102 protein-coding genes and 2 tRNA genes (2 of these 104 cut by a window edge) are annotated in these 111,993 nt (G+C 69.2%); 59 read left to right on the plus strand and 45 right to left on the minus strand.

From position 1 onward, the window contains the following. Positions 1-574, minus strand: the 5' end (the start) of a protein-coding gene (nifE, locus tag E6C76_RS16545) for a nitrogenase iron-molybdenum cofactor biosynthesis protein NifE (RefSeq protein WP_136349355.1). 914 nt of this gene lie to the left of the window's left edge; the window shows 574 of its 1,488 coding nt (coding positions 1-574); the start codon lies at positions 572-574; its stop codon lies off the left edge, out of view. Between the two features lie 364 nt (positions 575-938). Here nifE and E6C76_RS16550 point away from each other — a divergent pair, with 364 nt between their 5' ends. From E6C76_RS16550 to E6C76_RS16560, 3 genes are read left to right on the plus strand one after another with little or no spacing between them, the layout of a single operon-like run. Continuing rightward, positions 939-1,262, plus strand: a complete 324-nt coding sequence (locus tag E6C76_RS16550) for a (2Fe-2S) ferredoxin domain-containing protein (RefSeq protein ID WP_136349356.1) — start codon at positions 939-941, stop codon at positions 1,260-1,262. 5 nt (positions 1,263-1,267) lie between these two features. Beyond that, entirely contained in the window at positions 1,268-1,543 is a 276-nt protein-coding gene (locus tag E6C76_RS16555; RefSeq protein WP_136349659.1) for a nitrogen fixation protein NifZ, read from the plus strand. Then, positions 1,540-1,929, plus strand: coding sequence for a NifB/NifX family molybdenum-iron cluster-binding protein (locus E6C76_RS16560; protein WP_136349357.1), 390 nt, complete (start codon positions 1,540-1,542; stop codon positions 1,927-1,929). Before E6C76_RS16555 ends, E6C76_RS16560 begins: the two co-directional genes overlap by 4 nt. Before the next feature lie 43 nt (positions 1,930-1,972). Here the strand turns inward: E6C76_RS16560 and E6C76_RS16565 are convergent, their stop codons facing one another. Then, a complete protein-coding gene (locus E6C76_RS16565; RefSeq protein WP_136349358.1) occupies positions 1,973-2,917 on the minus strand; it encodes a hypothetical protein in 945 nt (314 codons plus the stop codon). 16 nt (positions 2,918-2,933) lie between these two features. Further along, positions 2,934-3,698, minus strand: a complete 765-nt coding sequence (locus E6C76_RS16570; protein WP_136349359.1) for a 4Fe4S-binding leucine-rich repeat protein — start codon at positions 3,696-3,698, stop codon at positions 2,934-2,936. A 300-nt stretch (positions 3,699-3,998) separates the two neighbouring features. Here E6C76_RS16570 and E6C76_RS16575 point away from each other — a divergent pair, with 300 nt between their 5' ends. Continuing rightward, positions 3,999-6,824, plus strand: a complete 2,826-nt coding sequence (locus tag E6C76_RS16575) for a bifunctional diguanylate cyclase/phosphodiesterase (RefSeq protein ID WP_168734365.1) — start codon at positions 3,999-4,001, stop codon at positions 6,822-6,824. 40 nt (positions 6,825-6,864) lie between these two features. On the opposite strand, the gene E6C76_RS16580 is transcribed toward E6C76_RS16575, so the two are convergent. The 12 genes from E6C76_RS16580 to ybgC all read right to left on the minus strand — a co-directional run bounded on the left by E6C76_RS16580 (position 6,865) and on the right by ybgC (position 14,769). Next, positions 6,865-6,940, minus strand: a tRNA-Lys gene (locus tag E6C76_RS16580). 39 nt (positions 6,941-6,979) lie between these two features. Further along, positions 6,980-7,055: transfer RNA gene (locus E6C76_RS16585), tRNA-Lys, on the minus strand. 62 nt (positions 7,056-7,117) lie between these two features. Beyond that, positions 7,118-8,224, minus strand: coding sequence for a YeeE/YedE family protein (locus tag E6C76_RS16590; RefSeq protein WP_136349361.1), 1,107 nt, complete (start codon positions 8,222-8,224; stop codon positions 7,118-7,120). 82 nt (positions 8,225-8,306) lie between these two features. Then, on the minus strand, positions 8,307-8,999 hold the full coding sequence (queC, locus tag E6C76_RS16595) for a 7-cyano-7-deazaguanine synthase QueC (protein ID WP_136349362.1): 693 nt from the start codon (positions 8,997-8,999) through the stop codon (positions 8,307-8,309). A gap of 52 nt (positions 9,000-9,051) precedes the next feature. Next, positions 9,052-9,717 carry a 7-carboxy-7-deazaguanine synthase QueE gene (gene queE / locus E6C76_RS16600; protein ID WP_136349363.1) on the minus strand — a complete coding sequence of 222 codons (666 nt, stop codon included), beginning with the start codon at positions 9,715-9,717 and terminating at the stop codon, positions 9,052-9,054. 5 nt (positions 9,718-9,722) lie between these two features. Continuing rightward, positions 9,723-10,427 (minus strand): tol-pal system protein YbgF, encoded by a 705-nt coding sequence (ybgF, locus tag E6C76_RS16605; RefSeq protein ID WP_136349364.1) that lies wholly within the window; start codon positions 10,425-10,427, stop codon positions 9,723-9,725. Then, positions 10,427-10,948: a peptidoglycan-associated lipoprotein Pal gene (pal, locus tag E6C76_RS16610; RefSeq protein ID WP_136349365.1), complete on the minus strand. Its 522-nt coding sequence runs from the start codon at positions 10,946-10,948 to the stop codon at positions 10,427-10,429. Before pal ends, ybgF begins: the two co-directional genes overlap by 1 nt. A gap of 53 nt (positions 10,949-11,001) precedes the next feature. Then, a complete protein-coding gene (gene tolB, locus E6C76_RS16615; RefSeq protein WP_136349366.1) occupies positions 11,002-12,285 on the minus strand; it encodes a Tol-Pal system beta propeller repeat protein TolB in 1,284 nt (427 codons plus the stop codon). Between the two features lie 65 nt (positions 12,286-12,350). Next, positions 12,351-13,229 (minus strand): energy transducer TonB, encoded by an 879-nt coding sequence (locus tag E6C76_RS16620; protein WP_136349367.1) that lies wholly within the window; start codon positions 13,227-13,229, stop codon positions 12,351-12,353. Continuing rightward, positions 13,229-13,633, minus strand: coding sequence for an ExbD/TolR family protein (locus E6C76_RS16625; protein ID WP_136349368.1), 405 nt, complete (start codon positions 13,631-13,633; stop codon positions 13,229-13,231). Before E6C76_RS16625 ends, E6C76_RS16620 begins: the two co-directional genes overlap by 1 nt. An 18-nt stretch (positions 13,634-13,651) precedes the next feature. Continuing rightward, positions 13,652-14,326: a protein TolQ gene (gene tolQ, locus E6C76_RS16630; protein ID WP_136349369.1), complete on the minus strand. Its 675-nt coding sequence runs from the start codon at positions 14,324-14,326 to the stop codon at positions 13,652-13,654. Then, positions 14,323-14,769 (minus strand): tol-pal system-associated acyl-CoA thioesterase, encoded by a 447-nt coding sequence (gene ybgC / locus E6C76_RS16635; protein WP_136349370.1) that lies wholly within the window; start codon positions 14,767-14,769, stop codon positions 14,323-14,325. Before ybgC ends, tolQ begins: the two co-directional genes overlap by 4 nt. A 300-nt stretch (positions 14,770-15,069) precedes the next feature. Here ybgC and E6C76_RS16640 point away from each other — a divergent pair, with 300 nt between their 5' ends. From E6C76_RS16640 to E6C76_RS16655, 4 genes are all read left to right on the plus strand, one after another. Then, positions 15,070-16,248, plus strand: coding sequence for an STAS domain-containing protein (locus E6C76_RS16640; protein WP_230976300.1), 1,179 nt, complete (start codon positions 15,070-15,072; stop codon positions 16,246-16,248). Between the two features lie 104 nt (positions 16,249-16,352). Beyond that, a complete protein-coding gene (gene hslV, locus E6C76_RS16645; RefSeq protein WP_136349372.1) occupies positions 16,353-16,889 on the plus strand; it encodes an ATP-dependent protease subunit HslV in 537 nt (178 codons plus the stop codon). A gap of 19 nt (positions 16,890-16,908) precedes the next feature. After that, positions 16,909-18,243 (plus strand): ATP-dependent protease ATPase subunit HslU, encoded by a 1,335-nt coding sequence (gene hslU / locus E6C76_RS16650; protein ID WP_136349373.1) that lies wholly within the window; start codon positions 16,909-16,911, stop codon positions 18,241-18,243. Positions 18,244-18,358: 115 nt separating this feature from the next. Next, the gene (locus tag E6C76_RS16655) at positions 18,359-19,231 is read left to right on the plus strand and encodes an AEC family transporter (RefSeq protein ID WP_136349374.1); all 873 of its coding nucleotides are present in this window, start codon (positions 18,359-18,361) and stop codon (positions 19,229-19,231) included. Between the two features lie 3 nt (positions 19,232-19,234). On the opposite strand, the gene E6C76_RS16660 is transcribed toward E6C76_RS16655, so the two are convergent. The 8 genes from E6C76_RS16660 to E6C76_RS16695 all read right to left on the minus strand — a co-directional run bounded on the left by E6C76_RS16660 (position 19,235) and on the right by E6C76_RS16695 (position 26,719). Next, complete coding sequence (locus E6C76_RS16660) at positions 19,235-20,152, minus strand: hypothetical protein (protein ID WP_136349375.1); 918 nt, start codon at positions 20,150-20,152, stop codon at positions 19,235-19,237. A 102-nt stretch (positions 20,153-20,254) separates the two neighbouring features. Further along, positions 20,255-20,641 carry an RNA-binding S4 domain-containing protein gene (locus E6C76_RS16665; RefSeq protein WP_136349376.1) on the minus strand — a complete coding sequence of 129 codons (387 nt, stop codon included), beginning with the start codon at positions 20,639-20,641 and terminating at the stop codon, positions 20,255-20,257. A 107-nt stretch (positions 20,642-20,748) separates the two neighbouring features. After that, complete coding sequence (locus E6C76_RS16670; RefSeq protein ID WP_136349377.1) at positions 20,749-21,288, minus strand: GNAT family N-acetyltransferase; 540 nt, start codon at positions 21,286-21,288, stop codon at positions 20,749-20,751. Between the two features lie 149 nt (positions 21,289-21,437). Next, positions 21,438-22,718 (minus strand): sulfate adenylyltransferase subunit CysN, encoded by a 1,281-nt coding sequence (gene cysN, locus E6C76_RS16675; protein WP_136349378.1) that lies wholly within the window; start codon positions 22,716-22,718, stop codon positions 21,438-21,440. A 47-nt stretch (positions 22,719-22,765) separates the two neighbouring features. Then, on the minus strand, positions 22,766-23,680 hold the full coding sequence (cysD, locus tag E6C76_RS16680; protein ID WP_136349379.1) for a sulfate adenylyltransferase subunit CysD: 915 nt from the start codon (positions 23,678-23,680) through the stop codon (positions 22,766-22,768). Positions 23,681-23,734: 54 nt separating this feature from the next. Beyond that, a complete protein-coding gene (locus tag E6C76_RS16685; RefSeq protein ID WP_136349380.1) occupies positions 23,735-24,502 on the minus strand; it encodes a phosphoadenylyl-sulfate reductase in 768 nt (255 codons plus the stop codon). After that, complete coding sequence (locus E6C76_RS16690; protein WP_136349381.1) at positions 24,499-25,035, minus strand: DUF934 domain-containing protein; 537 nt, start codon at positions 25,033-25,035, stop codon at positions 24,499-24,501. Before E6C76_RS16690 ends, E6C76_RS16685 begins: the two co-directional genes overlap by 4 nt. Further along, positions 25,028-26,719, minus strand: a complete 1,692-nt coding sequence (locus E6C76_RS16695; RefSeq protein ID WP_136349382.1) for a nitrite/sulfite reductase — start codon at positions 26,717-26,719, stop codon at positions 25,028-25,030. Before E6C76_RS16695 ends, E6C76_RS16690 begins: the two co-directional genes overlap by 8 nt. A gap of 135 nt (positions 26,720-26,854) precedes the next feature. On the opposite strand from E6C76_RS16695, the gene cysB reads away from it, so the two are divergent. Continuing rightward, positions 26,855-27,796: an HTH-type transcriptional regulator CysB gene (gene cysB / locus E6C76_RS16700; RefSeq protein ID WP_136349383.1), complete on the plus strand. Its 942-nt coding sequence runs from the start codon at positions 26,855-26,857 to the stop codon at positions 27,794-27,796. 40 nt (positions 27,797-27,836) lie between these two features. Here cysB and E6C76_RS16705 read toward each other — a convergent pair whose 3' ends face one another. Further along, positions 27,837-29,249, minus strand: coding sequence for a Fic family protein (locus E6C76_RS16705; protein ID WP_136349384.1), 1,413 nt, complete (start codon positions 29,247-29,249; stop codon positions 27,837-27,839). A gap of 204 nt (positions 29,250-29,453) precedes the next feature. Between E6C76_RS16705 and E6C76_RS16710 the strand changes: the two genes are divergently transcribed. Next, positions 29,454-30,167, plus strand: a complete 714-nt coding sequence (locus tag E6C76_RS16710) for a hypothetical protein (RefSeq protein ID WP_136349385.1) — start codon at positions 29,454-29,456, stop codon at positions 30,165-30,167. A gap of 20 nt (positions 30,168-30,187) precedes the next feature. Here E6C76_RS16710 and E6C76_RS16715 read toward each other — a convergent pair whose 3' ends face one another. Both E6C76_RS16715 and aspA read right to left on the minus strand, forming a co-directional pair. Then, on the minus strand, positions 30,188-31,183 hold the full coding sequence (locus E6C76_RS16715) for an asparaginase (protein WP_136349386.1): 996 nt from the start codon (positions 31,181-31,183) through the stop codon (positions 30,188-30,190). Then, positions 31,180-32,583, minus strand: coding sequence for an aspartate ammonia-lyase (aspA, locus tag E6C76_RS16720; protein WP_136349387.1), 1,404 nt, complete (start codon positions 32,581-32,583; stop codon positions 31,180-31,182). The genes E6C76_RS16715 and aspA overlap by 4 nt, the downstream gene beginning before the upstream one ends. 149 nt (positions 32,584-32,732) lie before the next feature. Between aspA and E6C76_RS16725 the strand changes: the two genes are divergently transcribed. Continuing rightward, positions 32,733-34,862: a sensor domain-containing diguanylate cyclase gene (locus E6C76_RS16725; protein ID WP_168734366.1), complete on the plus strand. Its 2,130-nt coding sequence runs from the start codon at positions 32,733-32,735 to the stop codon at positions 34,860-34,862. Between the two features lie 23 nt (positions 34,863-34,885). Here E6C76_RS16725 and E6C76_RS16730 read toward each other — a convergent pair whose 3' ends face one another. From E6C76_RS16730 to E6C76_RS16740, 3 genes are read right to left on the minus strand one after another with little or no spacing between them, the layout of a single operon-like run. Further along, entirely contained in the window at positions 34,886-36,694 is a 1,809-nt protein-coding gene (locus E6C76_RS16730; protein WP_136349389.1) for an ABCB family ABC transporter ATP-binding protein/permease, read from the minus strand. Positions 36,695-36,721: 27 nt separating this feature from the next. Continuing rightward, on the minus strand, positions 36,722-37,639 hold the full coding sequence (locus tag E6C76_RS16735) for an HDOD domain-containing protein (protein WP_136349390.1): 918 nt from the start codon (positions 37,637-37,639) through the stop codon (positions 36,722-36,724). Beyond that, on the minus strand, positions 37,636-39,663 hold the full coding sequence (locus E6C76_RS16740; protein ID WP_136349391.1) for a DUF1631 family protein: 2,028 nt from the start codon (positions 39,661-39,663) through the stop codon (positions 37,636-37,638). The genes E6C76_RS16735 and E6C76_RS16740 overlap by 4 nt, the downstream gene beginning before the upstream one ends. 317 nt (positions 39,664-39,980) lie before the next feature. Here E6C76_RS16740 and E6C76_RS16745 point away from each other — a divergent pair, with 317 nt between their 5' ends. The 13 genes from E6C76_RS16745 (at position 39,981) to E6C76_RS16805 (ending at position 59,122) form a co-directional block, all read left to right on the plus strand. Then, the gene (locus E6C76_RS16745; RefSeq protein ID WP_136349392.1) at positions 39,981-41,885 is read left to right on the plus strand and encodes a DUF1302 domain-containing protein; all 1,905 of its coding nucleotides are present in this window, start codon (positions 39,981-39,983) and stop codon (positions 41,883-41,885) included. Positions 41,886-41,915: 30 nt separating this feature from the next. Then, entirely contained in the window at positions 41,916-43,262 is a 1,347-nt protein-coding gene (locus E6C76_RS16750) for a DUF1329 domain-containing protein (protein ID WP_136349393.1), read from the plus strand. Positions 43,263-43,437: 175 nt separating this feature from the next. Then, positions 43,438-44,409 carry a WD40/YVTN/BNR-like repeat-containing protein gene (locus E6C76_RS16755; protein ID WP_136349394.1) on the plus strand — a complete coding sequence of 324 codons (972 nt, stop codon included), beginning with the start codon at positions 43,438-43,440 and terminating at the stop codon, positions 44,407-44,409. Then, a complete protein-coding gene (locus tag E6C76_RS16760) occupies positions 44,406-46,787 on the plus strand; it encodes an efflux RND transporter permease subunit (RefSeq protein WP_136349395.1) in 2,382 nt (793 codons plus the stop codon). The genes E6C76_RS16755 and E6C76_RS16760 overlap by 4 nt, the downstream gene beginning before the upstream one ends. A 41-nt stretch (positions 46,788-46,828) precedes the next feature. Continuing rightward, complete coding sequence (locus tag E6C76_RS16765) at positions 46,829-47,533, plus strand: TetR/AcrR family transcriptional regulator (protein WP_136349396.1); 705 nt, start codon at positions 46,829-46,831, stop codon at positions 47,531-47,533. Positions 47,534-47,607: 74 nt separating this feature from the next. After that, a complete protein-coding gene (locus E6C76_RS16770) occupies positions 47,608-50,106 on the plus strand; it encodes an acyl-CoA dehydrogenase (RefSeq protein WP_136349397.1) in 2,499 nt (832 codons plus the stop codon). After that, positions 50,103-51,389 (plus strand): acetyl-CoA C-acetyltransferase, encoded by a 1,287-nt coding sequence (locus tag E6C76_RS16775; RefSeq protein ID WP_136349398.1) that lies wholly within the window; start codon positions 50,103-50,105, stop codon positions 51,387-51,389. The genes E6C76_RS16770 and E6C76_RS16775 overlap by 4 nt, the downstream gene beginning before the upstream one ends. Positions 51,390-51,550: 161 nt before the next feature. Next, positions 51,551-52,495 carry a DegV family protein gene (locus tag E6C76_RS16780; RefSeq protein ID WP_136349399.1) on the plus strand — a complete coding sequence of 315 codons (945 nt, stop codon included), beginning with the start codon at positions 51,551-51,553 and terminating at the stop codon, positions 52,493-52,495. Between the two features lie 32 nt (positions 52,496-52,527). Next, positions 52,528-54,507: a 3-hydroxyacyl-CoA dehydrogenase NAD-binding domain-containing protein gene (locus E6C76_RS16785; protein ID WP_136349400.1), complete on the plus strand. Its 1,980-nt coding sequence runs from the start codon at positions 52,528-52,530 to the stop codon at positions 54,505-54,507. Between the two features lie 25 nt (positions 54,508-54,532). Further along, positions 54,533-54,943 carry an acyl-CoA thioesterase gene (locus E6C76_RS16790; protein WP_136349401.1) on the plus strand — a complete coding sequence of 137 codons (411 nt, stop codon included), beginning with the start codon at positions 54,533-54,535 and terminating at the stop codon, positions 54,941-54,943. A 53-nt stretch (positions 54,944-54,996) separates the two neighbouring features. After that, positions 54,997-57,378 (plus strand): 3-hydroxyacyl-CoA dehydrogenase/enoyl-CoA hydratase family protein, encoded by a 2,382-nt coding sequence (locus tag E6C76_RS16795; RefSeq protein ID WP_136349402.1) that lies wholly within the window; start codon positions 54,997-54,999, stop codon positions 57,376-57,378. A gap of 27 nt (positions 57,379-57,405) precedes the next feature. Then, entirely contained in the window at positions 57,406-58,605 is a 1,200-nt protein-coding gene (locus tag E6C76_RS16800; RefSeq protein ID WP_136349403.1) for an acetyl-CoA C-acyltransferase, read from the plus strand. A gap of 31 nt (positions 58,606-58,636) precedes the next feature. Further along, positions 58,637-59,122 carry a PaaI family thioesterase gene (locus tag E6C76_RS16805; RefSeq protein ID WP_230976301.1) on the plus strand — a complete coding sequence of 162 codons (486 nt, stop codon included), beginning with the start codon at positions 58,637-58,639 and terminating at the stop codon, positions 59,120-59,122. A 61-nt stretch (positions 59,123-59,183) separates the two neighbouring features. On the opposite strand, the gene E6C76_RS16810 is transcribed toward E6C76_RS16805, so the two are convergent. After that, positions 59,184-60,290, minus strand: a complete 1,107-nt coding sequence (locus E6C76_RS16810; protein WP_136349405.1) for a Fic family protein — start codon at positions 60,288-60,290, stop codon at positions 59,184-59,186. A 525-nt stretch (positions 60,291-60,815) separates the two neighbouring features. On the opposite strand from E6C76_RS16810, the gene E6C76_RS16815 reads away from it, so the two are divergent. From E6C76_RS16815 to nqrF, 6 genes are read left to right on the plus strand one after another with little or no spacing between them, the layout of a single operon-like run. Further along, the gene (locus E6C76_RS16815) at positions 60,816-62,168 is read left to right on the plus strand and encodes a Na(+)-translocating NADH-quinone reductase subunit A (RefSeq protein WP_136349406.1); all 1,353 of its coding nucleotides are present in this window, start codon (positions 60,816-60,818) and stop codon (positions 62,166-62,168) included. A gap of 2 nt (positions 62,169-62,170) precedes the next feature. Next, positions 62,171-63,385, plus strand: a complete 1,215-nt coding sequence (locus E6C76_RS16820; RefSeq protein WP_136349407.1) for an NADH:ubiquinone reductase (Na(+)-transporting) subunit B — start codon at positions 62,171-62,173, stop codon at positions 63,383-63,385. Beyond that, complete coding sequence (locus E6C76_RS16825) at positions 63,375-64,163, plus strand: Na(+)-translocating NADH-quinone reductase subunit C (RefSeq protein WP_136349408.1); 789 nt, start codon at positions 63,375-63,377, stop codon at positions 64,161-64,163. Before E6C76_RS16820 ends, E6C76_RS16825 begins: the two co-directional genes overlap by 11 nt. A gap of 2 nt (positions 64,164-64,165) precedes the next feature. Continuing rightward, positions 64,166-64,831, plus strand: a complete 666-nt coding sequence (locus E6C76_RS16830) for an NADH:ubiquinone reductase (Na(+)-transporting) subunit D (RefSeq protein ID WP_136349409.1) — start codon at positions 64,166-64,168, stop codon at positions 64,829-64,831. Then, complete coding sequence (nqrE, locus tag E6C76_RS16835) at positions 64,831-65,439, plus strand: NADH:ubiquinone reductase (Na(+)-transporting) subunit E (protein ID WP_136349410.1); 609 nt, start codon at positions 64,831-64,833, stop codon at positions 65,437-65,439. Before E6C76_RS16830 ends, nqrE begins: the two co-directional genes overlap by 1 nt. Positions 65,440-65,452: 13 nt before the next feature. Then, positions 65,453-66,676, plus strand: a complete 1,224-nt coding sequence (gene nqrF, locus E6C76_RS16840; RefSeq protein ID WP_136349411.1) for an NADH:ubiquinone reductase (Na(+)-transporting) subunit F — start codon at positions 65,453-65,455, stop codon at positions 66,674-66,676. A 211-nt stretch (positions 66,677-66,887) separates the two neighbouring features. Here nqrF and E6C76_RS16845 read toward each other — a convergent pair whose 3' ends face one another. From E6C76_RS16845 to E6C76_RS16855, 3 genes are all read right to left on the minus strand, one after another. Then, positions 66,888-69,326, minus strand: coding sequence for a TonB-dependent siderophore receptor (locus E6C76_RS16845; protein ID WP_136349412.1), 2,439 nt, complete (start codon positions 69,324-69,326; stop codon positions 66,888-66,890). A gap of 87 nt (positions 69,327-69,413) precedes the next feature. Next, positions 69,414-70,418: a FecR domain-containing protein gene (locus E6C76_RS16850; protein WP_136349413.1), complete on the minus strand. Its 1,005-nt coding sequence runs from the start codon at positions 70,416-70,418 to the stop codon at positions 69,414-69,416. Between the two features lie 4 nt (positions 70,419-70,422). Continuing rightward, a complete protein-coding gene (locus tag E6C76_RS16855) occupies positions 70,423-70,932 on the minus strand; it encodes a sigma-70 family RNA polymerase sigma factor (RefSeq protein WP_136349414.1) in 510 nt (169 codons plus the stop codon). A gap of 232 nt (positions 70,933-71,164) precedes the next feature. Between E6C76_RS16855 and E6C76_RS16860 the strand changes: the two genes are divergently transcribed. Then, a complete protein-coding gene (locus E6C76_RS16860) occupies positions 71,165-71,965 on the plus strand; it encodes an enoyl-CoA hydratase (protein WP_136349415.1) in 801 nt (266 codons plus the stop codon). Here the strand turns inward: E6C76_RS16860 and E6C76_RS16865 are convergent, their stop codons facing one another. After that, positions 71,966-72,739, minus strand: a complete 774-nt coding sequence (locus E6C76_RS16865; RefSeq protein WP_136349416.1) for a YdcF family protein — start codon at positions 72,737-72,739, stop codon at positions 71,966-71,968. 73 nt (positions 72,740-72,812) lie between these two features. On the opposite strand from E6C76_RS16865, the gene E6C76_RS16870 reads away from it, so the two are divergent. The 11 genes from E6C76_RS16870 (at position 72,813) to ubiD (ending at position 82,608) form a co-directional block, all read left to right on the plus strand. Continuing rightward, the gene (locus E6C76_RS16870) at positions 72,813-74,099 is read left to right on the plus strand and encodes an O-acetylhomoserine aminocarboxypropyltransferase/cysteine synthase family protein (RefSeq protein ID WP_136349417.1); all 1,287 of its coding nucleotides are present in this window, start codon (positions 72,813-72,815) and stop codon (positions 74,097-74,099) included. 4 nt (positions 74,100-74,103) lie between these two features. Beyond that, entirely contained in the window at positions 74,104-74,679 is a 576-nt protein-coding gene (locus E6C76_RS22305) for a DUF2802 domain-containing protein (protein WP_211090258.1), read from the plus strand. Further along, positions 74,676-75,215: an SPOR domain-containing protein gene (locus E6C76_RS16880; protein WP_136349418.1), complete on the plus strand. Its 540-nt coding sequence runs from the start codon at positions 74,676-74,678 to the stop codon at positions 75,213-75,215. Before E6C76_RS22305 ends, E6C76_RS16880 begins: the two co-directional genes overlap by 4 nt. A 78-nt stretch (positions 75,216-75,293) precedes the next feature. Next, the gene (fliW, locus tag E6C76_RS16885; RefSeq protein ID WP_136349419.1) at positions 75,294-75,737 is read left to right on the plus strand and encodes a flagellar assembly protein FliW; all 444 of its coding nucleotides are present in this window, start codon (positions 75,294-75,296) and stop codon (positions 75,735-75,737) included. Positions 75,738-75,822: 85 nt separating this feature from the next. Beyond that, on the plus strand, positions 75,823-76,203 hold the full coding sequence (locus E6C76_RS16890; RefSeq protein WP_136349420.1) for a RidA family protein: 381 nt from the start codon (positions 75,823-75,825) through the stop codon (positions 76,201-76,203). A 21-nt stretch (positions 76,204-76,224) separates the two neighbouring features. Next, positions 76,225-78,342 carry an ATP-dependent DNA helicase RecG gene (gene recG, locus E6C76_RS16895; RefSeq protein WP_136349421.1) on the plus strand — a complete coding sequence of 706 codons (2,118 nt, stop codon included), beginning with the start codon at positions 76,225-76,227 and terminating at the stop codon, positions 78,340-78,342. A 52-nt stretch (positions 78,343-78,394) separates the two neighbouring features. Then, a complete protein-coding gene (locus E6C76_RS16900; RefSeq protein WP_136349422.1) occupies positions 78,395-78,964 on the plus strand; it encodes a chorismate--pyruvate lyase family protein in 570 nt (189 codons plus the stop codon). Next, complete coding sequence (gene ubiA / locus E6C76_RS16905; protein WP_136349423.1) at positions 78,961-79,827, plus strand: 4-hydroxybenzoate octaprenyltransferase; 867 nt, start codon at positions 78,961-78,963, stop codon at positions 79,825-79,827. The genes E6C76_RS16900 and ubiA overlap by 4 nt, the downstream gene beginning before the upstream one ends. Before the next feature lie 73 nt (positions 79,828-79,900). Continuing rightward, positions 79,901-80,143, plus strand: coding sequence for a hypothetical protein (locus E6C76_RS16910; RefSeq protein WP_136349424.1), 243 nt, complete (start codon positions 79,901-79,903; stop codon positions 80,141-80,143). 116 nt (positions 80,144-80,259) lie between these two features. Further along, entirely contained in the window at positions 80,260-81,090 is an 831-nt protein-coding gene (pyrF, locus tag E6C76_RS16915; RefSeq protein WP_136349425.1) for an orotidine-5'-phosphate decarboxylase, read from the plus strand. Positions 81,091-81,102: 12 nt separating this feature from the next. Further along, the gene (gene ubiD, locus E6C76_RS16920; protein WP_136349426.1) at positions 81,103-82,608 is read left to right on the plus strand and encodes a 4-hydroxy-3-polyprenylbenzoate decarboxylase; all 1,506 of its coding nucleotides are present in this window, start codon (positions 81,103-81,105) and stop codon (positions 82,606-82,608) included. Positions 82,609-82,654: 46 nt separating this feature from the next. Here the strand turns inward: ubiD and E6C76_RS16925 are convergent, their stop codons facing one another. Then, positions 82,655-83,524: a pirin family protein gene (locus E6C76_RS16925; RefSeq protein ID WP_136349427.1), complete on the minus strand. Its 870-nt coding sequence runs from the start codon at positions 83,522-83,524 to the stop codon at positions 82,655-82,657. A 25-nt stretch (positions 83,525-83,549) separates the two neighbouring features. Continuing rightward, on the minus strand, positions 83,550-83,897 hold the full coding sequence (locus E6C76_RS16930) for a hypothetical protein (RefSeq protein WP_230976302.1): 348 nt from the start codon (positions 83,895-83,897) through the stop codon (positions 83,550-83,552). Between the two features lie 140 nt (positions 83,898-84,037). Here E6C76_RS16930 and E6C76_RS16935 point away from each other — a divergent pair, with 140 nt between their 5' ends. Next, positions 84,038-85,177, plus strand: coding sequence for a metallophosphoesterase family protein (locus E6C76_RS16935; protein WP_136349428.1), 1,140 nt, complete (start codon positions 84,038-84,040; stop codon positions 85,175-85,177). After that, complete coding sequence (locus E6C76_RS16940) at positions 85,174-87,822, plus strand: AAA family ATPase (RefSeq protein ID WP_136349429.1); 2,649 nt, start codon at positions 85,174-85,176, stop codon at positions 87,820-87,822. The genes E6C76_RS16935 and E6C76_RS16940 overlap by 4 nt, the downstream gene beginning before the upstream one ends. 10 nt (positions 87,823-87,832) lie before the next feature. Here the strand turns inward: E6C76_RS16940 and gcvA are convergent, their stop codons facing one another. Beyond that, positions 87,833-88,795 carry a transcriptional regulator GcvA gene (gcvA, locus tag E6C76_RS16945; RefSeq protein WP_136349430.1) on the minus strand — a complete coding sequence of 321 codons (963 nt, stop codon included), beginning with the start codon at positions 88,793-88,795 and terminating at the stop codon, positions 87,833-87,835. Between the two features lie 114 nt (positions 88,796-88,909). On the opposite strand from gcvA, the gene E6C76_RS22105 reads away from it, so the two are divergent. After that, the gene (locus tag E6C76_RS22105; protein WP_168734367.1) at positions 88,910-89,083 is read left to right on the plus strand and encodes a hypothetical protein; all 174 of its coding nucleotides are present in this window, start codon (positions 88,910-88,912) and stop codon (positions 89,081-89,083) included. Positions 89,084-89,264: 181 nt separating this feature from the next. On the opposite strand, the gene E6C76_RS16950 is transcribed toward E6C76_RS22105, so the two are convergent. Then, positions 89,265-90,923 carry an isovaleryl-CoA dehydrogenase gene (locus E6C76_RS16950; protein ID WP_136349431.1) on the minus strand — a complete coding sequence of 553 codons (1,659 nt, stop codon included), beginning with the start codon at positions 90,921-90,923 and terminating at the stop codon, positions 89,265-89,267. A 98-nt stretch (positions 90,924-91,021) separates the two neighbouring features. Then, positions 91,022-91,873, minus strand: coding sequence for a DNA ligase (locus E6C76_RS16955; RefSeq protein WP_136349432.1), 852 nt, complete (start codon positions 91,871-91,873; stop codon positions 91,022-91,024). 139 nt (positions 91,874-92,012) lie between these two features. Between E6C76_RS16955 and E6C76_RS16960 the strand changes: the two genes are divergently transcribed. The 3 genes from E6C76_RS16960 (at position 92,013) to E6C76_RS16970 (ending at position 96,164) form a co-directional block, all read left to right on the plus strand. After that, positions 92,013-92,597 (plus strand): RNA polymerase sigma factor, encoded by a 585-nt coding sequence (locus tag E6C76_RS16960; RefSeq protein WP_211090259.1) that lies wholly within the window; start codon positions 92,013-92,015, stop codon positions 92,595-92,597. 19 nt (positions 92,598-92,616) lie between these two features. Then, on the plus strand, positions 92,617-93,639 hold the full coding sequence (locus E6C76_RS16965) for a FecR family protein (RefSeq protein ID WP_136349433.1): 1,023 nt from the start codon (positions 92,617-92,619) through the stop codon (positions 93,637-93,639). A gap of 134 nt (positions 93,640-93,773) precedes the next feature. Then, positions 93,774-96,164: a TonB-dependent siderophore receptor gene (locus E6C76_RS16970; RefSeq protein ID WP_136349434.1), complete on the plus strand. Its 2,391-nt coding sequence runs from the start codon at positions 93,774-93,776 to the stop codon at positions 96,162-96,164. Between the two features lie 118 nt (positions 96,165-96,282). Here the strand turns inward: E6C76_RS16970 and E6C76_RS16975 are convergent, their stop codons facing one another. Then, the gene (locus E6C76_RS16975; RefSeq protein ID WP_136349435.1) at positions 96,283-96,942 is read right to left on the minus strand and encodes a pyridoxamine 5'-phosphate oxidase family protein; all 660 of its coding nucleotides are present in this window, start codon (positions 96,940-96,942) and stop codon (positions 96,283-96,285) included. 168 nt (positions 96,943-97,110) lie between these two features. Between E6C76_RS16975 and pdxR the strand changes: the two genes are divergently transcribed. Then, on the plus strand, positions 97,111-98,538 hold the full coding sequence (gene pdxR / locus E6C76_RS16980; protein WP_136349663.1) for a MocR-like pyridoxine biosynthesis transcription factor PdxR: 1,428 nt from the start codon (positions 97,111-97,113) through the stop codon (positions 98,536-98,538). 17 nt (positions 98,539-98,555) lie between these two features. Here the strand turns inward: pdxR and leuA are convergent, their stop codons facing one another. After that, complete coding sequence (gene leuA, locus E6C76_RS16985) at positions 98,556-100,247, minus strand: 2-isopropylmalate synthase (RefSeq protein WP_136349436.1); 1,692 nt, start codon at positions 100,245-100,247, stop codon at positions 98,556-98,558. 173 nt (positions 100,248-100,420) lie between these two features. Here leuA and E6C76_RS16990 point away from each other — a divergent pair, with 173 nt between their 5' ends. Next, the gene (locus E6C76_RS16990; protein WP_211090279.1) at positions 100,421-100,891 is read left to right on the plus strand and encodes an Lrp/AsnC family transcriptional regulator; all 471 of its coding nucleotides are present in this window, start codon (positions 100,421-100,423) and stop codon (positions 100,889-100,891) included. Between the two features lie 10 nt (positions 100,892-100,901). On the opposite strand, the gene dacB is transcribed toward E6C76_RS16990, so the two are convergent. Then, the gene (gene dacB / locus E6C76_RS16995; protein WP_136349438.1) at positions 100,902-102,332 is read right to left on the minus strand and encodes a D-alanyl-D-alanine carboxypeptidase/D-alanyl-D-alanine endopeptidase; all 1,431 of its coding nucleotides are present in this window, start codon (positions 102,330-102,332) and stop codon (positions 100,902-100,904) included. 103 nt (positions 102,333-102,435) lie between these two features. Here dacB and rfbB point away from each other — a divergent pair, with 103 nt between their 5' ends. The 3 genes from rfbB to E6C76_RS17010 are packed head-to-tail and all read left to right on the plus strand — an operon-like array spanning position 102,436 to position 104,771. Beyond that, a complete protein-coding gene (gene rfbB, locus E6C76_RS17000; RefSeq protein ID WP_136349439.1) occupies positions 102,436-103,506 on the plus strand; it encodes a dTDP-glucose 4,6-dehydratase in 1,071 nt (356 codons plus the stop codon). Next, positions 103,503-104,399, plus strand: coding sequence for a dTDP-4-dehydrorhamnose reductase (rfbD, locus tag E6C76_RS17005; protein ID WP_136349440.1), 897 nt, complete (start codon positions 103,503-103,505; stop codon positions 104,397-104,399). The genes rfbB and rfbD overlap by 4 nt, the downstream gene beginning before the upstream one ends. 27 nt (positions 104,400-104,426) lie before the next feature. Next, complete coding sequence (locus E6C76_RS17010; RefSeq protein WP_136349441.1) at positions 104,427-104,771, plus strand: hypothetical protein; 345 nt, start codon at positions 104,427-104,429, stop codon at positions 104,769-104,771. Between the two features lie 12 nt (positions 104,772-104,783). Here the strand turns inward: E6C76_RS17010 and lysA are convergent, their stop codons facing one another. Together lysA and lptM are read right to left on the minus strand one after the other, a co-directional pair. Continuing rightward, complete coding sequence (gene lysA, locus E6C76_RS17015; RefSeq protein ID WP_136349442.1) at positions 104,784-106,043, minus strand: diaminopimelate decarboxylase; 1,260 nt, start codon at positions 106,041-106,043, stop codon at positions 104,784-104,786. Positions 106,044-106,057: 14 nt separating this feature from the next. Further along, the gene (gene lptM / locus E6C76_RS17020; RefSeq protein WP_136349443.1) at positions 106,058-106,222 is read right to left on the minus strand and encodes an LPS translocon maturation chaperone LptM; all 165 of its coding nucleotides are present in this window, start codon (positions 106,220-106,222) and stop codon (positions 106,058-106,060) included. Between the two features lie 47 nt (positions 106,223-106,269). Between lptM and cyaY the strand changes: the two genes are divergently transcribed. Continuing rightward, positions 106,270-106,599, plus strand: a complete 330-nt coding sequence (cyaY, locus tag E6C76_RS17025) for an iron donor protein CyaY (RefSeq protein WP_136349444.1) — start codon at positions 106,270-106,272, stop codon at positions 106,597-106,599. A 7-nt stretch (positions 106,600-106,606) separates the two neighbouring features. Here the strand turns inward: cyaY and E6C76_RS17030 are convergent, their stop codons facing one another. Beyond that, positions 106,607-108,976 carry a penicillin-binding protein 1A gene (locus E6C76_RS17030; protein ID WP_136349445.1) on the minus strand — a complete coding sequence of 790 codons (2,370 nt, stop codon included), beginning with the start codon at positions 108,974-108,976 and terminating at the stop codon, positions 106,607-106,609. Between the two features lie 172 nt (positions 108,977-109,148). Between E6C76_RS17030 and E6C76_RS17035 the strand changes: the two genes are divergently transcribed. The 5 genes in view from E6C76_RS17035 to pilQ are tightly spaced (each overlapping or abutting the next) and all read left to right on the plus strand, a layout consistent with a single transcriptional unit that may run on beyond the window. Continuing rightward, a complete protein-coding gene (locus tag E6C76_RS17035) occupies positions 109,149-110,225 on the plus strand; it encodes a pilus assembly protein PilM (RefSeq protein ID WP_136349446.1) in 1,077 nt (358 codons plus the stop codon). Then, a complete protein-coding gene (locus E6C76_RS17040; RefSeq protein WP_136349447.1) occupies positions 110,222-110,794 on the plus strand; it encodes a PilN domain-containing protein in 573 nt (190 codons plus the stop codon). Before E6C76_RS17035 ends, E6C76_RS17040 begins: the two co-directional genes overlap by 4 nt. Further along, on the plus strand, positions 110,791-111,450 hold the full coding sequence (locus E6C76_RS17045; RefSeq protein WP_136349448.1) for a type IV pilus inner membrane component PilO: 660 nt from the start codon (positions 110,791-110,793) through the stop codon (positions 111,448-111,450). Before E6C76_RS17040 ends, E6C76_RS17045 begins: the two co-directional genes overlap by 4 nt. Beyond that, positions 111,447-111,986, plus strand: coding sequence for a pilus assembly protein PilP (locus E6C76_RS17050; protein WP_136349449.1), 540 nt, complete (start codon positions 111,447-111,449; stop codon positions 111,984-111,986). Before E6C76_RS17045 ends, E6C76_RS17050 begins: the two co-directional genes overlap by 4 nt. Next, on the plus strand, positions 111,983-111,993 hold the start of the coding sequence (gene pilQ / locus E6C76_RS17055) for a type IV pilus secretin PilQ (RefSeq protein ID WP_136349450.1). Its footprint extends 2,155 nt past the window's final position; only the first 11 of its 2,166 coding nucleotides appear in the window; the start codon lies at positions 111,983-111,985; the stop codon falls past the right edge of the window. Before E6C76_RS17050 ends, pilQ begins: the two co-directional genes overlap by 4 nt.

Genomic DNA, 111,993 nt, shown 5'->3' on the forward strand with positions numbered 1-111,993 from the left:
CGGGCGGCACGGCGTCCGCCGGCAGCGGGTCCGGCTCGCGGGTGCCGATGACGTACTTGAACATGGCCTCGCCGGCGATGCGGTTGCCCAGGTTCTTGGTGCCGTAGAAGCCGGCCGAATCCACCGGCACCACCGGTACGCCCCAGCGTTCGGCGGCAGCCTTGCACACGGCCTCGATGTCGTCGCCGATGAGCGCCGGCACGCAGGTGTTGTAGACGAACACGGCGGCCGGCTCGTAGCGTTCGATGGCCTGCTTGATGCCGTGGAACAGGCGCTTCTCGCCGCGACCCATGATGATGTCCTGCTCCGACAGGTCGGTGGTCATGCCGATCCTGTACAGCGTGGGGCCGGATGAGCGCGTGCCGCGGTTGTCCCAGGAATTGCCCGCGCAGGCGATGGGGCCGTGCACGATGTGGGCGACGTCGGCGATCGGCAGCAGGGCGATCTGCGCGCCGTCGAAGGCGCAGCCGCCGGCCGAGGCGCCGGGCTTGGGGCGCGCGCAGCCGGCCTTTTCCTTCTTGTTGTGCGCACAGGCCGGCTCGTCCAGCAGGGCGGCGATGTCGGAGGTCTTCACGGGCGTGCTCCTGGGGCGGGGTCGGCGGTCCTGCTGCAAGCGCTGTGCCAGTGGGGGACGAGCACGTGGTTGCGCCATCTGGCGGATGTACATGGGGGTACACCCATGTGGGGAACCCGACAATTGCGTGCGGCGCTGTTGGGTTTGCGCGTTCCGCCTCGGGGCCGCAGCAGCCGGCCTCGACGATCCCTGCTGGATGCCGGGGGCCGTGGTCCTGCATGGCCGGTGCGCATTGGAAGGGATCCCTGTCGGGCAGCTAATGCGGCGCCAGCGGTTTGGCACCGGGTTTGCTTGAACACGCCTACATCCACCGTCCGTGGCCGCCGCTTGCGGCCGCGCGGTGCGCAAGCGATTGGAGTGCGACATGCCCAAACCGAAAAAACACATCCTGGTCTGCGTGCAGGCCCGTCCGCCGGGCCATCCGCGCGGCTCCTGTCAGCAGCGCGGCTGTAACGAGGTCTATCAGGCCTTTCTGGAAGTCTTCCAGGCGCGCAACCTGTGGAACGACTACGCGGTGACCAACACCGGTTGCCTGGGACCCTGTACGGCCGGGCCGAGCGTGCTGGTGTATCCGGAGGGCACCCTGTACGCCGGGGTGTCCACCGACGATGTGAATGCGATCATCGACGGGCACCTGATCGGCGATACGCCCGTGGAGCGCCTGAAGGCGCCCGCCGAACTGTGGTGAGCGCGATGGACGGGGCGACCTATCAATCGGGCGAGATCGTCTTCGCCGCCGAGGATCTGTACAACGACGGCAGCCTGCCGGATACGCCGGACGGCGCCTTGCTGGCCGGTGCCGGCACGCGCGGCGTGGTGGTCAAGGCCGGCCATCTGGACGGACAGCCGCAAACCGAAATCTTCGCGGTGCGCTTCGAAGGCGCAGACGACGTGCTCGGTCCGCCGGTGGGCTGTTTCGTGCATGAATTGACGCAGCAGGCCCTCCCGGCGCGGGAGGCGGGCGCATGAAGATCGCCGTGGCCGTGCGCGACGGATTCACGCGTATCGCCGGACATGCCGGCAAGGCCGCCGACTGGCTGGTGTTCGACTGGGAACCCGGCCGGGCGCTGGACGAGCCGGGGCGCGTGCATCTGGAAAAGGCCCAGTTGTTCCATTACCTCGGCGACGATGCCGGCGCGCATCCGCTCGACGGGGTAGCGCTGGTGGTGGCGGGCAGCGCGGGCGACGGCTTCCGCCGCCACATGGCCAAGCGCGGCGCCGAGGTGGTGCTGACCGGCGAGGAAGACCCGCGCGCGGCGGTGGACAAGCTGCTCGCCGGCGAGGAACTGGACGGCGTGCGCTTCGACCCGCTGCGCCTGGTGTGCAGCGTGCGTGATCTGTTCTCGCGCCATTGAACCTGGAAACCGCAATGGGCGCCGCGCCCGTCCGCCGCGGCGCTCAGATGCTGTACGGTGCTTCGACCCAGCCGCTGACCAGGGCAATGTCGCGCTGCGGCAGGTAGGCCAGGTCTTCCTGCAGGTCGGCATGCACCCTGGCCGGGAGGCCGCGCGGCACGCGTCGTCCGCTGACCATGTGGAAGTACCAGGCGAAGCCGTAGCCGGCGGCGCGGTCGAAGTCGTGCAGCTGCTGGGCCAGTTCGGTGCCGCGTGCGTCCTCGGTGCCCTGCCATGCCGGCGCGTGCGCGGCCACCGGCACGGCGCCGTGGCGCACCTGGCGGTAGCGGTCCAGGTGTTCGGAGAGCGCCAGCACCCATTTGTCGCAGAAGTGGCGCTGCTGGCCGGCGCTGGAGCGCGCCCATTCGTCCAGGAAGCGCATCACCGGGGCGGGCTTGCCGGCCTGCGCGCCGATGCGTTCGAGGTGCTCGGCGATGTCGGTGAGCCGGCGGAAGCTGTAGCGCGGCTTGCCGAGCGGGGCGAGCGGCGACTGGCCGTCCGGGCGGTCGAACAGGGCTGCGACGGATTCCGCTCCGCTGCAGGCGTCCAGCGGGTGGCTGAGCACCTCGCGCAGTTCCTCGATCTCCAACTGCAGATAAGCGGTGGGCGCATCACCACGGATCGACACCAGATAGTGGGTGATGCCTTGCTCGCGGGTGAGCTGGTAGCCGCGTCCGTGCAGGCGGTCGAGCAACGTGTCGCCATCCTCGCCGGCTTCGGCCCAGGCTTCTTCCAGCCAGGCCAGCGCGTCCTCGGCGATGCATTCGCCGCGGCCGTCGAGGATGCGCCCCGGGCGGTACCAGCCGCCGCGCGACAGGCGCGGGGTGAAGGCCAGGCCGCCTTCGCGCAGGAACGCGTCGAGCAGCATGGCGTGGCCGGGCATCGGCCGGGTGGCGGTGCACAGGCGGAAGGCCAGTTCGGCAAGGTCGGCGGGCGAGAGTGCGGTCATGGGCGCGGTCCTCGGTTCAGGATTCCTGTAAGCGGGCCAGCCGCTCGGCGGCCAGTTGGCGGATGTCGGGTTCGGAGTCGTCGAGCGCTGCACGTACGGCATCGATGCCGGCCTGGCCGAGCGCGGCGGCGCGTACTGCCCAGTCGGGATCGTCGACGAGCACGCGGGCGGCCTCGTCGGGCAGCAGGCGGCTCGCAGCCAGCGCGCGCACCTCTGGATCGGCGTCCCGCAGCATGCGGCCGAGCGCGAAGGCGGGCAGGCGGCGCGCCACTTCCTTGCGCACCGCCGGGTCGGGGTCGGCGGCCATGCGGGTGAGGCGGCCGTGAGGAAGCCGGCGGGCGACCTGCAGGCGTACCGCGTAATCGGCATCGTGCAGCAGTGTGTCGAGATGCTCGGCCGGCAGCCGGCTGGCCACGGTGACGCGTACTTCGCGGTCGGGGTCGCGCGCCAGGTGCAGCAGGGCGTCGCCGGACAGCCGGGTGGCGACCACGCGGCGCACGGTTTCGTCCGCATCGCCGATCAGCCGCGCGGCGGATTCGGCGGGCGCCCAGCGCGCGGCGATGGCGCGGCGTTCCCAGAACGGATCGTCCAGACAGGATTCGGCGAACTCGCGGTTGCGCGCCAGAAAGCGGTCGATCTGGCGGCCATTGTCGGCCACCAGACAGGCGTCGCCCGGTGCGCAGGTGCCGCGCGCCAGTGTGTCGCCGCGCAGCCGGCAGCGGCTACAAGCGTTCGCGGAGGAGGGGTGGTCGGGGCAGGAGTCGGCGTGGGCGGTGTTCAAGGCAGTAGTATCGACGAGTTGCGCGGCGCTGCTGCCGTGCAAGTCGCGTGCCCGCGCGTTGCGGCGGCCCGAGTGGGGCCGCGGGCGGATTTGTGTCGCATCTCCTACAAACGGCGGATGCCACAGTGATGAAACCCACACGGATAGGGGGTGAATCCGTGAGCTTAGTGTGAAATACTTCTCCCCAATTTGGGGAATGTTGTGTCGGGCATTTCCCGTGACCGCATGGGCGACGGCTGGCCGGCGTCCGGGAAAACGAGCGGCCGGCGCGCGAGCGGACGGCCTGCCAGGAGGTGAATGGTGGCGCTCGCGCAAATGGGCCTGCGGGCCAAGATGTCAGCCATCGTGGCAGTGGTGGTGGTGCTGGTGATGTTGCCCTTCGTGCTCGCCGGGGTGGCCTACCTCGACCGCCAGGGGCGCGCCGAGGCCGAGCGCCAGCTCAGCGTGATCAACCGGCTGGCGGTGGATCTGGTCGAGGCGCATCACGCCGGCGACGGCGACCTCGATACGCTGCGTGCGCGCCTGGACGAGTTCGTCATCGGCGACAGCGGCTACATCTTCATCCTCGACACCAACCCGGGATCCGGCTACGGGCGCTTCATCGCCCACCGCGCCGGCCCCGACGCCGGCTCGCTGGACGACGGCGAGGCGCGCGGGCGCGCGGTGGTGCGCAAACTGCTGGAGCGCCGCGATGGCGTGCTGGCCTACGACTGGCGCAATCCGGAAATCGGCGAGCGCGACTGGCGGCGCAAGCTGGCGGTGTTCTCCACCCATGCGGAACTGGGCTGGCTGATCGGTTCGAGCGCCTACGAGGACGAGTTCAACCGCGCCTCGATCACCTCGCGCAACTACATGATCGCCGCCGTGCTGGGCATGGCCGGGCTGCTCGTGCTGGTGCTCAATCTGTCCATCGGCGGGCTGGTGATCCGGCCCATGCTGCGCCTGCAGCGCACCCTGCGCACGCTCAGCCGGGGCAACGAGGCGCTGGTGCATACCGCCGACGAGGAGGCGCTGGTGCGCGGCATCTGCCGCGTGCTGGTGGATACCGGCGGCTTCCGCCTGGCGCGCATCTCGCTCGGCACGGCGGGCGGCGTGCTGCGCGAGGCGGCCGGCGCGGGGCGCGCGGTGCGCTTCTGCCATGCGCTGGCCGACCAGGGCACGGAGGACGAAGATCCCGCGCGGCTGGCCGTGGCGAGCGGGCGGGAAGTGCTGGTGGGCGGGCCGGAGGGTGCAGGCAACGGTTTGTGGCGCGCTGCGCAGGAGGCCGGCTGCCGCGCCCTGATTAGTTTTCCCCTGCTCGACGGCGAACGCGCGCTGGGCGCGCTGACCATCGGCGCCGCCGAACCGGGCGACCTGGACGAAGCCGGCGTGGCGCTGCTGCGTGAACTGGCCGAGGACCTGGCCTTCGGTATCGTCGGCCAGCGCACCGCTCGGGCGCGCCGCGCTGCGGAGGCCGCGCTGCAACTGCGCGAGCGCGCCATCGAGGCGTGCAGCGACGGCGTGCTGATCGTCGAAACCCGTCCCGGCGAAGCGCCCCGGTTGATCTACGCCAACCCGGCGGTCGAGCGCATCACCGGGCTGGCGCGCGAGGGGCTGGTCGGCGGTCCGCTGGAGGGCCTGTCGGGCATCGATCCGGAAGGGCTGGGCGCGCTGCATGCCGCGCTGGGCAGCGCACGCGAATCGGCGCTGGAGCTGTCCGGGCGGCATGCGGACGGCACGCCGTTCTGGTGCGAATGCTCGCTCGCCCGCGTGGGCGAGGACGAAGCCGGCGGCGCCTCGCACTGGGTCGGGGTGCTCAAGGAGGTCACCGAGCGCATGCTCTACCTGCGCCAGATCGAGCACCAGGCCAAGTACGACGTGCTCACCGGCCTGCCCAACCGCAATTTGCTGGAAGACCGCCTGGAACAGGCCCTGCACGCCGCGCGCCGGCATCGCAACGGGCTGGCCGTGGCACTGGTGGATCTGGATCACTTCAAGCTGGTCAACGACAACCTCGGCCATCGCCAGGGCGACGCCCTGCTGCGCGAGGTGTCGCGGCGGCTGATACAGGCGCTGCGCGCGGGCGACACGGCGGCACGGCCGGGCGGCGACGAATTCGTCATCCTGCTCCCCGACCTGGGCGGCGAGCAGGATGGCTACGCGGTGCTGCGCCGCGTGCAGCAGCAGCTGCTCGAGCCCATCGACATCGACGGGCGCAACTTCTTCGTCACCTGCAGCATCGGCGTGAGCCTGTATCCGCGCGACGGCGACGATGCCGAAACCCTGCTGCGCAACGCCGACATGGCGATGTACCGTGCCAAGGAAGCCGGGCGCAACACCATCCGCTTCTTCACCATGGAAATGGACCGCCAGGTGCAGGACCGCCTGGAGATCGAGCAGGAACTGCGCCGCGTGCTGGAGCGCGACGAGCTGTCGCTGGTCTATCAGCCCCAGGTCGATGCCGGCAGCGGCCGGGTGGTCGGCGTCGAGGCGCTGCTGCGCTGGCACCATCCGCGCCTCGGGATGGTATCGCCGTTGCGCTTCATTCCATTGGCCGAGGAGATCGGCCTGATCGGCCCGATTGGCGAATGGGTGTTGCGCGAGGCCTGCGTGCAGGCGCGCCGCTGGCGCGAACAGGGGCTGGACGAACTGCGCATCGCGGTCAATGTGTCGGCCCGCCAGTTCCGCGAGCTCGATCTGCCCGAGCGCGTGGCCGGCATCCTGGAGGAAACCGGGCTGGCGCCGCACCTGCTCGAGCTGGAACTCACCGAGAGCATGCTGATGGGCAACGTCGAGCGCACCGAGGAAACCCTCCACCGCCTCAAGCACATCGGCGTGGAACTGGCGCTCGACGATTTCGGCACCGGCTATTCCAGCTTCGCCTACCTGCGCCGCTTCCCCATCGATACCCTGAAGATCGACCAGTCCTTCGTCAGCGGCATGGTCACCGGCTCCAACACCGAATCCATCGTCTCGGCCATCATCGCCATGGCGCACAGCCTGGGCATGCGGGTGATCGCCGAAGGCGTGGAGAACGCCACCCAGCAGCGCCAGCTGTTCCAGCATGGCTGCGACCAGATGCAGGGCTACCTGTTCGGCCGTCCGCTGCCCGCCGACGAATTCGCCGTGCTGGCCGGCGAGCGCTGAAAAGGAAAAGGCCGGCGCTCAGGCCGGCCTTTTCAGGTGTTGGTGGGGGCACAAGGACTCGAACCTTGGACCAATTGATTAAGAGTCAACTGCTCTACCAACTGAGCTATACCCCCGTTTCTTCGCGGCCGATTCTACCGTATTGGAAGAGTGCCTGGTAGGCCGTGCTGGGCTCGAACCAGCGACCAACGGATTAAAAGTCCGCTGCTCTACCAACTGAGCTAACGACCCGTCGAAGAGGGGCGCATTCTAGAAGAACGCACCCAGGCCGTCAACCGGGTTTTCGCGGCGGATCAGCCTTCGCGCATCATCAGCCAGAGCTGCGCCTTCATGGTCAGCGCGCAGCCGAGGACGATGGCTACGGAAGTGAGGATGGAGCCCACCGCCAGCGTGGACAGCCCGCTGATGCCCTGGCCGATGGTGCAGCCCACCGCGGTGACGCCGCCGAAGCCCATCAGCACCGCGCCAAGCAGATGGCGGCCGAGGTCGGCGGGGTCGCGGAAGCCCTCCACGCGGAAGCTGCGGGTCAGCACGGCGTACAGCGCGGAACCGGCAATCACGCCGAGCGCGCTGGCGATGCCGAAGGTGACGATGCGGCTGGCGTCGCTCCACAGCATCAGCAGTTCCAGCGAGAACGCCATCGGCGCGATGAAGCTGAAGGATTCCGCGCGTCCGCTGTTGGTGCCGACGAAGGCTTCGTCCAGGGTCATGGGGTGTTCGGCGACGTAGCCGATGTGGCCGGAGACGTACCAGCCGGCCACCGCCACCAGGCCGATGCCGATGCCGCCCGCCAGCACGTCGGTACTCCACGCTTCGCGTTTGCCCAGTGCCAGGGCGAGCAGGGCGATGGCGGCGACGCCGGCGGCCAGCGGCAGGGCGGTGCCGCGCGCCGGGCCGGCGGCGGCGAGCAGCGAGGGGATGTCCTGCCCGCTGCCCAGGGTGACCGACACGCTGTCGAGCAGGCCCATGCGCCAGGCGCCGAACAGCCCGCGCATGGTCATGTAGGCCGAAATGCCGACGAACACGAAGACCACCAGCGACTTCAGGTTGCCGCCGCCCAGGCGGATCAGCGTCTTGCTGCCGCAGCCCGAGGCGAGCGTCATGCCGACGCCGAACAGCAGGCCGCCGACGATGTGCGACAGCCAGATCAGCCGGCTGCCGGCGTACATCGTTTTGGATACGTCGAGCAGGCCGCCCAGTTGCAGCACGGTGGTGCCCAGGATGGCCACCGCGATGGCCAGCAGCCACATGCGCATGCGGTTCCAGTCGCCGATGTTGAGCGCGTCGGAGACCGCGCCCAGCGTGCAGAAATTGGTCTTGCTGGCGATCAGGCCGAACACCAGGCCGAGGGCGAAGGCCAGCCAGGCGATGGTGGCGGCGGAGACGACGCTGTCTTCCATGACGTTGAATGGCGCGGAACGGGGGAAAGCCGGAATTCTATTGGAAAAAGCAGCCCGTGCCTGTGGACGGGCGGCTGGCCGTTCAGCGTTCGGGAATCTGGTAGGGCGTGGGATCATCCAGCCCGGCGGCCTGGAAGCCCGCGCGGCGCAGCCGGCAGGCTTCGCAGCGGCCGCAGGCGCGGCCCTGGTCGTCGGCCTGGTAGCAGGTCACGGTCATGCCGTAATCGACGCCCAGGCGGGTGCCCAGGGCGATGATCTCGGCCTTGGAGAGCTTGATCAGCGGCGCGTGGATGGTCATGCGCGCGCCTTCCACGCCGGCCTTGGTGGCCAGATTGGCCATGGCCTCGAAGGCCTGGATGTATTCGGGGCGGCAGTCCGGATAGCCGGAATAGTCCACCGCGTTCACGCCGACGAAGATGTCCTGCGCGCCCAGCACCTCGGCCCAACCCAGCGCGATCGACAGCATCACCGTGTTGCGCGCCGGCACGTAGGTCACCGGGATGCCGCCGTCGCCGCCGTCCTCGGGGATGGCGATGGTGGGGTCGGTGAGCGCGGAGCCGCCGAACTGGCCCAGATTGACCATCGCCAGGCGATGCTCGCGGGCGCCCAGTGCTTCGGCGACGCGCTTGGAGGCGGTCAGTTCGGCCGCGTGGCGCTGGCCGTAGGCCACCGACAGGGCATAGCTTTCGAAGCCCATGTTGCGGGCGATGGCGAGGCAGGTGGCCGAATCGAGGCCGCCGGAAAGCAGGACGATGGCGCGGCGGGTCTGGGTCATGATGCGCGGACTCACGGAAAAGCGGATCGGCTGGGGTGGCCGGGGGTTCGTTCTACTTGCCCCGGGCGTCGGCCCAGAGCACCTTGTGCAATTGCAGCTGGAAGCGCACCGGCAGGCGGTCGCGCACGATCCATTCGGCGAGGGCCGCCGGATCGAGCTGCCCGGCCACCGGGGAGAGCAGCACTTCGCAGCGTTCGGCCAGGCGCAGCGTAGCGATGCGCTCGAGCGCCCAGGCGTAGTCGGCCTCGCCGGTGAGCACGATCTTGACCTCGTCGCCGGCGCGCAGGTGTTCGATGTTCTCCCAGCGGTTTTTCGCTTCCTCGCCGGAGCCGGGTGCCTTCAGGTCCATGATGCGCGCCACGCGCGCATCGACCGGGGCGATGTCGAGCGCGCCGCTGGTTTCCAGCGAAACGGAATAACCCGCGTCGCACAGCGCGTTCAGCAGGGGCAGACAGTTTTTCTGTGCAAGCGGTTCGCCGCCGGTGACACAGACGTGGCGCAGGCCGTGGCTGGCGACTTCGCGCAATACCGCGTCGATGTTGGTGGCCCGGCCGCCGGTGAACGCGTATTCGGTGTCGCACCAGCTGCAGCGCAGCGGACAGCCGGTGAGGCGGACGAAGACGGTGGGCAAGCCGACTCGCGTCGACTCGCCCTGTACCGATGCAAAGATCTCGGTGAGGCGCAGCCGCACGGCGCGCCCGCCGCCGCTGGCGCCCATCGTGCTCAGCGGCTCGTGCCCAGGCGCTGTTGCGCGGCCTTCGCGGCGTTGCTGTCCGGATAACGCTCGACGACCTGCTGCAGCGTGCGCCGCGCGGCGTTGGCGTCGCCCAGGGCCTGCTGGCTATTGGCCAGGCCGAGCATGGCGTCCGGGGCGACCGGATCGGCCGGCCAGCGTGCCAGGATGGTGTTGAAATGATTGGACGCGGTGGCCACTTCCTTGGCCTGCAGTGCGGCGTTGCCGGCCCAGAAATACGCGCCGGGCAGGAAGCCGCTGGCCGTGTATTGGCCGATGAAGGCTTCGAAGGCGCTCAGGGCTTCGCGGTGCTGGCCGTTCTTGAGCAGGTTCAGGGCGTTCTCGTAGGCGGCCGATTCGGCGGCCGGATCGGCCGGGGCCTGCTCGCCGCCGGGCGATTCGATGCGCCGCAGGCGGTCGTCCAGATCGACGTAGAAGTCGCGCTGGCGCTGCTTGAGCGATTCGACCTCGTGCAGGAGCACCTCGATCTGCCCGCGCAGGCGGGCGACCTCGGTGCGCAGCAGCTCGTTCTGGCCGGCCAGCTCGAGCTGCGCGCGGTTGCTGGCCTCGAACCGCTGATCGACCTGCTCGCGCAGTTCGTTGACCTGGCGCTGGGCCTCGCCACCGCCGAACAGCTGGGCGGTGGCGATCGACGGCAGCAGGAGAAGTGCTGTCAGCGGGACGAGGCGCTTCATCAGAATTCGCCCGTGTACAGGATGTCGCCGCGGCGGTTCTGCGCGAAGCAATCTTCGCTGCGCTCGGTGCAGCGCGGCTTCTCTTCACCCAGGCTGACCGATTCGATCTGCGCTTCGGAGGCGCCCAGCAGGGTCAGCGCGCGGCGCACGGCGTCGGCACGCTTCTGGCCCAGCGCCAGGTTGTACTCGCGGCTGCCGCGTTCGTCGGTGTTGCCCTGGATCAGCACCTTGAGCTGCGGGTTCTGCACCAGGAAACGGGCATGGGCTTCGACCAGCGCGGTGTATTCGGGCTTGATCACGAAGCTGTCGAAGTCGAAGTGCACGCTGCGCTTGGACAGGATGTTGTTGGGATCGGTCAGCGCGGCGATGCCACTGCCCGAAACGCCCGGGGCGGTCACGGTGGCGACACCGGCGCCGCTGCGGTCGTCAACGGGCGCGCCGCCGGTCTTGTCGCTGGTGCCGGTGCTGCTGCAAGCGGCCAGCAGCGTGGCCAGGAGCGCGGGCAGGATCAGTTTCTTCATTTGATAACTCTCCGGTTTTGAATGTTTGAAACAGCAGTATGGGTACGACGATGTTATTGCCTCGGTAGCGGACCCCAGGCGGGTTCGCGCACGTCGGCCGCCTCTACCGACAGGCGCTGACGCACCCGCCCGTCCGCCGACACGGCCGCCAGCACGCCCCTGCCGCCACTTTCGGAGGCGTACAGGATCATGCGGCCGTTGGGGGCGAAGCTGGGCGATTCGTCACGTGCCGAATCGGTGAGGATCATGGTCTGTCGCGAGTTCAGGTCCAGGGTGGCGACCTGGAAGCGGCCGTTGTTGCGGGTGACGAAGGCCAGCGTGCGACCGTCCGGCGAGGGGCGCGGGGTCACGTTGTAGGGGCCATCGAAAGTCACCCGCTGGGCGTTGCCGCCGGCGACGGGAATGCGGTAGATCTGCGGGCTGCCGCCGCGATCGGAGGTGAAGTAGATCCACTGGCCGTCGGGCGAGAACGCCGGTTCGGTGTCGATGCCGGCGGAGGTGGCGATGCGCCGCACGCCGGAACCGTCGGCGTTGATCAGGTAGAGCTGCGACTGGCCGTCCTTGGTGAGCACCACGGCGAGCGTGCGGCCGTCCGGCGACCAGGCCGGCGCGGAGTTGGAGCCCTTGAAGTTGGCCACCACCTGGCGCTGGCCGGTGGTCAGCGTGTGGATGTAGACGATGGGCTTCTTGGCCTCGAAGGACACGTAGGCCAGGCGCTGGCCGTCCGGCGCCCAGGCCGGCGAGATGATCGGCTCGCGCGAGACCAGCGCGGCCTGCGCGTTGGCGCCGTCGGCGTCGGCGATCTGCAGTTCGTAGCGCGCGCCGCTCTTCACCACGTAGGCGATGCGCGTGGAGAAGTAGCCCGGCAGGCCGGTGAGCTTCTCGTAGATGAAGTCGGCGATGCGGTGCGCGGTGGCGCGGTTCTGCTGCGGACTCATGCGCAGCGACTGGGCGCCCAGCTCGACCTGCTTCTGCGTGTCGTAGAGGCGGAAGCGCACCTCGAAGCGGCCGTCGGACAGCGGCACCACGCTGCCGGTGAGGATGGCGTCCGCGCCGCGGCTGCGGAAGCCGGCCAGATCCGGCACCACGGCTTCGGGCAGGGCGATCGGGCCGATATCGACCAGGTTGAACAGCCCGCTGCGCTCCAGGTCGGCGCGCACCACGTCGGTGATGCCGCGCGGCAGCGCACTTTCGCTTTCGAAAATGGGGATGGCCACCGGGAAGCGCGTGGCGCCCGCACCGGTGATCTCGATGGAGAGCTGGGCCTGCGCGGCCATGGCGAAGGCCGCCAGCAGGGTGGCGAAGCTCAGGCGAAGGTAGGAAAGTGTCTTGATCATGGCGGCAATTGCGTCGAATTCTAAACCAATGGCGGATTTCGGGGGCGTTTGCGGCGTCTGCCGTTTTACTCGGCCAACGGCCTGAATTTGAGTTCCAGGGTGCGCTGGAAGAGCGCGCGGTTTTCCGGCAGCGGCAGGGGGCTGGAACGCCGGATGGCGCGCTCGATGGCTTCGTCCAGCAAGGGAATGCCGGACGAGCGCGTCAGCCGTACGTTGATGACCTCGCCGCTCGGTAGCTGGTCGACCATGAAAACGGCCTCCGGGTTGCCGGCCACGCCGGGCGGGGGCAGCAGATTGCCGCGCACCTTGGTGGCGATGGCGTTGCGGTAGGCATCGGCCGCCGCCGCGTTGCGCGAGGCGGCCAGGCGTGCCGCGTCCTCGCGCAGGACGCGGTCGAGCTGGGCCTGCTGGGCCTCCTGCGCGAGGCGCTCGGTCAGGTAGTCGGGCTGCGCCGGTTGCTGCGGTTGCGGCTTCGGTTCCGGTTTGGGCTGCGGCTTGGGCGCAGGTTTCGGCTCCGGCTTGGGTTCCGGTTTCGGCTCGGGCTTCGGCTGTGGCTTGGGTTCCGGCTTCGGCTGGGGTTTGGGCTCCGGTTTGGGTTCGGGCTTGGGCTTTTCCGTGCGCGTGGCCACTTCCGGCGGCGGCGTGGGGCGCGCTTCCGGCTGGGGCTTGGGGGGCTCCGGCTTGGGTTCGGGCCTGGGTTCCGGTTTCGGCTCGGGTTTGGGTTCCGGCGCCGGCTGCGGGCGCGGCTCCGGGCGGGTCACCTGGGGTGGCGGCGGGGGCGGCGGTGCGCCGACCAGGCTGACTTCCAGGCTGCCCGGCGGCGGATTCTGCCAGGACACCCCGAAGAACAGGAACAGCGCGAGCGCCAGGTGCACGCAGACCGTGAGGGCGAGCGAGGCCCATTTGCCGGGCGGCGGCGGACGGTGCAGCTGTGCCGGGCTCATCAGCCGCCGGACGCCGTCTGCAGGCTGACCTTGCGCACGCCGGCGGTGCGTACGGCTTCCAGCACGTCGATCACGGTCTGGTAGGGCAGGGTCTTGTCGGCAGCCACCAGGAAGGGCTGCTCGGGATTGGCGGCGAGCGCCTCGGTGATGAAGCGCTGCAGTTCGAGGTCGCTCACCTTGCGTTCGGGCGCGCTGCCCGATTCCTTCACCGACAGGCTGCGGTCGGCTTCCACGGCGATCACCATGGCCTCGGCCGGCGGCGCGGTGAGCTCGCCGGCGGTCGGCACGTCGATGTTGCCGGTCTGGATCATCGGTGCGGTGACCATGAAGATCACCAGCAGCACCAGCATCACGTCGATGTAGGGCACAACGTTGATCTGGTTCATCAGGCGGCGCTGGCGCATGTTCGGGCTCCTGCGTCCTCAGCGCAGCTGGCGCTGCAGGATGTTGGAGAACTCTTCCATGAAGCTCTCGCAACGGATGCTGAGGCGGTCGATGTCGTGCGCGAAGCGGTTGTAGGCCACCACCGCAGGAATCGCCGCGAACAGGCCGATGGCCGTGGCCACCAAGGCCTCGGCGATGCCGGGGGCGACGTGCGCCAGGGTGGCCGCGCCCACGCTGGACAGGCCGCGGAAGGCGTTCATGATGCCCCACACGGTGCCGAGCAGGCCGATGTAGGGCGACACCGAGCCGACCGAGGCGAGGAAGGCGAGATGGGCTTCCAGATCATCCACTTCGCGCTGATAGGTGGCGCGCATGGCGCGCCGCGCGCCTTCGATGATGGCATCGTGGTCGTGGCTCTTGGCGCGCAGCTTGGTGTATTCGCGGTAGCCGGCCTCGAAGATGCGTTCCATGCCGCCGGCGTGATGGCGGGCGGCGCTGGCCGACTGGTACAGGGCGTTGAGGTCGCCGCCGCTCCAGAAGTCGCGTTCGAACTCGGCGGTCTGGGTGCGCGCGGCACGGATCTGGAAGCCCTTGCGGAAGATCCAGTACCACGACACCAGCGACAGGCCGGCCAGCAAGGCCATGACGAGCTGGACGAGGACGCTGGCCTCGGAGATCAGGCTGAGAATGGAAAGGTCTTGATTGACGGTCATGCTGCGACGTGAGCGGAGAGTTGAGCCCTGACCTCGGCCGGCAGGGCGGTGGGTTTGTGGTGCGTGGTGCCGATGCAGGCCACCGAGACGCTTGCTTCGAACAGCAGTTCGTCGCCGCGCACGATGCGCTGCGCGAATTCGATGCTCGCGCGTCCCAGGCGTTCAATGCGGGTGAGCACGAGCAGGCTGTCGTCGAGCACCGCCGGGCGCCGGTACTCGGCCTGGAACGAGCGCACGACGAAGGCCAGCCCCTGTTCAGCCGCCATGCGCTGCTGGCTGAAGCCGGCGGCGCGCAGCCATTCGGTGCGCGCGCGTTCGCAGAAACGCAGGTAGTTGGCGTAATAGACCATGCCGGCCGCGTCGGTGTCCTCGTAGTACACCCGCAGCGCCCAGGGGAAGTCCGGGGCGGACGCGGCGGAGCGGGACTGGCTGGAGTTTTGCATCGCCGCATTCTAGCTGAGGACGCCGCGCCGGACGTGTCCGCGCAATGCTTTCGGCGCTTGTAAACACGCGCAAAAAGGTAAGTCGGTGTTACAACATCAAGGCTTCGGAGGGAAGGTGTCATGCACGGGTGAAGAAACGTGTCGATGGGTAAAATTGCATGGCACCCGTCCTGTGGGCGCGGGCGGGCCGTCCAATACACCGGATGAAGGTGCTATCCTTGCAGCCCGTTTCCGTCCGATGGTCGGGCGCCCATGCGCCTCGCGGACGAAGGCAAACGATCCGAACGTACAGGTCTGAGCGTGGTTCTCCCCTTCTTCGGCAAAAAACCAGCCCCCGGACAAGGCGACGCGGCTCCCCGCGACGCCGGTGGCGGGCGTGGCGACGACGATGATGTGCCGCCCCCGCAGTCGACAGAGTTGTCCACGCTGAATTTCGCCGGGGGCGATGCGTCCCATGCGCTCGCGCGCTGCGCGGGCCAGGTCGAAGTGCAGGAAATGGATTCCGGCGCCGGCGCGGTGTATGAGGAAGCCGCCGTGCTGTACGCCAACGGCAACGTGGGCGATGCCGAGAAGGTGCTCGACGCGGTGCTGGAAGACCCGGCGGCCAACGCCGGGGACGGGCTGTGGATGATGCTGCTCGATCTCTACCGGCTGACCGGCCAGCGCCAGCGCTTCGAATCGCGCGTGCTCGACTACGCCACCCGTTTCGAGCGGTCCCCGCCGCCGTGGGAAGACCTTTCCAGCCAAGCCGCGCGCCCGCGCGGCGACATCGCCCCGCTGGTCAACCTGTCCGGCAATCTCAACGGGCAGGCCACCGCACAGTTCCAGCAGGTCACCGTGATCGGCCGCAAGAGCGGGGCGATCCGCATCGACCTGAACCGCCTGCGTTCGGTGGATGACGCCGGCTGTGCGCTGTTCATGGGCCTGCTGCGCCAGTTGGCCGCCGACCGCGTCAAGGTTTCGGTGCTCAACGCCCGCCAGCTGGTGAATATGCTGGCCGGCCAGGTGGCGCCGGGGCGCGCGGAAAACCGCGATGCCTGGTTGTTGCTGCTGGAGATGCTGCAGTACAGCGGCGAGCAGGAACGCTTCGAGGAACTGGCGGTGGATTACGCCGTCACCTTCGAGGAGTCGCCGCCTTCCTGGGCGCCGCGCGAGCAGGCGGCGCTCACCGAGACCGCCATCGCCCGGCTGGACGCCAGCCTGCCCGGCGCCTTCCGCCTGGAGGGCGAAGTGGTCGGCTCCCAGGCCGAAGGGGTGCGCAAGCTGGCGGCTTTCGCCGCCGAGCGTCAGAATGTGGACGTGGACTGTAGCCAGCTGCGCCGCATCGACTTCGTCAACGCGGGCACCCTGTTCAACATCCTCGCCACGCTGCAGGCCGAGGGCAAGAAGGTGACCCTGCGCAACGTCAATGCGATGGTCGGCGCCTTGCTGCGGGTCATGGGCGTGGACCAGGTCTCGCAGATCATGCTGCGTGGCTGATCGCGGCGCGCGCCTCCGGGGGAGGCGCGGGCGGCACGGCGCCTTTCCGCGCAAGGTGGAAAGGGCTTCAACCGGGGCCGTCGGCCCCGACGGGAATCGAATACATGGAACAATATCGCGGCACCACCATCCTCTCGGTGCGGCGCGGAGAACGCGTCGCGCTGGGCGGGGACGGCCAGGTCACCCTCGGCAACATCGTCATCAAGGCCAGCGCGCGCAAGGTGCGCCGCCTGTACCAGGAGCGCATCCTGGCCGGCTTTGCCGGCGGCACGGCGGACGCCTTCACGCTGTTCGAGCGTTTCGAGGCCAAGCTGGAGAAGCACCAGGGCAACCTGCTGCGCAGCGCGGTGGAACTGGCCAAGGACTGGCGCACCGACCGCATGCTGCGCCGCCTGGAGGCCATGCTGGCGGTGGCCGACCGCGAGCATTCGCTGGTGATCACCGGCAACGGCGACGTGCTGGAGCCGGAGCAGGGCATCGTCGCCATCGGCAGCGGCGGCGCCTACGCCCAGGCGGCGGCGCGCGCGCTGCTGGAGAACACCGAGCTGGAGCCGGAGGCCATCGTGCGCAAGTCGCTGGGCATCGCCGCCGACCTGTGCATCTACACCAACCACAATCACATCGTCGAAACGCTCGATTGAGGCGCCGGAGAACGCACCGATGACCCAGATGACCCCGCCGGAGATCGTCTCCGAACTCGACAAGCACATCGTCGGCCAGGCGCGCGCCAAGAAGGCCGTGGCCATCGCGCTGCGCAACCGCTGGCGGCGCGCCCAGGTGGCCGAGCCGCTGCGCGCCGAGATCACCCCCAAGAACATTCTGATGATCGGTCCCACCGGCGTGGGCAAGACCGAGATCGCCCGCCGCCTGGCGCGTCTGGCGAATGCGCCGTTCATCAAGATCGAGGCGACCAAGTTCACCGAAGTGGGCTATGTTGGCCGCGATGTGGACACCATCATCCGCGATCTGGTGGAGATCGCCGTGAAGGACGGGCGCGAGCGCGCGATGCGCCTGGTACGCGACCGCGCGCTGGATGCCGCCGAGGACCGCGTGCTCGACGCCCTGCTGCCGCCGGCCCGCCCGGTGGGCTTCAATGCCGAGCCCGAGCCCACGCCGGATAACGCCACGCGGCAGAAATTCCGCAAGAAGCTGCGCGAGGGCGAGCTGGACGACAAGGAAATCGAGCTGGAAGTGGCGGCGCCCTCGATGCAGGCGGAAATCTTCGCGCCGCCGGGCATGGAGGAGCTCACCCAGCAGATCCAGGGCATGTTCCAGAACATGGGCGGCGGCAGGAAGAAGCTGCGCAAGCTGAAGATCGCCGAAGCCATGAAGCTGCTCGCCGACGAGGAGGCCGCGCGCCTGATCAACGACGAGGAAGTGAAGGCCGGCGCGGTGCGTGCGGTGGAGCAGAACGGCATCGTGTTCCTCGACGAGATCGACAAGATTGCCGCGCGCAGCGACGTGCAGGGCGCCGACGTGTCGCGCCAGGGCGTGCAGCGCGACCTGCTGCCGCTGGTCGAGGGCACCACGGTGTCCACCAAGTACGGCATGATCCGTACCGACCACATCCTGTTCATCGCCAGCGGCGCCTTCCACCTCGCCAAACCCTCGGACCTGATCCCCGAACTGCAGGGCCGCTTCCCGATCCGCGTGGAACTGGAGTCGCTGTCGGTGGACGACTTCGAGCGCATCCTCACGCAGACCGACGCCTGCCTGACGCGCCAGTACCAGGCCCTGCTGGAAACCGACGGCGTGCGCCTGGCGTTCGCCCCCGAAGGCATCCGCCGCCTGGCGGACATCGCCTTCCAGGTGAACGAGCGCACCGAGAACATCGGCGCGCGCCGCCTGTACACGGTGATGGAAAAGCTGCTGGAAGAGGTCTCCTTCGACGCCGGCAAGGCCGGGCTGGATCATGTGCACATCGACGCGGCCTATGTCGATGCGCGTCTGGAAATGCTCGCCCAGCGCGAGGATCTCGCCCGCTACGTGCTCTGAGCGCCGGCTGCGTGCGCGCTTTGTATCGGTCGGCGCGCGCGCAACTGTCTAGGGAAAGGGCGCGGCGCGGGCCGCTACACTGCGCGGGTCGTTCGTTGCCGGGCTGTCGCCGTCCATGCTGATCCGCATCGTCTCCATCCTCTTCCCGCTGTTCGCCATCACCGCGCTCGGCTACTTCGTCGGCAAGCGCCTCAAGCCGGACCTGTCGCACGCCAACAAGCTGAACATGGACGTGTTCGTGCCGGCGCTGGTGTTCGCCGCGCTGGCCAACAAGGAATTCCACATCTCCGAATTCGTGCCCCTGTCCATCGCCACGCTGGTGGTGGTGCTGGGCTCGGGCGCGGCCGGCTGGCTGCTGGCGCGCGCCGCGCGCGTGGAGGTGCGCACCCTGGTGCCGCCGATGATGTTCAACAACTGCGGCAACCTCGGCCTGCCGCTGGCGGTGCTGGCCTTCGGCGACATCGCACTGGCGCCGGCGGTGGTGATGTTCATGGTCTCCAACCTGCTGCACTTCTCCTTCGGCGCATGGATGCTGGACCACCGCATCAAGCTGTGGACGGTGTGGAAGGTGCCCTCGGTGCTGGCCACGCTGAGCGGCCTGGCCGTGGGCATCGCCGGGGTGGAGGTGTGGCCGCCGCTGATGATCGCCATCAAGATGCTCGGCGACATCTCCATTCCGCTGATGCTGTTCGCCCTCGGCGTGCGGCTGACCGATTCGCGCATCACCTCGGTGGGGCTGGGCGTGTTCGCCGCCGTCGCCCGGCCGCTCGCCGGCATGCTGCTGGCGCTCGCGGTGATCCAGGTGATTCCCCTGCCGCCGCGCGAGCAGGCCCTGCTGCTGGTGTTTGGCGCGCTGCCGCCGGCAGTGCTCAACTACATCTTCGCTGAGCGTTACCACCAGGAGCCGGACAAGGTGGCTTCGATGGTGCTGATCGGCAACGTCGCCGCGCTGATCTTCCTGCCGGTGGCGCTGGCCATGGGGCTCTGAGGCTCAGATGAGGATGTAGCGGTGCGCGAGGCTCTCGCGCCCGACCGCGGCGAGCGCTTCCGCGCGGGCGAAGCGGATCAGGCAGAGCGGCCAGCGCCGCCGGTCCGCGCCGACCAGCGCGGGGAGTTCGAGTTTCTGCAGGCCGCGCTGGCCGGGGTCGTCGAGCGGCATCACCACGGTGGCATCCTCGTGCCCCATTTCCAGGCGCAGGTGCTGCTGCGGGGCGTTCAGCCAGTCGATCAGGCTGTCGAGCAGGCCGGCGGGGCTGAGGTCTGTGGCCAGCATGTCGAGCGCGCCGTCGTCCTCCCCGGCGCTTTCCGCTCCGGTGGCGGTTTCGCGCAGCAAGGCGCGTTCGCTGTGCATCAGCTTTTCGCAGCGGCGCAGGTTCTGCACCTGGTTGAGAAAACCGTGGCGCAGGCTGTCGAAGGCGGCCGTGGCGAATCGCCGGCGTACCGCGTCCTCGCTGTTGCCGAGGCTGCGCAGGGTGTGGTCGGCGAAGCGCGGCTTGCGCCATCCGCGCGGCAGTTCCGGGTTGCCGGCGGCGGTCACGCGCTGGCGCATGCCGAGCAGGGCGTAGATTTCCCCGTTGCCGGCGTCGGCGAATTCGTGGATGCGGTCGCGCACCTCGATGCTGCGGCCCATGGCGATGCCGATGTCCTCGCGCTGGGGGAACAGGGCGTTCAGCAAGGGGTTGCTGCCGTGCTGGCTGCGGCTGACCACGTACGGGCCGGGTATGCCGGCCGCCAGATGGGCGCAGTAGTCGTGGGCATGCTGCGCGGCCGGCTCCAGCCGGGCGCGGTAGCCGGGCAGGGCGGCGATCCGGGGTTCGAGGATTTCGATGAAGCGGTCCATGTGCCAGGCCACGTCCGCTTCCGTCGGCCGGGAGCCGAGCAGGGTACGCAACTTGCCGATCATGTTCATGCGAGGGGTTTCCGGTTGCACGCCGGCGGATATGCTGGCGCGTGAATGTTGCCGGCATGGTGCGCCAGCCGTGCGGTGGCGTAAAGCCGGCGGCGCGGCGCTTCAGCCCTCGCGGAAGCGGTCGATGCGGCGGCGGTCGCGCTTGGTCGGGCGGCCGTGCAGGTCGGCGCCGGGCGGCGGGGCGACGCGCCGCTGTTCGCGCTGGAGCTCGCGCCGCGACAGGCTTTCCGCGCTTTCTTCGTACAGGGTCTGCGCCACGCTGGCGGGGCCGCGCTTTTCCGCGATGGCACGCACGGTGACGGTGAAGCGCTGCTCGCCCACGGTGATGTCCACCGTGTCGCCCGGCTTCACGCCGCGCGCGGGCTTCACCGCCTGGCCGTTCAGGTGCACTTTTCCGCCCTCCACGGCCTCGGTGGCGCCGCTGCGGTGCTTGAAGAAGCGCGCGGCCCACAGCCATTTGTCGAGGCGGGTGCCGGTGGATTCGGTCATGACTCGTTGAAACTTCCGCTCAGGGGTTGCCAGCGCCATGATACCTGCGCCCAGCGCCGCATCGGTGGGCCTGTGCAGGGAAGGTGGCCGGCCGTGTCTGTGCGGGGTCAGGCGGTGTCGTGGGGCGCGCCGTCCAGCCGCAGCACCGCGCGCAGCACCACGCGCAGCACCACGCGCGAATCCGCCCAGGGCTGGATCTCGAAGCCCAGCCGGCGGGCACAGGCGAGCATGCGCTGGTTGGTCGCCAGCACCCGCCCGGTCATGGTGCGCAGGCCGCGCCGGCGCGCGTCGTCCGCGAGTGCCGCGATCAGCCTGCGGCCCATGCCGCGGCCTTGCCAGGCATCGGCCACCACCAGCGCGAGTTCGCAGCCGTCGTCCGCATCGACGCAGTAGCCGGCGAGCCCCACCGCGGCCGTGCCGGTGTCGCCCTCGCAGGTGAGGATGTAGGCGACGCCTTCGCGCGGGTCCGGGCTGCACAGGCTGGCGATTTCGGCTTCGCCGAGCACGGCGTCGCCATGGCCGAAGCGGAAGTAGCGCGAGCCGTACGACAGATCCCGCAGGAATCGACCCAGCAGGGCCGTATCGGAAGCCGCTTCCGTCCGGCGCAGGGACCATGTACAGGCGGCCTCGCCGGGTTGCCGCCACATGCCGCGGCCGTCCGTTGTGGACAACTGTTCCGCAATCCCTCTCACGCGCTCCCCTTTCCGGATGTTCCCGCACCGCGGGCCAGGATGGGTGCAACGCTAGCAAGGGGGGATGTCGAGCATATTGCAGAAGGATGCGGGGGGCGGCGTGTTCAGGCGATCATGCCGGCGCCCACGGTGTTGTTGGTGCTTTCGTCGATGACGATGAAGGCGCCGGTGGCGCGGTTGTCGGCATAGGCGTCGGCGACGATGGGCTGGGCGAGCTTGAGGGTGACGCGGGCGATGTCGTTCATCGCCAGTTGCGCGGCCGGCTCGTGCGCCAGGGTGTTTACGTCCACGCGGTGGGCGATCTGCGCCACCTTGGCCTTCACCTCGCGCGTGGTGTGGCGCACGAGGTAGGTGCGCGCCGGCGACAGCGGGGCTTCCGACAGCCAGCATAACGTGGCGTCGATCTGCTTGACTGGCTCGGGCGCCTCGGCGGCCTTGACGATCAGGTCGCCGCGCGAGATGTCGATTTCGTCTTCCAGCAGCAGCGTCACTGACTGCTCGTGGATGGCGCGCTCCAGCCGCGCACCGCCCAGCTCGATGGCCTTGACCCGGCTGGTGGCGCCGGAAGGCAGCACGCTGACTGCGTCGCCCACGGCGATCTCGCCGGATTCCACCCGGCCCATGAAGCCGCGGTAGTCGTGCAGTTCGGGGTTGGCGGCATCCTGCGGGCGGCACACGTACTGCACCGGGAAGCGGAAATCCTCGGCGCGTTCGGTGTGCGCGGCCGGAGCGGCTTCGAGGATCTCCAGCAGGGTGGGGCCGGCGTACCAGCCCAGCCGGCTGCCGCGGTCCACGATCATGTCGCCGTTGAGCGCAGAGATGGGGATAAAGCGCACGTCGCGGATGCCCAGCTTGTCCGCGAAGGCCAGGTAGTCGGCGCGGATGCGCTCGAACACGGCCTGGTCATAGTCCACCAGATCCATCTTGTTCACCGCCACCAGCAGATGCGGGATGCCCACCAGGCTGGCCAGGTAGGAATGCCGGCGGGTCTGGGTGAGCACGCCCTTGCGCGCATCCACCAGGATGATCGCCAGGTTGGCGGTGGACGCGGCGGTGACCATGTTGCGGGTGTACTGCTCGTGGCCCGGCGCGTCGGCAATGATGTATTTGCGCGTGCCGGTGGAGAAGTAGCGGTAGGCCACGTCGATGGTGATGCCCTGTTCGCGCTCGGCCTGCAGGCCGTCGGTGAGGAGCGACAGGTCCACCGCGCTCATGCCGCGCCGCGCGGAGGTGCGCTCGATGGCGTTGAGGGTGTCGGCGAGGATGGTCTTGCTGTCGAACAGCAGACGGCCGATGAGCGTGCTTTTGCCGTCATCCACGCTGCCGCAGGTGAGGAAGCGCAGCAGGCCGTTGTCGATGTCGGGCAGGTGTTCGGGGGCGGACATGGTCGGTTTTCCTAAGGTTCTTGCGGTTCGGGGCGGCTCGGGCGGGCTTAGAAATAGCCTTCCTTCTTGCGCTGCTCCATCGAGGCTTCCGAGGTCTGGTCGTCCATGCGCGTGGCGCCGCGTTCGGTGATCGTGGTGGTGGCGGTTTCCAGCAGGATCTTGTCCACCGTGTCGGCGTCGGACTCCACCGGCGCGGTGCAGGTGATGTCGCCCACGGTGCGGAAGCGCACCTGCACGTCCTCGACCCGGTCGTCGGGCTGGGCCGGGGTGATCGGGGTCACCGGCTGCAGCAGACCGTTCCTGCGCACCACCGGGCGAACGTGGGCGAAGTAGATGCTGGGCAGTTCGAGCTGTTCGCGGGCGATGTACTGCCACACGTCCAGTTCCGTCCAGTTGCTGATCGGGAAGGCGCGGATGTTCTCGCCCTTGTGGCTGCGTGCGTTGTACAGGTTCCACAGTTCCGGGCGCTGGTTCTTCGGGTCCCATTGGCCGAATTCGTCGCGGAAGCTCATGATGCGCTCCTTGGCGCGCGCCTTTTCCTCGTCGCGCCGCGCGCCGCCGATGCAGGCATCGAAACCGAATTCCTCGATGGCTTCCAGCAGGGTCACCGACTGGTGCTTGTTGCGCGATTCGCCCGCGTGCTTGAGCACCACGGTGCCGCGCGCCATGGAATCTTCCACCGAGCGCACGATCAGCCGCTCGCCCAGTTCGGCGGCACGCTTGTCGCGGAATTCGGTGACCTCCGGGTAGTTGTGCCCGGTGTCGATGTGCAGCAGCGGAAAGGGGAAGCGCCCCGGGCGGAAGGCCTTCTCGGCCAGGCGCAGCAGGCAGATGGAATCCTTGCCGCCGGAGAACAGCAGCGCCGGGTTGGCGCACTGGCCGGCCACCTCGCGCAGGATGTGGATGGCCTCGGCTTCCAGCCAGTCGAGGTGGGAAAGAGTCTGTTTGGTCAGCGTGGACATGGTGTTCTCTGCGGCTCGGTTGTGTCGCGTATGCGTGCGCGACGGGCGGGATGCTCAGCCTTTCTTGACGTGCAGCCCGCATTCCTTCGATTCGGGGTTTTCCCACCACCAGCGTCCGGCGCGCACGTCCTCGCCGACGGAGATGGCGCGCGTACAGGGCGCGCAGCCGATGCTGGGGTAGAACTGGTCGTGCAGGGCGTTGTAGGGCACCTCGCGCAGGCGGATGTAGGCCCATACCTCCGCCTCGCTCCAGTCGGCCAGCGGGTTGAGCTTGTGCAGGCCGTTGCCGGCGTCGAACTCGCGTGTGGCGAGGCCCGAGCGGGTCACCGACTGGGCGGCGCGCAGGCCGGTGATCCAGGCCTTCTTGCCGGCCAGCGCGCGGGACAGCGGCGCCATCTTGCGCACGCCGCAGCAGGCCTTGCGCAGTTCGACGCTGTCGTAGAAGGCGTTGATGCCGTGCGTGCGCACGTAGTTTTCCACCGCCGTGGCGTCGGGGAAGTACACCTGCAGCCGGGTGGCGTAGCGCTTTTCCACCTGCTCGATCAGCGTGTAGGTCTCGGCCGGCAGGCGGCCGGTGTCGAGCGAGAAGATCTCGACGGGCAGGGCATTGGCGAGGATCAGGTCGGTGAGCACCATGTCCTCGGCGCCGAAGCTGTTGGCGAAGGTGAGTTCGCCCTGGGTGCCGAATTCGGCCACCGCCTCGCGCAGCAGGGCCAGCGCGGCGGCGGTCCTGGCTTCCACGCTGGCGCGCAGCGCGTCGGTGAGCGTCGGGCGGGTTGCCGGGTTGCCGGCCGCCGGGCGTAGTGGCGAGACGGTGCTCATGCCGGCGCCCCGCGCTGCGCGCGGCGGAACAGTGGTTCGCGGTCCACGGCGCCCTGGTAGGGCTCGCTGAAATCCCGCAGGCTGGCCAGCGCGGCGCGCAACTGCTCGGCGCTGTACCTGCCGGAGGGCGGCTGGAACACGTCGAAGCCGCAGCGCGCGTAGAAGAAGAACTGGTCGCGCAGCACGTTGCCGATGGCGCGCAGTTCGCCGCCATAGCCCAGCCGGCTGCGCAGCAGGGTGGCGATGGAATAGCCGCGCCCGTCGGCGAACTTGGGGAAATCCACGGCGATCAGCGCCAGGCGGGTGAAGTCGCCGGCCAGTTCGGCGGGGTCTTCGTCGCCGGCCAGCCAGACACCCAGCACGCCGGCCTCGGCGCGCGCGGCCAGCGCCTCGCGCTGCGCGCGCCACACGGCGAGCGGCACGATGCGGCGCCCGGCGGGCACGTCGACGGCGGCCGGATCCTGGCCCTCTTCCAGGCGCAGCACTTCCCAGTCGTCGGCATGGATGGCGCCGTTGCGGATGATCTCAGCCATGGGCCACCTTCCTTTGCTCCTGGCGGGCGCCGCGCTCGGCATACACCCGGGTCTTGAACGGTTCGGCGCCGGCGCGGCGCACGGTGTCGATGAAGCGCTCGCCGGGTTGGCGCAGCGCCACGTAGGTGTCGATCAGCGAACTCACCACGTCGGGCATTTCCTCGGCGGCGAAGGACGGGCCGATGACCTTGCCCAGCGCGGTATGGTTGCCCTGCTCGCCGCCGATGGTGACCTGGTACCACTCCTCGCCGTGCTTATCGACGCCGAGCACGCCGATGTGGCCGACGTGGTGGTGACCACAGGCGTTCATGCAGCCGGAGATGTTGAGTTCCAGATCGCCGATGTCGTGCAGGTAATCGAGATCGTCGAAACGCGCCTGGATGGCGTTGGCGATGGGGATCGACTTGGCATTGGCCAGATTGCAGAAGTCGCCCCCGGGACAGGAGATCACGTCGGTGAGCAGGCCGATGTTGGGGGTGGCCAGGCCGGCGTCGCGCAGCGTGCCCCACAGTTCGAACAGCGCGCGCTGCTCGACGTCGGCGAGCACCAGGTTCTGTTCGTGGGTCACGCGGATCTCGCCGAAGCTGTAGCGCTCGGCCAGATCGGCGACGAGGTCGAGCTGTTCGGCGGTGATGTCGCCGGGCGCCACGCCGGTGGGTTTGAGCGACAGCACCACGCTGGCGTAGCCGGGGCGCTTGTGGGCGCGCACGTTGCGCCGTGCCCAGGCGGCGAAGGGCTTGTTGCCGGCCTTGCGGGCCTCGAAGCCGGCGTCGGTGGCCGGCAGGTCGAGGTAGGTCGGGTCGATGAAATGGCCGGACACGCGGGCCACTTCGGCCTCGGTCAGTGTTGCCGGACCATCCTTCAGGTGGGCGAACTCGGCTTCCACCTGGCGGCTGAATTCCTCGACGCCCAGGGATTTCACCAGGATCTTGATGCGCGCCTTGTACATGTTGTCGCGCCGGCCGTGCAGGTTGTAGACCCGCAGGATGGCCTCGCAGTAGGACAGCAGGTGCTGCCAGGGCACGAAGGCGGCGACTTCCTCGCCGATGATCGGCGTGCGCCCCAGGCCGCCGCCCACCAGCACGCGGAAGCCCACCTCGCCGGCGGCATCGCGGACGAGGTCGAGGCCGATGTCGTGCGCCTGGATCACCGCACGATCCTCGGCCGCGCCATTCACGGCGATCTTGAACTTGCGCGGCAGGAAGGCGAATTCCGGGTGGAAGGTGCTCCACTGGCGGACGATTTCGCACCACGGGCGCGGGTCGATGCGCTCGTCGCCGGCCACCCCGGCAAAGGGGTCGGAGGTGGTGTTGCGGATGCAGTTGCCCGAGGTCTGGATGGCGTGCATCTGCACGGTGGCCAGCTCGGCGAGGATTTCCGGCACGACTTCCAGCGGCGGCCAGTTGAACTGCACGTTCTGCCGCGTGGTGAAGTGGGCGTAGCCGCGGTCGTAGGTACGCGCGATGTGCGCCAGCTTGCGCACCTGGGCGGCGCGCAGGTTGCCGTAGGGGATGGCGATGCGCAGCATCGGCGCGTGGCGCTGCACGTACAGGCCGTTCTGCAGGCGCAGCGGGCGGAACTCGTCCTCGCCCAGCTCGCCGGCCAGATAACGGCGCGTCTGCTCGCGGAACTGTGCGACGCGTTCGTCCACCAGGCGTTGATCGTATTCGTCGTACTGATACATCGCGGCTCTCTGTATGCCGGCGGGTTGAGCCGGGTTCTTGGGGATGGTGCGCCGCATCGTACGGGCGGGCGATAGGCGCAGGAAGCTGTTCTGCGTTAGACTCAAAGAACTTCTGGTTATTTATCGGTCGCCGCGATGAATCTTCAGCAATTGCGCTACGTGCATGAAGTGGCCCGCCACGGGCTCAACGTCTCCGAGGCGGCCGAGGCGCTGTTCACCTCGCAGCCGGGGGTGTCCAAGCAGATCCGCCAGTTCGAGTCCGAACTCGGGGTGGAGATCTTCGTGCGCCACGGCAAGCGTCTGGTGGATGTCACCGAGCCGGGCCGTGCGGTGCTGGAGATCGTCGGCCGCATGCTGCGCGACATGGAGAACCTGCGCCAGGTCGGCGAGGAGTTCAGCAACGAATCGGCCGGCAGCCTGTCCATCGCCACCACCCACACCCAGGCGCGCTATGCGCTGCCGGCGGTGATCCGCGACTTCATGCAGCGCTATCCGCAGGTCAAGCTCTCGCTGCACCAGGGCAGCCCGCGCCAGGTGTGCGAGATGGTGCTGTCCGGCGAGGCCGACATCGCCATCGCCACCGAGGCCATCGCCGAGTACGAAGAACTGGTCATGCTGCCCTGCCAGCAGTGGAACCGCTGCATCGTCGCCCCGCTGCGCCACCCCATCCTGCAGGCCAAGCCGCTCACGCTGGAAGAGATCGCGCGCTGGCCCATCGTCACCTACGACTTCGCCTTCACCGGGCGCAACCAGATCAACAAGGCCTTCCTCGGCCGCGGGCTGAAGCCCAACGTGGTGCTCACCGCCATCGACTCCGACGTCATCAAGACCTACGTGAGCATGGGCCTGGGCGTCGGCATCCTCGCCCGCATGGCCTACGACCCGGCGGTGGACAAGCACCTCGGCATGCTTGACGCCAGCCATCTGTTCGAGTCCAGCACCACCCGCATCGGCATCCCGCGCCGGGCGTGGCTGCGGGGCTATGTGTATGCCTTCATCGAGCAGTTCGCGCCGCATCTGTCGCGGCGCATCGTCGAGGCCGCGCTGGCGGGCGGGGGGACGGATCCGGGGCTGTGAGGGCGCCAAGGCCGCAGCTTTTCATCCTGGTTCCGGCGCTTCACCGCCACTTTTCCCGCCATGCCCGGTATTCCCCCGGCCGCAGCCGGTAGCGGGCGATGTTGCCCTCGTGCAGGCTCATCAGCTCGGTTTCGGCGATCTCGATGAAGCGCGGGCGATCCGGTTCCGGAATGTCGTTCGCGGCCCGCTGGCGGATGCGGGCGATGGCAGCCGCCTTGTCGAAACGGGCACGCACCACCTCGGCGACCGTCTCGCCAAGCAGGCGGCGGTAATGCAGGCGGAAAGGATCGGGCTCGCCCAGGGACTGGCGCACCGCAGAATAGCGCGCGCACGAACGCTTGTAGGCCCAGGCGAAAACGTCGCGCAGCAGTTCGATGCGATTCAGCTCGTAGATGCCCAGCGTGGCATCCACGTAGGTTTGCTGCGGTACATCGACGAAGGAAAGCGGGCACAGGTTGTGGCGGATCAGAGGGATGTTGGCCGCAAGACGCGAGACGCGCTTGTTCACATCCTCGAAGGGCTGCAAATAAGGCAGATGCACCATGACGAAGAAAGCCTGCTCGAAGGGTTCGGCAATGGCGGCCGCGGTGTCCAGCACCTGATCCAGGCACTCTTCGATGCGCTGTGGGCCTTCCAGCGGGTGGAACACCGTACCGCCGATGCCGACCGCGATGGTGCGCGGCCGGCCGCAGGCGGTGGGGTCGGCGAGCAGGTTGTCCGACAGCAGCGCGTGCAGGTTGAGGAGAGTGTAGCGGTCGAAGTCGATGTCGGCGGCGCCGTCCACCAGAAACTCGATGGCGCTCTTGTGGTTGAGGATCATCTGCGCCTCGAGGGCGCCCTTGCCGCCGGCCGTCTGGCCGGCCGCGAGCAGGAGCTCGGTTTCCAGCAGGGAGTAAGTGTTGCCTTCAAGGCGGCTGGAGTTCCACGACAGGTCGATCAGCAGGCGGTCGTAAATCTGGCGGGCGTAGGTGCCGGCGGGTGTTTCGGTCACGCTGGCCTGGCCGGCCGCGCGCAGCTCGTCGCACAGCTCGGGCGGCAGGTAGCGGGTGCGATTGGGCTGGTAGGCATCGAGGAAATCGCGCCGGTAGCCGACTGGCTGGCGCCGGCCGAGTGGCTGGCGGACGGCGGCTTCGACCTCGCGCGCGGCGAGCGAAAGCGGAATGACGACGGTGGCCTCCGCGACGCCGACGAAGTGGGCCGGTGGCACCGGGGCGGGTGCGTAGGCGAACATCCGTGCTTGATGGACGGCCGGAAAGTAGCGCCGGCCGCGTCGCTCCCCCTGCGCGCCCAGGCGGCCTTCCGCGACAAGCTGGGCGAGGCGCCGTTGCAGGGTGCGGCGCGGCGGTGCATCGGGCAGGGCGGCGGTAATGGCTTCGATGCTCGCCCCTTCGGGAAAGCGGCTGACCGCCGCGATGATGGCGGTGAGTTCGGCAGAGGCGGTGATGGAGGACATGGAGCATGCTGGCGCAAATTCGTTATGCGCCAATTTGCGCCAGTTTGGCGCAAATTGCAATCCGGGAACCTTATATGCGCCACCCACCTGGCGTCGAGGCGGCCGACGATGAGGCGTCGGAGCCGTCTTGAGCGTGCCGCCATGATTGTGGTCACGTGCGCTACAGGATAGCTTGTGCGCGAGTACTGCACCGGAGCGCCAAGGATGCCACCGCCGCCCGATTCACCGTCCGCCCGCTTCTCCGCCCTCGATCGCCTCGGCCTCAACCTCCACGCCGTTTTCGACGTGGACAGACTCCCCGCCGAACTGCTGGCTGACCTTCGCCGCCACTTCACCCCGGCGCACCCCGTCCGCCAGCTCATTCTCATCGGCAACGCCGGCCGCGCGTTGTGGGCCTCGGTGAAAGCCGCCGGGCTGGATTCAGCCGATCCCATCGACGATTTCAGCGTGCGTGCGGTTGCGCGGTGGTTCGCCGGGCAGTTGCCCGGCCACCGATACACCTTGCTGTACCCCGGCGACAGGCCCGTCGGCTTGCAGGCGCTCGGACAATTGGCCGGATGGCATCATGCCACACCCTTCATGGTAGGCATCCTGCCGGGGTGGGGGAGCTGGTTCGGCTACCGGGCGGCGCTACTGGCCGATACGAGCTTGCCGGTCACCGCGCCGCTGCGGGTGGAATCACCCTGTCTCGCCTGTGCGGCGCAACCCTGCATTGCCGCCTGTCCGGCACGGGCGATGGAGGGGGGCGGTTTTGTGCTGGAGAAGTGTCTGGCGTACCGGCGGCAGCCGGGTTCCCCGTGCCGGGCGCGCTGCCTCGCGCGCGATGCCTGTCCGGTGGGGCGGGCGCATCGCTACGACGAGGATCACATGCGCCACACCTACGAGCACTCGCTGCGGATGATCGAGCGCCACTTCTGAATCTCCGGGCGCCGGCCCGTTCAGCCGGGCGTTTGGGCGACCGTTGCGAACAGGTTCGGGTCGCCGCTGGCGATGGCCAGCATCAGCAGCACACGCGCCTGCAGCGCGGAGCACCAGCCGGCCGCCTGCAGCGCCGGGTAGGTCCGGCGCGCGGTGACCGGGCCGGCGGCCACGCGGCTGGCGCGTACCAGTTGCAGGCCGGCACCGGCGGCGCGCTCGACGGCGGGCAGCCAGGTGTCCGGCAGGCTGCCGTTGCCGGGCAGGGCGAGCACTACGCCGGCGGCACCGGCGTGGATCAGGGCGTCGAGCAGTCGCGGGTCGGCACCGGCGGAGACGTGCAGCACTTCCACCCAGGGCAGGGCTTCCAGGCGGTCGAGTACGCCGCGCGGCAAGGCGGCGGCGCCGGGTGCGCTGCCGGTGCGCAGGCGGGTGGGCGGCGCGGCCAGTCCCAGCGGGCCGGCCTGCGGGGCGCGGAAGGCGGCCGGGCGGATGGTGTGGGCCTTGGCGAAGTCGTCGGCGCCGAACACCTCGCCGCCCAGCGCGAGCAGCACGCCGGGGCCGTGGAAGGCGGGGCTGGCCGCTACGCCCACGGCTTCCCAGAGGTTCATCGGCCCGTCGGCGGACAGCGCGGTGGACGGGCGCATGGCGGCGGTCATCACCACCGGTTTGTCACCGTGCACGGCCAGATGCAGGAACCAGGCGGTTTCTTCCAGCGTGTCGGTGCCGTGGGTGATCACGACGCCGCCGATGGTGGGATCGTCGCGCAGGGCCTGCACGCGGCGGGCGAGCTGCGGCCAGTGCGGTGGGCCGATGTCCTTGCTGTCCAGGTTGAACAGCTGTTCGGCGCGGATTTCCGCCAGTTCGCCGAGTTGCGGAACGGCGGCGAGCAGGGCATGCGCGCCGAGCGCCCCGGCAGCATAGCCAGTGGTGTCGGTGGCCGAGGCGGCGGCACCGGCGATGGTGCCGCCGGTGGCGACCAGCGCGACGACGGGGCGTGCGGGCAGGCCGGTGCTCATTCGCGGCGCGGGGCGGTGAGCACTTCCGGGCGCAGCACGCGTTCGAGCGCTTCCTTGTCCATCAAGCCCTTTTCCAGCACCAGCTCGGCCACGCTGCGTCCGCTGCGCAGCGCCTCGCGCGCGGCCCAGGTGGAATTCTCGTAGCCGATGTGCGGGTTGAGCGCGGTGGCGAGTCCCGCCGAGGTGCGCACGCGTTCGGCGAGCAGGTCGCGGTTGGCGGTGATGCCGCGCACGCAGTTCTCGGCGAGCGTGCGGCAGCCGGCTTCCAGGTGCTCGATGCTCTTGAACAGCGAGTGGCCGATGATCGGCTCGAAGGCGTTGAGCTGGAGCTGTCCGCCTTCCGAGGCCAGGGTGATGGTGACGTCGTTGCCGATGACCTCGTAGGCGATCTGGTTGACCACTTCCGGGATGATCGGGTTGACCTTGCCGGGCATGATCGACGAGCCGGCCGCGCGCTCGGGCAGGTTGATCTCGTTGAAGCCGGCCTGTGGGCCGCTGGACAGCAGGCGCAGGTCGTTGCAGATCTTCGACAGCTTGCAGGCGATGCGCTTGAGCACGCCGGAAAGCTGCACGAAGGCGCCGGTGTCCTGGGTGGCCTCGATGAGATTCTCGGCCGGCGTCAGGGTGACGCCGGAAAGCTCGGAGAGGAATTCGGTGGCCATCTTGGCGTAGCGGATGTCGGTGTTGATGCCGGTACCGATGGCCGTCGCCCCCAGGTTGATTTCCTGGATCAGCGCGATGGCCTCGCGCAGGCGGGCGATGTCCTCGCCCATCATCACCGCGTAGGTGGAGAATTCCTGGCCCAGCGTCATCGGCACCGCGTCCTGCAGCTGGGTGCGGCCGATCTTCAGCACGTCGGCGAATTCGGCGGCCTTGGCGGCGAAGGCCTCGCGCAGCGTCTGCATGGCCTCGAGCAGGCCCTGGATGGCGAACACCACGGCGAGCTTGAGCGCGGTGGGGTACACGTCGTTGGTGCTCTGGCTCATGTTGACGTGGTTGATCGGGTGCAGCTCCTTGTAGTGGCCCTTGGGCCAGCCGAGCTTTTCCAGCGCCAGGTTGGCGATCACCTCGTTGGCGTTCATGTTGGTGGAGGTGCCCGCGCCGCCCTGGATCACGTCCACGACGAACTGGTTGTGCAGTCGGCCTTCGGCGATTTCGTGGCAGGCATCCTCGATGGCCCGGTGGCGCGAGGCGTCGAGCTGGCCGAGCTGGTTGTTGGCGCGCGCGGCGGCCTGCTTGACCAGCGCCAGGGCGCGCACCAGTTCGGGGTAGGAGCCGATCGCCTTGCCGGTGATGGGGTAGTTTTCCAGCGCGCGCAGGGTGTGGATGCCCCAGTAGGCATCGGCCGGAACGTCGCGTTCGCCGAGCAGGTCGTGCTCCAGGCGGGTGGGTCGGTTCATCGTTCTTCCTCCTCGTGGTCGGGCGGTGTCGCCGCCCCGCTCGCAGTGTAGCGGAAGGTTTGCCGCGCGGCCCGTCGATGACATGGCCCTGACGGCGCGGGGGCGCCTATACAATGGCGCATCGCAATCGATGCCTTGGGGGGAAGGGGATGCGCGCGAGGTCGCGCCAGTCGATGGGCCTGGCCGTGCTCCTGGTGGTGGGGCTGGCGGCTGCCGCGCTGGGGCTGCTGGTCGGCACGCTGGCCAGTGAAAGCCTGCTGGAGCGCTGGCGCGCCGAACGCCTGAGCGAACTGGGCGGCATCCGCGCGCGGCTGGAGGGCGCGTTGAGCGGTGCGACCAACCTGACCGCCGGGCTGGTGGCCGACGTGGCGATGGAAGGCGGCATCGATCCGCACAAGTTCGCCCGCCATGCCCGCGAACTGATGACCGAGCGCTCCCTGCTGCGCAACATCGCCCTGGCGCCGGACAACGTGATCGCCATGATGTATCCGATGCAGGGCAACGAAGCCGCGCTGGGCCTGGATCTGCTCAACCATCCGCAGCAGGGCGTGTCGACCCGGCGCATGCTGGAAATCCGCGGCCCGGTGCTCGCCGGGCCGCTGGATCTGGCCCAGGGCGGGCGCGCACTGATCCACCGCGTGCCGATCTACCGCAGCCCGGCGGACGGCTTGCCGCGCAGCGGGGACTACTGGGGGCTGATGAGCACCCCGGTGGATTTCGACGGTCTGCTGCGCGAGGCCGGCTTGCTCGACCATCGCCTGTCCTACCGCATCGCCCTGCGCGGGGTGGATGGCCTGGGCGAGGGCGGCGCGGTATTCTGGGGCGACGCGGCCCTGTTCGACGATCCCGACGCCTTCCTGCTCGACGTGCGCGTGCTCGAGGGCAGTTGGCGCATGGCGGCCCGGCCGCTGGGCGCGCCGGCCGGGCTGGAAGGCATCGTCTGGGGTTCGCGCATCCTTTCCCTGCTGCTCGCCGTGCTGACCATCGCGCTGGTCTACAAGATCGACCGGGTGAATCGCCGGCTGGCCGATTCCGAGCAGTTGCACCGCGAAACGGCCGAGCAGCTGCAGGACGTGCTGTTCCGCACCGACGAGCGCCAGCGCGTGACCTACCTCAGCCCGGCGTGGACCCCGCTCAGCGGACGCGAGCCGGAAGACTGCCTGGGCGTGCCGTGGAGCACGCTGCTGCATCCCGCCGATTCGCCGCGTGCGCGGCGCACCTATACCGATTTCATCGCGGCGCGGGCGGGCGACTACGATGAATCCTTCCGCCTGCAGGACGGCGAGGGCCGCGTGCGCGAGGTGCAGGTGCGCGCCGCGCTGCACCGCGACGCCGGCGAAGAGGTGGCCGGCACGGTCGGGGTGATCATGGACGTCACCGAGCGCAAGCGCCTGGAGGCCCGCCTGGAGGTGGCCGCGCGCATGTTCGAGCGCAGCGGCGAGGGCATCGTGGTGTTCGACGGCGACGGGCGCATCCAGTCGGTCAACCCCGCGTTCACGCGCATCACCGGCTATGCCGCCGGCGAGATGATCGGCACCCGCCGCGACCCGTTCGCCCGGCCGGACGGGCAGGAAGGCGTGCTGGAGCCATTGCGCCTCGAATGGGGCGAGGGCGATTTCTGGCAGGGCGAGGTCGATGGCGTGCGGCGCGACGGCACGTGCTACCCGATGGCGCTGTCAGTGACCGCGGTGCGCGACGAAAACGGCGTGCTGACCGAACGGGTGGCGATCTTCTCCGACATCAGCGAGCGCCGCGCCACGCTGGAGCATGTGCGCCACCTCGCGCTGCACGACAGCCTTACCGGCCTGGCCAACCGCGTGCTGCTGGCCAGCCGCTTCGAGCAGGGTGCCGCGCTGGCGCGCCGCGAAGGGCACGGCATGGCACTGTTGTACTTCGACCTGGACGGCTTCAAGCCGCTCAACGACCGCTACGGGCACGAGGCCGGCGACCGCATGCTGCGCCACGTGGCCGCCCAGCTCACCGAGGAAGTGCGCCAGAGCGACACCGTGGCGCGCGTGGGCGGCGACGAGTTCGCCGTGCTGCTCGGCCGCATGGGTACGCTGGCCGATGCCGAGAAGGTCGCCGCCAAGGTGGTCGAGGCGCTCGCCCAGCCGCTGGTCTGGCACGGCGAGCAGTTGCGCGTCGGGGTGAGCATCGGCATCGGCCTGTATCCGCTGCACGGCGAGACGCTGGACGAACTGATGCGCGTGGCCGACCGTGCGATGTACCAGGCCAAGACGGACGGCAACGGCGGCTGGCGGGTGGCGCGCCCGGCATGAGCGGGCGTCGTGAAGACGACGCGTCAGTCCGGCCGGGTTTCGGCTTCCTGCTGTTGCAGCGCCCACATGCGCGTGTAGTGGCCGCCGCGTGCGAGCAACTGGAGATGGGTGCCGCGCTCGACGATTTCGCCCTGGTCGAGCACGAGGATTTCGTCGGCGTTCATCACCGTGGACAGGCGGTGGGCGATGACCAGCGCGGTGCGCCCGGCGGCGGCCAGTTCCAGTTGGGCCTGGATGGCTTTCTCGGTCTTCGAGTCGAGCGCCGAGGTGGCCTCGTCGAAGATCAGGATGGCCGGATTCTTCAGCAGCGCGCGGGCGATCGCCACGCGCTGCTTCTCGCCGCCGGAGAGCTTCAGCCCGCGCTCGCCCACGCGGGTGTCGTAGCCGTCCGGCAGGCGGGCGACGAAATCGCCGAGCTGGGCGGCGGCGGCCGCCGCCTCCACTTCCGCGCGGCTGGCCTGAGGGCGGCCGTACTGGATGTTGTAGAACAGCGTGTCGTTGAACAGTACGGTGTCCTGCGGGACGATGCCGATGGCCGCGCGCAGGCTGCTCTGGGTGAGTTCGCGGATGTCCTGCCCGTCGATGCGGATGGCGCCGCCCTGCACGTCGTAGAAGCGGTACAGCAGGCGGGCCAGGGTGGATTTGCCCGAGCCGGAATGGCCGACCACCGCCACCGTGTGCCCGGCCGGCACCTCGAAGCTTACGCCGTGCAGGATCGTGCGCCGGGGATCGTAGCCGAAGCGCACGTCGTCGAAGCGCAGCGCCGCCGGGCCGGGGGCCAGGGCGTGCGCGCCCGGCGCGTCGGCGACCTCGCGGTCCACATCGAGCAGAGAGAACATGCGCTCGATGTCGGTGAGCGCCTGGCGCAGCTCGCGGTAGATCACTCCGAGGAAGTTCAGCGGAATCGACAATTGCAGCATGAAGGCGTTGACCAGCACGATGTCGCCCAGCGTCATGCCGCCGTCGGCCACGCGCACGGCGGCCTGCCACATCATCACTGTCACGCCCACCGCCAGGATCACCGCCTGACCGAGGTTGAGCAGCGCCAGCGACTGCTGCGAGACGGTCTGCGCGTGGATCCACTTCTTCAACTGCTCGTCGTAGCGCGTGGCCTCGAAGGCCTCGTTGTTGAAGTACTTGACCGTCTCGAAGTTGAGCAGGCTGTCGATGGCGCGTGAGTTGGCCGCCGAATCGAGTTCGTTGGCGCGCCGGCGCAGCGCGGTGCGCCAGTTGGTGACCACCACGGTGAAGCCGATGTAGGCGCTCAGGGTGATCGTGGTAACCAGCGCGAAGATGCTGTCGTAATGGATCAGCAGGATGCCGATCACCAGCAGGATCTCCACCAGCGTGGGCAGGATGGAATACAGCGTGTAGCTGATCAGCGCGTTGATCGAGCGCGTGCCGCGTTCGATGTCGCGCGTCAGGCCGCCGGTCTGGCGTTCCAGGTGGAAGCGCAGGCTGAGCCCGTGCAGGTGGCGGAAGACCTGCAGCGAGATGGCCCGCACGGCTTCCTGGGTGACGCGCACGAAGACGAATTCGCGCAGTTCGGTGAACAGCGAGGAGGAAAAGCGCAGCACGCCGTAGGCCAGCAGCAGGGCGGCCGGCACCACCACGTAGGCCTGCCCGGTGGTCAGGCCGAGGGCGTCGATGAGGTGCTTGAACACCAGGGGCACCGAAACGTTGGCGCCCTTGGCGGCGATCAGACAGGCGAGCGCGAACAGTACCCGGCCCTTGTAGGCCCACAGGTAGGGAAACAGGCTTTTCAGGGTCTGCCAGTCGCGCCGCTCGGAGGTGGCCGCTGCGGGCGGCGGGAGGGAGGCGGCGTTACGCATGCGGCGATTCTACCTCCGCCGCGCGGGTCAGCCCTGCGGTTTCGGCAGCGGCGGCAGGCCGATGAGCTGCAGCCATTCGCGCAGTTCGGCCAGTCCGGCGCTGGTCAATTCCGCCATGTCCGCTTCTTCCAGTTCGAGCATCGCCGCGCGCAGATAGACGATGCCACCGCCCCCGGCTTCCGGCGCCAGCGCGGTGGACGCCACGCCGGCGGCCAGCTGCAGCACGCCGGCCAGCAGATAGGGGCGAGAATCGGGCTCGAAGCCGCCGCCTTCGGGGTCGCGCTGCCAATACACCACGTCGGCCAGTTCGGTGGGGACGCCCCAGTCGGCCAGCAGCACCGCCGACAGTTCGTGGTGGTCGAAACCGAAGGCCTGCTGTTCGAGCAGTTGCAGCGGTACGCCGCGTTCGGCGGCGCGTGCCAGCACGGTGCCGTACTCGTCCGGCGCGGCGGTGGCGAAGGCCAGCCGGCCGATGCCGGCGAGCAGGCCGAGCACGAAGGCCTCGCCCGGGCGGAACTGGCGGAAATGCGCGGCCAGGCGGTCCATCAGCACGGCGGTGTACAGCGATTCGGTCCAGAACATCTGGTAGTTGAAGTGCGTGCAGCGCGGCCGCGCGTGGTCGCGGATCATCGACAGCGCCAGCGCGTGTGCGCGCACCATCTGCATGCCTGCGCGCACCACCGCGCGCTTGAGGTCGAGGGTGCGCTCGATGCCGCCGAAGCGCGCGGCGTTGGCCGCGCGCAGCACGAAGCCGGTGAGCGCCGGATCGGTCTGGATGACGCGCACGGTCTCGTCGATGCTTGCCTCGGGGTCGCGCGCCAGTTCGATCAGGCGCAGCGCGGCGCCCTTCGGGCTGGGCAGCGCTTCGGCGTCGAGCAGGAAGCGGCGGATCTGGTCGCGCGTGACATCCGGGTCGCGCGGCGCGGAGGCGGCGGGTGTGCTCATGATCTGTTCTCGTGGCGTTCCAGCGCGTCGTCAACGATGCGGTCGAGCACTGCGTTGTGATCGGCGCGGGTGGCCTCGCCGGTGGCGAAGCGGCGCGCCAGTTCGTCCCGGGTCAGCGCCACGGCGCGTTGACCCTGGCGGTTGGCGAACAGGTACAGCGTGCGGGCGGGGCTGATCCAGGTGAGGCGCACGCGGCGCACCGCGCCGTCGGTTTCGCGCAATTCCAGCCAGTCGCCGCGCGCGAGCAGGCCGAGTTCCAGGCTGGTGTCGCTTTCCGGTTCGGGGGCCGCGTCGCCTTGATAGGCCAGCCGCCGTTCGGCGGCGGGCACCTGCGGCACCGGGGCGACGGCCATGCCGGTGCGCACGGCGGCGGCGTGCAGGCGGGCGAGTTCCCCCAGGAAGGCGTCGCGCGCGGTGGCCTGCGTACTGTCCGGCGGAAGGGCTTCGCGCAGGCCGCGCAGCAGCGGGTCGAGCAGGCGCGCGAGGCGTTCACGTTCTTCCGCGCTGTGCTTGGGACGCACGCTCCAGACCAGGTCCTGGAGCAGCGCACGGGCGTGGCGCCAGGCCGGCGCGTCGGGGCCGCCGTCCAGCCAGGCGCGGGTGAGAATCTCCGGCCAGGCGGTGTCGAGGAAGGTGCGCAGGCTGTCCGGCAGGGAGGCGTCGGTGACCAGCGGGGCCAGTTCCTGATCGGCGGCGCGGCGCGCGAGCTGCTGGCGTTCGCGCTCCTCGAGGCGTCCCGTGAGCGTGGCGGCGCGCTCGTCGGCATCGCGTTCCTGCCTGCTCAGCCAGCTTTCCAGCGCGTCATGGCAGGCGGCGAAGAGCGCCGGCGAGGCGTTCCGCTCGCGTTCGATGCGTTCGATCAGTGCGCTGGCCTCGCGGTACAGCGAGCTGTCCGGGGTGAGTTCCCCATCCCAGGTGGCGCCGGCGAGCGCCAGCAGGTTGAGCAGCCGGCGCGCGGGGTGGTCGCGTTCGGCGAAGAAATCGTGGTCGTTCAAGGCGAGCTGCAGCATCGGCAGCTGCAGGCGGCCGATCAGCGACTTGATGGCCGGGGGCAGCGATATGCTGTTGAACAGGTGCTCGAAAAGCGTGGCGACGACGTCGAGGACGATCCGGTCGGCCTCGGCCACGACCTTGCCCAGGCCGGCGCCGAGCAGCGCGCGGATCTGGTTGGCGGGAGCATGGGGGCCGTGTTCGAGCGCGAAGCTGCGGCCGCCGTATTGCAGCGCGCCTGCGCCGAGCCGTGCCTCCGCCAGTGCATCGGGCAGCGCGGCATCGCGCCGGTCGGAGCGCGGCGGCGCGGCGGGGGCCCCCTGCGCGGCGGAGGTGCCGGGAGCGGGACGGCCGCCGGGGCGCAGCGGCGGATCGGCTTCGCCGTCGCGGCTCGGATCGATGAGCAGGGCGTCGGCCTGGAAGAGCAGTTCGGGCAGCGCGGCGGCCAGGTCGGTGGCCAGCATGCGCACGATGCGCGCCCGGTTCTCCAGCGCGCCGCCCAGCGATGAACAGGCATCCAGCAGGGCCTCGCAGACGGCTGCCGGACCGAAGGGGTCGGCGCTCGCATCGAGTTCTTCCCGGCCGAGCAGCAGCGCCACGCGCGGACGCAGGCGCCCCAGCACGGCGGCACAGCGGGCTTCCAGCGGGGTGCTGAGGGCCTGCGTTTCGGGGGAAATTTCCACGCTGCCGGGGGCGAACAGCTGGAACGCGGGCAGCAGGCATTCCCCTTCATCGGCGCCGTCATCCGGCAGCGTGGAGCTTTCCGTGCGGCGCCGGTAGGCAGCCTCGAACGCGCTGGCGAACCTGGCCGGCAGGTCGCGCGCGAGCGCGCGAAGCTGGTACTGCGCTTCCAGCCATTGCAGCGAGGCGGCGAGTTCGGAGGTCGCCTTGCGCTGCGCGCCCAGTTCGGCGTCGATGCGCGCGGCGGAAGCCTCCAGCGTGGCCGACAACTGGCGGACGTAGCGTTCACGGCAGGCCGCGAGCAGTTCGGCGAACGACTTGAACGGCGTCGTGCGCGGTACGGCTGGAGGCATGCTGGGATCGGTCACTTGCCTGCTCGCGGAGGATCGGGCGCCGACGCGGAAATGCGCCGGGCGGCGGTGGAGGTGTGTGCAAGGTGAATATTGCCTGCCGTTCCATCCGGCGTCCACCGTGCGGGGTGTCGGGGGCACGGGTTATCCCGGCCTTGACATTCGCAAGACGTACGATCATATTCAAACGAACGTTCGAATCATGCTCCCGCGAACCATCCACGGGGGACATGGCGAAAGCGTTGCAACACCCGAAATCATACAAAAGACCTAAAAGCACACCTTCCGCCGGCACCAACCGGCATCACAGGAGGAGACAAATGTATCGGAACCCGCATCAACGGGCCGTTCCGCGGCCCTGCCTTCGTCCCGCCGTACTCGGTGCCGCGGTGGCGCTGGCGGTGGGCGGCACTGCACCGGCGCATGCCTTCGAGTTTTCCGGCGCCGATGGCGAACTCACCGGCAGCTTCGACACCACCCTCTCGATCGGCGGCCTGTGGCGCATGCAGGACCGCGAGAAATCCCTGATCAGCATCGCCAATGGCGGCACGTCGCGCGATCCGAACTCGGACGACGGCAACCTGCGCTACAAGAAGGGCGAACTGGTCTCGCTGGCCGTCAAGGCCACCCATGATCTGGAACTGCGCTACCGCAACTACGGCGCCTTCGTGCGTGCCTCGTACTTCTACGACGACGCGATCATGGGCAAGAGCGGCCTGCATTCGTCGGCGCGGCGCGAGGCGGGGCGCGATGCGGAAATCCTCGACGCCTACGTGCGCGGCGCCTTCGAGATCGGCGGGCGCAGCCTCAACGTGCGCGCCGGCCGCCAGGTGGTGAGCTGGGGCGAGAGCACCTTCATCCAGAACGGCATCAACGTGCTCAATCCGATCAACGTCACCCGCCTGCGCGTGCCGGGCGCCGAATTGAAGGAAGGCCTGATTCCCACCGGCATGCTGTGGGCCTCGCAGGAACTGACCGACAACCTGTCGCTGGAAGCGGTGTGGATCGCGGAGTGGAAGGAAACCAAGATCGAGCCGGTGGGTACCTTCTTCAGCACCAATGATTTCGTCGCCACGGGGGGCAACATCGCCTACACCGGCTTCGGGCGGAGAAAGGACGGGAATGCGGCACCCGCGATGTTCGGCCTGGACCCCACTGCGCAACTCTTCGCTCCCCGTTCGAAGGATCGGGAGCCCAGTGATGGCGGCGAATACGGGATTTCGCTGCGCTGGTTCGTGCCGGAGCTGAACAACACCGAATTCGGCTTCTATCACGTCAATTACCACAGCCGTACGCCCTATGTTTCGGGCTATCGCGGCGGTATCAGCGTCCATTCGACGCCGATTTCCGGCTGCACGGTGTTCGACGCGCCGCTCGCCTCTGTGGCGGGCCTTCCGACTGCTTGTGCCTTCGCGGCCGGGCGGGCGGGATCCTACTTCGTCGATTACCCGAAGAACATCAAGCTGTTCGGTTTGAGTTTCAACACGGAGGGGCCGGCCGGCATCGCCTTGCAGGGCGAGTACTCCTATCGCAAGAACCAGCCCCTGCAACTGCCTTCCGCCGATTTGCTGAACGCGGCCCTGGGCCTGGGCAACCAGATCACCACGACCAACCCGATCGATGCCCAGGCGGTGCCCTACGGCACCGAGATCAAGGGCTACCGCCGGGTGAAGATGCATCAGGTGCAATTCACCGGTACCAAGGCACTGCCGCGCGTGCTGGGCGCCGAGCAGATGGTGATGGTCGGCGAGGTCGGCTACACCTATCTCGATCTGCCCTCCAATCTCAAATTCGCCGCGCCGGGCTGCCATCTGCCCCAGGTTGGCTCGGAAGCCAGTTCGGCCTTCGGTTCGACCTCCGCTGGCTGCTTCATGACCCGCAACTCCTGGGGCTACCGTCTGGTCGGCCGGCTGGACTACAACAACCTGATCGACGGGGCCACCGTGTCGCCCCGGCTGGCGTTCTCCCATGACGTCAGCGGCCGCAGCCCGACCTTCAACGAAGGCGCCAAGGCGCTGACCCTGGGGCTGGGGGTGAACTACCGGCAGAACTGGCAGGCCGACATCGCCTACACCAGCTTCTTCGGCGGCAAGAAGATCAAAGGGACCGATCCGGGCGCTGCGTCGCCGCAGTTTCCCGCCGGACAGGCCGCCACCTACGCCAGCCACACCAATCCGCTCGTCGACCGCGATTTCCTCTCGGTCAGCGTGAGCTATTCGTTCTGACCGACGCACGGACACCAGGAGACAGGAACCATGCGCAATTCCCTCACGATCCTCGGCGCCGCGCTGGCGCTGGCTTTCGTACCCGCCGCCCACGCCGAGGTGAGCGCGGCGCAGGCCGCCGAACTGGGCAAGAGCCTGACCCCGCTGGGCGCCGAGCGCGCCGGCAATGCGGCGGGCACCATTCCCGCATGGGATGGCGGGCTGACCAAGCCGCCGGGGGCGCACACCTCCGGCGACCACTACGCCGACCCGTTCGCCGCAGACCAGCCGCTGTTGGAGATCACCGCAGCCAACGCCGCGCAGCATCAGGACAAGCTCACCCCGGGGCAACTGGCGCTGCTCAACACCTATCCGACCTGGAAGATAAAGGTGTATCCGACGCGGCGCAGCGCGGCCTTCCCGCAGGGGCATTACGACCAGACCGTAGCCAATGCCACCAAGGTCAAGCTGGCGGACAACGGCAGCAGCTTCAGCGGGACCACCGGCGGGATTCCCTTCCCCATCCCGCAGAACGGCATGGAAGCAATCTGGAACCACCTGGCGCGCTATCGCGGCGAGGCCTACGCGATGAACTGGAGCCAGGCGGCGGTGACCCGCACGGGCAGCTACACGCCGGTGCGCTTCGAGTACGAGTACGACTTCCACTACGGCAGCCTGACCAAGAGCGATGCCGAGCGCGAGCCCAACAAGCTGTTCAACTTCCTGCAGACGGTGACCGCGCCGGCCCGCCTGGCCGGGCAGATCCTGCTGGTGCATGAGTTCCTCGACTCGCGCCAGGCGTGGACCTACAACCCCGGCCAGCGCCGCGTACGCCTGGCGCCCAACGTGTCCTACGACAACCCGGGCACGGCGGCCGACGGCCTGCGCACCAACGACGACTTCATCATGTTCAACGGCGCCATCGACCGTTACGACTGGAAGCTCGTCGGCAAGCAGGAAATCTACGTGCCGTACAACTCGTACAAGCTGGTCGGCAACCAGGTGAAGATGGCCGACGTGCTGATGGCCGGCCACCTCAACCCGGAACACGCGCGCTACGAGCTGCACCGCGTGTGGGTGGTGGAGGCCACGCTCAAGCAGGGCACCAGCCACATCTACCACCGCCGCACGTTCTACATCGACGAGGACTCGTGGATGATCGTGGTGGCCGACAAGTACGACTCGCGCGGCCAGCTGTGGCGGGTGTCGGAGCAGCACAACATCAACTTCTACGACGTGCCGATGCAGTATCCCTCGCTGGAGGTGCACCACGACCTGCAGTCCGGGCGCTACATCGCCATGGGCCTGCGCAACGACGAGCCGCGCCTCTACCAGCAGGCGGATCGCCGCTCGGCGCGCTTCACCCCGGCCGGCCTGCGCGACCTGGGCACGCGTTGAGCCGCTGACCGCCATGCGCCCGCTCGTCCCGCCTCGGCGTTCTTCGACGGGGCGGGGCGCCGCCCGCCCGCCGACGCTGTCGGCGGGGAGGCCGACGGCCGGGCGCAAACCGGCGCCTTCCCGAGCGCAAGCCGCTGGCGATGCGCCGAGCAGATTTTCCCTTCCACGGTTTTCCATGAATCTCTATAAAGCCATCGGCGTACTGTTCGTGCTGTTCGTCGGCGCGACCGTCATGTTCGCCTTCTCCCCGCGCCACGGCGCACCCGTGCCGCCCACCGAAATCCGCATCGAGCAGTTGCTGATGCTTGATGCCGCCTTGCTCGAGGACGGCCGTCTGGTCGCGGCGGGCGAGCGCGGCCGCATCTTCTACTCCGACGATGGCGGCGCGTACTGGCAGACGGCGGCCAGCCCGACCGAAGCCACGCTGACCGCGCTGAGCTTCACCGACGCCCGGCACGGTGTGGCGGTCGGGCACGACGCGGTGGTGCTGCGCACCGAGGATGGCGGGACGACCTGGCAGTTGGTGGCGGAAGACCCGCAGGCCGAAGCCCCCTTGCTCGCGGTGCGCATGGAAGCCGACGGGCGCGGGCTGGCGGTGGGCGCCTACGGCAGCGCGCTGGCCAGCGCGGACGGCGGCGCGCATTGGGAGCCGGTGACCTTGGCGGACGACGACCGGCACTTCAACGCGCTGGCCGCGCTGCCGGACGGCACGCTGCTGCTCGCCGGCGAGGCCGGTCTGCTGATGCGCTCGGACGACGGCGGGGAGAACTGGGCGGCGCTGGAGTCGCCCTACAACGGTTCCTTCTTCGGCCTGCTGACGCTGCCCGGCGACGTGGTGCTGGCCTACGGCATGCGTGGCCACATCTTCCGCTCGGAAGACCGTGGCGAACATTGGGAAGAGGTGGATTCCGGCATCGAGGCTACCCTGTTCGGCGGCCGCGTGCTGGACGACGGGCGCGTGGTGCTGGCCGGCCAGGCCGGCACGGTGCTGGTCGGCGATGCGCAGGGGCGCGGCTTCGCGCCGGGCGGGAATGACGATACCGGTGTGTATGGCGCGGTGCTGCCGCGCGCCGGTGGATTGCTGCTGTTCGGCGAGGGCGGCGTGCGCCGGATGGCGATGGAAGGGAACGGGGGAAGCAAACAATGAAGGCCAATCGTCTCGTCCAGGCCTTCGGCCATGTGCTGTTCCGCCAGCGCAAGCTGTTCCTCGCGTTGTTCGTGCTGCTCACCGTGCTGCTGGGCTGGTCGGCATCGAACCTGAAGGTGGATGCCGGGTTCGAGAAGATGATTCCGCTCGAACACCCCTACATGAAGACCTTCATGGACTACCGCAGCACCTTTGGCGGCGCCAACCGCGTGCTGGTCGTGCTGCGCCAGAAGCAGGGCGACATCTACACGCCCGAATTCTTCAGCGCGCTGAAGGGACTCACCGACGACGTGTTCTTCCTGCCCGGCGTGGATCGCGCCACGGTGACCTCGCTGTTCACCCCCAACGTGCGCTACATCGAGGTGGTGGAGGAAGGCTTCGCCGGCGGCAACGTGATTCCCGCCGACTTCGCCGGCACCCCGGAAGACCTCGTGCAGGTGCGCGAGAACGTGCTGAAATCCGGCCGTCTGGGGCGCCTGGTGGCCAACGACCACAGCGCCGCGCTGATCAGCGCCGAACTGCTGGAAATCGACCCGACCACCGGTGCGCGCCTGGACTACCTGGCCGTGGCCGACCTCCTGGAAGAACTGCGCGCGCGCTACGAACAGGCGGGCTTCGAGGTGAACATCATCGGCTTCGCCAAGGCCGTCGGCGACATCACCGATGGCGCGCGCGGCGTGCTGGTGTTCTTCGCCGTCACCATCGTGGTGACCGGGCTGCTGCTGTACGCCTACGTCGGCTCGGCGCGGCTGGCGGGGCTGGGCGTGCTGTGCGCCCTGGTGCCGGTGGTCTGGCAACTCGGCATCCTGCCGCTGGTGGGCTTCGGCATCGATCCGATGTCCATCCTGGTGCCCTTCCTGATCTTCTCCATCGGCATCAGCCATGCGGTACAGATGGTCAATGCCTGGAAGATCGAGGCCGAACATGGCGCGGACGGGCTCACCGCGGCCAACAACGCCTTCCTCAAACTGTTCCTGCCCGGCGCCACCGCGCTGACCACCACGGCGCTCGGCTTCCTGGTGATCCTGTTCATCGACATCGCCATGGTGCAGGAACTGGCCCTGACCGCGGCGATCGGCGTGGCGCTGATCATCGTCACCAACAAGATGTTGCTTTCCGTGCTGCTTACCTGGGTGCCGGCCGAGGCGGTGCGCAGCGCGCGCCCGCGCGCCAGCGGAGAATGGCTGTGGCAGCGCCTCAAGCACTTCGCCGAGCCGCGCCGCGCGGTCTGGGTGCTGGCCGGTGCTGCGCTGCTGCTCAGCGTGGCGGCCTTGCAGGCACGCAGCGTGCAGACCGGCGATCTGGGCGACGGCATCCCCGAACTGCACGACGATTCGCGCTACAACCGCGATACCGCTGCCATCGTCGGCTCCTTCTCGATCGGCGTCGACGTGCTTTCGGTGATCGCGCAGACCCATGGCGTGGACGGCGCGTGCACCGACTTCGAGATCATGGACACGCTCGACCGCTTCGAGACGCAGATGCGCAACACCTATGGCGTGCAGGGCGTGCTCTCGCTGCCGGGCATGGCCAAGGTGGTCAACGCGGGCTGGAACGAGGGCAATCCGCGCTGGCGCGTGCTGTCGCGCGACCCCAGCGTGCTCGCCCAGTCGGTGACCCCCATCGACACCTCCACCGGGCTGCTCAACACCGACTGCAGCGCGATGCAGATCCTCATCTTCACCCGCGACCACGAGGGCCGCACCATCGCTCACATCGTCGAGGAGGTGAAGAAGTTCGCCGACGCGAATCGCTCCGAACGCCTGGATTTCCTGCTCGCCTCGGGCAACGTCGGGGTCATGGCGGCCACCAACGAGGCGGTCGACGCGGCCGAACTGAAGATCCTCGTGCTGCTGCTGCTGTCCATCGGCCTGGTGTGCTATCTGGAGTTCCGCTCGCACACCGCCACGCTGTGCATCGTGCTGCCGCTGTCGCTGGTCGCGGTGACCTGCAACGCGCTGATGGCCACGCTGGGCATCGGCCTGAAGGTGCCCACGCTGCCGGTGATCGCGCTGGGCGTGGGCATCGGCGTGGACTACGGCATCTATCTCTACGAGCGCATGCAGCACCAGCTGCGCCGTGGCGGTTCGCTGGTCAATGCCTATCTGGAAGCCCTGCGCCAGCGGGGCACGGCAACCTTGTTCACCGCCGTGGCGATGAGCATCGGCGTGGGCTCGTGGGCGTTCTCCGCGCTCAAGTTCCAGGCCGACATGGGCGTGCTGCTGGCCTTCGCCTTCCTCGCCAACATGCTGGCGGCGGTGCTGCTGCTGCCGGCGCTGGCCTCCATCCTGCTGGTTTCGCAGGATCGTCGCCGGCTGGCGGCGATGAAAAGGCTTGACGCGCGCAAATTCAAACGTACAATTAAAACGAACGTTTGATTCAGGCAATTCACTGAATCGGACGACCAGCAAGGATCCCCATGGACACTTCCTCCTCAGCCCGCCACACGCCGGAAACCCGCAGCCGCATCCTCGATGCGGCCGAGGGGCTGTTCGTCGAGCATGGCTTCGAGGCCACGTCGATGCGCATGATCACCAGCCAGGCCGGGGTCAACCTGGCGGCGGTGAATTACCACTTCGGCAGCAAGGATGCGCTGATCCAGGAAGTCTTCCGCCGCCGCCTCACCGACCTCAACCGCCAGCGCCTGGCCATGCTGGAGCGCCTGGAAAGCGAGGCGGGCGGCGCGCCGCTCAAGCCCAGCCGCATCGTCGAGGCCTTCTTTGGCACCGCGCTGGCCATGGCGGCCGATACCGAGCACGGCGGGCATACCTTCATGCGCCTGCTCGGGCGCACCTACACCGAACCCAACGCCTTCGTGCGCCAGTTCCTCGCGGAAGAGTACGCCGAGGTGCTGGAACGCTTCCTCGGCGCGCTGTACGGCGCGCTGCCGGACGTGCCGCGCGAGGAAATCCTGTGGCGCTTCCATTTCATGATGGGCGCGATGTCCTACGCCATCGCCGGCACCGACGCGCTGCAACTGTTCGCCGGCAAGTTCGACGACGCCGACCCGGCGCGCATGCTGCCCCGGCTGATGTCCTTTCTGCTCGGCGGCCTGCGCGCGCCGCTGCCCGATTACACCGGGCTGGCGGTCAAGGCGCGGCGCGGCGGCCGAGAGGCCGCATGAACGCAACCTAGATTTCGATTCGGACCACGGCGGATCGCGGCAGGAGATCGCGGCCCCGTCAAAAGGAGACAGCAATGATCTGGTGGATTCTCGTTTCCCTCCCTCCCTTGGCAGGCGCGCTCGCCTTCGGGCGAGCGCCATTTTTTGCCTGGGCGATCGCGGGTCTGGCCTGGCTGGCCGGACTGTCCTGGGCGGCTGGTTTCGTGCCCCTCACCACGGCGCTGGTGCTGGGCGCGTGGGTGGTTTTCTCGGCGCTCTTCCTGATCCGTCCGCTGCGCCGCGCGCTGATCAGCGCGCCGATCTTCCGTGCCTTCCGCAAGGCGCTGCCGTCCATGTCGCAGACCGAGAAGGATGCGCTGGAAGCCGGCACCGTATGGTGGGAAGGCGACCTGTTCGCCGGCCGGCCGGACTGGAAGAAGCTGCTGGCCTATCCGTGGCCGCAGCTCACCGCCGAGGAACGCGCCTTCCTCGATCAGGAAACCGAGGAACTGTGCCGCCTCACCGACGACTGGGACAGCACGCAGAAGCAGGATCTGGCCTCGCACGTGTGGCGCTACATCAAGGAAAAGGGCTTCCTGGGCATGATCATTCCCAAGGAGTACGGCGGCAAGGGCTTCTCGGCCTACGCCCACTCCCAGGTCATCACCAAGCTGTCCACGCGCTCGTCCGCCCCGGCGGTAACCGTGATGGTGCCCAACTCGCTGGGCCCGGCCGAGCTGCTGCTGCACTACGGCACGCCGGAGCAGAAAGCCCACTACCTGCCGCGCCTGGCGCGCGGCGAGGACATTCCCGCCTTTGCGCTGACCAGCCCGTGGGCCGGGTCGGACGCCGCGTCGATTCCCGATGCCGGCGTGGTGTGCAAGGGCATCTGGCAGGGCAAGGAAGTGCTCGGCATGCGGGTGAGCTTCGACAAGCGCTACATCACCCTCGCGCCGGTGTGCACGGTGTTCGGCCTGGCCTTCCGCCTGTTCGACCCGGAGCGCCTGCTCGGCGGCGCCGAGGATCTCGGCATCACCTGCGCGCTGGTGCCGCACGACCATCCGGGCGTGGACATCGGCCGCCGCCACCTGCCGCTCAACGCGGTGTGGATGAACGGGCCGGTGCGCGGCACCGACGTGTTCATGCCGCTCGACTTCATCATCGGCGGCGCGCAGATGGCCGGCCAGGGCTGGCGCATGCTGATGGAGTGCCTGGCCGCCGGGCGCAGCATCTCGCTACCCGGCTCCAACACCGGCATGCAGAAGCTCACCGCCCGCGCGGTGGGTGCCTATGCCCGGGTGCGCTACCAGTTCAAGACCGCCATCGGCCGCTTCGAGGGCGTGGAAGAAGCGCTCACCCGTATCGGTGCCAACACCTATCTGAGTGACGCCGCGCGCGTGCTCACCGCCGCCGCCGTGGATCTGGGCGAGAAGCCCTCGGTGGTCTCCGCCATCGTCAAGTACCACGTCACCGAGCGCGCCCGCCAGACCGTCAACGACGGCATGGACGTGATCGGCGGCAAGGGCATCTGCCTGGGGCCGCAGAACTTCCTCGGGCGCGCCTACCAGCAGATTCCGGTGGGCATCACCGTGGAAGGCGCCAACATCCTCACCCGCAGCCTGATCCTCTTCGGCCAGGGCGCGATCCGCTGCCATCCCTACGTGCTGGCCGAGATGCGCGCCGCGCAGCAGAACGATCTGGCCGCCTTCGACGAGGCTTTCTGGGGGCACATCGGCTATACCGTGTCCAATGCCGCGCGCGCGCTGGTGATGGGTCTGACCGGCTCGCACTTCGTCGGCGTACCGGCCGGCGTGGCGTCCGAGACGCGGCGCTACTACCAGCAGCTCACGCGCTTCTCGGCGGCCTTCGCGTTCATCTCCGACCTGTCCATGGGCACTCTGGGCGGTGCGCTGAAGCGCAAGGAAAAGCTCTCCGCGCGCCTGGGCGACATCCTCTCGCTGATGTATCTGGCCAGCGCCACGCTGCGCCGCTACGAGGCCGAAGGCCGCCAGGCCGCCGACGCGCCGCTGATGCACTGGGCGATCTGGGACTGCATGTTCCGCGCGCAGAACGCCTTCGAGGGCGTCATCGCCAACTTCCCCAACCGGCTGTTCGCCACCGTGCTGCGCCGTCTGGTGGTGTTCCCGCTGGGCAGGCCCTACGTGGTGCCGTCCGACCGCCTCGGCCACCAGGTCGCGCGCCTGCTCATCGAACCCTCGGCCACGCGCGACCGGCTGACCTCCGACGTCTATCTGCCGACCGATCCCGAAGAGCCGGTGGGGGCGCTGGAAGCCGCGCTGGCCGCCACCATCGAGGCCGAACCCATCGAGGCCAAGCTGAAGAGGGCGCAGCGCGACGGCAGCTTCCGGCCCGGCGTGGTGATCGGCGGCGTGGATGCGATGTGGACCACGGCGCTGGAGTACGGCGTGATCAGCGCCGACGAATTCGCCGTGATCGAACGCCGCAACCGCCTGCGCGACCAGGTCATCCGCGTCGACGACTTCGTCTACGACTTCGGCCTGCGCGCTGCGCTGCACGAGGCGCCGGCCACTGGCGAGCACGCCCGCCAGGCGGCGGAACGGGTCGCCGCATGAACCGCCCGGTCTACATCGTCGACGGCGCGCGCACGCCCTTCCTGAAAGCGAAGAACGCACCCGGCCCGTTCGCCGCCGCCGATCTGGCCACCGCCGCCGGCAGCGCCCTGCTGGCCCGCCAGCGCTTCGCCCCGGAGCAGCTCGACGAAGTCATCCTGGGCTGCGCCAGCCCCTCGCCGGACGAGGTCAACATCGGCCGCGTGGTGGCGCTGCGCATGGGCTGCGGGCAGAAGGTGCCGGGCTGGACGGTGATGCGCAACTGCGCCTCCGGCATGCAGGCGCTCGACTCGGCCATCGCCAACATCCAGGCCGGGCGTTCGCAACTGGTGCTGGCCGGCGGCGTGGACGCGCTGTCGCGCGCGCCGCTACTGTTCTCCGACGCCATGGTGCGCTGGCTGTCCGGCTGGTACGCGGCCAAGAGCACCGGGCAGAAGCTCGCCGCGCTGCGCCGCTTCAAGCTGGGCTATCTGGCGCCGGTGATCGGCATCATGAAGGGCCTCACCGACCCCATCGTCGGCCAGTTGATGGGGCAGACCGCCGAGAACCTCGCCCACCGTTTCGGCATTTCCCGCGAGGACATGGATGCCTACTCGATGGCCAGCCATCTGCGCGTGAAGACGGCGCGCGAGGCCGGCCATTTCGACGACGAGATCGTCCCGCTGATCGGCCGCGACGGCAGCGTGATTCGCCACGACGACGGCGTGCGCGACGATGCCTCGATGGAAGGGCTGGCCAAGCTCAAGCCCTTCTTCGACCGCAAGTACGGCCGGGTCACCGCCGGCAACAGTTCGCAGATCACCGACGGCGCGGCCTGGCTGGTGCTGGCTTCGGCCGAAGCCGTGGCGCGCCACGGCCTGAACCCGCTGGGGCGCATCGCCGACAGCCAGTGGGCCGGTCTGGACCCGGCGCAGATGGGTCTGGGGCCGGTGCATGCTGCAGCGCCCATCCTGCAGCGCCACGGCCTGGCGCCCAACGAACTGGATGCCTGGGAGATCAACGAAGCCTTCGCCGCCCAGGTCATCGCCTGCCAGCGCGCGCTGGCCGATGCCGACTACTGCCGCGATGAACTCGGCCTGCCCGACGCGCTCGGCGCCATCGACGCCGAACGCCTCAACGCCGACGGCGGCGCGGTGGCCCAGGGGCACCCGGTGGGTGCCAGCGGCGCGCGCATCGTGCTCCATCTGCTGCACCGCCTGCGCCGCAGCGGGGGACAGCGTGGCATCGCCTCCATCTGCATCGGCGGCGGCCAGGGCGGCGCGATGCTGGTCGAACGCATCGGCTGAACCATGCAACACAGGGGCGAGGCGCCCGCAGAGTGCGCCCGCCCCGCTGCTTACGTCCCGGTCCGGCTCCGCCTGGGGCCCCCTGCACCCCATCCGGGGCCGGGCATGGACGTATCCGCACCCCAAGAGAACAGTCGCCGCCGGCGACGACGCGAGGAGACATGGAGATCGGACTTGTGGTGGATGCCGCCTGCGACCTGCCGCCCGCCTTCCTGGCGGAGCAGGGCGTCGAAGTGCTGCCGATCGGCATCCGCCTGGGCGAGCGGCAGATGGAAGACGTGCGCGACCCCGAGCGCACCGCAGCCTTCTACCGCGAGCGGCTGGACCGGCGCACCGAACTGCACGCGCAGTCGCGCCCGCTGGAGCCGGCCGAGATCGAGGCGGTGGTGCTCGAACGCTGGGCCACCCGCTACGACCACCTGGTGTGCATGACCATCACCGCCAGCCGCAGCCCGATCTACGCCCACGCCACCCGCGCGGCGCTCACCGTCGGCACCCGGGCGCGCGAGGTGCGCAGGGCGGCGGGCCTGCCGCTGCGCTGGGGCGCGACCGTGGTCAACAGCCGCTCCATGTTCGCCGGGCAGGGCGTGCTGGCCTGGGAAGCCGCGCGCCTGCGCGCCGCCGGCAGCGGCCTGGGGGAACTGGAACAGCGCCTGCTCGGCCTGGCGGAGCACATCCATGCCTACCTGGTGGCCGATGACCTGTATTTCATCCTGCACCGCGCAGCGCGCAAGGGCGAGCGCAGCGTCAACTGGGCGAGCTACGCGCTGGGCAACCTGCTCGACGTGAAGCCCATCCTGCACTGCCACCGCGACAGCACCGAGCCGGTGGCCAAGGCGCGCGGCTTCGAGGCCGGCGCCCGACGCCTGTTCGACAACGTGCTGGCGCAATGCACGGCCGGGCTGGAAGTGCCCTGTGTGTGTCTCAGCTATGCCGGGGATCTGGCGCGCCTGGAGCGTCTGGAGGGCTATGCCGGTTTCCGCGCGGCCCTGCAAACCCAGGGTGTGGCGCTGCTGGTCAGCCAGATGAGCAAGACCGGCGCGATCAATGTCGGCATCGGCAGCCTGTGCGTGGCCTTTGCCGCCGCCCGGCACCGTTTCTCATGAGCGCGGCAGCCCATAGCCGCTGGAGTAGAAGAATGACCGTGAGCTACAAGAACTGGCGCATCGAGCGCGACGCGGAGGGCCTGGCCTGGCTGTGGTTCGACCGCGCGGAAAGCGCCACCAACACCCTGTCGGCCGAGGCGCTGAACGAACTGACGCGCATCCTGACGGCCCTGGAATCCTCGCCGCCGCGCGGGCTGATCATCGCCTCGGCCAAGCCGGCAGGCTTCATCGCCGGCGCCGACATCCACGAATTCACCGCGCTGGACAGCCCCACCGCGGCGCGCGCGCTGATCGAGCGCGGCTGGCATGCCTTCGAGCAACTGGCCGCCGTGCGCTATCCCACCCTCGCGCTGGTGCGCGGCCATTGCCTGGGCGGCGGGCTGGAGCTGGCGCTGGCCTGCCGCTACCGCGTCGCCGTGGACGAGCCCGGCACCCGGCTGGCGCTGCCTGAAGTGATGCTCGGCATCGTGCCCGGCTGGGGCGGCATGAAGCGCCTGCCGGCACTGATCGGTCCGGGCGCGGCGCTCGACCTGATGCTCACCGGCAAGGGCCTGGATGCCCGGCGTGCCGCGCGTCTCGGGGTGGTCGATGAATGCGTGCCGCCGCGCGTGGCGGAAAACGCCGCGCGCCTGCTGGTGGTCTCCGGCCGTCCGGCGCGGCGTGCACCGTTCGTGCAGCGTCTGCTCAACGGTCCGCTGAAGGCCGTGGTGGCCGGCCAGGCGCGCAAGCAGGTGGCTGCCCGCGCGCGGCCGCAGCACTACCCGGCGCCCTACGCCATCCTCGACATCTGGGCGCGCCACGGCGGCAACGCGCTGGCCGCCGAGCGCGAGATGGCGACCATCCTGGGTTCGTCCACCGCGAAGAACCTGGTGCGCGTGTTCTTCCTGCAGGAGCGCCTGAAAGGCTTCGGCAAGGAGGGCGAGTCCACCCCGCGCCGCGTGCATGTGGTGGGCGCCGGCGTGATGGGCGGCGACATCGCCGCCTGGTGCGCGCTGCGCGGCATGACGGTAACCCTGCAGGACCAGTCGGTGGAGCGCATTGCTCCGGCCGTCGTGCGTGCCGCCAAGCTGTACGACAAGAAGCTGCGCGGCGACGCGCGGGCGGCGCGTTTCGCGCTGGACCGCCTGATCCCGGACCCGCAGGGCCACGGCGCCGCGCATGCGGACGTGATCATCGAGGCCATCTTCGAGAACCTCGAAGCCAAGCAGGCGCTGTTCCGCGACCTGGAAGCGCGCGCGAAGCCGGACGCCGTGCTGGCCACCAATACCTCCAGCCTGCGCCTGGAAGACATCGCCACCGCGCTGGCGCGTCCGGAACGCCTGGTGGGCATCCACTTCTTCAACCCGGTGGCGATGATGCCGCTGGTCGAGGTGGTGCAGGGCGCGGACTCGGACGCCCAGGCGTTGGCGCGCGCGGCGGCCTTCGTGCGCGCCATCGACAAGCTGCCGCTGCCGGTGAAGTCGGCGCCCGGCTTCCTGGTCAACGCCGTGCTCGGCCCCTACATGCTGGAAGCCCTGCGCTGCGTGGAAGAAGGCATCGCGCCGGAAACCGTGGACGAGGCGCTGCTGGCCTTCGGCATGCCGATGGGGCCGGTGGAACTGGTGGATACCGTGGGGCTGGACATCGCCCTGGCGGCGGGCAAGGCGCTCGCCGGCGAGGCCGCTGCCGAGGCGCCGGGCAAGCTGGCGGCACTGGCGGCTGCCGGCCATCTGGGCAAGAAGAGCGGCCAGGGCTATTACCGCTGGGCCGCCGGCAAGGCGGTGAAGCAGGCGCCGGGCGCGGTGCCGGCCGGGCTGGCCGAGCGCATCGTCACGCCGCTGCTGCGCGCCGCGCAGGGTTGCGTGGACCGGGGCGTGGTGGCCGATGCCGATCTGGCCGATGCCGGGGTTATATTCGGTACCGGCTTCGCGCCGTTCACCGGCGGGCCGCTGCATTTCGTGCGCAACGGCGGTTTCCGCCGGGGCGCGGAAGCGCCGGCCCCGAGCACGGAGGCGGCCGGGGCCGTTCGCTGACCCCGCAATCTTCCGGAGCATCCAGATGACCGCCACCCCCGCCGAAGAACCCACCCGCCTGCCCGAGGGCAAGCAGCCCGCCCTGCGCGTGATGCCCATGCCGGCCGACCTGAACCCCGCCGGCGACGTGTTCGGCGGCTGGATCATGTCCATGGCCGATATCGCCGGGTCGATCCTGGCGCGCCGCCGAGCGCGCAGCCGGGTGGTCACCATCGCGGTGAATTCCTTCACCTTCCGGCAGCCGGTGTCGGTGGGCGATCTGGTGAGTTTCTATACCGAAGTGGTGTCCACCGGGAACACCTCGGTGACCGTGGACGTGGAAGTGCTCGCCGAGCGCGACCCGGAGAACCCGGTGGTGGTGAAAGTGACCGAAGCCCGCCTGACCTACGTGGCGGTGGACGACAAGGGGCGCAAGCGTCCGCTGCCGCCCGCATGATCCGCGCCGCCGCGAGGGCGGCGGCGCTGTATACAAAAGAGGAGGAGAACACAGTGAATCGACTCGACATCCGCAAGGTCGCCGTGCTGGGCGCCGGAGTGATGGGCGCGCAGATCGCCGCCCATTGCGCCAACGCCGACGTACCGGTGCTGTTATTCGATCTGCCGGCGCCGGAGGGCAAGCCCAACGCCGTGGTGGACAAGGCCCTGGCCGGGCTGAAGAAGCTCGACCCCGCGCCGCTGGCCACCAAGGACCGCCTGCAGTTCATCGACGCCGCCAACTACGGCGCCGATCTGGAAAAGCTGCGCGACTGCGACCTGATCATCGAGGCCATTGCCGAGAAGATGGAGTGGAAGCTGGACCTGTACGCCAAGGTCGCGCCCCACATCCGCGCGGACGCCGTGTTCGCTTCCAACACTTCCGGCCTGTCCATCAACGCGCTGGCCGAGGGCATGCCGGCCGCGCTGCGCGGGCGCTTCTGCGGCATCCATTTCTTCAACCCGCCGCGCTACATGCATCTGGTTGAACTGATCGCCGCGCGCGATACCGACCCGGCCATGCTCGACGCGCTGGAAACCTGGACCACCACGCGCCTGGGCAAGGGCATCGTGCGCGCCAAGGACACCCCCAACTTCGTCGCCAACCGCGTCGGGGTGTTCTCCATGCTCGCCGCCATGCACCACACCGCGCGCCTCGGGCTGGGCTTCGACGAGGTGGACGCGCTCACCGGACCGCGCATCGGCCGGCCCAAGAGCGCCACCTACCGCACCGCCGACGTGGTCGGCCTGGACACCCTGGCGCACGTGGTCGGCACCATGCAGGCCACGCTGCCGGACGACCCCTGGCACGCCCACTTCTGCGCGCCGGAATGGCTGTCCGCGCTGATCGCCAAGGGCGCGCTGGGGCAGAAGACGCGCGCCGGCATCTTCCGCAAGGACGGCAAGCGCATCCTGGTGCTCGACCCGCAGGCCGCCGACTACCGCCCGAGCGGCGGCGAGGTGGCGCCCGACGTGGAGGAAATCCTCAAGCTGCGCGACCCGAAGGAGAAGTTCGCCCGCCTGGCCGCCAGTCCGCATCCGCAGGCGCAGTTCCTGTGGGCCATCTTCCGCGATGTGTTCCACTACTGCGCGGTGCACCTGGGCGACATCGCGCACAACGCGCGCGACGTCGATTTCGCCATGCGCTGGGGCTTCGGCTGGGCGCAGGGGCCGTTCGAGACCTGGCAGGCCGCCGGCTGGCGCGAGGTGGCGCGCATGGTGGCCGAGGACATCCAGAACGGCCGCGCGATGGCCGACGTGCCGCTGCCCGCCTGGGTGTTCTCGCGCGACGGCGTGCATGAGCCGGCCGGTTCGTACAGCGCCACCACCAACGCGCTGGAGGCGCGCTCCACGCTGCCGGTGTACGAGCGCCAGCTGTATCCCGAACGCGTGCTGGGCGAGGCGCCCGCCGAGCGTGGCGAAACCCTGTGGGAAAACGACGGCGTGCGCCTGTGGACGCGCCCCGACCAGGACGCGCGCATCGGCATCCTGTCCTTCAAGTCCCGGATGCACGCCATCGGCGACGAGGTGCTCGACGGCCTGATCGAAGCCGTGGCGCGCGCCGAGCGCGACCTGGACGGCGTGGTGCTGTGGCACGAGGCGCCGTTCGCCGTGGGCGCCAACCTCAAGCAGGTTTCCGAAGCCTGCCGCGCCGGCCAGTTCGACCGCCTGGAGAGCACCGTCGCCAAGTTCCAGCAGGCTTCCATGACCCTCAAGCACGCCCGCGTGCCGGTGGTCGCGGCGGTGCAGGGCATGGCGCTGGGCGGAGGCTGCGAATTCGCCATGCACGCCGGACACCGCGTGATGGCGCTGGAAAGCTACATCGGCCTGGTGGAAGCCGGCGTGGGGCTGATCCCGGCCGGCGGCGGCAGCAAGGAATTCGCCCTGCAGGCGCACCGCCTGGCGCGGCGCGCGGCCGGCGGCGACGTGTTCCCGTACATCCAGACCGCCTTCCAGACCATCGCCATGGCCACGGTCGCCAAGAGCGCGCTGGAAGCCGTGCAGCTGGGCTTCGCCAAGGCTTCGGACGACGTGCTGTTCAACGCCCATGAACTGCTCTACGCAGGCATCCGCCGCGCCCGCGCGATGTTCGAGGCCGGCTGGCGCGCGCCGCTGGTCGAGCGCCAGGTGGTGGTGGCCGGACGCAACGGCATCGCCACCTGCGAAATGATGCTGATCAACATGGCCGAGGGCGGCTTCATCTCCGCACACGACTACCGCGTCGCCAAGGCCGCGGCCACCGCCCTGTGCGGCGGCGAGGTGGATACCAACGCGCGTGTCGACGAGCACTGGATTCTCGACGTGGAGCGCGCGCAGTTCGTCGAACTGCTGAAGACCGAAGCCACCCAGCAGCGCATCGCGCACATGATGGAAACCGGCAAGCCGCTGCGCAACTGAGCGGCCCGCCCGAAAGGAGACCAAGCAATGAGCAAACAGATTCAGGACGCCTACCTCGTCGCCGCGACCCGCACGCCGGTGTCCAAGCGCAACGGCATGTTCCGCCACGTGCGCCCCGACGACATGCTGGCCCACGTGCTGAGCGCCGTGGTGGGCCAGGTGCCGGGGCTGGACGCCGGTGAGATCGGCGATGTGGTGGTCGGCTGCGCCATGCCGGAAGCCGAGCAGGGCATGAACGTGGCGCGCATCGGCCTGCTGCTGGCCGGCCTGCCGGACCGGGTGCCGGGCATCACCATCAACCGCTTCTGCGCCTCCGGTCTGCAGGCGGTGGCCGACGCCGCCAACCGCATCCGCCTGGGCGAGGCCGACGTGATGATCGCCGCCGGCACCGAGTCGATGAGCGCCATGCCGCAGATCATGGGCAACAAGGTCAGCCTCAACCCGGCCATTTTCGACAAGGCGGAGAACGTCGCCATCGCCTACGGCATGGGCCTGACCGCCGAGCGCGTGGCCGCCAAATGGCAGGTCAGCCGCGAGGACCAGGACGCCTTTGCCCTGCAATCCAACCAACGTGCCTGCGCGGCGATCGCCGCCGGGCGCTTCCGCGACGAGATCACCCCGTACACCGTGCATGCCCACCTGCCGGGCGAGGGCGGTACGGTGCGCGTCAGCGAGCGCCTGTGCGAGCATGACGAAGGCCCGCGCCCGGATGCCAGCCTGGAAGGTCTGGGCAAGCTGCGCCCGGTATTCGCCGCGCGCGGCTCGGTGACCGCCGGCAACAGCTCGCAGATGTCCGACGGCGCGGGCGCCGTGCTGCTGATGAGCGAGGCCGCGCTGAAGCGCTACAACGTCACGCCGGTGGCGCGCTTCGCCTCCTTCGCGGTGGCCGGCGTGCCGCCCGAGGTCATGGGCATCGGCCCGGTGGAAGCCATCCCGCGCGCGTTGGCGGCCGCCGGCGTGAGCCTGGGCGACATCGGCTGGACCGAGCTCAACGAAGCCTTCGCCGCGCAGGCGCTGGCGGTGATGCGCCAGCTCGACATGGACCCCGCCAAGGTCAATCCGCTGGGCGGCGCCATCGCCCTGGGTCACCCGCTGGGTGCCACCGGGGCCATCCGTGCCGCCACGCTGGTCAGCGCGATGCGCCGCGATCCGGCGCTGCGCTTTGGGCTGATCAGCATGTGCATCGGCACCGGCATGGGCGCGGCGGGCGTGTTCGAACGCGTCTGAGGCCGCGGTGCGACCGAGGATCCTCGACAGGGTGCCGCCGCGGTTCCGGGCGGCACTGCTGCGTCTGGGCTTCAACTTCTACCCCTCGTACCGCGCCACCGGCGGCCGGGTCATCCACGTCTCGGCCGACCTGCGCACCATCCGCGTCATGCTGCGCCACTCGTGGCGCACCGTGAATCCGGCGGGCGCGCTGTTCGGCGGCGCGCTGTACGCCGCCACCGACCCCATGTTCGCCATGCTGCTCGCCCTGCAACTGGGCGACGGCGTGGTGATCTGGGACAAGGCCGGCCACATCCGCTACCGCCGGCCGGGGCGCTCCCACCTGTACGCGGATTTCCACGTAGACGCGGACACCGTGGAGGCGGTGCGCCGCGACCTGGCGGCGCATGGAGAGACCGAGCGCGTGTTCCGGGTGGAGCTGCGCGACGGCCAGGGGCGGGTGCACGTGGAGTTGGAAAAGACCGTGTATTGCGCCACCAAGGCGCATTACCGGGCGAAGCTGGCGGGCGTGGATTGAGGGGCTCCGCTCGTGTGCCGTTCGCCCCAGGGTTGTTGTTGGGCTGTGGAATGGAAGGCCGTCACTTCTCTCCCTGCACCAGCAACTGCACCAGCGGCGCATTGATGAAGTACAGGTGCTTGCCCTGGCTGTGCTCCTGCACCAGCCCCACCTGGGCCAACTGGCGCAGATAACGTGCTGCCGTCTGCCGTGTGATGCGCAGATCCCGCTGTACGAACTCGATTCGTGTGTAGGGATGGCGGAAGAGGTTATTGAGCAGGTCCTGGGAATACAGCTTGGGCACGTCCGCGCGCATGCGGCGCTTGGTTTCGGCCATCAGATCGCGCATGCCGCCCACCAACTGGACGACACGCTGCGCCGTGTCCGCCACGGCATTCAGCATGAACACCACCCATGCCTGCCATGCAGCCACGTTCGGCATCTCGTCGCGCACCGTTTGCAGCAGGCGGTAGTAATCGCCCTTGTGCTGGTTGATATAGCGGGACAGGTACAGCACCGGCGTATCCAGCAGGCCGCTCCGCACCAGGTACAGCACGCACAGAATCCGTCCGATGCGGCCATTGCCGTCGCTGAACGGGTGGATGCTTTCGAACTGATGGTGGATCAGCGCCATCTTGATGAGCGGGTCCAGGTCGCAGGCGGTTTCATCGTTGATGAAACGCTCCAGCGCCTGCATGTGCGCCAGGATGCCAGCGCCATCCTGCGGCGGCACGAAGACCGTGGCACCGGTTCTTTCGTTCTTGAGCACCGTGCCCCCGCTGGTACGGAAGGTCTCGCTGCTGTTCTTGAGCAATTGGAACAGCGCGATCAGGGTGCCGTTGCTCAGAATTCCTCGCTGTTGCCGCATGCGTTCGAACCCATGCGTCAGCGCCTCGCGGTAGCGCGACACCTCCTTCGCCGCCGGCGACATCCATTCCGCAATATGCAGGTCGGCCTGGAACAGTTCATCCTGCGTCGTGACGTAGCTTTCGACTTCGGAGCTGGCCTTGGCTTCCTGCAAGGCCAGGGTGTTGATGAGGATGCCCTGGTTGGGGATGCTTGCGGCACATCCCTTGAGTTCTGCCAGATAGCGATGCGCCGACACCAGCGCGATCAGGAGTTCCGGCGTTTGGAAATCCACGCTCGTCGGCGGCAGGTCGGGGATGGCGTAGTTGGCTTGCAGGACCATGGAGAAATTCTATTTTCAGAGGTCGGATTTGACATGAGAAAAATCTCATGTTGAAAAGTTCGTTCTTTTTTAACATGAAAAATGCCTCATGTTAAAAAACTGTCTGGCCCCCACGGAAAGGCCGTTTGACCAGACGGTTGCCTTCTTGCGGAACCTGGCCATCGGTGGACTGGTAGCTCGTGCTTCCTATTGTGCTTTGGTGGAGCGCATGTTTGGTAATGCCGGGCAAACCAGCGCGGGCGGATCTGCCATGCCTGGTGCGTAATTCTGTATGCCATGGAAGTAGACGAACCTGTCTGGACCGGCTGTTGAGCGACCTCCCGCCCAAGCGCAAGACTGTGGAAAACCCTTAGAGCAAAAGACGTGCCCGAAGGGTCGGCAGATTTTCCGTTGCCTTTTATAATCCCCAGGTTTGTTCGTGCCGGGCGCGTGCCGCGCGGTGCGGAATCGCGCGCGGAAGTTGTCGCGTTTCGGGCGGGAAAGTGGAGGCAATTCCCGTCGTCACTCCATGAATGGGCCAAGCGGATGATTAGAATCAAACGTGGATTGGACCTGCCCATCGCCGGCGCGCCCGCGCAGCACATCGAGGCGGGGCGCCCGGTGCGCAGCGTGGCGCTGATCGGTTTCGACCATCACGGCATGAAGCCGACGATGGCAGTGCAGGTCGGTGACCGGGTGAAACTTGGGCAGGTGCTGTTTTCCGACAAGAAGACGCCGGGGGTCCAATACACTGCGCCCGCCGCCGGCGTGGTGAGCGCGGTTCACCGCGGCGAGCAGCGCGTGCTGCAATCGGTGGTGATCGACCTGGACGGCGGCGAGGCAGCCGAGGATGCCGTCGAGTTCGCGCGCTACGACGATGCCGAAATCGATGCGCTGGACGATGCTGCGGTGCGCGAGAACCTGCTCGCCTCCGGGCTGTGGACGGCGCTGCGCACGCGGCCGTTCGGCAAGGTGCCGGCGGTGGATGCCAGGCCGAATTCGATCTTCGTCACCGCCATCGACACCCATCCGCTGGCCGCCGATCCGCAGGTGGTGCTGGCCGGGTACGGCGAGGACTTCGTGCGCGGCCTGCGCGTGCTGGCGCGCATCGCCCGCGTGGTGGTGTGCCATGCCGAAGGCGCCCAGGTGCCGGAGGCCGGCGTGCCCGAGGTGCGCTACGAAGGTTTCGCCGGTCCGCACCCGGCCGGGCTGCCCGGCACCCACATCCATTTCCTCGACCCCGTCGGTGCCCACAAGAGCGTCTGGCAGCTGAACTATCAGGACACCACCGCCATCGGCAAGCTGTTCGCCACTGGCCGCCTGTGGGTGGAGCGCGTGGTGGCGCTGGGCGGGCCGCTGGTTGCCCAGCCCCGCCTGCTGCGCACCCGCCTGGGCGCCAATCTGGATGAACTGGTTGCCGGGGAGGTCAAGGTCGGTCGTGCCGCGCGGGTGATTTCCGGCTCGGTGTTCGGCGGGCGTACCTCGCGCGGTGCCTGTGCCTTTCTGGGGCGCTACCACCTGCAGGTGAGCTGCCTGGAAGAGGGCACCGAGCGGGAATTCCTGCATTACCTGCGCGCCGGGGTGGACAAGCATTCGGTGATGAACCTGTACTTGTCCAGGCTTTCTCCAGACCGCCTGTTCGACTTCACCACCAGCACCAACGGCAGCCCGCGCGCGATGGTGCCGATCGGCAACTACGAAGAGGTGATGCCGCTGGACATCCTGCCCACGCAACTGCTGCGCGCGCTGATCGTCGGCGACACCGACACGGCGCAGAAACTCGGCGCGCTGGAACTGGACGAGGAGGACCTGGCGCTGTGCACCTACGTGTGTGCGGGCAAGTACGAATACGGTCCCATCCTGCGCGACAATCTCGCGCGCATCGAGAAGGAGGGTTGAGCATGGGCCTGCGCTCCTGGCTCGACAGCATCGAGCATCACTTCGAAAAGGGCGGCCGCTTCGAGAAGTTCTACGCCGTCTATGAGGCCGTCGACACCGGTCTGTACAAGCCGGCATCGGTGACCCGGACCACCGCCCACGTGCGCGACGGCCTGGACCTCAAGCGCATGATGATCACCGTGTGGCTGTGCACCTTCCCGGCGATGTTCTTCGGCATGTGGAACGTCGGCTACCAGGCCAACAGCATCCTTGCCGGCAGCGCCGAGCTGATGGCCGCGCAGGACGGCTGGCGCTTCGCCCTGCTGGGCGCGCTGACCGGCTTCGACCCCGGTAGCCTGTGGGACAACTTCGTGCACGGCGCGGCTTACTTCGTGCCCATCTACCTGGTCACCTTCATCGTCGGCGGTTTCTGGGAGGTGCTGTTCGCGATGGTGCGCAGGCATGAGGTGAACGAGGGCTTCTTCGTCACCTCGGTGCTGTTCGCGCTGGTCTGCCCGCCGGACATGCCGCTGTGGCAGGTGGCGCTGGGCATCAGCTTCGGCGTGGTGGTGGGCAAGGAGGTGTTCGGCGGCACGGGCAAGAACTTCCTCAACCCGGCGCTCACCGGGCGGGCCTTCCTGTACTTCGCCTATCCGGCGCAGATGTCGGGCGACGCGGTGTGGGCGGCGGTGGATGGCTACTCCGGCGCAACCATGCTGTCGCTGGGCAACTCCGGCGGCATCGAGGCCATCGTCGGCAGCGGCATCAGTTGGATGGATGCCTTCCTCGGCACGGTGCAGGGCTCCATCGGCGAGACCAGCACGCTGGCCATCCTGATCGGCGGCGTGGTGCTGCTGGTGATGAAGATCGCCTCCTGGCGCATCGTGCTCGGCGTGCTCGGCGGCATGATCGCCACCAGCCTGCTGTTCAACGCCATCGGCTCGGACACCAACCCGATGTTCGCCATGCCGTGGTACTGGCATCTGGTGGTCGGCGGTTTCGCCTTCGGCATGATCTTCATGGCCACCGATCCGGTGTCGGCGTCGATGACCGATACCGGCAAATGGATCTTCGGCGCGCTGATCGGCGTGATGACCGTGCTGATCCGCGTGGTCAATCCGGCCTTCCCGGAAGGCATCATGCTGGCCATCCTGTTCGGCAACCTGTGTGCGCCGCTGATCGATCACTTCGTGGTGGCGGCCAACATCAAGCGGAGGCTCGCGCGCGATGTCCAATAAGGAATCCACATCCCGTACCCTGCTGGTGGCGCTGGCGGTCAGTCTGGTCAGTTCCGTCTTCGTCGCCGGGGCGGCGGTTTCGCTCAAGCCGCTGCAAATCCAGAACAAGCTGCTCGACAAGCAGCGCAGCATCGCTTCGATCGCCGGCATGGGCGGGCGCGAGCTGCCGGCCGCGCAGGTGCGCGAGCTGTTCGGCGAAACCATCCAGGCGCGCCTGGTCGATCTGGGCACCGGAGAGTTCAGCGATGCCTTCGACGCGGAAACCTTCGACGCCACCAAGTCCGCCCGCGATCCGCAACTGTCGGTGACCTTGCCGTCGGCCGATGACATCGCCTCGATCAAGCGCCGCGAGCGTTATGCCACGGTGTATCTCGTCGAGAACGCCGAGGGCGGCATCGAGACGCTGATCCTGCCGGTGCGCGGCTACGGCCTGTGGTCCACGCTGCACGGTTTTCTGGCGCTGGCGGGCGACCTGAACACCGTGGTGGGCCTGGGCTTTCACGAGCACGCGGAAACGCCGGGTCTCGGCGGCGAAGTGGATAATCCGCGCTGGCGCGGGCAGTGGGCCGGCAAGCGCCTGTTCGACGGCGAGGGCCGTCTGGCGGTGCAGGTCGTCAAGGGCTCGGTGGACCCGCAGGGCACCCTGGCGGCCTACCAGGTCGACGGCCTGGCCGGCGCCACGCTGACCAGCAACGGTGTCAACAATCTGCTGCATTTCTGGCTCGGCGAGCAGGGCTTCGGCCCCTTCCTCGCCAGGCTGCGTTCCAAGGAGGCGTGACCATGGCCAAGCCCACTGCTAGGGAAGTCCTGCTCAATCCCTTGTTCAACAACAACCCCATCGCCCTGCAGATCCTCGGCATCTGTTCGGCGCTGGCGGTCACCAGCAACCTGAACACCGCGCTGGTGATGTCCATCGCGCTCACGCTGGTCACCGGCTTTTCCAGCATGTTCGTGTCGATGATCCGCAACCAGATTCCCAGTTCGATCCGCATGATCGTGCAGGTGGTGATCATCGCCTCGCTGGTGATCGTGGTGGACCAGATACTCAAGGCGTTCGCATTCGGCCTCGCCAAGCAACTCTCGGTGTTCGTCGGGCTGATCATCACCAACTGCATCGTCATGGGGCGCGCGGAAGGCTTCGCCATGCAGAATCCGCCGGGCCTGTCCTTCCTCGACGGCATCGGCAACGGCCTGGGCTACAGCGCGGTGCTGATCGCCGTCGGCTTCGTGCGCGAACTGTTCGGCGCCGGCAAGCTGTTCGGCGTGACCGTCCTGCCGGCGGTCACCGACGGTGGCTGGTATCAGCCCAATGGTTTGCTGCTGCTGCCGCCCTCGGCCTTCTTCCTGATCGGCTTCCTGATCTGGGGGCTGCGCGCCTGGAAGACCCGCCAGGTGGAACACACCGAGTTCAAGATGGCCCCGCAGACGCACAAGGAGGCCTACTGATGGAGCATTACATCAGCCTCTTCGTGCGCACTGTGTTCATCGAGAACATGGCGCTGGCCTTCTTCCTGGGCATGTGCACCTTCATCGCCATTTCCAAGAAGGTGGAGACGGCGATCAGCCTGGGCGCCACCGTGGTGGTGGTGCAGACCATCGCGGTGCCGCTCAACAACCTCGTCTATCACACCTTCCTGGCCGAGGGTGCGCTGGCCTGGGCGGGGCTGCCGGAGGTGGATCTGTCCTTCATCGGCCTGTTGTCCTTCATCGGCATCATCGCCGCGACGGTGCAGATTCTCGAAATGCTGCTCGACCGCTACGTGCCGGCGCTGTACCACGCGCTGGGCGTGTTCCTGCCGCTGATCACGGTGCACTGCGCGATCATGGGCGGCGTGCTGTTCATGGTCGAGCGCGACTACACCTTCGGCGAGTCGGTGGTGTATGGAGTGGGTTCCGGGTTCTCCTGGGCGCTGGCCATCGCCCTGCTGGCCGCCATCCGCGAGAAGCTCAAGTACAGCGACGTGCCCGCCGGCCTGCAGGGCCTGGGCATCACCTTCATCACCATCGGCCTGATGTCGTTGGGTTTCATGTCCTTCTCGGGCGTGCAACTGTAAGGGGGCGGAGAAGATGAACGCAGAAATCATTCTCGGCATCGGCATGTTCACCGCCACGGTGCTGATCCTGGCGCTGATTATTCTGATCGCGCGCTCCGTCCTGGTGTCCTCGGGCGACGTCGTCATCGACATCAACGGAGAGAAGAAACTCACCGTGGCTGCCGGCGGCAAGCTGTTGCAGACCCTGGCGGAAAACGGCCTGTTCCTGCCCTCGGCCTGCGGCGGCGGCGGCACCTGCGCGCAGTGCAAATGCGTGGTCACCGAAGGCGGCGGCTCCATGCTGGCCACCGAGGAGCCGCACTTCACCAAGCGCGAGGCCCGCGAGGGCTGGCGCCTGTCGTGCCAGACGGCGGTGAAGCAGGACATGAAGGTGGTGGTGCCGGAAGAAGTGTTCGGCGTGAAGAAGTGGGAATGCACGGTGGCGTCCAACCCCAACGTCGCCACCTTCATCAAGGAACTCACCCTGCGCCTGCCCGAAGGCGAGGACGTGCATTTCCGCGCCGGCGGCTACGTGCAGCTCGAATGCCCGCCGCACGTGGTCAGGTACGCGGATTTCGACATCCAGGACGAATACCGCGGCGACTGGGACAAGTTCGACATGTGGCGCTTCGTCTCCAAGGTGGACGAGACGGTGATCCGCGCCTATTCCATGGCCAACTACCCGGACGAAAAGGGCCTGGTGAAGTTCAACATCCGCGTGGCCTCGCCCCCGCCGGGGCGCGACGACATCCCGCCGGGGAAGATGTCCTCCTGGGTGTTCGGCCTCAAGCCGGGCGACAAGGTCACCGTGTACGGCCCCTTCGGCGAGTTCTTCGCGCGCGACACCGACCACGAGATGGTGTTCATCGGCGGCGGCGCGGGCATGGCGCCGATGCGCTCGCACATCTTCGACCAGCTCAAGCGGCTCAACAGCCAGCGCAAGATCAGCTTCTGGTATGGCGCGCGTTCGCTGCGCGAAGCCTTCTACGTGGAGGAATTCGACCGGCTGCAGGCGGAGAACCCCAACTTCAAATGGCATCTGGCGCTCTCCGACCCGCTGCCCGAGGACAACTGGAACGGCCCCACCGGCTTCATCCACAACGTGCTGTACGAGCACTACCTGAAGGACCACCCGGCGCCGGAGGACTGCGAGTTCTACATGTGCGGCCCGCCGATGATGAACGCCGCGGTGATCAAGATGCTGTTGGACCTCGGCGTGGAGCGCGAGAACATTCTGCTCGACGATTTCGGTGGCTGAGCGGGCGACTGCTGGGTCACCTGGTTTGAACCTTGGCACCCGGAAGTGCGCATGATTTCTGGCATCACATGGGCGCGCGCTGTGAAGCCGCGGGCTATCCCCGATTCCGCACCCCATGAAAAAAACGGCGCCGGAGTGAGGCGCCGTATCGCGACAAGGGACAACGCGCTTCCCCGCTCGCCGACTGCCCGTACAGATCGTCAGGCAGACATTACAGTCCGTACTGCAAGGTCAGCAGGAAGGACCTCGGCGCGCCGTAGTAATTATTGTCGTAGCTGATGGACTGGAAGTACTTCTTATCCGTCAGGTTGTCGATATTGAGCGCGAGCGAAAGGTTCTTGCCGATCTGGTAGCCGATGCGCGCATCGAACAGCGTGTAGCCGCCCTGGGTGCGTCCGAAATAGGCGAAGTCCGAGGAATGGCTCTGGCTGCGCAGACCGCCGCCCACGGTCCAGCGGCTCCATTCGCCCGGCAGGCGGTAGTTGCCCCACACACGCGCGATGTGCTGCGGCACGCCGGTATTGGCCGAGATGTCGTAGCCCACCGAAGGCACGTCGTTGCTGCGGTAACGGGTGTGCGTATAGGTGTAGGACGCGGCCAGTTGCAGACCCCGTGCCACTTCACCGCTCACTTCGGCCTCGAAGCCCTGGCTCAGCAAGTGTGCCGACGAGGTGTAGCAGGTACCGCCGCAGCGGATATCGGCGATGTCTTGGGGAACCGAGCCGTCCTCGAACGCGACGTTCTTCTGCTTGGTCCGAAAGAGCGCAAATGCGGTGTTGACCCGTCCACCCAACAATTCCCCTTTCAGCCCCAATTCATAGCTGACGCCACTGACCGGTGCCAGGAAGCTGCCTGAAACGTCGCGCTGGCTTTGCGGTTTGAAGATTTCCGCATAGCTGCCATACACCGACCACTGTCCGTTGACCGCATAGGTCAGTCCGGCGAAGGGCGTGAGTTTCTTGCTTTCCTTGGCGGTGCTTGCCGAGTAGCCCCAGATGCCGTCCGACACATAGGTCTGCTCGAAGGACGACAGACGTGTGCCGAGAACCAGGGAAAGCGGTTCGGCGAGCTGATAGCGGCCCATGGCATACAAACCTTTCTTGTTGGAACGATAGCCGTCGTCCATGCGGTTTGCGGCCAGGATGTCGGCCATGCTGGGCTCGGGAGAAACGCTGGGCCGGTCATAGGCACCGCCCAGTTCTTCGTAGTTGCGGATCCAGCCCCAGAGGTCGGCGCTGCGCTGGCGCGAGAAGTTTGCACCCGCGGTCAGCGCGAGCTTGCGGCCGAGAACCGTGCTGTCGCCGGTGACGTGGAAGTCGCCACCGAGGTTCTTGGAGTACATGTCGAAGGCGTAGGCATCGCCGCGCACGGTGTTCGGTGGGCCGAGCCGGCCGGCGCGCAGCAGGTACTTGATGTCGTTGGACTCGCGTACTTCAACCAGTGATGCCTTGAACTTCCAGTTGTCGTTGAAGCGGTGGACAAGGTCGGCGTACCAGGTGTCCTGGGTCTTGTCGGCGTGGCCCCAGCGGGCGCCCAGATTGGTCGAGCGGCTGTAGTGCGGCATGCTGCCGTCCGCATAGCCGGACAGCCCACCCCAGTCGATCGTACCTTCCGGCTTTTCCCGACTGAAGCCGAACCCGAGCGTGGTGGCGGGGCCGAGATCGATGTCGAAAGCGCCATAGACGGTGCGTTCCTTCGAGTCGATGTGGTCGCGGAAGGAGTCTGCCTGTTCGTAGTTCACGATCAGACGTCCGCGGATGGTTCGGCTTTCGTTCAGCGGACCGGAAAGATCGACCTGGGCACCGTAGCGTTCCCATGAGCCGGCCTTGGCGGTGAGGCCGAGCTGCAACGCGTGTGTCGGGCGTTTGCGCACCAGATTTATGGAGCCGGACGGATCCCCCTCGCCTTCGAACAATCCCTGCGGGCCGCGCATGATCTCCACGCGATCGAATATCGACATGTCGCTGTTGAATGCCGAGCCGCGTGCGTACAACTGGCGTTCGAGCGGCACGCCGTTGAACTGATAGCTCTGGATGAAGAAGCCGCGCGAATAGAAATGGCCGCCGGGATCGTTGGCCACCGTGGTGACGCCGGGAGCGGTGAGCAATGCGCTGCGGATGTCGGTGACCCCCCGGTCGTCCATTTGCTGCCGGGTCAGGACGGATACCGCCTGTGGAATTTCGCGCAGGGACTGCTCACCTTTGCCGATGGTCACGACACCCGAGGTGTATGAGCCGGTGCCTTCAGTGGTGCCGCTGCGCTCGGCAGTGGCGGTGACGGTCACCGGTTTGAGCGAGGTTTCTCCGCCGGTAGCCGGCGGCGCGGGGCGCAGGGTGTAGGTGCCGGCGGTGGTTTTCACCAGTTCGAGGTCGCTGCCGGCGAGGGCGGCGTGCAGGGCCTGTTCCGGGGAGAGCGTGCCGCGTACCGGTGCGGCCCGGCGGCTGCCGACCAGTTGGCTGTCTACGGTGAGCGTCAGGCCGGCCTCGCGGCTGATCCGGTTGAGGGTGGCGGCCAGCGGCCCGGCGGGCAGGTCGTAGTTTTGCTGGCTGACGGTAGCGGCCGGCTGGGCGACGGCGCCGTGCGGGAGGGCGCCGGCCAGGGCAAGGGCGAGCGCCAGTGCGATGGGGCGCGGAGAGCAGTGTTGGGTCATCGGGCAGACTCCGGGAGTGGATGGGGAAAAGCGTCTTTCCCTGTCTGCCGAGCCAGTTCGAAAAAGCGATAGAGGGAAACGGAAAAATTATTCCTGCGCGTGCCGCGCTTCGATACGCACCAGCCAGCCGCCGTGCTGGACGATGCGTACCGGCAGCGAGGCGGCCAGCGCGGCCAGCGCCCGGTCGCCGTCGTCCAGCGGCAGCGTGCCGGTGACGCGCAGGTCAGCGACTTCCGGTGCCACGCGCAGCAGGCCGGGACGGTAGCGGGCGAGTCGGGCGGCGACGGCGGCGAGCGGCTCGCCGTCGAGGATGAGCATGCCGTCGGTCCAGGCGTCGGCTTCCGGTGCGGCGGGCTGGATTTCGCCGGTTGCGCCGTCGCCCAGGCGCAGTTGGCGGCCGGCTTCGACCCTGCGTTCGGCTGCGCAGGCGCTGGCGCGGTCGGGCGGGCAGGAGGCCGGGCGGGCGAGGACGGCGGATTCGGTGACGGTCAGCCAGGTGGTGTCGCCGTCGCGGCGGACGATGAAGCGGGTGCCCAGGGCATGCAGGCTGCCCTGCGCGGTCAGCACGACGAACGGCCGCTGTTCCGACGGGTCGGCGTGGGCGGTGTGGATGTGGATCTCGCCGTCGCGCAGCCGGATGGCGCGGGTGTTTTCGTCGAATTCGAGGTCGACCGCGGAGCGGGCGTTGAGGACGATGACGGTGTTGTCCGGCAGCGTCACGGTGCGCCGTTCGCCGGTGCCGCTGCGATAGTCGGCGAGCAGGCCGGCGACCGGCTGATGGCGGTCGAGCACGGCGGCGCCGAGGCCGATGGCGAGGAGCAGGGCGAGCGGGCGGGAGGCGGTTTTCCAGCCGGCCTTGCGCCGCGCCCGGCCGAGCGCGGCGCGGACCGGCGCTTGTGCGGGCAGGCCGACGAGTTCGGCATCGAGGCTGGCGAGCTGCCGCCAGGCGCGGGCGTGGTCGGGGTGGGCGGCGAGCCATGTGCGGTGGGCGGCGAGTTCGGCGGCGTCGTTGCCGTCCAGGCGCAGTTGCCAGTCGATGGCCTGGTCGAGCACGCGCCGGGAAACCGGCTGGTCGTCCGCGTTGGCCGTCATCGCTTCACTCGGCGGTGCCGAAACGCAATTCGTAGCAATGGCGGGCGACGGTGGCGAGGTATTGGCGTACGCGCGGCACCGAAACGCCCAGCAGGGCGGCGATCTCGCCATGGTTCAGGCCGTCGAGGCGGCTGTGCAGCCAGGCCCGGCGGGCCTTGGCGGGAAGCCCGTCGAGCAGGCGGTCGACTTCCATCAGCGCTTCCAGCGCGAGTTGCCGTTGTTCCGGCGAGGGCGCGGTGGCTTCTGGCTCGCCGGCCAGCGATTCGAGATAGGCCCGTTCGAGTTCGCGGCGGCGGAACTGGTCGATGAGCAGTCCGCGTGCGATGGTGGTCAGGTAGGCGCGCGGTTCGCGCAGGTCGGCGAGCTTGCCCTGGCGGCTGCCGAGAATGCGCAGGAAGGTGTCCTGGGCCAGGTCGGCTGCCTGGTGCTGGCAACCCAGCTTGTGGCGCAGCCAGCCGAGCAGCCAGCGTTGGTGTTCGGCATAGAGTTCGGCGACGGGATGGATGGCGGGCACGGGCCTCTCCGGAGACGGCGGGAGCGTTGGATGTCGAGAATCGTTCTTATTCTCTGGCGTCGATGCGGTTGGCGTCAATCGTCCGGAGTTTGGCCGGTTCTCCGCGGGATGGCTGGTCGCCGACACCGGCGCGCGGGGGCGAAGCGCGAGATGCCCGCCGCTGCCATGGTCCGGTAGACTGCCACGCACAACACAAACCGCCCGACAGGGCGGCTCACCGGAGACAAGCGCCATGACCGACACCGTTCTGCTCGACATCGACCAGGGCATTGCCACCCTGACCCTCAACCGCCCGGCGGCGCTCAACGCGCTGTCGGTGGAAATGATGCAGGATCTGCACGAGGCCACCGCCCGTCTGGCCGCCGCGACCGACGTGGACGTGGTGGTGATCAGCGGTGCCGGCGAGCACTTCATGGCCGGCGGCGACCTGAAGGATTTCGCCCGCAACCTGCATCTTTCGCCCGAGGAACGCCTGGAGGTGTTCCGCGCGATGATCGAGCGCTACATCAACCCCACCGTGCTGCTGCTGCAGGGCCTGCCCCAGCCGGTGGTCGCCAGGGTGCGCGGCGCCTGCGCGGGCTTCGGCCTGTCGCTGATGATGGGCTGCGACCTGGTGGTCTGCGCGGACGACGCGGTGTTCACCACCGCCTACTCGTCCATCGCGCTGTCCGGCGACGGCGGCGCGTCGTACTTCCTGCCGCGCCAGGTGGGCCGCCGCAAGGCTGCCGAACTGCTGCTGCTCGCCGAGCGCTTCGACGCGCAGGAAGCCCTGCGCCTCGGCCTGGTCAGCCGCGTGGTGCCGGCCACCGAGCTGGACGCAGAGACCGCCCGGCTGGCGGCCCGCCTGCGCGCCGGGCCGCGCCACACCTACGCGGAGATCAAGCGGCTGCTGGCGGATTCGCACGATGCGGCGCTGGAAGCCCAACTGCGTGCCGAAGGCGGCGCCTTCGCGCGCTGCGCGGCCAATGCCGATTTCGCCGAAGGGGTCACCGCCTTCCTGGAAAAGCGCAAGCCGTCCTTCGGCGCCGGCTGATCAGCGCGACAGCCGGTAGGCCAGCCGGCCCAGCCACTCGTGCGTGGCCATCCAGCTGGCGTAGGCAGCGCCGGCGCCGGGCAGGAGATCCAGTGCGCGGGGCGTGCCGCCGGGAAAACCCAGCCAGGCCGTGGGCGCGTCGATGACCTCCAGCCCGGCGGCCTCGAATTCCGCGCGGGCGCGCGGCAGGTGCGCGGCATGGGTGACCAGGGCGATGCGCCGCACGCCGGCCGCGTGCAGCAGCACGGCGGAGAATTGCGCGTTCTGCCGGGTATCCAGCGAGGCACGTTCGGCCCAGCGCACCGGCACGCCGAATTCCTCCTCCAGGGCCTGGCGCATCAGCGTGGCCTCGGGGATGCCGCCGCCCGGCGCGCCGCCGCTGACCAGTACCGGCAGCCCGCTCTGGCGGGCCAGGCGGGCGCCGTAGCGCACGCGTTCCAGGGTCAGGCGGTTGATCGTCTCGCCGCCGAAATCCGGCGCGTTGTCGCGCCGCCCGCCGCCCAGCACGACGATGGCCTCGGCGCGTTCCAGTTCGGCGGCGCCGATCGGCGCGCGCGCTTCCAGGCCGCCCAGCAGCAGCGCGCTGCCCGCCGGCAGGGTGAGCAGCACGGCGATGGCCAGCCCGCTCCAGGCCAGCACGCGCCCGGCGCGCGGGCGGCGGGCCGTCAGCAGCAGGCCGGCGGCGATCAGCAGCAACGGGCCGATCGGCGGCAACAGCAGCGTGGCGAGCAGTTTCTTGCTCCAGAACAGCAGCAGGGCGAAGTCCAGGCTCATATGCATTGTCGCGGGGGGAGGGCGCCAGTATTATCCCCGCAATCCTTTTCCCGCGCGCCGCCGCGCCCGTCTCATGCCCGATCATCGCTACGGCATCGAATCGCTCTGCCTGCACGCAGGCCAACAGCCCGACCCGGTCACCGGCTCGCGCGCGGTGCCGATCCACCAGACCACCTCCTTCGTCTTCGATTCGGCCGAACACGCTGCCTCGCTGTTCAACCTGCAGACCTTCGGCAACGTCTATTCGCGCATCTCCAACCCCACCGTGGCGGTGCTGGAAGAGCGCGTGGCCGCGCTGGAAGGCGGACGCGCGGCGCTCGCCACCTCGTCCGGGCTGGCGGCGCAGATGACCTGCTTCCTGACCCTGTGCCAGGCCGGCGACGAGATCGTCGCCGCGCGCACGCTGTACGGCGGCAGCCATTCGCAGCTTGACGTCAGCCTGCGCCGCCTGGGCATCGTCACGCGCTTCGTCGATCCGTCCGACCCGGCCAACTTCCGCGCGGCGATCAACGAACGCACCAAGGCCGTGTATGGCGAGACCATCGGCAACCCCAGCCTGAACGTGTTCGACCTCGCCGGGGTGGCCGCGGTCGCCCACGAGGCCGGCGTGCCGCTGGTCATCGACAACACCCTGGCCTCGCCCTACCTGTGCCGGCCCATCGAGCACGGCGCGGACATCGTCGTGCATTCGGCCACCAAGTTCATCGGCGGGCACGGCACCACGCTGGGCGGGGTGATGGTGGAGTCCGGCCGTTTCCCGTGGGACAACGGGCGCTTCCCGCAGATGACCGAGCCCTCCGAGGGCTACCACGGCGTGCGCTTCTACGAGACTTTCGGCGATTTCGGCTTCTGCATGAAGGCGCGCATGGAGGTGCTGCGTACCTTCGGGCAGAGCCTCGCGCCGTTCTCCGCCTTCCTGCTGCTGCAGGGGCTGGAGACCCTGCACGTGCGCATGGAGCGCCACGTCGCCAACACCCTGGCGGTGGCGGAATTCCTCGCCGCCCATGCGGGCGTGGTCTGGGTGAATTACCCCGGCCTGCCGGACACGCCGGACCGCGCGCTGGCCGAACGCTACCTGCCCAAGGGCGCCGGCGCGGTGCTGTCCTTCGGCATCCGCGGCGGCCAGCCGGCCGGCGAGCGTTTCATCGAGGCCCTGCAGATGTTCAGCCATCTGGCCAACATCGGCGATGCGCGCAGCCTGGTGATCCACCCGGCGTCCACCACCCACCGCCAGCTTTCCGAAGAGGAGCAGCGCGCCGCCGGCGTGCCGCCGGACATGGTGCGCCTGTCGGTGGGCATCGAAAGCATCGACGACATCCTCTGGGATCTCGAACAGGCCCTGGCGAAGGCGGCGGGCTGATGCGATGAGCCTGCGCACCGTCCTCGTCCTGCTGATTCTCGTTCTGGTCGCCTACGCCATCGTGCAGGCACGCCGCGCCGTGGCGGCACGCCGCGCGGCCAGGCGCGCCGCCGTGCCAGCGGCGCCGGAGCGCAACGAACCCGTCGAGGACGATGGGGACGACGACGAGGAGATCGACGAGGCCGGCTTCAACTACGCGCCCCGGCCCGCCGTCACGTCCGCGCCCGCCGCCCCGGTGGCGGCATCCGCCACGGCCGAATCGGCCGCCGCCGTGGCGGAGCGCTTCAAGCTGGAACTGGAGCTGCGCCAGTTGCGCGGCGACCTGACCCGCCTGCAATCCGAGCAGACCATGCAGCGCCAGGTCATCGACGATCTGGTGGACAGCGTGCGCACGCTGCGCGAGCAGCTGGAGGCCAACCTGAGCGGGCAGGGCGTATCGCCCGAGTATGACGAGGCGCTGGTGTTCGCCCGCCGTGGCCTGGATGCCGAGGCCATCGCCGAGCGCTGCGGCATCACCGTGGCCGAGGCCGAACTGGTGCGCTCGATGACCCAGCGCGGTGCAGGACAGGAGGACGCATGAAACGCAAACGGCGGGCGCCAGCCCCTGCGCAGGCCGATACGTCCCCCGGCGCCCGCGCACCACTGCGCAAGGCCCTGCTGGCCGCGCTGCTGGCCGGGGTGCTGGTGCTGATCCTGGTGTGGACGGGCAGGGAACCGGCGCCGCCCGCGCCGGCCTCGCCATCGCTGGCCGCCATGCCGGCGCCTGCGCTGCCCGCCGCGCAGCCGTTGCCGGCCGCCGAGGATCTGCCCGCGCAGGACGTGCCCACCGTGCAGGCCGCCGGCATGCCCGCCGCCGCGCCCGCGGAGGCCGCGCGCGAACCGATCCACATCGTCGCCTCGCCCGCCGGGCACGTGCTGCAGCTCGGCGTGTTCGGCGCCCAGCAAAATGCCGAACGGCGGCGCGACGAACTGGTGCGCGCCGGGTTCGGCGCGCGCATCGAGAGCCGCGTGGTGCTCGGTCCCTACCCGGACCGCGCGGCCGCCGAACAGGCCCAGGAAAAGCTGCGCGCCTCCGGGCTGGATGCCGGCATCGTGGTGCCGCCGCGCGCGCCCTGACGCAAGGCGGCGTTGCGCCCCGCGCGGGCGCTGCTATAGTCGACCATCGACCAATCGAACGCCATGCAAGGAGCAGGGATGAAAATCGAGAGCGCGCTGTTCGGCACCTTCGAGATCGCCGAAGACAAGATCATTGAATTCCCTGCCGGCCTGCCCGGCTTCGAATCCTGCACCCGCTTCGCCCTGGTGCACGAGGACGGCAGTGATACCTCGCTGGTGCTGCTGCAAAGCGCCGACGATCCGGAGGTAGCCTTCTCGCTGGCCGAACCGGCTTCCTTCGGCATCCACTACGAATTCTCCCTGAGCGACGACGAACAGGCGGTGCTGGGCCTGACCTCGCCGGACGAGGCCCTGGTCGCGGTGATCCTGCGCAAGGACGACGCCGAGCAGGGCACGCCGTCCACCGCCGGCCTGCGCGCCAACTTCATGGCCCCGCTGGTGCTCAACGTGGCGGCCCGGCGCGGCCTGCAGAAAGTGATCGGCAAGATGGACTGCGACATCACCCTGCGCGCCCGCTCCTGAGCGCCGTCTTCGCCCGTCCGCCGCCCGCCGCGCGCGGGCGGTTTCGTTCCGGGCGTCCCATTCCGCAACCCCGACTGGAGCAGCCATGACCCGCAGCATCATCTCCACCCCCGCCGCGCCCGCCGCCATCGGCACCTACTCGCAGGCCGTGCGTGCCGGCGATACCGTATACGTTTCCGGCCAGATCGGCCTGGACCCGGCCTCCATGCAGATGGTGGACGGCTTCGAGGCGCAGACCGTGCGCGTGTTCGACAACCTCAAGGCGGTCGCCGAGGCGGCCGGCGGCTCGCTGGCCGACGCGGTCAAGCTGAACATCTACCTGGTCGATCTGGGCAACTTCGCCAAGGTCAACGAGATCATGGCGCGCTACTTCACCGAGCCCTATCCTGCGCGCGCCGCGCTGGGCGTCAAGGAGCTGCCGCGCGGCGCACTGGTCGAGGCCGACGCCGTGCTGGTGCTCGGCTGAGCAAGCGGCCCCGCCGATTCCATGGCGCGTGATGCCGGACCGGACCCAGCCAGCGGCCGCCGGTCCGGCGAGCGTGCCGGGGAAAAGAAGGCGCCGGCCGGCGCCGGCTGGCCCGGCGTCGGCCCGCAACTCGCCGGGCGCCTCGCCAAGCTCGACCTGCGCGCGCCGCGCGACCTGCTGCTGCACCTGCCGCTGCGCTATGAAGACGAAACCCGGCTGACCGCCATCGCCGCCGCGCGCCCCGGCTTCAGCGCGCAGGTGGAAGGCGAGGTGGAGCGCTGCGAAATCTCCCCGCGCCCGCGCCGCCAGTTGGTGGCGCATCTGCGCGACGCCTCCGGCACGCTGGTGGCGCGCTGGCTGCATTTCTACCCCTCGCACCAGAAACTGCTCGCCCCGGGGCGCCGCGTGCGCCTGTTCGGCGAAGTGCGCGGCGGCTTCTTCGGCATGGAGATGGTGCACCCGCGCGTGCATCCGGTGGAAGCCGGCGAGGCCCTGCCCGAGGCGCTCACGCCGGTCTACCCGACCACCGCCGGGCTCGGCCAGGCCACCCTGCGCAAGCTCATCGACCGTGCCCTGGCCAGCGAGCCGCTGGACGAATGGCTGCCCGAGGACGCGCGCCGCGATCTCGACCTGCCCACCTTCGCCGAGGCCGTGCGCCTGCTTCACCATCCGCCGCCGGAGGTGCCCGCCAGCGTGCTGGAAGACCGCCAGCACCCGGCCTGGCGGCGCATCAAGTTCGAGGAACTGCTGGCCCAGCAGATTTCCCTGCGGCGTGCCTACCTGGCCCGCCGCGCCAAGCGTGCGCCGCGCCTGGAGGGCGACGGCAGCCTGCGCCGCGCCTTGCTCGCCGGGCTGCCGTTCGTGCTCACCGGCGCGCAGCGCCGCGCGGCGGACGAAATCGGCGCCGACCTGCGCGTGCCGCACCCCATGCAGCGCCTGCTGATGGGCGACGTGGGCAGCGGCAAGACCATCGTCGCCGCGCTGGCCATGCTGCAGGCCGTGGAGGCCGGCCATCAGGCCGCGCTGATGGCGCCCACCGAAATCCTCGCCGAGCAGCACTGGCAGAAGCTTGCCGCCTGGCTGAAGCCGCTCGGCCTGGAAGTGGCCTGGCTGGCCGGCAGCCGGGGCAAGCGCGCGCGCGCGGCCGAACTGGAACGCCTGGCGAGTGGCGAACTGGTGCTGGCAGTGGGCACCCACGCGCTCATCGAAGACCCGGTGGCCCTGCCGCGCCTGGGCCTGGCGGTGGTCGACGAACAGCACCGCTTCGGCGTGCGCCAGCGCCTCGCCCTGCGCGAAAAGGGCAGCGAGGGCGCGGATGGGCCGCACCTGCTGATGATGTCGGCCACGCCCATCCCGCGCACGCTGGCAATGAGCCATTACGCCGATCTGGACGTCTCCGTGCTCGACGAACTGCCGCCCGGGCGCAGCCCGGTGCTCACCAAGCTGGTCTCCGACGCGCGCCGCGACGAGGTCGTCGCGCGCGTGCGCGACGGCTGCCTGGAAGGGAGGCAGGCTTATTGGGTGTGCCCGCTGATCGAGGAATCCGAGGCCCTGCAGTTGCAGACCGCGCAGGACACCTACGCGGCGCTGTGCGAGGCTCTGCCCGAACTGCGCATCGGCCTAGTGCACGGCCGCCTGAAGGCCGCCGAGAAATCCGCCACCATGGCCGCCTTCGCCGCCGGCGAGATCCATCTGCTGGTCGCCACCACGGTGATCGAAGTGGGCGTGGACGTGCCCAACGCCAGCCTGATGGTCATCGAGCATGCCGAGCGCTTCGGCCTCGCCCAGCTGCACCAGCTGCGCGGCCGGGTCGGGCGCGGTACGGCCGAATCGGTGTGCATCCTGCTGTACGCCCAGCCCCTGTCGCAGACCGGGCGCGAGCGCCTGAAGGTGATCTACGAGCACCGCGACGGCTTCGCCATCGCCCGCGAGGACCTGCGCATCCGCGGCCCCGGCGAGTTCATCGGCGCGCGCCAGAGCGGCCTGCCGCTGCTGCGCTACGCCGATCTGGAAGCCGACGTGGATCTGCTGGAAGCCGCTCGCGCGCTTGGCGAAACCCTGCTGCGCGAACACCCGGCCGCCGCCGACGCGCTGCTGGCGCGCTGGCTGGGCGGGCGCGAGGGCCTGCTGCGCGCCTGATCGCGAGAGAGCGGGCTGGTATCATGCGCCCCGCACCCGCCCGTCACCTTCCATGCGTACCCGACTCCGCCGCGAAACCTGGCTTTCCCATCCGCCGCGCGCCACCGTGCCGGCCGCGCTGCGTCCGTGGCTGACCGATCCGGCCTCGCTCACCGCGCGCATCCGCGCGCGCAGCAAGGCGTTCTCCGTGCAGGTGCGCGCCCAGCGCCTGGGCCGGCCGAACCGTGACGAAGCGCGCCTGCTCGGCCTGCGCCGCGGCGAACTGGCCTGGATCCGCGAGGTGCTGCTGATCGCCGACGGCCGGCCGGTGGTGTTCGCGCGTTCGGTGCTGCCGCGCGCCGGCCTGCGCGGCGTGTGGCGCCTGTTTCAGGGCATGGGCAACCGTCCGCTGGGCGCGGCGCTGTTCGCCGACCCGCGCATCGTGCGCCAGCCGCTGGCCTGCATCGGGCTGGACCGCCGCGATGCGCGCTATCATCGCATCGCCGCCGGCCTGGCCGGGCAGGCGCTGCCCGCACGGGTGTGGGCGCGCCGTTCGGTGTTCCTGCTGCGCGGCCGCGCCCTGCTGGTCAGCGAAGCCTTCGCGCCGGCCATTCTCGATCTGCCCGCCCGACCACTGCGATGACCCTCACCCAGCGTTTCCCCCTCTACTGGCGCCTGATGCGGCTGGACAAGCCGATCGGCATCCTGCTGCTGCTGTGGCCCACGCTGTGGGCGCTGTGGGTGGCCGCCGAAGGCGTGCCGCCGGCGCATTTGCTGGTGATCTTCGCGCTCGGCACCGTGCTGATGCGCTCGGCCGGCTGCGTGATCAACGATTACGCCGACCGCGATTTCGACGGCCACGTCGAGCGCACGCGCAACCGCCCGCTGGCCACCGGCGCGGTGGGCACGGGCGAGGCCCTGCTGCTCGCCGCCGCGCTGGCGCTGGTGTCCTTCATGCTGATCCTGCCGCTCAACGCGGCGGTGCTGTGGCTGTCGGTCCCGGCGCTGTTCCTCGCGGTCAGCTATCCGTTCACCAAGCGTTTCCTCGCCATTCCGCAGGCCTATCTGGGCATCGCCTTCGGCTTCGGCATCCCGATGGGCTTCGCCGCCGTACTGGGCACGGTGCCGGCCATCGGCTGGCTGATGCTGCTCGCCAACATCTTCTGGGCAGTGGCCTACGACACCGAGTACGCCATGGTCGACCGCAACGACGACCTGAAGATCGGCATTCGCACCTCGGCGATCACCTTCGGGCGCTTCGACGTGCTGGCGGTGATGCTGTGCTACGCGGCCACCTTCGCGCTGCTCGGCGTGGTGGGCGCGCTGGCCGGACGCGGCGCGCCGTTCTTCGCCGGGCTGGCGGTGGCCGTGGGCTTCGCGCTCTACCACTACACACTGATCCGCGGGCGCGAGCGCGCGCCGTGCTTCAAGGCCTTCCTGCACAACAACTGGGTGGGCGGCGCGATCTTCCTCGGGCTGGCGGCCGACTACCTGCTGCGCGGCTAGCGGGCGAAACCGGGTGTGCGCCCACCGGTCCAAGCAGGGCGGGGATTGCCCCGCGCCCCAAGGAGAGACCGGAATGAAAACACGTGCGTTAATCGGTGCGGCGCTGCTGGCCTTGGCCGCGCCCGTGCTGGCCTTCCATTGCCCGGCGGACATGAAGAAGATCGACGAGGCCATGAGCAGGAACCCCGCGCTCACCAGTACCCAGCTCGACGAGGTGCGCAAGCTGCGCGCCGAGGGCGAGGAACTGCACAAGGCCGGCAGGCACCAGGAATCGGTGGATACGCTGGCCAAGGCGATGAAGATCCTCGGTATCTGAATCCGTCCGGCGCAGGCGCGGGGGGCCGTGGACGTGGCCCTCCGCGTCGTTGACCGCGTCGGCGCGGGCGCCACGGGCTATCATTCGCCCCGAACCAACAAGGACTCCCGCCGACGATGCATTTCATGACCGCCCTGAAGGCCGCGTGGCGGCAGCGCGATTCGCTGCTGTGCGTGGGCCTCGATCCCGATCCGGCCAAACTGCCCGCCCATCTGGCCGGCCAGCCGGAGGCCATCTTCGAATTCTGCCGCGAAATCGTCGATGCCACCGCCGATCTGGCGTGCTGCTTCAAGCCGCAGATCGCCTATTTCGCCGCGCAGCGCGCGGAGGATCAGCTCGAAGCGCTGATTGAACACATCCACCGCCGGCATCCCGAGGTGCCGGTGATCCTGGACGCCAAGCGAGGCGACATCGGCAGCACCGCCGAGCAGTACGCCATCGAGGCCTTCGAACGCTACGGCGCCGATGCGATCACCGTCAGCCCCTACATGGGACGCGATTCGGTGGAGCCCTATTTCGCCTACCCGGACAAGGGCGTGATCCTGCTGTGCCGCACCTCCAACGCGGGCGGTTCCGACCTGCAGTTCCTCGACGTCGGCGGCCCCGCCGGGCAGGAGCGCCTGTTCGAGCGCGTCGCCCGCCTGGTCGCCGAGGAATGGAACACCGGCGGCAACTGCGGGCTGGTGGTCGGCGCCACCTTCCCGGACGAGATCGCCCGCGTGCGCCAGCTCACCGGCGATCTGCCGCTGCTGGTGCCGGGCATCGGCGCCCAGGGCGGCGACATCGAGGCCACGGTGAAGGCCGGGTGCAGCGCCGACGGCAGCGGCCTGATGATCAGTTCCTCGCGCGCCATTCTCTACGCCAGCCGGGGCGAGGATTTCGCCGAGGCCGCCCGCCGCGTCGCCACCGCCACCCGCGACGCGATCAACGTCCATCGCCCGACCTGAGGCGCAGCGCCCATGAAATACCATGACCTCCGCGACTTCATCGCCCAGCTCGAAGCGCGCGGCGAACTCAAGCGCATCCGCGTGCCGGTGGACACCCATCTGGAAATGACCGAGATCGCCGATCGCGTGCTGCGCGCTGGCGGCCCCGCGCTGCTCTTCGAGAATCCGGTGACCCGTGGCGTGCCGCAGGCCATCCCGGTGCTCGCCAACCTGTTCGGCACGCCGCAGCGCGTGGCCATGGGCATGGGCGAGGACGTTGCCGACGGCGACTGGAGCACGCCGCTGCGCGAGGTCGGCAAGCTGCTCTCCTTCCTCAAGGAGCCGGAGCCGCCCAAGGGCCTCAAGGACGCCTGGGAAAAGTGGCCGGTGCTCAAGCAGGTGCTCAACATGGCGCCGGCGGTGAAGCGTTCCGCGCCCTGCCAGGAAGTGGTGTGGGAAGGCGAGGAGGTCGATCTGGGCCGCCTGCCCATCCAGCACTGCTGGCCGGGCGACGTGGCGCCGCTGGTCACCTGGGGGCTGGTGGTCACCCGCGGGCCGCACAAGAAGCGCCAGAACCTGGGTATCTACCGCCAGCAGGTGATCGGCCGCAACCGGCTGATCATGCGCTGGCTGGCGCATCGCGGCGGCGCGCTGGATTTCCGCGACTTCCAGCAGGCCAACCCCGGCCAGCCCTTCCCGGTGGCGGTGGTGCTGGGCTGCGACCCGGCGACCATCCTGGGGGCGGTCACGCCGGTACCCGACACGCTCTCCGAATACCAGTTCGCCGGCCTGCTGCGCGGCGCGCGCACCGAGCTGGTGAGCTGCCTGGGCGAGGCCCAGCGCGCCGCCGACCTGCAGGTGCCGGCCTCCGCCGAGATCGTCCTGGAAGGGGTGATCCACCCCGGCGACCTGGCGCCGGAAGGCCCGTACGGCGACCACACCGGCTACTACAACGAAGTGGCCGAATTCCCGGTGTTCACCGTCGAGCGCATCACCCTGCGGCGCGAGCCCATCTACCACTCCACCTACACCGGCAAGCCGCCCGACGAGCCGGCCATGCTCGGCCTGGCGCTCAACGAAGTGTTCGTGCCGCTGTTGCAGCGCCAGTTTCCTGAGATCACCGACTTCTACCTGCCGCCGGAAGGCTGCTCCTACCGCCTGGCGGTGGTCGCCATCCGCAAGCAGTACCCCGGCCACGCCAAGCGGGTGATGTTCGGCATCTGGAGCTTCCTGCGCCAGTTCATGTACACCAAGTTCATCATCGTGGTGGATGAGGACGTGGCCATCCGCGACTGGAAGGAAGTGATCTGGGCGCTGACCACGCGGGTGGACGCCACGCGCGACACCACGCTGGTGGACAACACGCCCATCGACTACCTGGATTTCGCCAGCCCGGTGGCCGGCCTGGGCTCCAAGATGGGCATCGACGCCACCAACAAGTGGCCGGGCGAAACCACGCGCGAATGGGGTACGCCTATTGTCATGGACGCCGAGGTGAAAGCGCGCGTCGACGCCATGTGGGACGAACTGGGGCTGTAGGCGGCGGGCAGCGCGGAGCAGACGGCGGGGCGGACCCCGCCGTCTTTCATTCCGGCAGCGGAATGAGGTCTTCGTGGTCGTGCGGCGGCAGCGGGAAGCGCCCGCTGCGCCATTCGTCCTTGGCGCGTTCGATGCGCTCGCGCGTGGACGCGACGAAGTTCCACCACACGAAGCGTTCGCCCACCGGCTCGCCGCCCAGCAGCATCAGCGTGGCGTCCTCATTGGCGCGCAGCGGCGGACAGGCGCCGGGCTCGAACACCGCCAGTTGTCCGTGCACGAGCCTGCAGCCGTCCACTTCCACGCTGCCGGCGGCCACGTACAGCGCGCGTTCGCTGTATTCGTCCGGCGGCGTCAGGCTGGCGCCGGCCGGCAGTTCGGCATGCGCGTAGAACAGCGGCGACAGCGTGCGCACCGGGCTGTGCCGCCCCCAGGCGGTGCCGGCGATCACCCGCACGCGGGCACCGTCCTGGTCGAACACGGGTAGCGCGTCGGCCGGATAGTGGTCGAAGGCCGGCTCCACCTCGGCGTGCTCGACGGGCAGCGCCACCCAGGCCTGCAGCAGTTCCAGCCCGCCGCCCTCGAAGGATTCCGGGTGGTGGAAGCGTTCCGAGTGCGAGATGCCGCGCCCGGCGGTCATCCAGTTCACGTCGCCGGGGCGGATTTCCTGGGTGATGCCCAGGCTGTCGCGATGCACGATCATGCCCGAGAGCAGGTAGCTGATCGTCGCCAGGCCGATGTGCGGATGCGGGCGCACGTCGGCGCGTGAGACCTGTCCGGGTGCCAGGCTGAGCGGCCCGGCGTGGTCGTAGAACACGAAGGGGCCGACCATGCGCCGGCGCGCCTGGGGCAGCACGCGCAGCACGTCCACCCCGCCGCCCAGCGAACTGCGGCGGCCGTCGAGCACCAGTTCGATCATCTCTCCTCCCGGTTCCCGCGGGATCTCAGCGCGGCGTGCCCGTGCCGCACGGGCGGCGTTCCTCGCCGCACACGTGGAATTCGCCCAGCGGGCGGTTGAAGGTGTATTCCAGCGGTGCGCCGATCCAGGCCTTGGCGGTATCGCCGGCGCTGCCGCTGGGCAGCGTGAACGGCAGCGCGACGACGAAGCCGACGGTACCCAGCACGGCGCCGATCAGGCCCAGCGGGCGCACCAGCACCAGATCCGCCGCCATGTCCGCGCCGCGATCGCCGGTCGGGCTCTCGGTTGCATCGGCGCTGGCCAGGCCGCTCCAGCCCAGGGTCAGCACAAAGGCCAGGGCGCCGGCACGGCGCCGTGTCGCAAGGTGTCGCATGGGGAAATCCTCCGTGACATTCACCATGTCAGTATGGACCGGGATGCGCGCGTGGGCCAACGCCGGGTGTATCCCGGTGTGCCCCGCGCGGGCGGATTGGCTACCATGACGGTTTTCCGCCTTCGCCCCGGCTCCTCCGCATGCCACGCTTCCTGCATACCGCCGATTGGCAGATCGGCAAGCTCTACGGCCAGTTCGACGCCGACGAGGCCGCGCTGCTCGCCGAGGAACGCTTCGCGGCCGTCGAGCGTCTCGCCCGCCTGGCCGTCGAGCACCGCGTGGATGCCGTGCTGGTGGCCGGCGACGTGTTCGACGCGCAGACCGTCGCGGAGCGCAGCCTGCACCGCCTGGCGCACGCCATGTCGGCGTATGCTGGCCCGTGGCTGCTGCTGCCCGGCAACCACGACGCCGCGCTGGCCGAATCGGTGTGGACGCGGGCCGCCCGCCTGGGCGCGCTGCCGGCCGGTGCGCGGGTGTGCGCGCGGCCCGAGCCGGTGCTGCTGGAAGGCCTCGCCACCGCCGTGCTGCCGGCGCCGCTGACCCAGCGCAACACCCACGCCGACCTCACCGAATGGTTCGCCGCCGCGCCTACGCCGCCCGGCTGCCTGCGCATCGGCCTGGCCCACGGCAGCGTGCAGGGCATTCTCGCCGAGGACATCGACTCGCCCAACCCCATCGCCGCCGGGCGTGCGCAGCAGGCCGCGCTCGACTATCTGGCGCTGGGCGACTGGCACGGCACGCGGCGCATCGACGAGCGCACCTGGTACGCCGGCACGCCGGAAACCGACCGCTTCCGCGCCAACGATTCCGGGCAGGCGCTGCTGGTGGAGCTTGCCGCGCCCGGCGTGCCCCCGGTGGTCACCCCGCTGCGCACCGGGCGCTACCGCTGGCGTTCCGGGGAATGCACCCTGCGGGTGCCCAGCGACCTCGATGCCCTGCTCGCCGAACTGGCCGCCCTGGGGCCGGACGACGTGGCGCAGTGGTGCATCGCCGGGCACTGCGACCTGGCCGCGCACCGCCGCCTGGAGGCCGCGCTGGCGCAGGCCGGGGGCCGCGCGCGCAGCCTGCTGGCGGATCTGTCCGGACTGCGTGTGGAACCCACCGCCGAGGACGTCGAGGCGCTCGCCGCGGACGGCTATCTCGGCGAGGTCATCGACGCCCTGCGCAGCGCCCAGCAGGGCCAGGACGCCGAAGCGGCCGGCCGCGCGCGCGACGCCCTGGTGCTGCTCGCCGGCCTGCTCGACCACCGCCGTGCGCAGGAAGCGGAGGTGCGTCCGTGAAGCTCACCCGCCTGCGCGTCGAGCAGTTCCGCCAGTTCCGCGCGCCGCTGGAAATCCGCGATTTCGCTCCGGGCATCAACCTGTTCGCCGGCCCCAACGAGGCCGGCAAGAGCACCCTGGCCGCCGCGCTGCGCGCCGCTTTCTTCGAACGCCACCGTTCGTCCAGCGTGGAATACCTGCGCCCGTGGGGCGACAGCGCCGCCGCGCCCACGGTGGAGGTCGACTTCGAACTCGGCGGCCAGTCCTGCCGGCTGGTGAAGACCTTCCTGGCGCGCAAGCGCTGCACCCTGCAGATTGGCAATGAGCTGCTCGACGGTGCGCAGGCCGAGGACCGCCTCGCCGAACTGCTCGGCTTCCAGCATGCCGGCCGGGGCGAGAGCCGCGCCGAGCACTGGGGCATTCCCGGCCTGCTGTGGATCGAGCAGGGCGGCGCGCACAGCCTGCGCGAGGCGGTGGGCCATGCCGCCGACCATCTGCGCGCCGCGCTCGATGCCTCGCTGGGCGAGGTGGCCGCCAGCGGCGGCGACGGCGTGCTGGCCGAAGTGCGCGCGCTGCGCGCCGAACTGCTCACCGAAGCCGGCGGCAGGCCGCGCGGCGCCTACAAGGAAGCGCTGGAACGCCAGGAGCGCCTCGCCGCCGAGCTGGAAACCCTGGATGCGGCCATCGAACAGTATCGGCAGCGCGTCGACGCCCTGGCCGTGTTGCGCCGCGAACAGGCCGCCGATGAGGCGCAGCGCCCTTGGGAAACCTTCCGTACCCGCCAGCGCGAGGCCGCCGCCAGCCTGGAGGCCGTGCAAGTGCTGGAGCGGGAGCGCGTGAACACCCTGCGCCAGCAGGCCGAAGCGGAACAGCGCGCAACCCTGTGGCGCAGTCAGGTCGAGGCGGATGCGCGTGAGAAACAGGCCCTGGCCGATCGCGCCGGTGCCGAAGAAGCGGCACGCGCGCGCTGGGCGAGTGCCCAGGCCGCCGTGGCGCCCTGGCAGGCGGGCGTGGACGCCGCCAACGGCGAATTGCAGCGCGTGCGTGCCGATCTGGCCCGGGCCCGCGGGCGCGATGCGCGGGCCCGTCTGGAACGTGAAGCGGCCGCCGCGCAAACCCAGGCCGAGGTGCTGGCGCGCCGGCTGAAAGAGGCCGAACAGGCGGATGAGGACGTGCGCACGCTGCGCCAGCGTGCTGCCGTGCTGGCCGTGCCGGCGGACCTGCTGGCGGCGCTGCGCCAGGGCGCGCGTGAACTGGCGGAACTGGACATCCGCCGCTCCGCCGCCGCCACCCGCGTGCGCTATGCCCTGCTGTCCGGCCAGCAACTGCGCCTGGGCGCGGAAACCCTGCACGGCGACGGCGAGCGCGAACTGCTGGAGGCCACCGCGCTGGAGCTGCCGGGCGTGGGCCGCGTGGACATCCAGCCGGGCGGCAGCGATCTGGCCGAACTGCGCGCGCGCATCGACCGTCTGCATGCCCGGCAAAGCGAGCGCTTGCGCACGCTGGGGCTGGCCTCGCCGGAGGCGGTCGAGGCGCGCGTGCTGGAACACGCCGGCCTGCTCAATGAACTGACCGGCGCGCAGGCCCGCCTGCAAGCCCTGGCGGAAAGCGGCATCGAAGCGCTGCGCGGGGAGTGCGCTGCCCAGCACGCCCGCGCGGACGAACTGGCGAATGCCCTGCACGCGTTGCCGCCGGCGGCGGAAGACGGCGCCGGGCCGCCCGTGGAAGAAGCCGAGGCTGCCGAGCAGGCGGCCTTGCGTGCCCTGGCCGGCGCGCAGGAGTCCTTGCAGCAGGCGCGCCTTGCCGAGGCCGATGCGCGTGCGCGCCTGGAAGCCGCCAGCCGCGAGCACGCTACCGCCCGCCAGGCCTACGAGGCGCCCGCACGCGCCCGGGCGCTGGCCGGCGCGCGCGCCGGCCTCACCGATGCGCTGGCGCAGGGCGCGGAACTGGCGCGCCGCGCGGAAGCCCTGCATGCCCGCATCGCCGAAGCCCATCCGGACATCCTGCGCCAGGACGTCGAGCGCTACCGTGCCAGCGCCGACCAGCAGGAACAGCAGTACCGCGCGCGCCGGGACGACATCCTGCGCCTGGAAGCCGCCCTGCAGGCCGAGGGCGCGCAGGGCCAGGACGAACGGCGCGCTGAACTTGCCCGCGATCTCGCCCAGGCCCGCCGCCGCGCCGACGAACTGGGCCGCCGCGCGAGTGCGCTGGACCTGCTGCACGGCCTGCTGGACGAACAGCGCCAGCGCCTCACCCGCCGACTGCGCGCGCCCTTGCAGGCGCGCATGGAGCATTACCTGCGCCTGCTGTTCCCGCAGGCCAGCGTGGACATCGGCGAGGATCTTGCGCCGGCCTCGCTCCTGCGCCCGGCGTCGGGTGACGTGCAAGGCGGCAGTGTCGATGAATTGAGTTTCGGCGCGCGCGAGCAGATGGGCGTGATCGGCCGTCTGGCCTATGCTGACCTGCTCGCCGAGGCCGGCCGGCCCACGCTGATCCTGCTCGACGACGCGCTGGTGCATAGCGATGACGAGCGTCTCGCGCGCATGAAGCGCGTGCTGTTCGACGCTGCCACCCGCCATCAGATCCTGCTGTTCACCTGCCACCCGGAAGACTGGCGCGACCTGGGCGTGACGGCGCGCGATCTGCAGGCGCTGCGCGCGGGCTGAGCGCCGCGATTCAATCCCCGGATGGCGGTGCCGCGCTGCTTCCCTGTGCCACTTCGTCCAGCAGCCAGGAACGGAATGCCGAGATCGACGGTTCATGCAGCGCTTCCGCCGGGGTGACCAGGAAATAGCCGAAGTTGCGGTTGATGGTGATGTCGAAGGGCGCCACCAGGCGCCCGGCGGCGATCTCGCCGGCCACCAGTGGCCGTGACAGCAGGGCCACGCCGAGCCCGTCGGCGGCGGCCGCGACGGCCAGGCCCGAATCGGTGAAGTGCGGGCCGGTGGAAGTATCCACGCCGTCCACGCCGGCGGTGCGCAGCCAATCCGCCCAGCTCGGCCGCTCGCGGGCGAACGGGATGGTGTCGTCGTGCAACAGCAGGTGGTGGCGCAGGTCGGCCGGTTCGCGCAACGGGCGCTTGGCGTGCAACAGCGCGGGGCTGCATACGGCGGTGTAATCCGGCATGAACAGGCGTTCGCTGCGCAGGCCGGGGTAATCGCCGGTGCCGTAGCGGATCCACGCCTGCGCGCCGTCGCCGCGCAGGTCTCCGGGCGAGGGGCCGTTGCCGCTGCCGTCGATCATGCGTATCGCCCCGGACAGATGCAGTTCGATGTCCGGTTCGCGGCGGGCGAAGCCCTGCAGGCGCGGCACCAGCCAGCGCGTGGCGAACGAGGGCGGGGCGGTCACCGCCAGGCGGGCGCGCGGGCCGGGCTTGCGCACCTGGGCGACCGCGGCGGCAAGGCAGGCCATGCCTTCGCGCACCTTGGGCAGCAGGGCCTCGCCTTCCGGGGTGAGGGCGAGCGCGCGGGTCAGGCGGCGGAACAGCATGCAGCCCAGGTAGTCCTCCAGCCCGCGGATCTGATGGCTGATCGCCGTGGGTGTGACCGCCAGTTCCTGTGCGGCCTGCTTGAAGCTGAGATGGCGGGCGGCGGCTTCGAAGGCGCGCAGGGCATTGAGGGGTGGCAGGCGATGGGGCATATGGATGAATTTTTCTGATTCGTCGACTGACAAATGATCGCTTGCTGCGGCGCAACGGCCACGGCTAGATTGCAGTCAGCCCGCACAACGGGCCATCAGCCAAGGAGCCACACAATGGACGCCCATCATATCTCCATCGAAGAACGGATTCGCATCGCCCAACGCCTGCACGACGAGGCCGTCGTCGACCTGTCCGCCGCCGGCTGGCGCGCCTTGCGCGACGCGGTCAGCCGCTTCGTGCGTGGGTGGAGCAGGCCTGCGCGCGCGCATCGCCCCCTGCCGCACTGAGCGCCTGTCTGCGATCTTTTCGCAGGGTCCGTTGCCCTGCCAGGCAGGCCGCTGCGGCGTTACAAATGCCCGCCGGGCCACCAGCCCGACTGCGCTTTGTGCCTTGCATCGACCTGCCTGGCGCGGCAACCCGTAGGGTGCCGCCCGAAGCGTCCCGCTCCGTGTCGTGCGGCGGTCGTTTTCAGCCCGTGCCGTCCGTCCAGGCGCGCGCCAGCAAGGGTTCGGCCAGCGCCGGGTCCGCCAGCAGGCCGGGCACCTGTCCGGCCGGCCGGCTGAAGCGGCTGGCGATGAAGGCATCGGCCACCGCCTGCGGCGCATGGCGGCGCAGCAGTACCGCCTGGGTCAGCAGCACCAGACGAGCCGCGCTATCGCGCGCCGACCATTCGTCGGGGGCGCCGTGCAGGCGTTCGCGCAATTCGTCGAGCGCGCCGCGCAACATGCGCTCGCTGGCGCAGCCCTGCGCCAGATCGTCGAGCAGCAGCGCCGTGCCTTCCGGCTCGCGCGCCACGGCGCGCAGCACGTCCAGGCACATCACGTTGCCGGAGCCCTCCCAGATCGAGTTCACCGGCGCCTCGCGCAGCAGGCGCGGCAGCGGGCTTTCCTCCACGTAGCCGTTGCCGCCGTGCACTTCCATGCATTCGGCGACGAAGGCGGTGGCGCGCTTGCACACCCAGAATTTGGCCGCCGGGGTGAGCACGCGGCGGCGGGCGCGGGCCAGCGCGCCGCGCGCGTCGCTGCGCCCTTCGTCCTCGACGGCGGCCGCCAGATGCAGCGCGAGGCGGGTGGCGGCCTCGCTTTCCAGCGCCAGATCGGCGAGCACGTTGCGCATCGCCGCGTGTTCGCCCAGCGCGCGGCCGAAGGCGTGGCGGTGGCGGGCATGGTGCAGGGCCTCGGCCAGCGCGCGGCGCATCAGCGCGGCGCTGCCCAGCACGCAGTCCAGGCGGGTCTGCGCGGCCATTTCGATGAGTACCGGAATGCCGCGCCCCGGTTCGCCGATCAGGATGCCCAGGGCGTCGTGGAACTCCACCTCGCCGGAAGCGTTGGAGCGGTTGCCGAGCTTGTCCTTGAGGCGCTGGATGCGCACCGTGTTGCGCGTGCCGTCAGGCCGCCAGCGCGGCACGTAGAAGCACGACAGGGCGTCGTCGGCGCGCGCGAGCACGAGATGGGCGTCGCTGGCCGGGGCGGAATAGAACCACTTGTGGCCGACCAGGGCGTATGCGCCGCCGCGTCCGCCGGCCCCCTGCGCGCGGGCATGCGTGGTGGTGCCGCGCAGATCGGAGCCGCCCTGCTTCTCGGTGAGCCCCATGCCCACGTTGAGGCCGCGCTTTTCCGCCAGCGGCAGATCGCGCGGATCGTATTCGCACGCACCGAACAGAGTGCCGAGCTGCGCCCACAATGCCGCCTCGCGGCGCAGCAGGGGCAGGGCGGCGAAGGTCATGGTGACCGGGCACAGGCTGCCGGCTTCGACCTGGCCGTGCAGGTAGAAGGCCGCCGCGCGCGCCACGTGGGCGCCGGGCCGCGCATCCAGCCAGGCCGGGCCATGCACGCCCTGCGCATGCAGCAGGGTCATCAATTCATGCCAGGCCGGGGCGTGGTCCACGCGATCCACGCGGTGGCCCCGCGCATCGTGGGTGATCAGCCGCGGGGCCTGCTGGTTGGCGGCCTCGCCCAATGCGAGGGTGGCGGCGCGGCCGAGCCGTTCGCCGTAGGCACGCAGTGCCGGCGCGTGCTCGCCGCCGCCTTCGTCGGCGAGCGCCTCGCGCAGCGCGAGGTCGCCGGAGAACAGGTTGTAGTCCGCCAGTGGCGGCACCTGGTTGAACACCTCATGGGTGGTCCACATGGTCTCCTCCTGTGTTGCGCCTCGTACCGATGGCCGGGCGCGGATGGTTTTTCCCGCAGTGTAGAGGGCGCGCGTGGCGCTTGCCACGGAGCGGTGCTTCAAGGCAGTTCGCGCATGCGCAGGAAGCGCGGAAAGCGCGGCAGGCCGTTGGGGGTGAGTTCGCGGTAGCGGTAGGTGACCAGACTGCCGGGCGGCGGCGGATCGCGGCGCTGGGCGTCGGTGAGTCCGCTGCCCAGGCGGAAGCGGCGGCCGTCCGGCGCTTCGACCAGCAGAGAGCCGGTCATGCCGGCCAGGCGGCCCTTGCCCGGCAGGTGGGCGATCACGCGCGCTTCGTCGTCCAGCCAGGGGGTGAGCTTGAGCAGCGCGGGACTGCGCCCGGCCGTCCAGTGCGCGTCGGCGCGATGCAGCATCAGGCCCTCGCCGCCGCCGCGCACCACCTCGTCGAGCAGGCCCTGCAATTCTCCGCGGCTGCTCACGCGGCGCTGGGGCACGGCCTGCAGCCAGGGCACGCCGGCGGCGTCGGCGATCCGGCGGATGCGTTCGATGCGCGCGCTGAAATCGCCGGATGCGCCGGGCAGTTCGAACACCATGTAGCGCACCGCACGCCAGGCGGGGTCGTCGGGTGCCTGGCGGCGCACCAGTCCGGACAGGCGGTCGAAGCTGCGCCGCCCCATCCACAGCTCGCCATCCAGCGTTTCGGCCGGCAGCGCGGCGGTGAACCAGTCGGGCGCGGCGATCCGGCCGCCGTTGCGCAGGCGCAGGGCATGGCCGTCCCAGCGTGCGCGCACGCCGTCGTACTTCTCGCTGACCCAGTAGGCGGTGGGGTCGATGCCCGCGTGGTGGCGCTCGGCGAGCATGGGCTGTGGCGCGGGCGTGCCCGCCGTGGCGGGCGGTGGCGCAAGTGCCAGTACGGCGGCGAACAGCAGGGGGAGCAGGAAGAGGGGGGCCATGCCGGCGCGGGAGGTGACAGAGAAATGATTATGTCATTCTATGCGCCTGCATGGCGTGCGCCATGGGCTGGTGTAGCCTGCCAGGATTTGAATAGAATGATAAGTATTATCATTCCGTGCGCTCTCGGGCGCTGCACCCGTGCTCTCTTCAGCCCCCTCCATCGCGGACCTGCTCGTCCACTACCGCGAACTGCGCCGTTTCCTCGCCCGCAAGCTGGGCAATCCGGTGGATGCGGAGGACATCGCGCAGAGCACCTATGAACAGCTCCTGCTGACCTTGCAGCGCAAGCTCGATGTTTCCGTCGAATCCCCGCGCGCGCTGCTGTTCCGCATCGCGCACAATCTCTGCGTGGATCATTACCGCCGCCAGCAGACCTCGCGGAACTGGGCCGGGCAGCAGGCGGCCACGGCAGCCGGCCAGACGGCGCCGGCCGCCGATTACCTCGTCGCGCAGCGCCAGATCCTCGAATTGGTGGTGGCGCAACTGCTGCGCCTGCCGCCGGCGCGCCGCCACGTCTTCCTGCTGTTTCGTGCGTACGGCATGAGCCGGGCCGAAATCGCCGCGCATCTGGGCATCGGCGAAAGCACCGTGGCCAAGCACGTCGTGCGCGCGACGCTGGACTGCGCGCGCATCTTTGCCGAGCTGCGCGCCAGCATGCCCGAACACATTGAGCCGTGGAACGGCTTGTCCGCCGAGTATTCCACCGGGCAGGAAAACGGATGAACGCCGAGCGCGCCGCCCTGTGAACACCACGTCCACACAGATCGATGAACGCCTGGTGGAGAAGGCCCTGCGCCTGATCGCCCGGGCGGCCGTGGAGCCGCCGGAATCCGCCTGCAGGGCGCAGGCGGAACTCATGCGCTGGCAGAAGCGCTCGCCGGAAAACGCCGCCGCCTGCGAGGAGGCGCGGGCGCGCTGGCAGATGCTCGGCACGCTGGCGCCCGAACTGCGGGAACAGTTCGCCCGGCCCGATGCGGTCCTGCCCAGACCGGGCCGCCGCCAACTGCTCGGCCTGCTGTTCACCGGCGGCGCGGTCGGCCTGCTCGGCGGCGGCGCATGGTGGTACCGGCAGCATGAAACGCTGGTCGCCCGGCACTACTTCAACGAGACCCGCGAGGCGCTGCTGGCCGAACTGCCGGACGGCGCCGGCGGCCTGCCCGGCAGCCGCGTCCAGCTCGCGCCCGCCACGCGTCTGCAGGTGAACCTCAGCCGCGCCCTGCGCGCTGCCGATCTGCAGACGGGCGAAGCCTACTTCGCCGTCGCCCGCGATGCCGCCCGCCCGTTCCGGGTGCGCACCCGCGCCGGGGACATCGAAGTCCTCGGCACCGCCTTCAGCGTCACCGATCGCGGCGGCGCCGTGGACATCGCCGTCGAGCACGGCCACGTGCGCTTCACCCCGCGTGCCGATGGCCTGAACCGCCTGCCCTTGCTGGGACCATCCGCCATCGATCTGTACGGCGGCCAGGCCCTGGCCGTGCGCGATGGCCGCCCAGGGGCCGTGCGTACCGTGCGGGCGGAACAGATCGCCCCGTGGCGCGACGGCTGGCTGATCTTCGACGATACCCGGCTGGCGGAGGCCCTGCCCACCATCAACGCCTACCGGCAGCAGCCCATCGTCCTGGCCGACGCGCGAGTCGGTGCGTTGCGCCTCACCGGCCGCTTCCGCGCGCAGGACCAGCGCGGCCTGCTCCAGGCGCTGCCGGCCATCCTGCCGCTGCACGTGGAAACGCTGGACGATGGCGGCGTCCGCCTGCGGGCGCGCTGAAAGCCGGGAGTCTTGCTGTGTGGGGCATTCCCCGGCAATCCGGAATTCCCTGTCTCCGTTTTCCCGCCTCAAACGTCTCCTGCTCTGAAGCGTGCTTTTCGGTTGAAGCGCGTATAACCCGGACAGGAGCCACCATGCCCCAGCGCAACAAACCCCGCAGCCGCCTGCTGCCCGTCGTCGCCGTCCTGTGCGGCGCTTTCGCCCTGCTTGCCGGCCTGCCCGCGCCGGCCCATGCGCAAACAGGCGCGCAACAGGCGGAACGCAGTTTCGAGATCGATCTGCCCGCCCAGCCGCTGGGCAGCGCGCTGAACGAACTCTCGCGCCAGACCGGCGCGCAGATCTTCGCCGCCGGTGAACTGGTGAGCGGCCATGCGGCACCGGCCGTATCGGGCAGATTGAGCCTGGAGCAGGCCTTGGGCAGGCTTCTGGCGGGCAGCGGACTGAGCGCGCGCAGGAGCGGCGCCGATGCCTTCAGCGTCGTCCAGGCCGGGGAGGCCGTACTGTCCACGGTGACCATCTCCGGCAAGGGGGTCGGTGCGACCACCGAGGGCACGGGCTCCTACACCACCTGGTCCACCAGCAGCTCCACCCGCCTGAACCTGACACCGCAGGAGACGCCGCAGTCCGTCACCGTGATGACGCGCCAGCGCATGGATGACCAAAGGCTCAACAGCCTGAACGACGTGCTGGACGCCGCCGTCGGCGTCACCATGAAGCCGCTCGGCCACGGCGCGGACGGTCCGCAGATGTGGGCGCGCGGCTCCAGCATCACCAACTTCCAGATCGACGGCGTGCCCGTCTCCTCGTCGATGAGCAACTACCTGCAAAGCACCGCGATGTACGACCGCGTGGAAATCGTCAAGGGCGCCACCGGCATCATGAGCGGCCTGGGCACCCCGGCGGCGACGATCAACATGATCCGCAAGCGCCCGACGAAGGCGCCGCAGACCCGTATCAGTGCCGAAGCCGGCAACTGGTCGCGCTACGGCGTGGGGCTGGATCTCTCCCGCCCGCTGAACGAAGATGCCTCCGTGCGTGGCCGGCTGGTGGTCGATTACAAGCGCGATGGCGCGTGGACCGACAACTACCGGCAGGACTACGGCGTGCTGTACGGCATCGGCGAGGTGGACCTGGGACCCCGCACGCTGCTGACGGCGGGCTTCAGCCACATCACCCGCAACACGGACTCGCCGATTCGATCTTTCGATGTGGTCTACACAAACGGCCAACCGACCGGAGCCAAGCCGTCGAACGGTGCATCGCCGGATTGGATCTACTACGACCACCAGGTGAACAGCGTCTTCGGCTCGATCGAGCACACCTTCGGCTCCGGCTGGAGCGCCAAGGCCGAACTGACGCACGGCCGCTACAAGTACGATGCGCTCATCGCCTCCCTGGTCGGCAATGGGGTAGACCAGGCGACCGGCCTCGGTGCCATGGCGCAGATCAGCTTCTGGGGCAGCACGACCGAGCAAACCAGCCTCGACGCCTACGTCACCGGGCCGTTCTCGCTGTTCGGGCGGCAGCACGAGCTGATCGGCGGCGTCACGCTGTCCCGCCTCGAACAGGACAGCCCCGGCTACCCGTCGCCAGCGCGGCAGAACATCACCGATCTGTTCAACTGGGCCAACGAGCTATCGGAGCCAACGCGCGGCGCCCAGACCAGCAAAACCACGTCCAAGCAGTACCAGGTCAGCGCCTACCTGAACGCCCGCCTGCAATTGAGCGATGCCACCAGCCTGCTGCTGGGAAGCCGCCTCATCAACTGGAAGCTCGACCGTGATGCCGTTACCTATTCCAGCGGCAACGTGGACGCGGCGCGCCTGCGGGAGAACAACATCTTCGTGCCCTACGTCGGCATCGTCCATGCGCTGAACGACACCTACTCGCTGTACGCCAGCTATACCCAGATCTTCAATCCACAGCCCTACTATGTGATCGACATCGATGGCAACCTGCTGGACCCGGAAGAAGGCACCAGCTACGAAGCCGGCATCAAGGCGAGCTTCAACGGCGGCGCGTTGACCTCCAGTCTGTCGCTGTTCCGTACCCGGCAAGACACCTTCCCGGTATGGGACGGCGTGACGCGAACCTATACGGCCATCGACGACACCATCACGGAAGGCGTGGAGGTCGAACTGGCCGGCGAACTGGCGAATGGCTGGCAGCTTGGCGCCGGCTACACCTACAGCGAAACCCGCGACAAGGACGACGTACGGCTGATGACACGCATTCCCCGCAATACGGCCAAGCTGTTCACCAGCTACCGACTGCCGGGCGAGTGGAACAGACTGACGCTGGGCGGCGGCGTCAACTGGGAAAGCGAGAGCGGGGAGGCCGCCTACACCCAAGACAGCTACGCCCTGCTCAACCTGATGGCGCGCTACCAGATCAACAAGCAGCTATCTGTCGCCGCGCACCTCAACAACGCACTCGACAAGCGTTACCTCATGGGCGTTGCGGGCACACGCGGCGTCTATGGCCCACCGCGCAACTTCATGGTGTCGGCGAAGTACAGCTTCTGACGAGGCGCCGGGCCTTTGTTCCGTAAGGACCTTGCGCCACGCGGGTGCGGCGCAACGCCCGGGAGGCTCGTCGGCCTTCCGGGCGTGCGGATCTGCCGCCAAGTCCGTCATGGGCGGTTCAGCGTTGTGGCGGATGTGCGAGCAGAGCGCCGCCCAGCTTGGCGGGGATCTCGCCGACCACGCTGTCCGGGGCCGTCTGCGCCTCGCCGGCGGCCAGCCGCAGCGGCACCACGCCGGCCCATACCGGCCATGCCATGTCCTCGTCGTCGTCCTTGGGGCCGCCGCTGCGCATCTTCACCACGGCCTCATGGAGCGGCAGGCGCAGGAGGGTGGTGGCGTACAGCTCCTTGGCGTTGATCGGCCGCAGTTGATCCCAGCGCCCCGGCGACAGGTGCTCGATGAAGGCGCGCAGACTGGCTTCCTTGGCGGCCTCCTCCAACTCGGCGAAGCGCCCGTAGATGACCGCCGAGCGGTAGTTCATCGAATGGTGGAAGGCGGAACGCGCATACACCAGGCCGTCCACGTGAGACAGGGTGACGCAGCATTCCCCGGCGGCCAGCGCGCGCAGCATGCGCGAGGCGCGCGCGCCGTGGATGTACAGGTGTTCGCCTTCTCGCCAGTGTGCGGTGGGCAGCGCATGCACGGAACCCTCCCAGTTGAAGGCGATGGTACAGATGGGCGCGCTGTCGATGACGGCGGCCAGCGTGTCGAAGTCGTAGCGCGCGCGGTCGGGCAGGCGGCGCACGTGGGTGCGCTTGCTGGGGGCGGGATGGCTCATGGTCGGGGTTTCCGTGGTGAATGGGGCGAGCCTCCATGCTGAGGGTTTCGTGGCACTATCCATAGAGCCAGATTCGCATGAATTCATGGAGCCACGATGCCGCCATCCCTTGCCCGCGATTCCTCTTCCACCGAGGCCGGCGACGCCGCCGGGGCCTTCCATTGGCTGATGGCCGAGCCGTTGCCGCCCGGCCTGGCGCGCCAGCAGCTGCTCTACCAGCGCCTGCGTGCGGCCATTGTCGAGGGCCGGCTGCCGGCGGGCACGCGCCTGCCGGCCAGCCGGGCGCTGGCGGTGGAGCTGGGCATCGCGCGCAACACCGTGCTGTACGCCTACGAGCAACTGGTGGCCGAGGGCTGCCTGACGGCCGGCCGCCAGGGCACGCGGGTGGCGCGCCTGGCGAGCGCCCGGCCGCTGGAAGGCATGCCGCGTGCCGGGCATCTGCCGGGGCTGGCCCGGCGCGCCGCGTCCGCGCTGCGCGTGGATGGCGCGGTGGAGATCGATACGCTGCTGCTGGCCCCCGGCGTGCCGGATCTGACGCTGTTCCCGTTCCGCGCCTGGCGGGCCTGCCTGGAGCGCGCCTGGCGGGCGGCCACGCCGCGCCAGCTCGGCTATGCCTCGCATGGCGGGGAACCGGGCTTGCGCGCCGCGCTGGCCGCGCACCTGTCGGCGGCGCGCGGTTTCGCGGTACACGCCGAACAGGTGGTGATCACCGCGGGCACGCAGGCCGGCCTGGATGCCTGCGCGCGCCTGCTGGCGGACGCGGGCGACATGGCCTGGGTGGAAAACCCCGGCTATCCGGCGGCCCGCGCGGCACTGGAACTGGCCGGCTTGCGCCTGCACGCGCTGCCGGTGGACGAGGCCGGCATGGCGCCGGCCGCGCGGGACTGGCGGGAGGCCATACCGCGCCTGATCCTGCTGACGCCTTCGCACCAGTACCCCACCGGCCGGGTGATGAGCCTGGCGCGCCGCCTGGAACTGCTCGACGGCGCGCGGGCCGCCGGCGCATGGATCATCGAGGACGACTACGATTGCGAGTTCCGCCGCGGCGGCCCGGCGTTGCCAGCGCTGTACGGCCTGCGTGCGGAGGCGCCGGTGGTGTATGCGGGCACCTTCAGCAAGACGCTGTACCCCGGCCTGCGCATCGGCTACCTGGTGGTGCCGCGCGCGCTGGCGGCGGATTTCGCGCGTGCCGCCGGGCAGGCCACGCGGCCAGGGCATGGGGTGGAGCAGGCGGCGCTGGCGGATTTCATCCAGCGCGGGCATTACACTGCGCATCTGCGCCGCGTGCGGCGGCATTACGAACAGCGCCAGCGCGCGCTGCGCGCGGCACTGGCGCGCCGGCCGGGCGCGGAAACGGCGGTCGGCGGCGGCGAGGCCGGGCTGCATCTGCTGCTGTGGCTGCCGCCGGACTGCCCGGACGTGGAGGTGGCGCGCCACGCCGCCGCGCTGGGCCTGGGCGTGCGTCCCCTGTCGCGCTACACCGTGCCACCGTTGCGCTGCAACGGGCTGGTGCTGGGCTACGGCAGCCTGGATGAGCGTCAGGCCGACGAGGCGGTGCGCCGCCTGCGCGTGGCGATGGCGCGCGCCGCCGGGTGAGCGGCGCGCGCCGGGGCTCAGGCCGCCAGCGTGCGCGGTGCCACGTCCAGGTCGAGACGGTTCACCCCGCCAAGGATGGCGCGGATCGACGCGGTGACGATGTTGGCATCCAGCGCCACGCCGTAGCGGTCGCCGCGCCCTTCGGCGCTGAGCTCCAGGAAGGCGCAGGCGCGCGCCTCGCCGGCGTCGCTGCTGGCGGCCAGCGAGCGTTCCTCGTAGCTGCGCACGGTGACGTGGATGCCGGCGCTCTGCAGGGCATGTACGGTGGCGTCGATGGGGCCGTTGCCTTCGCCGACCAGCAGGTGGCGGGTGCCGCCGATCTCCACGACCAGGCGGATGCCCTGCGCGGCGCCGTGCTCGAACAGATGGTGTTCGACGTAGCGCAGCGGTTCGGCGCTGTCCAGGTAGGTGGCGGAGAACAGCGCCCAGATGTCGGCCGCGCTCATCTCCGCGCCGGTGGCGTCGGTGACCTTCTGCACCTCGCGGGAGAATTCCACCTGCAGGCGGCGCGGCATGATCACGCCGTACTCGGTTTCCAGCAGATAGGCGATGCCCCCCTTGCCGGACTGGCTGTTGACGCGGATCACCGAGTCGTAGCTGCGTCCGACGTCCGCCGGGTCGATCGGCAGATAGGGAACGTTCCACGGAGCGCCGGCCTTTTGAGCGGCGAATCCTTTCTTGATGGCGTCCTGGTGGGAGCCGGAGAAGGCCGTGAATACGAGATCCCCCACATAGGGGTGGCGTGGGTGGATGGGCAACTGGTTGCAGTACTCGACGGTGCGCGCGACGGCGTTGATGTCGGAGAAGTCGAGTCCGGGCGAGACGCCCTGGGTGTAGAGGTTGAGCGCGAGGGTGACGATGTCCACGTTGCCGGTGCGCTCGCCGTTGCCGAACAAACAGCCTTCCACGCGGTCGGCGCCGGCCATCAGGCCGAGTTCGGCGGCGGCCACGCCGGTGCCGCGGTCGTTGTGCGGGTGCAGCGAGAGGATCACGCTGTCGCGGCGGGCGAGGTTGCGGTGCATCCATTCGATCTGGTCGGCGTACACGTTGGGGGTGGCGACCTCCACGGTGGCGGGCAGGTTGAGGATGACCTTGTCGGCCGGCGTGGCGCCCCATTCGGCGGTCACCGCGTCGCACACTTCCCGGGCGAATTCGAGTTCGGTGGCGGTGAAGGTTTCCGGGCTGTACTGCAGGACGATCTCGGTCTCCGGCATGCCGGCGGCGAGTTCCTTGATGAGCCGCACGGCGGAGACGGCGAGCGCGACCACTGCGGGCTTGTCGAGGTTGAACACCACTTCGCGGAAGGTCGGCGAGGTGGCGTTATAGACGTGCACGATGGCGCGCCGGGCGCCGCGCACCGATTCCATGGTGCGGCGGATGAGATCCTCGCGCGCCTGGGTGAGCACCTCGATGGTGACGTCCTGCGGCACGTGGCCGCCCTCGACGAGGTGGCGGACGAAGTCGAAGTCGGTCTGCGAGGCGGAGGGGAAGCCCACCTCGATTTCCTTGAAGCCGATGGCGCACACTGTGTTGAACATGCGCATCTTGCGTTCCACGTTCATCGGCTCGAACAGCGCCTGGTTGCCGTCGCGCAGGTCGGTGCTCATCCAGATCGGCGCATGGGTGATGCTGCGGCCGGGCCACTGGCGGTCGTGGAGCGGAATCGGCTGGAAGGCGCGGTATTTGGCGGACGGGTCGGACAACATCATGGCGGTGCTCCGGTGTGCGGCGAACGGCGATTGGATGTAGGGCATGGTACGCCGCCGGTCGCGGCGGATGATTGCGTTATCGCGATGCACAAGGGCAGAATTCGGAGAAATCGTGCATGGATTGTTTGTTTTGTGCACGAAAATTCTTACTGGGGAATTCAATGGCCAATATCGTGCAACTGGACCGCTACGATCGCCGGATCCTGGAGCTGCTGCAGCAGGACGGCCGGGTGAGCAATCAGGAACTGGCCGACCGCGTCGCGCTGTCGCCTTCGTCCTGCCTGCGCCGGGTGCGCGCGCTGGAGGAATCCGGGCTGATCGCCGGCTATCGTGCGGTGCTCGACGCGCGCCGCCTGGGGCTGACGCTGATGGCGCTGATCCACATTTCCATGGACCGCCACACGCCGGAGCGCTTCGACCACTTCGAGGCCGAGGTGAACGGCATTGCGGAAGTGCTGGAATGCCTGCTGATCACCGGGCAGGACGCCGATTACCAGCTCAAGGTGGTGGTGGCCGACATGGATGCCTACCAGGAACTGCTGCTCCAGCGCATCACCCGCATCCCCGGGGTCACCGGCGTGCATTCCAGCTTCGTGCTGCGCCGGGTGATCGAACGCGCGGCGTTGCCGCTGGAGCGCAACTGAGGAGAGGGGCTCAGCGGCCCGCCCACACCCATTCGAGCAGCGCATCCTGCGCGGCCTGGCTTTCCGCCGCGCGCGGGTGGTTCACCATCATCACCACGGCGTGGCGGCGGCCGTCGCGGTCGAGCACGTAGCCGGCCATCGCGCGCACGCCGTTGAGCGTGCCGGTCTTGATGTGCGCCATGCCGCTGGCCGGGCTGCCGTTGAGGCGCCGGCGCGCGGTGCCGTCCACGCCGGCCATCGGCATGGCGGCGATGAACTCCGGCATCCACGGGCGCCGCCAGGCGGTCAGCAGCAGCGTGCCCAGGCTGTCGGCGCGGATGCGCTCGACGCGCGACAGGCCGGCGCCGTTCTCGATCACCAGCCCGTCGGTGGGAATGCCGGCGCTTTCCAGCTGGGTGAGCGCGACCAGCGCGCCGGTGCTCGCCATGTCCGGCGATTCGCCGGCCGTGGCGCCCAGCGTGGCGAGCAACTGGCGGGCGACGACGTTGCTCGACCACTTGTTCATGTTGCGCACCACGTCGGCCAGCGGCTCAGAAGTGTCATCGAGCAGCGTGGGCGCGTTGGCCGGCGCCAGCCCCGCGCGCACCCGGCCATCCAGCCGGCCACCGACTTCCCGCCACAGCGCGGCAACCAGCGCCACGCCGAAGTCTTCCGGCGACAGGGGCGCGGCGCTCCAGTCGCGCCGCCCGCAACTGGCCGGCAGGCGGCCTTCCAGGGTGAGCAGCGGGCCGTCCGGCGCGATGCCCAGGCGGGCATCCAGTGCCTGGTACCAGACCCCGCAGGCGCCTGCGGCGGTGACGATGCGGTTGTCGATGCGCAGCCCGGTCAGCGGCGGATCGCTCGCCAGGACCACGGTTTCGCCGGCCTGCCGGCCCGGAACCAGGGTCAGGCGCAGGCTGTTGTAGTGCAGCAGCAGCCCGTGCGCGCCGCTGTTGTAGGGCCGCAGGCCGCGTCCGTCGAAGGCGTTGGGGTCGTGGGGCGGCAGGCGCAGCGCCGAGCCGTCGAGCACCAGATCGCCGGCGATGCGTTCGATGCCCAGTGCGCGCAGCTGGCGCAGCAGCTTCCACAGGCGCTCGTAGCTCAGCATCGGGTCGGCGCCGCCGATCAGGTACAGGTCGCCCTCCAGCACGCCGGCGCGCGGCTGGGCGAGGCTGGCGGCGCGCGTGCTCCAAGTGTGCGCCGGGCCCAGGCGGTCGAGCGCGGCGAAGGCGGTGACCAGCTTCATCACCGAGGCCGGGTTCATCGGCCGTTCGGCGTTCACCGCCAGCGTCGGTGTGCTGCCGTCCACCGGCTGCACCCAGATTGCCACGTCCGCGGCCGGAATGCCGGCGGCCTCGAGCGGGGCGAGCACGCTGCGCGGCAGGTCGGCGGCGCTGGCGGCGCCGGCCGCGAGGCAGACGGCGATGCGGAGCAGGAATCGGAACGGGCGGAGAAAGCGCATGGGGTGGGCGTGGGGCGGCCGGGGTAGAATTCCGCCGACGATGCCGGCGCAGGGGGATTCTACCTGTTCGGTGTTCCGACGATTTCCCCCAAGGAAACCCCGCATGATCCTGGTAACTGGCGGCGCCGGCTTCATCGGCGCCAATTTCGTGCTCGACTGGCTGGCCGCCGGCGACGAGCCGGTGCTCAACCTGGACGCGCTCACCTACGCGGGCAATCTGGAGAATCTGGCCAGCCTGCGTGGCGATGCGCGCCATGTCTTCGTGCAGGGCGACATCTGCGACCGTGCGCTGGTCGCCCGCCTGCTCGCCGAGCACCGCCCGCGCGCCATCGTGCATTTCGCCGCCGAAAGCCACGTGGACCGTTCCATCCACGGCCCCGGCGCCTTCGTGCGCACCAACGTGGAAGGCACGTTCACCCTGCTGGAGGCCGCGCGGGCCTACTGGAGCGTGCTGACGGGCGCCGAGCAGGAAGACTTCCGCTTCCTGCACGTCTCCACCGACGAGGTCTACGGCACGCTGGGCGCGGACGACCCGCCGTTCACCGAAACCACACCCTACGCGCCCAACAGCCCGTATTCGGCCAGCAAGGCGGCCTCCGACCATCTGGTGCGCGCCTGGCACCACACCTACGGCCTGCCGGTGCTCACCACCAACTGCTCGAACAACTACGGGCCCTACCAGTTTCCCGAGAAGCTGATTCCGCTGGTCATCGCCAACGCCCTGGCCGGCAAGCCGCTGCCGATCTACGGCGACGGCCTGAACGTGCGCGACTGGCTGTACGTGGGCGACCACTGCGCGGCCATCCGCGAGGTGCTGGCGCGCGGCCGCCTCGGCGAGACCTACAATGTCGGCGGCTGGAACGAGATGCCCAACCTGGAGATCGTGCGCACCATTTGCGCGCTGCTCGACGAGGCCCGGCCCGACCCCGCCGGACCATACGAACGGCTGATCACCTACGTGACCGACCGCCCCGGACATGACCGGCGCTACGCCATCGACGCGCGCAAGATCGAACGCGAACTGGGCTGGCGGCCGGCGGAAACCTTCGCCACCGGCATCCGCCGTACCGTGGCCTGGTATCTCGCCAACCAGGACTGGGTAGCGCACGTGCACAGCGGCGCCTACCGCGAGTGGATCACCGCCAATTACGCCGGGCGCGGGGCGCCGGCGTGAAGATCCTGCTCACCGGCGCCAGCGGCCAGGTCGGCTGGGAACTGGCGCGCAGCCTGCAGCCGCTGGGAGAGGTCGTCGCGCCGGCGCGCGCAGCCTGCGATCTGGCGCGCCCGGAAACCCTGGCCGCGCTGGTCGACCGCGTGGCGCCGCAACTCATCGTCAATGCCGCCGCCTATACGGCGGTGGACCGCGCGGAAAGCGAGGAAGCCCTGGCGACCCGCGTCAACGCGGAGGCCGTCGCCGAACTGGCGCGCGCGGCGCGCAGGCACGGCGCGCTGCTGGTGCATTACTCCACCGACTATGTGTTCGACGGCGGCAAGGCCGGCGCCTACCGCGAGGACGATGTGGTGGCCCCGCTCAACGCCTACGGGCGTGGCAAGCTGGCCGGCGAGCGTGCCGTGCTGGCATCCGGCTGCGACCACCTGATCTTCCGCACCACCTGGGTGTATGCGGCGCGCGGTGCCAATTTCCTGCGCACCATGCTGCGCCTGGGGGCCGAGCGCGAAACCCTGCGCGTGGTGGCCGATCAGGTGGGCGCGCCGACCTGGGCGCGCAACATCGCCGACGCCACCGCGCTGGCGGTCGCCCAGGCCCGGCGCGAGCGCGCCGAGGGGCGCTTCGAATCCGGCCTGTTCCACCTGGCAGGCGGCGGCGAGACGAGCTGGCACGGCTTTGCCGAAGCCATCTTCGCGCTGGCGCGCGAGAAACTGCCGGAGCAGCCCTTGAAGGTGGCCAGGGTGGAGGCGATCGGCAGCGCGGAGTATCCGACGCCGGCGGTACGGCCGCTCAATTCGCGCTTGAATCAGGATGCACTGGCGGCACGTTTCGGCCTGCGCCTGCCGCCCTGGCGGGATGCACTGGCGCGTTGCATCGAAGAACTCGGCACGCGCTGAGCGGCGCCGCACGACGGGAGCACGACGATGAGCGGATTCGGCCATTTCAGCCGCGATGCCGAGGAACTGGAAAGGGAGATCGTCAAGCGCGGCATCGTCCTGGGTATCGACTGGGACGACGCGGCAGCCCTGCGCGCGCTGGCGCGCGAGGCGCTGACCCGCGCGTCGGAAGACAATCTGCAGGCCCTGCGCGGGCAGGACCTGGGCGCGCGCACCAAGGCGGAGCTGTTCGCGCTGGCCGAACTGATGCTGCGCACCATGCGGCAGAGCGCCGAGTTCGGCGTGCACACGCATGGCGGCCCGGCCTGGAAGGCGCTGGGCCGTGCGTTGATCGAGGAAGCCGCCGCGCTCGGCGGGGGCGCGGCGGAATAGGCCGCGCCGGTGTCAGGCGAGCGGCTGCTCGCCGGCGTACAGCTGCTCGACCGTTTCGCGCGCGCGTACCAGATGCGCGTGCGCGCCATCGACGATGACTTCCGCCGCGCGCGGCCGGCTGTTGTAGTTGGAGCTCATCGTCATACCGTAGGCCCCGGCAGACAGCACCGCGAGCAGGTCGCCGGCTTCCACGCCCAGCGACCGGTCCCTGCCGAGGAAGTCGCCGCTCTCGCATACCGGGCCGACCACTTCGTAGCGGCGCACGCTTGCGCGCGGGGCCACCTCGACGATGTCGTGCCAGGCGTCGTATAGCGCCGGGCGAGCCAGGTCGTTCATCGCCGCGTCGATCACCGCGAAGTTCTTCTCCACGCCGGGCTTCAGGTATTCGATGCGGGTGAGCAGCAGGCCGGCATTGCCGACCAGCGAGCGGCCGGGCTCGAACATCAGTTCCTCGCGCCGGCCGTCGAACGGCGCCAGCAGCGGGGCCAGGTAATCGGCTACCGCCGGGGGTTCCTCGTCGCGGTAGCGGATGCCCAGGCCGCCGCCCAGATCGATGTGTTCCAGTTCGATGCCTTCGGCCGCCAGGCGGTCGACCAGGCCGAGGATCTTCTCGGCGGCTTCCAGGGCCGGCGCGCCGTCGAGCAACTGCGAGCCGATGTGGCAATCGATGCCGGCCACGCGCAGCGAGGGCAGGGCGGCGGCGCGCCGGTACAGGATGAGCGCCTCGTCGAAGGCCACGCCGAACTTGTTGTTGCGCAGGCCGGTGGAAATGTAGGGATGGGTCTTGGGGTCGACGTCCGGATTGACGCGCAGCGAGATCGGTGCAACCTTGCCCATGGCGGCGGCCACCTCGGCCAGGCGCTCCAGTTCGGCGGCGGATTCCACGTTGAAGCAGCGGATGCCGGCTTCCAGCGCCTGGCGCATTTCCGCCGCGTTCTTGCCCACGCCGGAAAACACTACCTTGTCCGCGCTTCCGCCGGCGGCCAGCACGCGGGTCAATTCACCGCCCGAGACGATGTCGAAGCCCGCGCCCAGGCGCGCGAAGGCGGACAGCACGCCGAGGTTGGCGTTGGCCTTGACCGCGTAGCACACCAGCGCGCGCCGTTCGCCCAGCGCGTCGCGCCAGGACTGGTAGGCGGCGGTGAGCGCGGCCAGCGAATAGACGTAAGTGGGCGTGCCGTGGGCCGCGGCAATGTCTGCCAGGTCGACGTTTTCAAGCGCCAGGCCGCGCGGGCCGCGGCGCAGCGTGGGAATGGGGAATTCTGACTTCATTGCTTGCGGGGGTTTCACTGAGCTTCGGGCGTGGTCGGGGCGGCTTTGCTATGATCGGCGCCCGTTGCCGGCGCGGGCGGTTGCCTGGGGACTTCGGGCAGGTACAGCGAGCCCTTGATGCCGCACGCGGACAAAAGGAGCGCGCCGGCCAGCGCGATGGCGGTGAGAGTGGGTCGCATGGCGCATGCCTGGCGGGAAAAGGCGAATCGTAGCAGAAGGAGGCAGCATGGAAGAATCGGCGTTCAACGCGCTGGCGGAGGCCGAACTGGCGCATATCGAGGCGGAACTGGAGGCCTGCGGCGCGGAACTCGACGTGGAGGTGATGCCGGGCGGCATCCTGGAGATCGAGTTCGACAACGGCAGCAAGATGGTCATCAACCGCCATACCGCCGCGCGCGAAATCTGGGTGGCGGCGAAATCCGGCGGTTTCCACTTCCGCCCGCAGGACGGGCGCTGGATCGCCACCCGCGACGGTACGGAACTGTATGCCCTGCTGTCGCGCGTGGTGAGCGAGCAGGGCGGCGAGGCGGTGACGCTGCGCCCGCCCGCGGCCTGAGCCCGGCTTAACGGCTGCCGAACGAGCGCTCGACCACCGGCGCGGGCGGTTCGGTGCGCGGCATGGCCGGCGGCACCGGCGGAATGGCTTCCTCGGTCGATTCCATCGCCGGAGAGAAGTCGAACGGCAGCAGCGGGCGCGGCGGCGGTTCGGGCGGCATGTTCTCACGGTAGATGAATTCTGCCTGGGCGCTGTCCGCCAGATGCAGTTCCACCAGGCCGTCGGGGCGCGGCCAGGGGTTTTCCGGTGCGCCCTTGAGCGCGCTGCGCATGTAATTGATCCAGATCGGCAGCGCGGCCGAGCCGCCGGTTTCGCCGCGCCCGAGGTTGCGCGGCTGGCTGTGGCCCAGCCAGGCCACGGCGACCAGATCCGGGTTGTAGCCGCAGAACCAGGCGTCCAGGTAGTCGTTGGTGGTGCCGGTCTTGCCGGCCAGATCGCTGCGGTTCAGGCTGCGCGCGCGGCCTGCGGTGCCGCGGCGCACCACGTCCTGCAGCACGGAGTTGGTCAGCCAGGCGTTGCGCGGGTCGATCACGCGCGGCGCGCTCTGCCCGGCCACCGGCGGGTCGACGCGGGCCACCACGCGGCCTTCGCCATCGATGATCTCCGACACCACGTAGGGTTCGACGCGGAAGCCGCCGTTGGCGAACACCGCGTAGCCGGCGGCCATCTGCCACGGCGTGACGCTGCCCGCGCCGAGCGCCATGGTCAGGTAGGGCGGGTGGCGCTCGGGTTCGAAGCCGAAGCGGCTGATGTAGTCCTGCGCGTACTGCGGGGTGATCGATTGCAGCAGGCGGATCGACACCATGTTCTTGGAGCGCGCCATGGCGTCGCGCACGGTCATCAGGCCGTCGAACTTGCCGTCATAGTTGCGCGGTGTCCAGTCCTGCGAGCCGGTGACCCCGGCGGGGAAATGCAGCGGCTCGTCCTCCACCAGGCTGCTGGGTGAATAACCGCGCTCGAAGGCCGCCGAGAAGATGAACGGCTTGAAGCTGGAGCCGGGTTGGCGATAGGCCTGGGTGACGTGATTGAACTTGTTGCGCGCGAAATCGAAGCCGCCGACCAGCGCGCGTACCGCGCCGGTGTGCGGATCGAGGGAAACCAGCGCGGCCTGCACTTCCGGCAGTTGCAGGATCTCCCAGCCCTGTTCGCCGGTGTGGCGGATGCGCACGATGGCGCCGGGGCGGATGCGCCGCGCCTGCGGGGCGTTGGCTGCCAGCATGGGGGCGACGAAGCGCAGGCCGTTGCCTTCCACCGTGTGGGTTTCGCCGCGGCGATAGACGCGCACGGCCTTCGGCGAGGCTTCCAGTACCAGCGCGCCGAGCAGTTCGCCGACGTCCTCGGTGTCGGCGAGCAGCTCATCGAAACGTTCGTCCTTGGTCTCGTCCATGCCGGACAAGTCCACAAAGCCTTCCGGGCCGCGGTAGCCGCGCCGCCGGTCGTAGGCCAGCACGCCTTCCTGCAGCGCTTGGCGGGCGGCGATCTGATCGTCGCGGCGCACCGTGGTGATGATGCGGATGCCCAGGTGGTAGGCGTCCTCGCCGAACTGGTCGACGGCGATCTGGCGGGCCATTTCGGCCACGTAGTCGCCCTGGATGGAAGCGTTGTTGCCGTTCTGGCGCGCGGAGGAGGTGCGCACCTGCGTGTCGAGCGCGGCGCGGTAGGCCACTTCGTCGATGAAACCGGCGTCCAGCATGCGGCGCAGGACATACTGCTGGCGTACCGTGGCGCGTCGCGGATTGACCACCGGATTGAACGCCGACGGGGCCTTGGGCAGGCCGGCCAGCATGGCGGCCTCGGCCAGGTTGATCTGTTCGAGCGGCTTGCCGAAGTAGGTGCGCGCGGCGGCCGAGAAGCCGTAGGCACGCTGCCCGAGGTAGATCTGGTTGACGTACAGTTCGAGAATCTGGTCCTTGCTCAGGTTCTGCTCGATCTTCAGCGACAGCAGGATTTCGTACAGCTTGCGGTTGTAGGTCTTCTCGCGGGTCAGAAAGAAGTTGCGCGCCACCTGCATGGTGATCGTCGAGGCGCCCTGGCCGCGTCCGCCGGAGGTCAGGTTGGCCAGCGCCGCGCGGGCGATGCCGACCGGGTCGATGCCATGGTGCTCGTAGAAGCGTTCGTCCTCGGCGGCCAGGATGGCCTGGCGGAGCATCGGCGGTACGTCGGCGATGCGCACCACCGAGCGCCGCTCCTCGCCGAACTCGCCGAGGAGGTGGCCGTCCGCGGTAAACACCCGCAGCGGAATCCGGGGGCGGTAATCGGTGAGGGTTTCCAGCGAGGGCAGGTTGGGCCAGGCCAGTGTCGCCGCGGTCGCCAGGGTGGCGATGCCGATGACGATGGCAACCAGGATGAAAGCCAGGGGGTAGAGAACCCAGCGCATCGGCAGTCCGCGTTTCCAAGGGATCGAGGGCGCGATTATAAGGGGGCTCCGGAGGGGGCTCCAGCCCGGTTTGTCAAGGGATGTTGCTTTACACTTGACAATGTTGTTGCTAGGATTTCACGAGCTTATTCAGCATGTAAGCCTAACCTAAAGAAATCTAAGGATTTTCCTTGTGATCGACTTCGCGATCTTCAGCCCTCGGGCGCGACAGTTGGCCGGTCTGGATATTTCATCTTCATCGGTCAAACTGGTCGAACTCGCGGGTTCCGAGAAGGAAGGCTTCCGGGTCGAGCGCTATGCGATCGAGCCCCTGCCCAGGGACGCGGTGGTCGATGGCAACATCGCCAACCTCGAGGCGGTGGGCGACTCGATCCGCCGCGCCGTGCGCCGCATGGGGTCCGGCCTCAAGAACGTCGCGGTGGCCTTGCCCGCCGCCGCCGTGATCACCAAGCGCATCATCCTGCCGGCCGGTCTACGCGAGCAGGAAATGGAAGTTCAGGTCGAATCCGAGGCCAGCCAGTACATCCCCTTCGCGCTCGACGAGGTCAATCTAGACTTCCAGGTACTCGGCCCGCTGGGCGAGGGCGGCGACGAGGTCGAGGTGCTGATCGCCGCGTCGCGCAAGGAAAAGGTCGAGGACCGCGTAGCCGCGGTCGAGGCCGCCGGGCTGAAGGCATCCGTGATGGACGTCGATTCGTTTGCCGCGCAGTCCGCCTTCGAACTGATCAGCCGCCGTCTGCCGGAACAGGGGCGCAACAAGATCATTGCGCTGATCAACATCGGCGCCAGCGTCACCAACGTCACGGTGTTGCGCAACGGCCAGCAGATCTACGGGCGCGAGCAGGCCTTCGGCGGCAACCAGCTCACTCAGGACATCGCGCGCCAGTACGGCATGAGCGCGGAAGAGGCAGAAGCCGCCAAGCGCTCGGGCGACCTGCCGGAAGACTACGCGCGCGATCTGATGCGCCCCTTTCTCGACAGTCTGGCGCTGGAAGTCTCCCGCGCCCTGCAGTTCTTCTTCACCTCCACGCAATACAACCAGGTCGATCACATCGTGCTCGGCGGCGGTTGCGCGGTGCTGCCGGGCCTGGCGGAAATGGTCGGCGGGCGCACGCAGATCTCCACCATCGTCGCCAATCCGTTCGAGGGCATGACGCTTTCCTCCAACGTGCGCTCCAAGAGTCTCGCGGCCGACGCCCCGTCGATGATCGTGGCCTGTGGTCTGGCCATGCGGAGGTTCGACGCATGATCCGCATCAATCTGCTGCCCCACCGCGAGATCAAGCGGCGCGAGCGGCGCCAGCAGTTCTATGTGATTTCCGGGCTGATGATCGTCGCCGGCGCGGCGATCGCCTTGCTCGTGCACACTGTGATCGACGGTTATATCGATCGCCAGCAGCGCAAGAACGAAATCTTCAAGACCGAAATCCGCAAGCTCGATCGCCAGATCGCCGAAATCCGCACGCTCCGCGAGCAGGTCGATGCCCTGCTCGCGCGCAAGCAGGTCATCGAAGCGCTGCAGGGCAACCGCGCGGAAACCGTGTATCTGCTCAGCGAAGTCACCAAGCGCATGCCCGAGGGCATCTATCTGAAATCGATGAAGCAGGCCGGCAAGCGGGTCACGCTGGTGGGCTATGCGCAGTCGAACGCACGGGTTTCCCACCTGATGCGCGCGCTCGACGAATCCCCCTATCTGGCCCAGCCACAGCTGGTGGAAATCAAGGCCGCCACGGCCGATGGGCGCCGGGTGGGCGAGTTTACGCTGAACATCTCCATTCAGCAGCCCAGGGCCGAAGAAGGCGAAGGGGCGAAGCAATGAACCTGAAGGAGATCGATTTCGAACGCCTGGGGCGCGATTTCCGTGGTCTGGACCCTAACGATCCCGGTGTCTGGCCCATGGCGCCCAAGGTGGCGGTGTTCATCGGCCTGTTCGTCGCGACCGTGGCGGCCGCCTGGTGGTTCGATTGGCGCGATCAACTGGATACCCTGGCGCGTGCCGAGAAGGAAGAGGTCACGCTGCGTGAGCAGTGGGTATCGAAGAAGCGCCAGGCGGTGAACCTGGACGAGCACAAGCGCCAGTTGGAAGAGATCGACCGCCAGTTCGGCGCCCTGCTGCGTCAGTTGCCCAACCGTGCGGAAATGGATTCGCTGCTCGCCGAAATCAACCAGGCGGGCCTGGGACGCGGGCTGCAGTTCGAACTGTTCAAGCCGGGCAATGACGTGGTGCGCGACTTCTACGCCGAGATGCCCATCGAGATCCGCGTGATTGGCGGCTATCACGACCTGGGCGCCTTCGCCAGCGACGTCGCGAAGATGCCACGCATCGTGACCTTGAACAACATCGCCATCGAAGGCGTGCGTGGCGGACAGCTCAAGCTCGAGGCGCGGGCGGTGACCTACCGCTACCTGGACGAGGAAGAGCTCGCCAAGCGGAATCAGGCAGCCCAGCAGGCCCAGAGGGGTAGGAGAAGATGAGGGGCAGGATCCGATTCGCGCCGCTGTGCGTCCTGCTGGCCGCCGCACTGCTCGCCGGTTGCGCCAGTGAGGAAGAGAACATCCAGGCCTGGATGGCCGAGCAGACCAAGGGTATGCGCGGAAGCGTCAAACCCCTGCCCGAGATTCGTCCGTTCCCGGTCGTCGAGTACGATGCCGAGGCCTTGCCGACGCCGTTCAGCACGGCTCGTCTGGTGCCTGAAACCCGGCAATCCGGTGGCGGGGCGCTGCGGCCCGATCTGGATCGCCGGCGGGAGCCGCTGGAAGCCTATCCGCTTGAATCCCTGACCATGGTCGGCGTGCTGATGCGTGGCAAGGACGCCGATGCATTGATCCGGGTGGATAACACCATCCATCAGATCAGAGTGGGCAATCACATGGGCCAGAATTTTGGTGTGGTGACCGAAGTGACCGAAACCGAGGTCATCCTCCGGGAACTGGTTGAGGACGTGAATGGCGATTGGTCCGAGCGGATCAGTTCGCTGCTGCTGCAGGAGCAGCAGGAGGCAAGAAAATGAAAGGTAC

This window comes from Pseudothauera nasutitermitis (genome assembly GCF_004801295.1).
Lineage (GTDB): Bacteria > Pseudomonadota > Gammaproteobacteria > Burkholderiales > Rhodocyclaceae > Pseudothauera > Pseudothauera nasutitermitis.

What these genes read in the sequence shown, in the direction of transcription:
- E6C76_RS16550 (WP_136349356.1), top strand. Translation starts at nt 939, where the DNA reads ATGCCCAAACCGAAAAAACACATCCTGGTCTGCGTGCAGGCCCGTCCG.
- E6C76_RS16555 (WP_136349659.1), top strand. Translation starts at nt 1,268, where the DNA reads ATGGACGGGGCGACCTATCAATCGGGCGAGATCGTCTTCGCCGCCGAG.
- E6C76_RS16560 (WP_136349357.1), top strand. Translation starts at nt 1,540, where the DNA reads ATGAAGATCGCCGTGGCCGTGCGCGACGGATTCACGCGTATCGCCGGA.
- E6C76_RS16565 (WP_136349358.1), bottom strand. Translation starts at nt 2,917, where the DNA reads ATGACCGCACTCTCGCCCGCCGACCTTGCCGAACTGGCCTTCCGCCTG.
- E6C76_RS16590 (WP_136349361.1), bottom strand. Translation starts at nt 8,224, where the DNA reads ATGGAAGACAGCGTCGTCTCCGCCGCCACCATCGCCTGGCTGGCCTTC.
- queC (WP_136349362.1), bottom strand. Translation starts at nt 8,999, where the DNA reads ATGACCCAGACCCGCCGCGCCATCGTCCTGCTTTCCGGCGGCCTCGAT.
- queE (WP_136349363.1), bottom strand. Translation starts at nt 9,717, where the DNA reads ATGGGCGCCAGCGGCGGCGGGCGCGCCGTGCGGCTGCGCCTCACCGAG.
- ybgF (WP_136349364.1), bottom strand. Translation starts at nt 10,427, where the DNA reads ATGAAGCGCCTCGTCCCGCTGACAGCACTTCTCCTGCTGCCGTCGATC.
- pal (WP_136349365.1), bottom strand. Translation starts at nt 10,948, where the DNA reads ATGAAGAAACTGATCCTGCCCGCGCTCCTGGCCACGCTGCTGGCCGCT.
- tolB (WP_136349366.1), bottom strand. Translation starts at nt 12,285, where the DNA reads ATGATCAAGACACTTTCCTACCTTCGCCTGAGCTTCGCCACCCTGCTG.
- E6C76_RS16620 (WP_136349367.1), bottom strand. Translation starts at nt 13,229, where the DNA reads ATGAGCCCGGCACAGCTGCACCGTCCGCCGCCGCCCGGCAAATGGGCC.
- E6C76_RS16625 (WP_136349368.1), bottom strand. Translation starts at nt 13,633, where the DNA reads ATGCGCCAGCGCCGCCTGATGAACCAGATCAACGTTGTGCCCTACATC.
- tolQ (WP_136349369.1), bottom strand. Translation starts at nt 14,326, where the DNA reads ATGACCGTCAATCAAGACCTTTCCATTCTCAGCCTGATCTCCGAGGCC.
- ybgC (WP_136349370.1), bottom strand. Translation starts at nt 14,769, where the DNA reads ATGCAAAACTCCAGCCAGTCCCGCTCCGCCGCGTCCGCCCCGGACTTC.
- hslV (WP_136349372.1), top strand. Translation starts at nt 16,353, where the DNA reads ATGGAACAATATCGCGGCACCACCATCCTCTCGGTGCGGCGCGGAGAA.
- hslU (WP_136349373.1), top strand. Translation starts at nt 16,909, where the DNA reads ATGACCCAGATGACCCCGCCGGAGATCGTCTCCGAACTCGACAAGCAC.
- E6C76_RS16655 (WP_136349374.1), top strand. Translation starts at nt 18,359, where the DNA reads ATGCTGATCCGCATCGTCTCCATCCTCTTCCCGCTGTTCGCCATCACC.
- E6C76_RS16660 (WP_136349375.1), bottom strand. Translation starts at nt 20,152, where the DNA reads ATGAACATGATCGGCAAGTTGCGTACCCTGCTCGGCTCCCGGCCGACG.
- E6C76_RS16665 (WP_136349376.1), bottom strand. Translation starts at nt 20,641, where the DNA reads ATGACCGAATCCACCGGCACCCGCCTCGACAAATGGCTGTGGGCCGCG.
- E6C76_RS16670 (WP_136349377.1), bottom strand. Translation starts at nt 21,288, where the DNA reads ATGTGGCGGCAACCCGGCGAGGCCGCCTGTACATGGTCCCTGCGCCGG.
- cysN (WP_136349378.1), bottom strand. Translation starts at nt 22,718, where the DNA reads ATGTCCGCCCCCGAACACCTGCCCGACATCGACAACGGCCTGCTGCGC.
- cysD (WP_136349379.1), bottom strand. Translation starts at nt 23,680, where the DNA reads ATGTCCACGCTGACCAAACAGACTCTTTCCCACCTCGACTGGCTGGAA.
- E6C76_RS16685 (WP_136349380.1), bottom strand. Translation starts at nt 24,502, where the DNA reads ATGAGCACCGTCTCGCCACTACGCCCGGCGGCCGGCAACCCGGCAACC.
- E6C76_RS16690 (WP_136349381.1), bottom strand. Translation starts at nt 25,035, where the DNA reads ATGGCTGAGATCATCCGCAACGGCGCCATCCATGCCGACGACTGGGAA.
- E6C76_RS16695 (WP_136349382.1), bottom strand. Translation starts at nt 26,719, where the DNA reads ATGTATCAGTACGACGAATACGATCAACGCCTGGTGGACGAACGCGTC.
- cysB (WP_136349383.1), top strand. Translation starts at nt 26,855, where the DNA reads ATGAATCTTCAGCAATTGCGCTACGTGCATGAAGTGGCCCGCCACGGG.
- E6C76_RS16705 (WP_136349384.1), bottom strand. Translation starts at nt 29,249, where the DNA reads ATGTCCTCCATCACCGCCTCTGCCGAACTCACCGCCATCATCGCGGCG.
- E6C76_RS16710 (WP_136349385.1), top strand. Translation starts at nt 29,454, where the DNA reads ATGCCACCGCCGCCCGATTCACCGTCCGCCCGCTTCTCCGCCCTCGAT.
- E6C76_RS16715 (WP_136349386.1), bottom strand. Translation starts at nt 31,183, where the DNA reads ATGAGCACCGGCCTGCCCGCACGCCCCGTCGTCGCGCTGGTCGCCACC.
- aspA (WP_136349387.1), bottom strand. Translation starts at nt 32,583, where the DNA reads ATGAACCGACCCACCCGCCTGGAGCACGACCTGCTCGGCGAACGCGAC.
- E6C76_RS16725 (WP_168734366.1), top strand. Translation starts at nt 32,733, where the DNA reads ATGCGCGCGAGGTCGCGCCAGTCGATGGGCCTGGCCGTGCTCCTGGTG.
- E6C76_RS16730 (WP_136349389.1), bottom strand. Translation starts at nt 36,694, where the DNA reads ATGCGTAACGCCGCCTCCCTCCCGCCGCCCGCAGCGGCCACCTCCGAG.
- E6C76_RS16735 (WP_136349390.1), bottom strand. Translation starts at nt 37,639, where the DNA reads ATGAGCACACCCGCCGCCTCCGCGCCGCGCGACCCGGATGTCACGCGC.
- E6C76_RS16740 (WP_136349391.1), bottom strand. Translation starts at nt 39,663, where the DNA reads ATGCCTCCAGCCGTACCGCGCACGACGCCGTTCAAGTCGTTCGCCGAA.
- E6C76_RS16745 (WP_136349392.1), top strand. Translation starts at nt 39,981, where the DNA reads ATGTATCGGAACCCGCATCAACGGGCCGTTCCGCGGCCCTGCCTTCGT.
- E6C76_RS16750 (WP_136349393.1), top strand. Translation starts at nt 41,916, where the DNA reads ATGCGCAATTCCCTCACGATCCTCGGCGCCGCGCTGGCGCTGGCTTTC.
- E6C76_RS16755 (WP_136349394.1), top strand. Translation starts at nt 43,438, where the DNA reads ATGAATCTCTATAAAGCCATCGGCGTACTGTTCGTGCTGTTCGTCGGC.
- E6C76_RS16760 (WP_136349395.1), top strand. Translation starts at nt 44,406, where the DNA reads ATGAAGGCCAATCGTCTCGTCCAGGCCTTCGGCCATGTGCTGTTCCGC.
- E6C76_RS16765 (WP_136349396.1), top strand. Translation starts at nt 46,829, where the DNA reads ATGGACACTTCCTCCTCAGCCCGCCACACGCCGGAAACCCGCAGCCGC.
- E6C76_RS16770 (WP_136349397.1), top strand. Translation starts at nt 47,608, where the DNA reads ATGATCTGGTGGATTCTCGTTTCCCTCCCTCCCTTGGCAGGCGCGCTC.
- E6C76_RS16775 (WP_136349398.1), top strand. Translation starts at nt 50,103, where the DNA reads ATGAACCGCCCGGTCTACATCGTCGACGGCGCGCGCACGCCCTTCCTG.
- E6C76_RS16780 (WP_136349399.1), top strand. Translation starts at nt 51,551, where the DNA reads ATGGAGATCGGACTTGTGGTGGATGCCGCCTGCGACCTGCCGCCCGCC.
- E6C76_RS16785 (WP_136349400.1), top strand. Translation starts at nt 52,528, where the DNA reads ATGACCGTGAGCTACAAGAACTGGCGCATCGAGCGCGACGCGGAGGGC.
- E6C76_RS16790 (WP_136349401.1), top strand. Translation starts at nt 54,533, where the DNA reads ATGACCGCCACCCCCGCCGAAGAACCCACCCGCCTGCCCGAGGGCAAG.
- E6C76_RS16800 (WP_136349403.1), top strand. Translation starts at nt 57,406, where the DNA reads ATGAGCAAACAGATTCAGGACGCCTACCTCGTCGCCGCGACCCGCACG.
- E6C76_RS16810 (WP_136349405.1), bottom strand. Translation starts at nt 60,290, where the DNA reads ATGGTCCTGCAAGCCAACTACGCCATCCCCGACCTGCCGCCGACGAGC.
- E6C76_RS16815 (WP_136349406.1), top strand. Translation starts at nt 60,816, where the DNA reads ATGATTAGAATCAAACGTGGATTGGACCTGCCCATCGCCGGCGCGCCC.
- E6C76_RS16820 (WP_136349407.1), top strand. Translation starts at nt 62,171, where the DNA reads ATGGGCCTGCGCTCCTGGCTCGACAGCATCGAGCATCACTTCGAAAAG.
- E6C76_RS16825 (WP_136349408.1), top strand. Translation starts at nt 63,375, where the DNA reads ATGTCCAATAAGGAATCCACATCCCGTACCCTGCTGGTGGCGCTGGCG.
- E6C76_RS16830 (WP_136349409.1), top strand. Translation starts at nt 64,166, where the DNA reads ATGGCCAAGCCCACTGCTAGGGAAGTCCTGCTCAATCCCTTGTTCAAC.
- nqrE (WP_136349410.1), top strand. Translation starts at nt 64,831, where the DNA reads ATGGAGCATTACATCAGCCTCTTCGTGCGCACTGTGTTCATCGAGAAC.
- nqrF (WP_136349411.1), top strand. Translation starts at nt 65,453, where the DNA reads ATGAACGCAGAAATCATTCTCGGCATCGGCATGTTCACCGCCACGGTG.
- E6C76_RS16845 (WP_136349412.1), bottom strand. Translation starts at nt 69,326, where the DNA reads ATGACCCAACACTGCTCTCCGCGCCCCATCGCACTGGCGCTCGCCCTT.
- E6C76_RS16850 (WP_136349413.1), bottom strand. Translation starts at nt 70,418, where the DNA reads ATGACGGCCAACGCGGACGACCAGCCGGTTTCCCGGCGCGTGCTCGAC.
- E6C76_RS16860 (WP_136349415.1), top strand. Translation starts at nt 71,165, where the DNA reads ATGACCGACACCGTTCTGCTCGACATCGACCAGGGCATTGCCACCCTG.
- E6C76_RS16865 (WP_136349416.1), bottom strand. Translation starts at nt 72,739, where the DNA reads ATGAGCCTGGACTTCGCCCTGCTGCTGTTCTGGAGCAAGAAACTGCTC.
- E6C76_RS16870 (WP_136349417.1), top strand. Translation starts at nt 72,813, where the DNA reads ATGCCCGATCATCGCTACGGCATCGAATCGCTCTGCCTGCACGCAGGC.
- E6C76_RS22305 (WP_211090258.1), top strand. Translation starts at nt 74,104, where the DNA reads ATGAGCCTGCGCACCGTCCTCGTCCTGCTGATTCTCGTTCTGGTCGCC.
- E6C76_RS16880 (WP_136349418.1), top strand. Translation starts at nt 74,676, where the DNA reads ATGAAACGCAAACGGCGGGCGCCAGCCCCTGCGCAGGCCGATACGTCC.
- fliW (WP_136349419.1), top strand. Translation starts at nt 75,294, where the DNA reads ATGAAAATCGAGAGCGCGCTGTTCGGCACCTTCGAGATCGCCGAAGAC.
- E6C76_RS16890 (WP_136349420.1), top strand. Translation starts at nt 75,823, where the DNA reads ATGACCCGCAGCATCATCTCCACCCCCGCCGCGCCCGCCGCCATCGGC.
- recG (WP_136349421.1), top strand. Translation starts at nt 76,225, where the DNA reads ATGGCGCGTGATGCCGGACCGGACCCAGCCAGCGGCCGCCGGTCCGGC.
- E6C76_RS16900 (WP_136349422.1), top strand. Translation starts at nt 78,395, where the DNA reads ATGCGTACCCGACTCCGCCGCGAAACCTGGCTTTCCCATCCGCCGCGC.
- ubiA (WP_136349423.1), top strand. Translation starts at nt 78,961, where the DNA reads ATGACCCTCACCCAGCGTTTCCCCCTCTACTGGCGCCTGATGCGGCTG.
- E6C76_RS16910 (WP_136349424.1), top strand. Translation starts at nt 79,901, where the DNA reads ATGAAAACACGTGCGTTAATCGGTGCGGCGCTGCTGGCCTTGGCCGCG.
- pyrF (WP_136349425.1), top strand. Translation starts at nt 80,260, where the DNA reads ATGCATTTCATGACCGCCCTGAAGGCCGCGTGGCGGCAGCGCGATTCG.
- ubiD (WP_136349426.1), top strand. Translation starts at nt 81,103, where the DNA reads ATGAAATACCATGACCTCCGCGACTTCATCGCCCAGCTCGAAGCGCGC.
- E6C76_RS16925 (WP_136349427.1), bottom strand. Translation starts at nt 83,524, where the DNA reads ATGATCGAACTGGTGCTCGACGGCCGCCGCAGTTCGCTGGGCGGCGGG.
- E6C76_RS16930 (WP_230976302.1), bottom strand. Translation starts at nt 83,897, where the DNA reads ATGCGACACCTTGCGACACGGCGCCGTGCCGGCGCCCTGGCCTTTGTG.
- E6C76_RS16935 (WP_136349428.1), top strand. Translation starts at nt 84,038, where the DNA reads ATGCCACGCTTCCTGCATACCGCCGATTGGCAGATCGGCAAGCTCTAC.
- gcvA (WP_136349430.1), bottom strand. Translation starts at nt 88,795, where the DNA reads ATGCCCCATCGCCTGCCACCCCTCAATGCCCTGCGCGCCTTCGAAGCC.
- E6C76_RS22105 (WP_168734367.1), top strand. Translation starts at nt 88,910, where the DNA reads ATGGACGCCCATCATATCTCCATCGAAGAACGGATTCGCATCGCCCAA.
- E6C76_RS16950 (WP_136349431.1), bottom strand. Translation starts at nt 90,923, where the DNA reads ATGTGGACCACCCATGAGGTGTTCAACCAGGTGCCGCCACTGGCGGAC.
- E6C76_RS16955 (WP_136349432.1), bottom strand. Translation starts at nt 91,873, where the DNA reads ATGGCCCCCCTCTTCCTGCTCCCCCTGCTGTTCGCCGCCGTACTGGCA.
- E6C76_RS16970 (WP_136349434.1), top strand. Translation starts at nt 93,774, where the DNA reads ATGCCCCAGCGCAACAAACCCCGCAGCCGCCTGCTGCCCGTCGTCGCC.
- E6C76_RS16975 (WP_136349435.1), bottom strand. Translation starts at nt 96,942, where the DNA reads ATGAGCCATCCCGCCCCCAGCAAGCGCACCCACGTGCGCCGCCTGCCC.
- pdxR (WP_136349663.1), top strand. Translation starts at nt 97,111, where the DNA reads ATGGCCGAGCCGTTGCCGCCCGGCCTGGCGCGCCAGCAGCTGCTCTAC.
- leuA (WP_136349436.1), bottom strand. Translation starts at nt 100,247, where the DNA reads ATGATGTTGTCCGACCCGTCCGCCAAATACCGCGCCTTCCAGCCGATT.
- dacB (WP_136349438.1), bottom strand. Translation starts at nt 102,332, where the DNA reads ATGCGCTTTCTCCGCCCGTTCCGATTCCTGCTCCGCATCGCCGTCTGC.
- rfbB (WP_136349439.1), top strand. Translation starts at nt 102,436, where the DNA reads ATGATCCTGGTAACTGGCGGCGCCGGCTTCATCGGCGCCAATTTCGTG.
- E6C76_RS17010 (WP_136349441.1), top strand. Translation starts at nt 104,427, where the DNA reads ATGAGCGGATTCGGCCATTTCAGCCGCGATGCCGAGGAACTGGAAAGG.
- lysA (WP_136349442.1), bottom strand. Translation starts at nt 106,043, where the DNA reads ATGAAGTCAGAATTCCCCATTCCCACGCTGCGCCGCGGCCCGCGCGGC.
- lptM (WP_136349443.1), bottom strand. Translation starts at nt 106,222, where the DNA reads ATGCGACCCACTCTCACCGCCATCGCGCTGGCCGGCGCGCTCCTTTTG.
- cyaY (WP_136349444.1), top strand. Translation starts at nt 106,270, where the DNA reads ATGGAAGAATCGGCGTTCAACGCGCTGGCGGAGGCCGAACTGGCGCAT.
- E6C76_RS17030 (WP_136349445.1), bottom strand. Translation starts at nt 108,976, where the DNA reads ATGCGCTGGGTTCTCTACCCCCTGGCTTTCATCCTGGTTGCCATCGTC.
- E6C76_RS17040 (WP_136349447.1), top strand. Translation starts at nt 110,222, where the DNA reads ATGATCCGCATCAATCTGCTGCCCCACCGCGAGATCAAGCGGCGCGAG.
- E6C76_RS17045 (WP_136349448.1), top strand. Translation starts at nt 110,791, where the DNA reads ATGAACCTGAAGGAGATCGATTTCGAACGCCTGGGGCGCGATTTCCGT.
- E6C76_RS17050 (WP_136349449.1), top strand. Translation starts at nt 111,447, where the DNA reads ATGAGGGGCAGGATCCGATTCGCGCCGCTGTGCGTCCTGCTGGCCGCC.